Consider the following 112,063-nt stretch of genomic DNA (forward strand, 5'->3'; position numbering starts at 1 on the left):
TCTGGCGGATTGTCCCTGTCCCTCCGCCACTCACTCCTTTCCCGAGCTGTTCCTTGCACGTCCCTGTCGTCCTCTTCGACACGCCTGCCTTCGTTGTCGGATCTGCCGATCGCCATGCCCAAGGTCCCGCGCTAGCGAGATATCACGAAGGCTGTCTGATCTCTTCATCGAGAGGTGGCCAGTCACCGGTCGCCCAGCGTCGCAGCTGTTCCACCAGATCCTCGGTCCTTTCGCGCTCACGTTGACGCCGGCGCTCTCTGGCCCGGTCGAGGTCGTTGGGCCGACGCGGGCGCTTGTCTGCTGGCTGGTCCATACGGTTCTCCCTGTGTGCCGACATCGCCTTACCGCAGAGGAACAAGCGATATCGGGTTATGGTGTGTTTGTTTACACCTTGTAACAAAAAGAATAGGAACCCGTCCGCGCGTCAGCAACGCGTCTTGGTCATGAACTTACTCATCCATTGCTAGTACGTCTTTAGTACCTGTCTGGCGTATTTATTTAGCGAAAGCTTATTGTCAAGCAAGAAGGGATCGATTTCATGATGGTCACGGCAGAGCCCTGACTTGCGTCGGGAACCGTCAGGGGGCATTCTGTGTCCAGTGCCTAGATCAACAATCAGGGAGCTCTGGTTCAATGGCTTACCAAGACATGCAGGCGACCCGTCAGCAGACGCAGCAGGCCGTCAGCACCAACAAGGTGCTTCGCAATACCTATGGCCTGCTGGCCATGACCCTGCTGTTCTCTGCCGTCACGGCCGGTGGGGCCATGGCGCTAGGAGTCGAGCGCATCAACATTCTGCTGTTCTTCATCGGGGCCTATGGCCTGATGTTCCTGGTTCATAAAACCGCCAACTCGGCCGCAGGTCTCCTGGCGACCTTCGCCTTCACCGGTTTCATGGGGTTTACCCTGGGGCCGATCCTTAGCGCGTATCTGACCTTGCCCAATGGGGCCCAGCTGATTGCTACCGCCCTGGGCATGACCGGCCTGACTTTCCTGGGCCTCTCGGCCGTGGCTCTGGTGACGCGCAAGGATTTCAGCTTCCTCGGCAACTTCCTGATGGCCGGCGCCATCGTGCTGATCCTGGCCATGGTCGCGGCGCTGATCTTCCAGATTCCCTCGCTGTCCCTGATGGTCTCGGCCGGCTTCGTACTGTTCTCGTCGGCGGCCATTCTCTACCAGACCAGCGAGATCGTGCACCGGGCTGGCGAGACCAACTATATTCTCGCCACCATCACCCTCTACGTGTCGATCTACAACCTCTTCATCAGCCTGCTCTCGCTGCTTGGCATCATGAGCCAGGACTGATCGACCACGCTGTACGATGCCTCTGGCCCCGCCATGACGGGGCCAGTCTTGTTTCATGAGGCCCTCGATGCGATATGCCCTCCTGTTGATGGGTGCGCCCTATAGCCATCAGGCGAGCCACTCGGCGCTGCGTTTCGCCCAGGCCGTGGTGGCACGCGGCCATCGGCTGGAAGCGGTATTCTTCTATCATGATGGGGTCCAGAATGCGGCTCGCCTGGCAGCACCGCCCCAGGATGAGCCGCACCTGGTGGACGCCTGGGTGTCGCTGCACCGGGAACACGACGTGGCCCTGCAGGTCTGCATCGCCGCGGCCCTTCGCCGTGGGCTCATGGACCGCCGAGAGGCCGAACGTCACGGCAAGTCGGGGCACAGCCTGGCGGCACCCTTCGAGCTGACCGGGCTGGGGCAGCTGGTGGACCTGGGCCTGCGCTGCGACCGGCTGGTTACCTTCGGCCCCTGATACACAAGACCAAGGCGGGAGTAACGATGAGTGAAACACCGACAGCCGACCTGCTGGTGATCCTGCGTCATGGCCCCCACGGCACCAGCTGGCTGCGCGAAGGCCTGGATGCCGCGCTGGTGGCCGCGGCCTTCGGGCGCGAGGTCTCGCTGCTCTTCATGGGCGAAGGCGTGACGGCGCTGCTACCGGGCCAGGGACCGGGGGCCTTAGGCCAGAAGGGATCGTCCGCGACACTCGAGATGCTGGAGATGTATGATATCCGCACACTGCTGGTCGAGGAGCAGGCCCTGGCCGATTTCGGCTTGCAGGTCGATGATATGAGGCTGACCGTCATCCCGCTGTCGACGACGGGGGTCGCCGATGCCCTGAAGGATCATCGCCTGATTCTTACCTTCTAAGTCTGTCTCGCCACAAGGGGGCCGTGGATGCTGCTACATATCGTCAATCGCTCACCTGCCACCAGCCAGGTCTACCGACAGGCCCTGGAGGGCATGGGGCAGGACGATCGTTTGCTGTTGATCGAGGATGGTGTCCAGGGCGCCTTGCCCCAGTTGGTCCGCTACTACGATGGCCTGCAGGGGCGACTCTTTGCGCTCAAGGAGGATCTGGCGTCTCGAGGCCTGCTGGGTCGCTGTGATGGTGAGGTCCAGGTCGTGGATGTGGACGGCTTCGTCGCCTTGACCGAGGAAGCGGAACGCACGGTGAGCTGGTACTGATGGCAACCACGGAAATATACCGTTATCTAGATTGTCAAAACAAAAAAATCGGCCTAGATCCCGAAGGATACCTGGTAGATCTCGATGACTGGTCTCCCGCTGTAGCTCAGGCACTGGCCGAAGAGGAAAGCATCATCCTGACCCGTGAACATTGGGAGGTCCTCGACGTGCTTCGGGATTTCTATGCCCGCTTCGAGATGGCACCGGCTATGCGTCCGCTCGTCAAGGCCATCGGTCAGGCCCTGGGGTCGGAGAAAGGGCGCTCCCTCCATCTGATGCGTCTCTTTCCCGGCAGCTCGGCCAAGGTGGCTGCGCGCCTGGCGGGATTGCCCAAGCCCACCCACTGCCTGTGAACTTCCTGGCCCATGCTTGGCTGGCCCGTGGTGGCAGCGATGACTTCCTCTATGGCAATCTCATCGCCGACGGCGTGAAGGGAGCGGACCTGTCGGCATGGCCGGCCGCCGTGGCGGCCGGTATCCGCCACCATCGTCGCGTCGATGCCTTCGTCGATGCGCACCCGGTGGTGGCCGATGCCCTGGCACGGGCGCCCCGAGAACAGCGTCGCTACGCAGGGATCGCCCTGGATCTCGTCTGGGACCACTTCGTGGCACGACGCCTCGAGCTTGACCGTGAGGAGTCGGCACTGGTCAAGCGCTGCTATTGCCTGCTGGCGGACCGCCCGGCACCGGACCGCCTGGCAGCCATGATGCCGGTGCTGGTGGAGCAGGACTGGTTGCATGGCTACGCCGATTTCGCTTTCACCTGCCGAGCCGTGGCGAGGATCGGGCGGCGACTGTCGGGGCCCAATCGCCTGGCCGAACTGGTGCCCTGGCTGGAGGCGGACTATGCCAACCTCGCGGCCGACTTCCGGTGTCTCTGGCCGGCGGTCAAGGCGGCACTGGAAGTGCCCGACCGCTGAGGTCTACTCCATGCGCAGCCAGAGGCAGTCGATCCGGTCGCCCGGCTCGACGCGGTGATCGGCGGGGATCACCGCTAGGGCATCGGCGCCGATGCAGGAGGAGAGCACCCCGGAATTCTGATCGCGGAAGGCCCGGGCCAGGATGCCGTCCTCGCCGAAGGCCAGCGTCACGCGCATGTAATGGCGACGCGGGCCGGTGCGCGTGGCGAAGTCGGCTCGGGCAGACAGCTGGGGCAGGGTGGCGAGCGCCGGGCACGCCTGCATGGCCCCCAGCAGGGGACGCAGGAACAACCAGGCCCCGACGAAGCACGAGACCGGATTACCGGGCAGCCCCACGAATCGTACCTCGCGACCTCCGTGGCCCGGCAGCCGGCCCAGCGCCAGCGGCTTGCCGGGGCGCACCGCCAGCCGCCAGAGATCGAGCCGGCCAAGCCGTGCCAGCGCCGCCTTGACGTGATCCTCTTCGCCGACGCTGACGCCCCCGGTGGTGACCACCAGGTCGGCGATGTCGGCCGCCTCCTGCAGCCTGTGTTGGGTCGCCTCGCCACGGTCGGGTACCGAGCTGGCCCCTACCACCTCGGCGCCGAAGCGCTCGAGCAGGCGTGTGAGCATCGGACGGTTGGAATTGTAGAGCTGGCCCGGGGCCAGGGGCTGGCCGGGATCGACGATCTCGTCGCCGGTGGAGAGCAGCGCGATCCTGGGGCGGCGACGCACCACTACCTCGGTGATGCCCTGGCCGGCGAGGTGGCCGAGCGCCGCGGCCTCCAGCCGCTCGCCGGCGGGCAGCAGCGAGGCACCGACCGAGACGTCACGGCCACGACGGCGAAGGTTGTCGCCGGCCGGAACCTCGGCCGGGAGCCAGGCCATCTCGCCGTCGCGCTCGACGCGTTCCTGCATCACCACGCAATCGGCGCCCGGCGGGATCTCGCCGCCGGTGAAGATCCGGGCACAGGTCCCCCGGGCCAGCGGTGTGGCTGGCTGGCCGGCGGCGATGCGCTGGCTCACCGGCAACCAGCCCCCGGCGTCGGCATGGTGCAGGGCATAGCCGTCCATGGCGCTGTTGTCGAAGGGCGGCACGTCCAGGCGTGCCGTGACGGGCTCGGCGAGGACCCGTCCCGCGGCCGCGTCGCAGGGCAGAGGCTCCGGTGGGGTCACCGGGACGTCCTGGAGCAGGGCCGCCAGGGCCGCCTCGACGCTCTGCAGCTCAGCCATGCTGGCCTCGTTCGGGAATCACGAGATTGGCGAAGTTGCAGGGCTTGTGGCGGCTGTCGAGCTGCTCGGCCAAGATGCCGTCCCAACCCGTGCGACAGGCCCCGGTGGAGCCGGGCAGGCAGAACACCACGGTGGCATTGGCCAGCCCACCGAGGCAGCGGCTCTGCACGGTGGAGCTGCCGATCTCCTGCCAGGAGAGCTGACGAAACAGTTCGCCGAAGCCTTCGATCGGCTTGTCGAGCAGTACCGAGACCGCCTCGGGGGTGGAGTCGCGACCGGTGAAGCCGGTACCCCCGGTGGTGAGGATCACCTGGACCTCAGGAGCGGCGATCCAGCCCGCCACCACGGCGCGGATCCGGTAGGCGTCATCGGGCACGATGCGCTTCTCGGCCAGGTGGTGACCGGCGGCGGTGAGCCGCTCGACCAGCGCCTGGCCGCTGCGGTCGGTGGCCTCGGTGCGGGTGTCGGAGACGGTGAGCACCGCGATGGACAGGGGAATCATCGGCTCACTCATCTAGGCTTGCCCCTCCGGGGAGGCCGGCTTGTGAGCCTGGCGAGCCTCCAGAGCGGCCAGCTGCTCGGGCGTGGCCTTCTGCTGGTAGTGCGCCTTCCACTCGTCGTAGGGCATGCCATAGACATATTCCCGGGCGGCCTCGTAGTCGAGAGTTTCGCCACGTTCCTCGGCCGCGGCCACCAGCCACTTGGAAAGGCAGTTGCGACAGAAGTCGGCCAGGATCATCAAGTCGATGTTCTGGACCTCCTTGTGCGCGTCCAGGTGACGCAGCAGGCGGCGGAAGGCGGCAGCTTCCAGCTCGGTACGGGTGGTATCGTCGAGGTGCTGCATGATGGGTCTCCCTGCAGGCAGGCGGATGGTGGGCGATGCGGCCAGCATAACAAAAGACACCGCCCGCGGGCGGTGTCGATCGGTGCTGGCCGGCGGGATCGCTATCCGGAGCGGGGAGCGGGATCGTCGCCTCCCGGGGAGGCCGCCTCGTCACGAGCCAGCTGCGTCTCGGGCACCGCCTGATCCTTGATCTCCTCGTACCAGAGGTTGTGATGCTCCTGGGCCCAGGTTTCGTCGACGTAGCCCGTGGTCATGCCCTCCAGCGAGCCCTCCGTGCCGAGAGTCCCGATGTAGATATGGCCCAAGGCCACCGCGGTGAGACCGAGTGCCCCCACGGCGTGGATGAGGTTGGCCCACTGCATGGTGTCACGTCCCTGGCCGTAGTTGGGGAAATCGAGCACCAAGCCGCTGGCGATCACGACCAAGCCGACGGTCGCCAGCAACCAGTACCAGACTTTCTCGCCGGCATTGGCGAATCCGGCGTCGGGATGTCCCTTGCCGACCAGGCCGCCCCCCTTCCGGAACCACGCCAGGTCGTACTTGCGCGGCCAGTTGTGGCGCAGCAGGCGGGCCAGCAGCACGATTAGCAGGATGCCGAACAGGGGGCCCGCGTAGTTGTGCAGCAGCTTGGTGGTGGACATCATCCCGGCCCAGGCGCCGTCGCCGAACAGCGGGTGAAATACCGCCTTGCCGTAGAGCAGGATGAGGCCGGTGAGGGCCAGCAGGATGAACAGCGTGGCCACGCTCCAGTGCAAGGCGCGGACCAGCAGCGGCCAGCGCCACAGCTTGCGCCCGGTGCGGGGCTCGTCCAGCGCCTTGCGCCCGAACACCAGGTAGAAGGCGGCGATCATCAGCAGCATCGCACCGATGACGATCAGCCCGAAGGGGGAGACCCAGCGGTTGCGCCACTGGCGCCAGGTCTCGCCGCTGGCGTTGATCAGGCTATAGGTGCTATCGGCCCGGCTGTCGCGGTAGTTGGGGCCGGTCTCGCCGCTGCGGATCTGCCGCCAGGTGTCGGCATCGACCGCCGGGACGGCGAAGGCGGCCTCCTGGCCCGGGTCGGCATCGGCCTGCTGGGCGTGGACCGGCTGTCCAACGGCCAGCGTCAGCAGCAGGGAAAGTACCAGCAGCATCAGCCACCGGGTCCCCCGGGAAGAGATCGTGATGCTCATGGTCGGTCTCCTTACCCCTGACGGGTGGCGTCATGGGCCAGGTCGGCGGCGGACAGGTCGTGACCGGCCCGTTCGCGATCCCGCTCGCGTCGGGGGTTGCCCGACCAGCCGCCATCCTCGTGGCCGCGGCGTACCACCCGCTGGCGAAAGATGTCGGCGACCTCCTGGGCATCGCCGGCCAGCAGGGCCTTGGTCGCGCACATCTCGGCACACAGCGGCAGCTTGCCCTCACGGATGCGGTTGGCACCGTACTTCTGATATTCCTCTTCCGGCGTGTCCGCCGGGCCACCGGCGCAGAAGGTGCACTTGTCCATCTTGCCGCGCTCGCCGAAGGCGTTGGTCTTCGGGAACTGCGGGGCGCCGAAGGGGCAGGCGTAGAGGCAGTAGCCGCAGCCGATGCATAGGTCCTTGTCGTGGAGCACGATGCCGTCGTCGCGCTGGTAGAGGGTCTCGGTGGGGCAGACGGCGATACAGGGGGCGTCGTCACAGTGCATGCAGGCCACCGAAATGGAGACCTCGGAAGGCTCACCGTCATCGAGGGTCACCACACGGCGACGCTGGATCCCCCATTCCACCTCGTTGGCATTCTTGCACGCAGTGACGCAGCTGTTGCACTCGATGCAGCGCTCGGCATCACACATGAACTTCATCGTGGCCATGGGGTTCTCCTCAGCTTGCCTTCTCGATGCGACACAGGGTGCACTTGGTCTCCTGCATCTGGGTCACCGAGTCGTAGCCATAGGTGGTGGCGGTATTGGCCGCCTCACCGAGCACATAGGGGGCGCTGCCCTCCGGGTAGCGGTCGTGCAGGCTCTTGCCCTGGAAGATGCCGCCAAAATGGAAGGGCATGAAGACCACCTCCGGCGCGACCCGCGGGGTGATCAGGGCCTTGACCTTCACGCGGCCCCCCTCGGCGCCCTCGACCCACACCAGGTCGCCCTCGGCGATGGCCAGATCGTTGGCGAGCGCCGGGTTGATCTCGACGAACATCTCCTGCTGCAACTCGGCCAGCCAGGACATGGAGCGGGTTTCCTCGCCTCCCCCCTCGTACTCCACCAGGCGTCCCGAGGTGAGGATGATCGGGTACTTCCCGGTCATGTCTTGCTGCTGGATGCTCCAGTAGAGGGTGGGCAGCCGGTAGTGCGAGGCCACGTCGTCCCAGGTGCGGTACTTGGGCACCAGGTCACGGCGACTGGTGTAGAGCGGCTCGCGGTGCTTGGGGATGGGGTCCGGGAAGGTCCAGACGTTGCAACGCGCCTTGGCGTTGCCGAAGGGCGCGCACTCATGGGCGATCGCCACCCGCTGAATGCCTCCGGACAGGTCGGTTTTCCAGTTCTTGTCCTCGGCCTCGGCCTGCTCCTCGGCCGTGAGGTCATCCCACCAGCCCAGGTCCTTGAGCATCTGGGCGGTGAATTCCGGATAGCCGTCCTCGAGCGCCGAGCCCTGGCTGTAGGAGCCCTCAGCCAGCAGATTGACGCCATCGCGCTCGACCCCGAAGCGGGCCCGGAAGGTGAGCCCGCCCTCGGAGACCTTCTTGCTGGTGTCGTAGAGAATGGGCGTACCGGGATGGTTCATGCCGGAGTTGCCCCAGCAGGGCCAAGGCAGACCGTAGTAGTCCCCGTCGGCGGGGCCACCCTCGGCCTGCAGGGTGTGGAAGCTGAAGGTGTGCCAGTTCTGCTGGTGGGTCTTGAGCCGCTCGGGGCTCTGGCCGGTGTAGCCTACCGTCCACATGCCACGGTTGAACTCGCGGGTGATGTCTTCGACCAGCGGTTCCGTGCCGTTGACCCGGATGTGCTTGCACAGCTGGTCGGCGAAGCCCAGCTTGCGGGCCAGCAGGTACATGATCTCGTGGTCGGGCTTGGACTCGAACAGCGGGTCGATCACCTTGTCGCGCCACTGCAGGCTGCGGTTGGTGGCGGTGACACTGCCCGTGGTCTCGAACTGGGTGGCGGCCGGCAGCAGGTAGACCCCGTCCTGACGATCGTGCATGACCGCGGCCACGGTCGGGTAGGGATCGACGATGACCATCATCTCCAGTTGCTGCATGGCTTTCTGCATTTCGGGCCCGCGGGTCTGGGAGTTGACCGCATGTCCCCAGTAGAACATCGCCTTGAGGCGAGTCCGCTGGGAGATGTCCTCCTCGGTCTCGAGCACGCCATCGACCCAGCGCGATACCGTGATGCCGCTTGAGTACATCGGCTGGCCATCGACGTACTCGGTCGGGTCGAAGCGGCCCTTGAGCCACTCGTAGTCCAGGTCCCAGACCCGCGCCCAATGTTGCCAGGCCCCCTCGGAAAGGCCGTAGTAACCGGGCAGGGAATGAGACATCAGCCCTAGGTCGGTGGCGCCCTGGACATTGTCGTGGCCCCGGAAGATGTTGGCCCCGCCACCGGACTTGCCGATGTTGCCGAGGGCAAGCTCCAAGATGCAGTAGGCGCGGGTGTTGTTGTTGCCGGTGGTGTGCTGGGTGCCGCCCATGCACCAGACGATGCAGCCGGGGCGGTTCTCGGCCAGACGCCGGGCGGTATCGCGCATGGTCGCCTCGGGCACGCCGGTGATGTTTTCCACGACATGCGGCGGGAAGGTCGCCACCTCGGCCCGGACCTCGTCCATGGCGTAGACGCGCTGGTCGAGGTACTCGCGATCCTCCCAACCGTTTTCGAAGATGTGCCACAGCAGGCCCCAGATGAAGGCCACGTCGGACCCCGGCCGCAGGCGTACATAGTGGCTGGCCTTGGCCGCGGTGCGGGTGAAGCGCGGGTCGACCACGATGATCTCGGCCTGACTGCGTTCCTTGGCCAGCAGGATATGCTGCATCGCCACCGGGTGGGCCTCGCAGGGATTGGAGCCGACGAACATGATCGACCGGCTGTTCTGAAGGTCGTTGAGGGAGTTGGTCATCGCCCCGTAGCCCCAGGTGTTGGCGACACCGGCGACGGTGGTGGAGTGGCAGATGCGGGCCTGGTGGTCGGTGTTGTTGGTCCCGGCCAGGGCGGCGAACTTGCGCAGCAGGTAGGCCTGTTCGTTGCTGAACTTGGCCGAGCCCAGCCAGTAGATGCTGTCCGGCCCATGCTGCTCGGTGAGCGCGAGCACCTTGTTACCGATCTCCTCGATAGCGTCATCCCAGCTCAGGCGTTGCCACTCGCCGCCCACCAGCTTCATGGGGTACTTGAGGCGCCGGCTGGAGTGGCCGTGCTGGCGCAGCGAGGCGCCTTTGGCGCAGTGGGCCCCGCGATTGATCGGATGGTCGAAGGCCGGCTCCTGGCGGGTCCAGACCCCCTCCTGGACCTCGGCATAGACACCGCAGCCCACCGAGCAGTGGGAGCAGATGGTGCGCCGGGTCTCTGCCGGGGCGTCGGACCAGGCGGTCTTCTCGGCCGCCTGGGTGCGCTGCATCATCGGGGCGCCCAGGAAGCTCGCCGCCGCGAGCCCGCCCGTGGTGGCACCACTGCGCTTGAGGAACTGGCGGCGGGAAATGCCCAGCCCGTCTGACCGTGGGGTGTCGGATGTACGTATCAGCCGCATGGCATCGCTCTCCTGGCTGGGGCCGTCAGTCACGCAGGGTGGCGTAATAGGCACGGATATGGTCGGTCTCGTGGTACTGGCGGGTAGCGTCCGGTCGAGGTGACGCCTCGGACTGGCTATCGGCCTGGGACAGGGTCACGTGGCCCAGGGCGGCGCCGGCCCCGACGGCGGCCGTGCCGGCGCCCAGGGCCCTCAGGAACTGGCGACGCTGCGGGTTGCGGGGAGTAGTGCGCATGGAGGCCTCCTCGATCGGTCAGTGGCCGTGAAAGGGAGCAGGGGTGACAGCCGGTGCCGTGGCGGCTGTATCGGGATCGATGAGCCTGACCGGGTCGCGCTCGACCGGGTCGCGCTCGACCTTCGCGGCGAGTCGCTCATGCTCCATGTCGATGAAGGCCCGACCGAGGTGGCCGAGCCCGGCATAGAAGGGGGTATCGACAACGCCGAGGTCGGCGAAACAACGTGAGGCCCAGGGAGCCAGATGGCGCATGAAGAAGCGCGCCTCATCCGGCGCGCGCTCGTCGATCAGCAGGGCCATGACCTCGAGCAGGGCCGCCATGTGGTCCTCTGGATCCCGGGTGTGCGCCGAGCGTTCGAGGCCCAGGACACGTAGGTCACGACGTAGCGTGAGCAGGGCCTCGTCCATCAGGGCCCCGTTGCGATACCAGGAGGCATAGGGGATCACCTCACCTTCGATGACGCCCACCAGATGACGGAAGTACGCCCGCCCCAAGGCGTCCGGCGTGGCTGTCCCGGCGGCCGCCGCCAGGGTGGCCCAGTGCCGGGCGAGATCGCCGTCTGCCGGGTCGGCTTCCAGGGAGGCCAGCCAGTCAAGCATGTCCGCAGCCGGCGCCTCGCGAAGGAGCCCGGCCAGCAGCCGATAGATATCCGCTCGCAGGGCGTTTGTCTCATCAGGCGAGGGAGGAAATTCGGGGCGCTGTTTCATCGGACTCACACCTTGAGCTGGGATTCGGGGTGGCGTGCCATGTCCCGCCAGACGTCGCGGACGCGGCAGTCCTCGCACATTTCCAGGCGGGCGAGGGCCTCACCGGCGAAATAGGGATGGTCGGCGAGTTTCGCCTTGATCGTGGCGATGGTGCTGGCGCTGGCGAACGGCTTGCCGCAGCGGATGCACGCGAAGGCCGGCTCCTCATGGCAGACCCGTCGAGCGGTGCGGGCGGCATCGGCGAGGAAGCCGGGGATTAGAGTGATGGCCTGTTCCGGGCAGGCTTCGGCGCAGAGCCCGCACTGCACGCAGTCGGCCTCACGGAAGGTCAGTCGGGGGCTGTCGTTTCCCGCGCCGAGGGCCGGGGTAGGACAGGTGGCGACACAGGCCATGCACAAGGTGCAGGCCGTCGAGGCGACCTGAAGGCCGCCGTGAGCGGCGCCGGCGGTGAGCGCATGGCGCCGTCCATCCGGTTGCCCCTGCTCACCGAGCCGGGTGATCACCTGGTTGAGACGCTCGCGCTTGTCGGTGCCGTGCAGAGACAGGAGCGGGTCTCCCAGGGGCGGATGCGAGGGTGGGGCATCTCGGGTCTCGAGGCCGCCGGGCGCGACCAGTCGGATACGCTCGGGAGCATGCCCGAGCGCGCTCAGCAGCGCCCGGGCCTGGGCGAGTTGCTCTTCGAGGAAGCTGGTCAGGCGCTCGGGCATATCGTGGTGACGCTGGATGCGCACCTCGGTGGCACCGCCGGCCAGGGCGGTCAGCCACTGGTCGTGTCCCGCGGCCCCAAGCTCCTCGAGCGGTACGTCGAGCAGGTGTCCGGGGGTGTCTTCTCGTGATGAGGCGCCCTCGGCCTGGTGGAAGCGTACCACCGGTGTCTCGCCCCCGGCCTGCCGATAGGCCGCGAGCCAGGCCAGCACGGTGTCCTGCTGGCGATGCGTGTCTGGCAGCCGGAACTCGATGGCCCCGGTCGGACAGGCACTGGTGCAGCTGCCGACCCCGTGGCAGCGGAAGGGGTCGATCTCGATGTGGGCGTCGATCCGTCCCGGATGGCTGTGGATCGCATCGGCAGGGCAGACGTCCAGGCAGCGGGTGCAGCCGAGGCGGCCGTTGGCCGCGTGGGCACAGCGCTGTGGGCCGATCTGGAAGTAGCGAGGCTTGTCGAACTCCCCGACCAGATCGGCGAAGGCCTCGATCAGCGTCGCCCGGTCGTGTCCCGGCGACGCCAGGGCGACATAGCCCGGGGGCGGCAGCTCCAGCGTCAGCAGGGGGACCTCGCCGAGGTCGAGGATCTGGTCGAAGTGGTTACGGTTGGCCAGGGCCTTGGCCAGGTTCACCGGGCCCTCGGCTCGCGCCAGGGTCACCGTGAAGAGGCCGAGATAGCCGTCGACCCGCAGGGCCTGACGCTCGCTGCGTGTCAGGGCATGGTGGGGCAGGGATCGGGTGGCCGCCAGCAGGCCCTCGTCGTTTGCAGGGGCCGCGGCGGGGACTGCCGGGATAGGGTCGGTCAACAGCAGGCTCACGGAGGCCAGCCCCCGTCCGCTCAGTGCCCGAGCGGCTCGGCGGGCCTCGCGTTCGTTGCCCACGATCAGGGCATGGCCGTCGCTGTGGTAGCCGACGCTGGCGGGGGTCAGGTTGACCGGCCAGGACACCTGTTGGTAGGCGGCTTCCCGGGCTTGCCGGTTGTGGGGGTCGTTGACCGGCATCACATCGATTCGCTGATTCATACGCTCTCACCCTCCCCACGAGTCGTGGTGTCCGTTACCGGCAGATGGTTGTCCGAGGCGTCCCTGGGCGCGCTCTCGGGTGTCGGGGGTTGCGTCGGGGAGGTGTCCCGAGGGGAACGCTTCCCGGTGGGATCGTCGGCTGATGCCGACTGTGTATCGTCGTCGGTCACCGATTCTTGGGTGGACTCGGCCCAGCGCCTCAACCGCTGAGCGACTTCGCTGGCCAGGGGCTTGAGGCATTGTCGATAGTCGTCATCGTAGTCGTCGAGGCCATCGCGCACGTTGTAATGCTTCGCCGCGAACAACCGGCGCAGTGCCCGCTGCCGCAGGCCGGCGCTGACGCCCGGCGCCAGGAAGGCCTTGATGTCGCTGCCGGGAGGCAGGGTGTCCGGGTCGGGCAGGCTGGCATCGAGGCTGCCGGGAGACAGGTCGGCGGAGTCGGTCGGGGCGTCTCGGGTGTCGCACGGCGCGCCGGAAGGAGAGGCATGCGCCATGGGGTCATCAGGCCCCTTGTCCTCGGTCGGCAGGTCGACCACCTCACCACGCTTGAGACGGGACCACCGGGCGAGGCGGTTCATGCGTCTAACTCCCGGGCAAGTCCCGGATGGGCAAGTCCCACGCCCTGGCGTCGCTTCTTGTGAGGCTCCGGCGGGGCCTCGCCATGCTGGGTGAGGTAGGCCTCGAGCCAGGCCTGGATTGCCAGCGGCATGTCCACTTCCAGGACCTGCTGTTCGCCATCGAGCCAGCTGGCGGCAACCTCCTGGCTGGCGGTGATGGCCTTGGGAACGGGGTCACCGCTCGCCTCGCCGCCGAGCACAAACAAACGCGGTGCTTGCCCCGTCAGGTTGAAGCGATAGGCGGCGCGTTCGGTCAGGTAGAGCTGCAGCACCAGCGACCAGGCCCCTTCATGGCCCAGCCGCAGGCCGGTGATGCGCCAGCGGGTCGTGGGGAAGCCCTTGACGGTAAGCCGCTCGCCGGTCACGTCGAAGCTCAGGGGACGATGACTGCTGATGGAGGCCATGGATGCCGTGCTCAAGCCGTGTCATGGTGAGTACAGACAGTCGCGAAGGACAATGCCATTATCGTCAATCAACGCTGCACGATGAGGAACCCTGGATGTCCGAGATCCACCTGAGTCGGGCGCGCCTGCCGGCCACCCTGGAGATTGACGTGCTCGACGAGTTCGGACGGATCCGACGTCAGCCTATCGCCGCCGAGCGTGCCCTGACGGTCTACCTCAACCGACGCGAGATCGTCACCTTGATGACCCTGGGTGCCGATCCCGAGGCCTTGGTGGTGGGGTATCTGCGCAACCAGGGGCTGCTCAGCCGCCGAGAGGACCTGCAGGCGGTACATGTGGACTGGGAAGTCGAGGCGGCAGCGGTGGTGATCCGCCATCTGCCCGAAGATCTCGAGGAGCGGTTGGGGCAGCGGACCGTAACCACCGGCTGTGGTCAGGGCACCGTCTTCGGCCGCCTGCTGGATGCCACCTCGCTGCATCCACTGCCGGCCACGCGGCTGCGCCAGTCGGTGCTCTATCGCCTGCTGAACAACCTCGGGGCCCATAACGAGACCTACCGCAGCGCCGGGGCCGTCCATGGCTGTGCGCTCTGCCGACAAGATGAGGTGCTGGACTTCGTCGAGGATGTGGGGCGCCACAATGCCGTGGATACCCTGGCGGGACGCCAGTGGCTGGTAGGAGACGAGACGACGAGGGCCGGCGACATCTTCTACACCACGGGTCGCCTGACCTCCGAGATGGTGCTCAAGGTCGCCCAGATGGGCATCGCCGTGCTGGTGTCCCGCTCCGGGGTAACCCAGAAGGGGGTCGAGCTGGCCGCGCGCTTCGGCGTGCTGCTACTCGCCCGGGCCAAGGGCAAGCACTTCCAGGCGATCCATGCCGGTGAGCGGCTCGTGCTGGATGCCATGCCGCCCGCCCGGCCCGGCGACCAGCGCGTTCGCGAGTGAGAGTGGGGGTCACAGGCCATCCCGGGGCGTGCAGACCGAAAGCACCACGGCGTCCTCGATGCTGGTCGAGACCAGGGCGTGCCCCATGTCGCTGTCGAAGTAGATGCTGTCGCCGGCGGCCAGATGAAGCGGTTCGTAGAACTCGGTGTAGAGCCGGATCTCGCCGTTCAGCACCATCAGGAATTCCTCGCCGTCGTGGCGTATCCATTCGCTGAACTCGTCGAAGCGTCGAGCGCGCACGATGGTCTTGAAGGGAATCATCCGTTTCTGGGCCATCTCACAGCTGAGCAGCTCGTGTTCATAGGTCGGTGTGGGATGGCGCTGCCCCTCGCCACGCCGAGTGAGATCGCGCCGCCCCATGGTGTGGGGCTGGACCCGGGGCGGGGAGAGCAGTTGGGGCAGGTCGATGCCCAGGCCGTTGATCAGCTTCTGGACCGCCGTGAAGGTCGGTGAGATCTGATCATTCTCGATCTTGGAGAGGGTGGAGCGGGCCAGGCCGGTACGCTGGCTCACGTCCTCCAGGGTCCACTGATTGGCCAGGCGGATCTCGCGCAGGCGCTCACCCAGGCGCAGGGGTTCAACGAAGGGCTTGCGGCCGGAGGCGATGCGCAGGGCGGCATCCTGAGCGGTCTTGGCGGGCATGGGGCGTTCACTATCGGAAACGAAGTTTCCCGCAGACTATCATAAATGCCGCGTCTCGCCTGCCTCCCGACGACCGTGATCACGCCCGTTGCGACCGGACGGCAGCGTCAGGAACCCCGCCGTCCTCGATCACTCTCCGAAGGGCAATCCGAGCAGGGCCTTGACGTGGGCCTCGGCCCCGCGCCCCAGGCTGTCCAGGTCGTAACCGCCCTCGAGCACCGAGACCAGGCGCTTGTCGGCATAGAGCGCCGCGATCTCGAGGGCCAGGCGGGTCACCCAGTGGAAGTCCTCGTCCTCCAGGCAGAGCTCGGCCAGGGGATCTTCCCGATGGGCATCGAAGCCGGCGGAGACCAGCACCAGGTCCGGCTTGAAGGCATGCAGGGCCGGTAGCCAGTCATCCTCGATGGCGCGCCGGAAGCCGGCACTGTCGGTGCCGGCGGGCAGCGGCGTGTTGACCACGTTCTGCCATTCGCTTCTCAGGTAGCGCCAGGGATAGAAGGGATATTGGAAGCTGGTGCAGACCAGCACGTCGGGGTCGTCCTTGAAGATGTCGATGGTACCGTTGCACTGGTGGACATCGAAGTCGAGGATGGCGATGCGCCGGGCGCCATATGCCGTTCGGGCATGGGCGGCACCCACCGCGATGTTATTGTAGAAGCAGAACCCCATGGCATCGGCGGCCTCGGCATGGTGGCCGGGAGGACGCACGGCGCAGAAGACGTTGTCGGCCTGATGGCGGAAGACCTGGTCGACCCCCCGGATCACGGCGCCCGCCGCCACCCGGGCGGCCTTGAGGGTATCGGGGTTCAGCATGGTGTCACTGTCGAGGGTGACGATGCCCTGTGTCGGGACGCACTTGTCCAGGGCATGGAGGTGACGCCGGGGATGGACCCGGGCCAGTTGCTCCTCGGTTGCCGCCTTCGCTTCCGACTGCATGGTCTGCTGCAGCACGCCGCTGCGCATCAGCCGAGCCCGGATAGCGTCGAGGCGTAGTGGACTCTCGGGGTGTTCTGGGCCCATGTGGTGAAGATGACAGTCGGGGTGCGTGATATAGGCGGTGATCATGAAGGCGCTCCGGGGAGATTGCCTTTACCTTAAGATCGGTGAGCCATGCCGGAACAGTGTCAAAAGGTCGAACGCTCGGTGGTGGCCGTCGGGACCTTCAGGTCGAAGGCGCCGGCACTATATGATGAAGGTCTTTGATCCCAACCGGAGGAGCCGACCTTGAGTACCCGCTTCCTGCGCCATTTCTTCGAGCCGCGCACCATTGCGGTGATCGGGGCGTCCGAGAGAGCCTACTCCATAGGGGGAATGGTGATCCGTAACCTGCGTGAGGGCGGTTTCACGGGCAGTCTCTGGGCGGTCAACCCCAAGGGCTATGACGACGTCTTCGATGAGCCCTGCATCACCGACGTCGACCGGCTGCCCGAGGTGCCCGACCTGGCGGTGATCTGCACACCGGTCGAGGCGGTGCCGGCGCTGATCGAACGCTTGGGCCGATTCGGCGTCAAGGCGGCTCTGGTCCTCTCCGGTGGGGCCCACCTCGATGATGCACACGACGAGTCGGGGTCGATCCGCAGCCGCATGCTGCGGGCGGCTCGGGAATCGGGCATCCGCGTGCTGGGACCGGAGTGCATGGGGGTGATCCTGCCGGGGCGCAAGCTCAATATCTCCTATGCCAGCCGACCGGTGAAGGCCGGGCGCGTGGCCTATCTGGGCCAGTCGGGCATGCTCGGTAACGCCATGATCGACTGGGCGGCCGGTCGGGGTATCGGTTTCTCCCATCTGGTCACGGTGGGGGACAGCGTGGACGTGCTGCTGCCCGACCTGATGGACTACATCAACCAGTATGCGCCGACCCAGGCCATCCTGCTGCACCTGGAGCGCATCCTGGATGCCCAGCACTTCATGACCGCGCTGCGGGATGCCTCCCGCAACCGGCTGGTGCTGGCCATCAAGAGCGGCCGCACGTCCGAGTCGGACATCTCGGGGCTGCCGCCGACCCCGGGCATCGCCAACCGCGACCGGCTCTTCGATGCCGCCTTCTCCCGGGCGGGGGTGGTACGGGTCGATGATTCCGACGAGCTCTTCGATGCCCTGGAAACGCTGTCGCGCATGAAGCCCCTGCGCGGCGACCGTCTGGCCATCGTCGCCAATGGCCTGGGACCTGCCATGTTGGCGATCGATAAGCTGATCAGCGCCGGTGGCCGGCTGGCCCGCTTCACGGACGCGACCCGGGACACCCTGCGCGACGATCTGGACATGAGCAAGCCCGGCGAGAACCCGGTCGACCTGGGCGGCAACGCCACGCCGGAGCGCTTCGTGGAGGCCCTGGAGCTGGTGGCCGCCGATCCCGGGGTGGATGCGGTACTGGTGGTGCATGCCCCGACCCGGCTGGCGCCCTCGAAGTCCACCGCCCAGGCGATCATCGCGGCGCGCAAGCGCTTCCGTCGCAACCTGCTGACCAGCTGGATGGGCCTCGAGGAGGCCCTGTCGGCTCGCTATGAGTGCAACCTGGCGGGCATTCCCACCTACCTCTCGCCGGAGAAGGCGGTGAAGGCCTTCATGCACATGGTCGACTACCAGCGCGTCCAGGCGCTACTCCAGGAGACACCCCCCAGCCTGCCGTTTGCCACCACGGCCGACATCCGGGCCCGTTGTCGCCAGCTGATCGACGGTGTCCGCTCGGCCGGGCGCGAGACCCTGTGTCACTCCGAGACCGCCCAGGTGCTCGAGGCCTATGGCATCCGCGTGGCGCCGCGGCATTACCTGCAAGCCCCCGAGGAGGCCTGGGCCGCTGCGGCCGACTTCGCGGGCCCCAAGGCGTTGAAGGTGGTGCATGAGGGCAATTGCCGGCCGTTTCGCTATCGTCAGCATCCCCACAAGCTCTCCGCCGGGCTGCTCCAGGACCTGGCCACTCCCGAGCAGGTGGCGGAGGGCGTGCAGCGACTGGGCGACAAGGTTCGCGAGAGGTTTCCGGCCTTCAAGATCCACGAGTACTGCCTGCAGCCCATGCAGCGCGGCAAGCACTCCATGCAGCTCTGTGCCGGGATCACCCGGGACCCGGTGTTCGGGCCGGTGATCGTGTTCGGGATCGGAGGCTACAAGGTCAATATTCTGGCGGATCGACAGGTGGCCTTGCCGCCGCTCAACATGACCCTGGCGGATGACATGGTGGGACGTACTCATGCTGCCCGGCTGATCCGTGAGCACTCGAGCGACCCGGCGCGTGACCTCGAGCGGCTCTGCAAGCTGCTCGTCACGCTCTCGCAGATGGCCAGTGATCTGGTGGAACTGCGCGGTCTCGAACTCAATCCGCTGCTGCTCAACCGTGATGGTCTGATCGCGGTGGATTTCGCCATGGACCTCGGTACCCCGGCGCGCTTCGCGATCATGCCCTACCCGGAGGAACTGCGGGAGTGGGTCACCCTCAAGAACGGCTGGGAGGTAGAAGTGCGACCAATCCGCGCCGAGGACGCGCCATTGCTTACCCGCTTCCACGAACAGCTGTCCGAGGAGAGCATCCGTTTCCGCTACTTCCACAACAAGGCCGACCTGACCCAGCGCGATCTGTCGATCCTTTCCCACATCAATTACGACCGGCAGATGGCCTTCATTGCCGAGCACCCCCGAGAGGACGGCAGCAAGGAAATGCTCGGGGTGGTGCGGGTCTGGAACGACCCGGATAACATCCGCACCGAGTTCTCGATCATCATCCGTGACGATCTGCAGGGGCTGGGCATCGGCAGCCTGCTGATGAACAAGATGATCCGCTACTGTCGGCACGTGGGCACCCTGGAGATGATCGGCAAGGTCATGGTCGACAACCATCCCATGCGCGCGTTGATGAAGCGTCTCGGCTTCAAGCTGAGCTATAACATGGAAGAACAGGTGGTGGATGCGGTACTGCGGCTCAACGAGCCGGAGAGCGACTGGCAGCGACACCGTCTCGAGAGCCGGCCGGACTGAACCGGGGCCGTCCGCCAGGGACGGCCAGCGGGTCGGTCAGGGGGCCAGGCGAAAATGCTGCCAGCTGCTGTAACGGCGCTCATAGCGGATGCGGTCGTGAAGTCGGCTCGGCTGGCCCTGCCAGAACTCGATCATTTCGGGGATGACACGATAGCCGCCCCAGTGGATGGGCCGGGTGATCTCCTGACCCTCATAGGCCCGCTCGAAGCGTTGCTCGCGCTCCTCGAGCCAGGTGCGGTCGGGAATGACCACGCTCTGGGTGGCCACCCAGGCACCGAGCTGGCTGGCGCGGGGGCGACTGGCGAAGTAACGGTCGGACTCCTCGGTGCTGACCGGCTCCACCGTGCCTTCGATGCGCACCTGGCGGGACAGCGAGGGCCACCAGAACACCAGGGCCGCATGAGGCATGTTGGCCAGCTCGCTGCCCTTGTGGCTGTGGTAGTTGGAGTAGAAGGTCAGGCCGCGCTCATCGACGCCCTTGAGCAGCACGACACGAGCGTGGGGGTAACCGCCACTGTCGACGGTGGCAAGGGTCATGACGTTGCCGTCATCGCCCTCGGCGTCCAGGGCCAGGGTCAGCCACTCGTCGAACAGTGGCCAGGGGTCCTCGGGCATCCGGGACTCGTCGAGGTATCCGCCTTCATAGTCGCGCCGGATGTCGGCAATATTGCGTGTCATGGCGTTCTCCTTGGATTTCATGCCATGTTCGCCGGTTGATGGCTCGAGCTCAACACCCGAGTCGACACGCGACTTCGGCTCATCCTGCGTGCACCTGCCGGCTACGGAAGCGGGCATAGCCCATGCAGCCGATGAACAGCGCCAGGGCGACCAGGGCTTCGAGGACGCCACGCAGTCCCTGGCCGGGCAGGGTGGTGACCATGACCCCCTGGGCGAAGTAGAGCAGGCTGACGAAGGCCAGCCAGGCATGTCCACGAGGGCGGCGGGTCAGGATGGAAGGCAAAAACAGCACCAGCGGCAGCACGAAGGCGACCAGGGGCAACAACCGGTTACCGGTGGTCTCGACGATCAGACCGCGGTAGACCATCAGCGCGAGCAGCAGAGCAAAGCTGCCGAGCACCAGTTGGCGTGAGCGTCGCGCCAGACGGTCCAGCCCCTTGCGCGCCTCGAGTCCCTCAAGCCATTGCCTCATGCCAAAGTCTCCTGCGAGCGGTGGAGGGCCAGGGCGAGATGGGCCAGTCGCCTGCCCTGGGCGTAGGTGAGGTCGCGCTCATGGTCGTCCAGCGGGCGGTCGCTGCGTTTGCCCGCCAGGTGGCTGGCACCATAGGGCGTCCCGCCCCCGGTTGTCTCCATGAGTGCGACCTCGCTGTAGGGGAGTCCCGCGTAGACCATGCCGTGATGCAGCAGGGGCAGTAGCATCGAGATCAGGGTGGTCTCCTGGCCGCCATGCAGGCTGGACGTGGAGGTGAAGGCGGTGGCGGGCTTGTCGACCAAGGCCCCCCCGATCCACAACTCGATGGTGGAGTCGATGAAGTGTTTGAGCGGTGCGGCCATGTTGCCGAACCGGGTCGGACTACCCAAGGCCAGTCCCGAACAGTGACGCAGGTCGTCGAGGCTGGCGTAGACGGCGCCCTCGGCCGGAATCTCGGGATCGACCGCCTGACAGGTCGGCGAGACCGGCGGTACGGTGCGCAGCCGGGCCTCGATGCCACGACAGGACTCGACGCCGGCCGTCAGGCGCTCGGCCATGGCGCGGGTTGCCCCATAGCGTGAATAGTAAAGGACCAGTACATAGGGCAAGGGGTCGGACATGGGGGTTCCTGATGCAGGGACGAGGGGATCAGTCGAGCAAGCCAAGGACATCTTCCGGGGGGCGTCCGATCACCGCGCGGGTGCCGTCGTCGGCGATGGGACGCTGCATGATCACGGGATGCGCCACGATGGCCCGGATCACCTGGTCGGGGTCATCGATATCGGCGTCAAGTGCCTTCCAGTCGGCTTCATTGGTGCGGACCAGCGCCTTGCCATCGGTATCCAGGCGCAACAGCAATGAGCGCAGCTCCTTCTCGTCGAGCGGGTCATCGAGGTAGCGACGCACCTGGAGGTCGGCACCGCGCTCTTCCAGCAAGGCGAGGGCCTGGCGGGACTTGGAGCAACGCGGATTATGCAAGAGGGTGATCATGTTACGGGATCCTTGTCATCGATCGGCACGAACGCGGCTCATTGTAGGCCGTGGCCGATCAGGCCCACAACCAGCATTCCGGGGGGCGGGGTTCACTCGCTGCGTTTGTGATGAGGAAGAAAGCGTTCGATGGCCCCGAGAACGGTCATGATCACCAAGGCCAGTCCCGTGACCATGGCGGCCAGGGCGAAGTTGTGAACGCCAGCGGCAATGCCGATGGCGCCGGCGAGCCAGATGGACGCGCCGGTGGTGATGCCGTGGACGCTGGCGCCACTGCGGATGATGCTCCCGGCGCCGAGAAAGCCGATACCGCCGATCACGCCCTCGACGATGCGCGTGGGATCGATGCGCGCCGAGGGGTCACCCTCGGCGGTGGCAAAGAGGATCTCCAAGCCAACGATCAGGAAGGCCGCTGCCCCCAGCGCCACCAGCATGTGCGAGCGCAGTCCGGCAGGCTTGCCGCGCAGTTCGCGTTCGAGGCCCAGCACCAAGGCGAGCCCGGCGGCCACGCTGAGTCGCGTCAGCATATCCAGTAGGGAGATCTCGGCTTCCATGACCTGTCCGCTCGCCATCGGTTCTTGGCCATAGTGCCGCAGCGGAGCCTTGCAGGGAAAGGGGATAGCCAGATATTTATACCGTTATCTTCTGTTCAAAAACAATAATCAGTCTTCTAATCGTTGATAGGACCAGACCTCACAACCATCCACCAGGGTCACCCGGATACGCTCATAGCGATAGCCAAGCCGCTCGTAACGATCCAGTCGTGACAGTTCTTCGGCATCCAGGCGCAACAAGAGGCCTTCTACGCGGGAACCGTGGTCCACGACCAGGTCCAGCCCCTCGCGACGATAGCCAGGCAATACGACCCGCTCCGGATCACCGGTACGCCCATAGACCAACCAGCGTACCGGCGCATACCGCAAGGTGCCGTAGACGAACAGGCGATGCGGGCCCTCCTGAACCGGGGACAGATGGTCGGGGCGGTCATAGGTCCAGGGGCTGAGCAGCATCAGCCACAGCCAGCCGACCGCGCCCAGTGGCGCGATGACCAGGGGCAAGGCGAGCAGGCGTCGGGGTGAGGGCATGAGCGGCTCCACGGGCAAGACGCCCCTTATCCTGACAGGATATCGAGCGAGACTTAAGCCCTTGCTGGCGCTTTGCTAGGATGGTGTCATCCCACCAATACCGGAGGTGCCCCATGAGCCAGTCCCGTCATAACGAGATGGATTTCCGGGCACTCGTCGGCGAGGTCCAACCGCTGCGTCGCGGCCATGATCGTGCCGATGCCGGTCGCTCCCACCGGGCTCCTAGCGAGGCCCAGCTCGCCCGGCGCGAGAGTGCGGCCCGAGGTGCCGACGAGCGCGACATGCTCTCCGATGACTTCGTGGATCTGGTGCCGCCCTTCGACCCCCTGGAGTTTCGCCGCGATGGCATCCAGCAGGGCGTGGTGGAGCGCCTGCGCCACGGCGGCTATGCCGCGCAGGCCAGCCTGCACCTGCTGCGCCGTCCCTTGGAGGAGTGCCGGCGGGTCCTGCCCGCCTTTCTGCGGGAGGCACGGGAGCATGACTTGCGTTCCGTGCTGATCATCCATGGGCGAGGGCGAGAGATCGACAGCCCGCCCAATGTACTGCGCTCCTATCTGGCCAAGTGGCTGGTGGCCTTCGACGAGGTCCAGGCCTTTGCCTCGGCGAGTCAGGGCGAGGGTGGCCTGGGGGCGACTTGGGTGATGCTGCGCAAGAGCGAGCGGGCCCGGGCCGCCAATCGGGAGCGGCAGCAGAAGCGCCGCGGCTGAGGCCTTCGATGGGGGCGTGACAACCACGAAGCCGGCCCGTGGCCGGCTTCGTGGTCTTCGTCCTAGCGTCAGCGGATCAGGCCACGGCCCGATCCGCCTGGGTCTTTCCCGGCTTACGCAGACGACGCCGGAACAACGGTTCCGGATCGTCGGTACCCGGCTGGTAGCTGAGGCTGAAGGTGTCCAGCGCCTTAAGGGCATCCTCGACGACCTGGTCCTCGCGCAGCAGGAAGGCATCGAAGCCACAGCGGGACATGTAGAACAACTGATCGATCAGCACATCGCCCACGGCGCGGATCTGGCCCGTGTAGCCATAGCGCTCACGCAGCAGTCGCGCGATGCTGTAGCCGCGGCCGTCGGTGAACTTTGGGAAGTCGATGGCGACCAGCGGCGCGTCGCGCAGTTCCTCGGCCAACTCGGCGGTCATCTCGGTGTCGCTGGGCAGCCAGGGGGCGAGAGCCTCGCCCTTGGCCGAGACCTGCCAGGCCTCTAGTGGAATGATCGCTGGCTGGCTCTCGGGACGCTGCTCGGCGTCCTCGCAGAGCACCCAGGCATCATCAACGACGACACGGCGCTCGGCGATCAGGGGACGGTGGCTGGTCTGTTCAGGCATAGACACGCTCCTTGAAGGGTTTCAGGCCGATGCGGCGATAGGTGTCGAGGAAGGTCTCGTCCGGAGCACGCTCACCGACATAGACCTGCAGCACCTTGTCGATCACCTCCGGCACGTCCTCGCGGTAGAAGGAAGGCCCCAGGATCTTGCCCAGCGAGGCATTGTTGCCCTGGCTGCCGCCCAGCGAGATCTGGTAGTACTCCTCGCCCTTCTTGTCGACACCGAGAATGCCGATATGGCCTACGTGGTGGTGGCCGCAGGCGTTCATGCAGCCGGAGATATTGAGATCCAGCGGTCCCAGGTCATAGAGGAAGTCCAGGTCCTCGAAGCGCTCCTGGATGGCATGGGCGACCGGGATCGACTTGGCATTGGCCAGCGCACAGTAGTCCCCGCCGGGGCAGCAGATCAGGTCGGCCAGGGTGCCCACGGTGGGATTGGCCATGCCTAGGCTCTCCAGGCGCTGCCAGAGTTCCTCCAGCCGGTCCACCGGGACATCGGTCAGCACCAGGTTCTGCTCATGGGTGACCCGCAGCTCACCATAGCCGAATTCGTCGGCCAGGTCGGCGATGGCGCCCATCTGTTCCGAGGTGACATCGCCGGGCGAGTGCTCGCGGCGCTTCAGCGACAGGGTGACGGCCTTGTAGCCGGCCACCTTGTGGTCGGTGACGTTGTTGGTCACGAAGCGGGCGAAGGCGCGGTTGTCCGCCCGCAGCCGCTCGTGGGCCTCGATGGCCTCCGGCGCCACCTCGCGACGCTCGGGGTCGACGAAGTGGTCGGCCACGGCGGCCACGGCATCCTCGGTGAGGGTCTGGGGGCCGTCCTTGAGGTGCGCCCACTCTGCCTCGACGCGGCGACGGAACTCCTCGATGCCCAGGGCCTTGACCAGGATCTTGATGCGCGCCTTGAACTTGTTGTCGCGCCGCCCGAACTGGTTGTAGACGCGCAGGATGGCCTCCAGGTAGGTCAGCAGGTGCTGCCAGGGCAGATCCTCACGGACCGTCTCGCCAATCATCGGCGTACGCCCGAGCCCGCCACCGGCCAGCACCTTGACCCGCACTTCGCCGTCGCGGTCACGCCACAGGCGCAGGCCCACGTCGTGGACCTGGATGGCCGCCCGATCCTGTTCGGCCCCGGTCACGGCGATCTTGAACTTGCGCGGCAGATAGGCGAATTCCGGGTGGAAGGTCGACCACTGGCGGACCAGCTCGCACCAGGCCCGCGGATCGACGTCCTCGTCGGCGGCGATCCCCGAGAACTGGTCGGTGGTGGTGTTGCGGATGTCGTTGCCGCTGGTCTGGATGGCATGCATCTGCACGCTGGCGAGATCGGCCAGGATGTCCGGCACGTCCTCGAGCTTGGGCCAGTTCAGCTGAAGGTTGGTGCGCGTGGTGAAGTGGCCGTAGCCGCGGTCATAGCGCGCCGCGATCTCTCCCAGCTTGCGCAGCTGGTAGGAGGCCAGCATGCCGTACGGGATGGCAATGCGCAGCATCGGCGCATAGCGCTGGATATAGAGACCGTTCTGCACGCGCAGTGGCAGAAACTCCTCGTCGCTGATCTTGCCCTCGAGGTAGCGACGCATCTGGTCGCGGAACTGGGCGACGCGCTCGTCGACCAGGGTCTGATCATGGGTGTCGTAACGGTACATTCAGCGCTTACCTGCAACTGGGAAGTGGGGAAGCTTGGCGACCACCTTACCGGGTCGCGTATATTCTATAAAAGAATAAATATTCATATTTTATATTCAAAATGGAATTACGCCTAATGGGTAGCCTCGGCCTCTGGCGGCTAAACAGGCAGGCATTGCCAGCGACAGCGTTGCCAGATCATGACGAACCAGGCCGAGTTGAGGCATCGATACCCTAACTGCACCCACCAGATGCCGGCTAGCCCCTGGTCGAGATGGACCCCCACCCACCAGGCGAGCGGCAGGAACACCAGCCACTGCAGCGTCAGGGTGGTGGTCATCACCGTCCGATTCGCCCCGGCGCCCAGCAGGGCCTGGGCGAATACCAGTGCGGCGGCGTCCAGCACGATCATCACGGCCGTCAGGCGCAGCGGCAGAATACCCAGGGCGACGAGTTCGGCATCATGCAGGAACAGCCCCAGTACCGGACCGGGGAACAGCATCATGGGCAGCGCCAGCGCGGCCAGGAAGAGCCAGGCCAGGTGCACCACGTCCCAGCCCCAGCGATGCGCCTCTCGGTGGGCCTGACGCCCCAGCGCCTGGCCCACCAGGCTCATGGCGGCCATGCCGAGCCCGACGCCTGGCAGGATCAGCAGTAGCGAGAGGTTCACCAGCACGTGGCCCACCGCCACGCTGGCGGTGCCGATCTGGCCGAGGATGGCGAACAGCACCGCATAGCCGGCGGCAAACCAGATCTGCTGGAAGGAGTGGGGAGCGGCCAGGCGCAGGGTGGTGCCAAGGGGCCCGCGGCCCGGCAGGCCGGCCAGAAAGCCGCTGGCCGTGGCATGGCGAAGGCTCAGCCCGGCCCAGATCGAAAGTCCCACGTAGAGTGACAGTGTCGTGCCGGCCCCGGCCCCGGCGGCGCCCATGGCCGGCAGCCCAGCGAGCCCGAAGATCAGCCCCACGCTGGCCACCACGTTCACGAGGTGCATCACCAGGATGATGCGCAGGTAGAGGCCGGTCTCCTGGATACCGTTCCAGTAGCCCCGGAAGCAGAAGATCATCGCCACCGGCAGCAGCGACACCACGCGCCAGCGGAAGTAGGCCACGGCCTCGGTGTTGACCGCCGGGTCCTGGTTGATCAGCGCCAGCAAGGCCGGCGCCTGCCACAGGCAGAGCAGGGCCAGTGGCAGGGCTATGGCCAGTGCAATCAGCAGGCCGGCATTGAGGGCCACCGCACGGTGATCCCAGGCCTCCTCGCCGTGGCGGCGCGCGGTCTGGGCCTGGACGCCGGAGGACAGGCCGAACACCACGGCGGTGACCAGGAACATCGCATAGCCACCGATGCCCACCCCGGCCAGCGGCACCTCGCCCAGCGAGCCGACCAGGGCGGCATCGATCAGGTTGAGCAGGCTCTGGGTCAGCATGCCGGCGATGATCGGTAGTGCCAGATGCAGGATGGTCCGGCGCCGGCATGCGTCAGGCAGCATGCCGGCGCCCGCGAAACGCACCGACTCGGTCATCAGCTGGGATCGTAGGAAAGCACCGGCGCCAGCCAGCGCTCCATCTCCGCGAGGGGCATCCGCTTGCGGCTGGCCAGCACCTCCACCTGGTCACGGGTGATCTTGCCGGTGGAGAAGTACTTCGACTGGGGATGGGAGAAGTACCAGCCGGACACCGCCGCGGCCGGCCACATGGCGAAGCTTTCGGTGAGTTCGAGCCCGGCGTGGGTCTCGGCCTCGAGCAGCCGGAACAGGGTCGCCTTCTCGGTATGGTCGGGGCAGGCCGGATAGCCGGGCGCGGGCCGGATGCCCTGGTACTTCTCGGCGATCAGGGCCTCGTTGTCCAGCGCCTCGTCCGGGACATAGCCCCAGAACTCCCTGCGCACCCGCTCGTGCATGTGCTCCGCGAAGGCCTCGGCCAGGCGGTCGGTCAGGGCCTGGACCATGATGGCGTTGTAGTCGTCGCCGGCCGCCTTGTAGCGGTTGGCGAGTTCCTCGACGCCGTGCCCGGTGGTGACGGCAAATCCGCCGATCCAGTCCGGCTTACCGCTCGCCTTGGGGGCGATGAAGTCGGCCAGGCTGTAGCAGACCCCTTCGCGATTCTTGGTGGTCTGCTGGCGGATGTGATGCAGATGCTCGATCACCTCGCGGCGCGACTCATCGGCATACACCTCGATGACGTCGTCATCGACGGTGTTGGCTGGCCATAGGCCGATCACGCCCCGCGCTCGGATGCGCCGTTCGTCGATCAGCTTGCGCAGCATCGCCTGGGCATCGCCGAAGAGGTTGCGGGCCGCCTCGCCGACCACCGCGTCATCGAGGATCTTCGGGTACTTGCCGGCCAGTTGCCAGCTCATGAAGAAGGGGGTCCAGTCGATGCGCTCGAGCAGTGTCTCGAGGTCATAGTCGTCGAAGACCCGAAGGCCGGTCATAGCGGGACGCGGCGGGGTGTAGGTCGCCCAGTCCAGGGCCGGCTTGTGACGGCGGGCCTCCGCGTAGCTGATCTCCGCCGCCTTGGGACGCCGCCGGGCGTTGCGCTCGCGAACCTTGTCGTACTCGGCGCGAATCTCGGCCACGTAGTCCGGCTTCTGGCTGGGAGACAGCAACTTGCCTGCCACGCCGACGGCCCGCGAGGCATCGGTGACATAGATCACCGGGTGCGCGTAGCCGGGCTCGATCTTGACCGCGGTATGCGCCTTGGAGGTGGTCGCGCCGCCGATCAGCAGGGGAACCTCGAACCCCTGACGCTGCATCTCCTTGGCCACCTGGACCATCTCGTCCAGTGACGGGGTGATCAGACCGGACAGGCCGATGATGTCGGCGTTCTCCTCGCGGGCGGTCTTGAGGATCTTCTCGGCCGGCACCATCACGCCGAGGTCGATGACCTCGTAGTTGTTGCACTGCAGGACCACGCCGACGATGTTCTTGCCGATGTCGTGGACGTCCCCCTTGACCGTGGCCATGACGATCTTGCCCTTGGCCTGGGTGTCCTCGGCCTTCTCGGCCTCGATGTAGGGGATCAGGTAGGCCACCGCCTGCTTCATGACCCGCGCCGACTTGACCACCTGGGGCAGGAACATCTTGCCGGCGCCGAACAGGTCGCCGACCACGTTCATGCCGTCCATCAAGGGACCCTCGATGACCTCGATGGGGCGCTCGGCGCGCTGACGCGCCAGCTCGGTGTCGTCCAAGATATAGGCGGTGATGCCTTTGACCAGGGCGTGCTCGATGCGCTTCTCGACCTCCCAGCTGCGCCACTCGAGGTCTTCCTTGCGGGCGCCGCCGGAGCCATCCCCCTTGTACTTGTCGGCCAGCTCGAGCAGGCGCTCGGTGGAGTCGCTGCGGCGGTTCAGGACCACGTCCTCGACCGCCTCGCGGAGTTCCTCGGGCAGGTCGTCGTAGACCGCCAGCTGACCGGCGTTGACGATGCCCATGGTCAGGCCGGCACGGATGGCGTGGTAGAGGAACACCGAGTGGATGGCCTCGCGTACCGGGTTGTTGCCGCGAAACGAGAACGACACATTGGACACGCCGCCGGAGACCATGGCGTGAGGGAGGTGCTCGCGGATCCAGCGGGTGGCCTCGATGAAGTCCACCGCGTAGTTGTCGTGCTCCTCGATGCCGGTGGCGATGGCGAAGATATTGGGGTCGAAGATGATGTCTTCCGGCGGGAAGTCGATCTCGTCCACCAGCAGCCGATAGGCGCGCTGGCAGATCTCGGTCTTGCGCGCGAAGGTGTCGGCCTGGCCCTGCTCGTCGAAGGCCATGACCACCACCGCGGCGCCGTAGCGCCGGCACTTGGTGGCCTGCTCGCGGAAGGCGGCCTCGCCCTCCTTGAGGGAAATGGAATTGACCACCGCCTTGCCCTGGATGCACTTGAGGCCGGCCTCGATGATCTCCCACTTGGAGGAGTCGACCATGATCGGCACTCGGGCGATGTCCGGCTCGCCGGCGATCAGGTTGAGGAAGCGCACCATGGCCTCCTCGGACTCGAGCATGCCCTCGTCCATGTTGATGTCGATGACCTGGGCGCCGTTCTCCACCTGCTCGAGGGCCACCTCCAGGGCGGTGGTGTAGTCCTCCTCCTTGATCAGCCGCTTGAAGCGCGCCGAGCCGGTGACGTTGGTGCGCTCGCCGACATTGACGAACAGCGCATCGGGGGCGATGTTGAAGGGCTCGAGGCCGGAGAGCCGGCAGGCCTGCGGGCGGCGGGGAATCTCCCGGGGCGGCAGGCCATGGATCGCCTGATGGATGGCGGCGATATGCTTGGGGGTCGAGCCGCAGCAGCCGCCGATGATGTTGACCAGGCCACTTTGGGCGAATTCGGCGACGATGGCCGCCATCTCCTCGGGGGTCTGGTCGTACTCGCCGAACTCGTTGGGCAGGCCGGCATTGGGATGCGCCGAGATGAAGGTATCGGTCTTGTCGGCCAGCTCCTTGAGGTAAGGGCGCAGCTCCTCAGCCCCCAGGGCACAGTTCAGGCCCACCGACAGCGGCCGGGCATGGCGCACCGAGTTCCAGAAGGCCTCGGTGGTCTGGCCCGAGAGGGTCCGGCCGGAGGCGTCGGTGATGGTGCCGGAGATCATCACCGGCCACCGCTCGCCGCGATCCTCGAACAGCGCCTCTAGGGCGTAGATTGCCGCCTTGGCGTTGAGGGTATCGAAGATCGTCTCGATCAGGATCAGGTCGCTGCCGCCCTCGATCAGCGCCTCGGCGGCCTCGCGGTAGTTGTCGCGCAGTTCATCGAAGGTGACGTTGCGCTTGGCGGGGTCGTTGACGTCCGGGGACAGCGAGGCGGTACGCGAGGTCGGCCCCAGTACCCCGGCAACAAAGCGGGGCACCCCGGTCTCCTCGGCCACCGCGTCGCAGACCTGCCGCGCCAGGCGGGCGGCCTCACGGTTGAGGTCGGGGACCAACTCCTGCATGCCGTAGTCGGCCTGGGAGAGGCGGGTGCTATTGAAGGTATTGGTCTCGACGATGTCGGCGCCGGCCACCAGATAGTCACGGTGGATCCGCGTGACCAGGTCGGGGCAGGTCAGCGCCAGCAGGTCGTTGTTGCCCTTGAGATCGCTCGGCCAGTCCGCGAACCGCTCGCCGCGGAACTCCGCCTCGGAGAGTGCGGCATTCTGCAGCATGGTGCCCATGCCCCCATCCAGCATCAGGATCTGCTGGCGGAGGCGTTCGGTAAGCGTGGCGGTCAGGGGAGTGGGAGCAGCGGCCATGGGTCGGATCGATCTCCAGCGTAAAGGCGTCGGTCGCGTTCGGCAGCGTGGCGCCTGGGGCGTCTTGTCATCGGGGCTGGCCTGCCGAACTGGGCCCCATATGGTAGCAAAAGCCGGCCCCTGGCGGCAGGGGCCCGGCGTATAACCGAGTAAAACCGTCGGGATTGTCTCCCGGCAGCGGGTCGCTTACCATAGGGGCATGCCATTCCTCGGCCGAGCCCTGCAAACACCCCGACCCGGCTTGGCGCGACCAGTGAGAGTCTCATGAGCGACAGCATCCAGATTACCGACAGTGCCCAGGATTACCTTGCCGAGCTGCTGGCCAAGCAGAACGTCGAGGGCATCGCCGTGCGCATCTTCATCACCCAGCCCGGCACGCCCTATGCCGAGACCTGCCTGGCCTACTGCCGTCCCGGTGAGGAGGAGCCCAGCGACGAGCGGCTCGAGCTCGACAAGATCGCCGTCTACCTGGACAAGAACAGCCTGCCGTTTCTCGAGGAGGCGGTGGTTGACTTCAATGCCGATCGCATGGGCGGTCAGCTGACCATCAAGGCGCCCAATGCCAAGATGCCCAAGGTCAATGCCGACAGCCCGCTGTCCGACCGCGTCAACTACGTGCTCTACAGCGAGATCAACCCGGGGCTGGCGGCCCACGGTGGCGAGATCAAGCTGGTCCAGCTCACCGAGGACCAGGTGGCCGTGCTGGCCTTCGGCGGCGGCTGCCAGGGCTGTGCCGCCGTGGACCTGACCCTCAAGGAGGGCGTCGAGAGGACCTTGATGGAGCGCATCCCGGAGCTCGCCGGTATCCGCGACGTCACCGACCACACCGACACCACCAACGCCTACTACCGCTGAGGCGTCGGCACTGCCTCGCGTTCCTCCCCGGGCCCCGCATCGTCGGGGCCCGCCTCGTTTCCGACCGCTTCGATTAGCCGGGACTGGGTCTCGCGAATCCTTTCCAGCGACGACCAGAGGCGATCCTCCAGCCGGCGCTCCAGGGCTTCCATGCGCTCCTGGCGTGATGCCAGGGCCTGCTGGCTGTCCTCCAGCCGCGCCGTCAGGCGGGTGTTTTCCTCCTCCAGCGCCGCCCGGGCCGCCTCGACGTCGCGCCCCGCCTGCTGCTCCTCGCTGAGCGCCACGCGCAGCGCCTTGTGCTCTTCCTGCAGCGTCTCCAGGCGTTTCTCCAGCTTGTCGTGGCGGCTGACATGAGCCTTCTCGGCGGCCTGGCGCTCCTGGCGAGCTTCATCGAGCAGGCTCATCAGGCGGGCCTCCGCACTCTCGTGACGCTGCTCTTCCTGCGTGAGTCGCGCCTGAAGCGTCCTCTCCTGCTCAGCCAGTGCCTGGCGGTGGGCCTGGGCCTGGCCCTCGAGTTCCGCCTGCAACGCCTCGAGCCGGGTTTCCAGCCGCCCTCGGCTCTCTTGCTGCCGCGCTTCTCGGTGCATCAGGGCCTCATGATCGGCCTGCAGCCGCGCCAGCTCCATGGCTTGGGCCTCGAGGCGTTCCTCGGTACGGGTCAGGTGGCCGGAGAGGGCCGACTCACGCTGTTCGGCGTCTTCGGCATGGCGTGCCGCCTCGGCGGCCTGGTCCCGTGATTCGGCCACCTTGTCGTCGGCCTCGCGGCGATAGTGGGCGAGGGCCTCGTTGGCGGCTTCCTGGGCCTGCTGCCACAGGGTTTCGGCCAGTTCCTGTAATGCGACCGGCATGCCGCGGGGCGGCGGGACATCGCGGTTTTCCTGGCGACGGGTCCGCCATTCCCGCAGATGCTCGCTGATGGTGGTGAAGCTGCCGGTGCCCAACACCTCGCGGATCTTCTGCACGCTGGGGGTATCGCCCTGGGACAGCAGGGCATCAATGGCCCGCTGAACATCCTCGTATTGCACACCGCTGCGTGCCATCTCGTCTCCTTGTCTGTCGGACCTGACCGGGCTTGGGCAGGGTCTGGCGAAGCTTACCCGGCGGCGGAGTAGAGATAAAGGTTATTACATAAAACGTAATACGTAATTTACATTATCTTTCTTGGACTAAAATCAAGATTACGCGGCTTATCTTGCTTTTATTGCCAGGAAACCCGGATACTGACGAGCAAGGAGCAAGGAGCAAGGAGCAAGGAGCAAGGAGCAAGGAGCAAGGAGCAAGGAGCAAGGGAGAAGAGATGGATAGTGAAGCGAGGCAGGCGACGCCCGGTGAGACGGTGAGTGTGATATCGGCCGTACGCGAGCGACGTGCGCAGCCGCCGGAAGAGCCGGCAGGCCTTCACATCACCGCCGGCAGCGATGCCGAGGCGGTGGCGCAGTGGCTCGCCGAGTATCGTGCCAGCCCGCATACCCAGCGGGCCTATCGCCGCGAGGCGGAGCGATTGTTGCTGTGGCTGGCGGATCAGAAGATGACACTGACTGCGCTGCGCCGGGACCACCTCGATGCTTTCGAGGCCTTTCTCGGCGACCCGCGCCCGCGGGAGCGCTGGGTCGGCCCGACGCGCCCTCGTCATGACCCGCGCTGGCGGCCCTTCCGCGGCCCGCTGTCGCCGGCCAGCCGCCGGCAGAGCCTGGTGATCTTGCAGGGACTCTGCGCCTGGCTGGTCGAGGCGGGCTGGCTTGGCCACAACCCCTTTCGGCTGATGCGCGACAAGCGCCGCCGCCTGGACAACCGGCAGGGCAGGGTGGAGCGCTATCTGGAAAAACCGCTGTGGGACTGGCTATGGCGCTGGCTGACACGCGCGCCTGCCGCCGAGGCCACGTCCCGAGAGCGCTTCGAAGCCAGGCGACGGTGTCTGGCGTTCGGCTTCGCCTATCTGCTGGCTCCCCGGATCGGCGAGATGGCCGCGGCCCGCATGAACGACTTCCATCGGCGCGAGGGTCGCTGGTGGTGGGCGGTGGTAGGGAAGGGCGGCAAGGCGGCGAGCATTCCGGTACCGCCGGACATGCTGCGCCTGCTTGGCGAGTGGCGAGGCCATCTCGGCCTCGCTCCCGAGCCCGGCCCGGACGAGACCACGCCGCTGCTGCGGGGGCTGGACGGTCGCCGCGGCCTGGGCGAGAACCGCCTGTACCGGCTGATCCGCGCGACCTTCGACGCGGCCGCCACGGACCTGGAGGCGACACCGGGTGCCAAGGCAGTCCGGGAGGTCAGCCTGCTGCGCCGGGCCACACCGCACTGGCTGCGCCATACGGCGCTCACCCACCAGGCCCAGGCGGGGGTCGAGCTGCGTTACCTGGCCGAGACCGCGCGCCATTCACGGCTCGATACCACCAGCCGCTACCTGCATGCCGAGGAGGCGGAATGGCATCGCCAGCAGTCATGGCATGGCTTGGACACCGACGCCAGGCAAGGGGCGGACGACGGTCGGGGTCAACCGGTATAATGGCGTTAACACATCGAGGAGTGCCTATGACCACCGAGACCACCGCCGAGCAGGCCCAGCAGGAACTCCTGGAGGAGTTCGAGCTGTTCGACAACTGGATGGACCGCTACCAGTACATCATCGACCTGGGCAAGCAACTGCCGACCTTCCCCGAGGACTGGAAGACCGATGAGCGCAAGATCCAGGGCTGCCAGTCCAATGTCTGGATGCACCATCGCCGCGAGGGCGAGCGCCTGCACTTCCAGGCAATCTCCGACGCTGCCATCGTCTCGGGGCTGATCGCCGTGCTGATGCGCATCTACAACGATCGCCGGCCTGAGGACATCCGCGCCACCAGCCCGCACTTCCTCAAGGACCTGGGGCTCGACAAGCACCTGTCGCCGACCCGCAGCAACGGCCTGAATGCCATGCTGGAGCGGATCTACCGGGTGGCCGAGCAGGAGGCGGCCTCGGCCTGACGGGCGGCCGTCGCCGTTCCGGCCGGGCGATAGTGGCGCTCCCGCGCGAGGATGGCATCGGCATCCAGGGCGGCGAGGGAGGCCTCCTGCCGGGTCGGCACCTCTCCCGCCAGCTGCAGAGCGAGATAGCGGCCACAGCAGACACGCAGGAAGGACGCGAAGTTGTCGACATCGCGTCCCGACTCGTCCCACTCACGAGAGAGCTGGGCGATGAGTTGGCTCACGCTCAGCCGGTCGCGGCGGCCAATTTCCTCGAGCACGCTCCAGAAGAATCTCTCCAGGCGTACACTGGTGCAGACGCCGTCCAGGCGCATAGAGCGGGTCTGCGACTCCCACAAGGCAGGGTCGGCGCCGCTGAAAAGCTTGCACATGGTCCCGGTCTCCTTGACGGCATGGCGGTACCGCCGCATGAAGTGCCAGACGACAGCATGCCGCCTGGCGAGGGGATCGGCAAGTCGCCGCCTCAGGCGTGGCTGATACGCGTCCCGAGCAGGTCGAGATACTGGGCCAGCCACGCCGGGTGCGCCGGCCAGGCCGGGGCGGTGACCAGGTTCCCGTCGGTCACCGCATCTTCCACGGCGATATCGGCATAATGGCCACCGGCGAGCTCCACCTCGGGACGACAGGCCGGATAGGCCGAACAGCGCCGACCCTCGAGCACCTTGGCGGCGGCGAGCAGTTGGGCACCGTGGCAGACGGCCGCCACGGGCTTGTCCGCCTCGAAAAAGTGCCGAACGATCTCGATTACCCGGGCGTCGAGACGCAGGTATTCCGGTGCCCGCCCCCCGGGAATCACCAGCCCGTCATAGGCCGCCGGATCGACCTCCTCGAAGCTGGCATTGAGCGTGAAACGGTGTCCCGGTTTTTCGGTGTAAGTCTGGTCCCCCTCGAAGTCATGGATCGCCGTGGCCACGCTGTCGCCGGCGCGCTTGTCGGGACAGACCACGTCGACGCGATGGCCGACGGCCTTGAGGGCCTGAAAGGGGACCATGGTCTCGTAGTCCTCGACGTAGTCGCCGCACAGCATCAGGATTCGCTTACCGGACATGGCGTTACTCCTCATCGTTAGCGTTGGGGTGGGATGTCCGGCAGCAGTGTGGCATAGGCAGGCCAGGAACAGGTGGTAGCCCGCTACTACAGGGGATCGCGTCGGGAGTCAGCGTCGCGGTCGTGAGCGGGGCAGTAGCGAAACCGCTCGTCGAGGTCCGGGTCCTCCCGACACAGGGTCTCGCTGGGACCGCCCGGTACCGGGTCGATCCCACCCTCGCGGCCGGGGTGACAGCGCGTGATGCGTCGCACGGCCAACCAGGTTCCACGGACGGGGCCGTGGACGCGGAGCGCTTCCAGGGTATAACTCGAGCAGCTCGGCCAGAAGCGACAGCGCGGGCCGAGCAGGGGGCTCAGGGTCAGCTGGTAGAGCCTGATCAGGCTGATCATCGCCAGGACCAGGGCGTGTCGCAGGAGAGCAGGGCCGCGCATGGTTCAGCGCGGGCCGTAGAGGGTGGCAGGGTCGATCAGCGGGGCGCTGGTCACCCGCGCCTGATCGCCTTCCAGGGCCACGTAGAAGCAGCTACGCCGGCCACTGTGGCAAGCGGGCCCCGTCTGGTCGACCTGCAGCAGCAGGGTATCGCCGTCACAGTCCAGGGCCGCGCCCTGGAGGCGCTGCTGCTGGCCGGAGCGTTCGCCTTTGCGCCATAGCGTGCCACGCGAACGCGACCAGTAGCAGACCCGGCCGGTGCGCAGGGTCTCCTCCAGGGCCTCGCGGTTCATCCAGGCCATCATTAGCACCTCGCCGCTGTCGTGCTGCTGGGCGATGGCCGGAATCAGGCCATCGGCATTGAAGCGGATGGCGTCGAGGATCTCGGGCAGGGGTCGACGGGTCTCGACGGCGGCGGTTTCCAGCGTCTTGAAGGTGTCGTGCATGGCAGTTCCTGGCAAAAGGTCAGGACCCGGTCGCCTCATGGCCCCGGCAGCTGTCGCAGCGCCCCAGCAGTTCGATGGTCTGACGCTGCACGGCGAAGCCGAGCTCACGGGCGCGGCGGGCGAGCTGTGCATTGATGTCGTCCAGATGCAGCTCCTCGACGCGTCCACAGTCGCGACAGATCAGCAACTGGAAGCCGTGGGTGTGCTCTGGGCAGGGGCAGGCCACATAGGCGTTCAGTGACTCGATGCGATGCACGAGCCCCTGTTCGATCAAAAAGTCGAGTGCGCGATAGACGGTCGGCGGACGGGCCGCGGCATGCTCGGCCGCCAGGCGGTCCAGCAGGTCATAGGCCTTCAACCCGCCGCTCGCCTCGGCGATCATTTCCAGCACCCGCTGCCGAATGGGCGTGAAGCGCACGCCGCGTCGCTGGCACTGTCGCTCGGCCTGGTGGAGCAGGAGGCGGGAATCGGTCATGGGCATGAGGGGCTCGGGGTGAGGCCTGTATTCTACGCGCCGGCCTGCTCTGGAGCCAGCGCGAGGCCGGTCTCGAGCTCGCTGTGACGCGCGAAGTGGTGTTGCGCGAAGGCCACGCGCTGGGCGGCATCCCGCGCCTCGGTCTGGCGCTCGACCAGGTCCAGGCGCGGCCGGAGTCCCTCGCCATTGGCCATCTGGATCGCCAGCCCCGGACGGGCATTGAGCTCGAGCAGCATGGGCCCATGGTCGCGGTCCAGCACCATGTCGGTGCCGAGATAGCCAAGCCCGGTCATCTCGTAGCAATCCGCGGCCAGCAGCAGCAGCGTCTCCCAGCCGGCGATCTTCAAGCTGGCAAGCTCGTGGCCGGTATCCGGGTGGTCATGGCGAGTACGGTCGAACTGCACCCCACGGATGGCCGCCCCCGTGGCGATGTCGATGCCCACGCCGACCGCACCCTGGTGGAGGTTGGCCTTGCCATCCGAGGCGGCGGTGGAGAGACGCATCATGGCCATCACCGGGTAACCCTGAAAGACGATGACCCGGATATCCGGCACGCCCTCGTAAGTGTACTCGGCGAAGGTCGTATCGAAGTTGATCAGTCCCTCGATCAGCGCCACGTCCGGCGACCCTCCCAGGGAATAAAGGCCGGAGAGGATGTTGGAGACATGGCGCTCGACATCGCTCAGGGTCAGATGGAGCCCGCTGGGCTTGACGTACTGCCCCCCCTCGACGCGCTCGATGACCAGGATGCCCTTGCCGCCACTGCCCTTGGCCGGCTTGATCACGAAGCCCGCGTGGCCGTCGAGCATCTGACGGATGTGCTTGACCCCGAACTGGGTGGCCACCGTGCCGATCAAGGCCGGCGAGGTGATGCCATGCGCCTGGGCGAGCAGCTTGGTCTTCAGCTTGTCGTCCACCAGCGGATAGAGACGCCGGTTGTTGTAGCGGCCGATATAGCGGATGTTGCGGCGGTTCATGCCGATGATGCCCTTGGCACGCAGCTTGCCGGGGGAACTCCACATGGCGTCAGTCCTCTGTGACCGGTTTGAAGCGGCGCAGCTCGAGCAGGCGATAGCCGGTATAGTTGCCCAGCATCAGGATCACGGCCATCAGGATCAGCTGGATGCCCAGGAAGTTGAAGGTGAGATGACGGATCCAGGGATTGTTCATGGCCAGGTAGGCCAATACCGCGGTGAGCAGGCTACCGCCCCCTTGGATCAGCACCTCCTTGGGGCCTTCTTCCTCCCAGAGGATCGACATCCGCTCGATGGTCCACGACAGGATGATCATCGGGAAAAAGGTGATGGTCAGCCCGGCATTGAGGCCGAAGCGATAGGAAAGCACCGAGAACACCGAAATGATCGCGATGACCGTGATGATCACCGCCGTCACCCGGGCCACCAGCAACAGGTTCAGGTAGGAGAGGTAGTTACGGATCACCAGGCCCACGGCCACCACCAGCAAGAAGCCGATCAGCCCGGTGACCAGCGTGGTCTGGATGAAGGCCAGGGCGATCAGCACCGGCATGAAGGTGCCGGAGGTCTTGATGCCCACCAGCACCCGCAGCAGGACCACCACCAGGGCACCGATGGGGATCAGCAGGATGGTCTGGAAGAGGGCCTGTTCCTCTAGGGGCAGACTGTGGATCGAGAAATTGAGCAGGGTGCCGGTGTCCTCGGCCAACTGGCGGCGCACGGCGGAGGCGGCCGGCTGGTTGCGACTGAGCATCGAGAAGGAGACCTGCGAGTTGCTGCCGCCCTGGACCTCCAGCACGGCCTGGCCGCCGGCCTCCCAGAGCAACAGGTTGTCGGGGCGACCCTGTTCGCCGGTAGCCGGGTTGAACAGCACCGACTCGCCGCTCTCGTCGAAGACCTGGATCCAGGAGGTCAGGCTCTGGCGCCGCCGTCCGTGCTCGAGCATCAGGCCGCTGACCTCGCGGGCCTGGATACCGGCCTGGTTGAGCAACCGCACGAGCAGGGGGACGCGATCGAATTGGGTCAGCAGCAGGCGGGCATTCTCGCCTTGACGTTCGTCACTGAAATCGCTGATCAGCCCCCGGGCGAAGGTGTAGGCGTCGGCGCTGCGTGACCAGGCCCGGTCGATCACCTGGGCGGCGGCCGTGTCATAAGGGCGCTCCCAGACGACATCCACAGGACTCGGTGGCGGTGGGGCCATGGCTGGACTGGCCTGGGGCGCGACCAGTACCTGAACGCTGTAGTAGAGTTGCTGGCTGCCGGAGGCATCGCGGATGGACCACTCGGCGCGGCGGCTGCCATTCTCGTTCAGGTAGGTCAGGCCGTAACCGGGCGAGGCGGTATGTTCGGTCAATACCCGGAAACCCTCCTGGCTCGATGGCAGGGCCATGTTGACCTTGGCCGGACCGCCATCGGCGCGAAAGTTCACCTGGGCTTCGATCTCCCAGACCTGACGCTGCTCTCCCGGAGTCCAGGGCACCTCGAACTGGAGATGGCGATGGAGGGTCAAGGCGATGCCGGCGACCAGCAGGAGCGCGACGACCAGGTAGAAGGGCAGTCGTGACATGGGAAGATCCTTGGCGAATCGGGAGGAGAAAGCGGCCAGGGTCAGGCGTTGGGCGCATCGCGTTCGGCCGCCTCGTCGGCGGCGGCTTCATCGGCCGGACTTCCTCCGGGGAACTCCGGACGCGCATGCAGGTACTGTCCGGCGACGTCGACGACGGCGATGTCCATCAAAAAGCGTCGGCCCAGCAGGACCGGGTAGTCGAGGGGAGGGCGATCGTCGAGGGTGAACTCCACCGTCTCGCGCAGCGGGCCGAGGGTCATCAGCAGGCGGATTACCGGCCGGGAGTCCTCGTCACCCGCCTGGGTGGTGCGCACCCGACGTTCCACGGCGGCCTCGATCCATTGGTCTCGGACATCCTCGACCACGACGTCATCCTCGTCGAGGCTCAGCTTGAAGCGCACCCAGTTCTCGCCATCCCGTTCGAAGGCGGTGATATCCGTGGCGGCCAGCGATGAGGTCCGCGCCCCGGTGTCGACCCGAGCCTGAAGATAGGTCCCGACATCCGGTAGCCCGACCCATTCGTTGCGGCCCAGTACTTCCTTGTTGGCCAGTTGGCCAGTCTCCAGGGAACAGCTGGTGGTAGAGGACGGCTCGGGCGTGACCCGGTCGAGCGTGGCTACCTCGTCCTGAAGGTGGCGCAGGAGGGTACCGACCTCGCGGATATCGGCCCCCATTCGATCGAGGCGCTGAACCTGTTCGGAGCGGTACTGCTGATCGGCGCACTGGCTGACGATCACCCCTTCCAGCCTGCTGGCATAGGCATCCAGCTGGGCCGTGGTGGCCAGCTGATCGTGGGGGTCTTCCTGATCCGTGGGTAGCCAGGTACAGCCGCCCATCAATGCCAGTCCGACCAATGCCATCAGGTATGAAGAACGATTCAGCATGTGACTCCTGCTCGTGTATTGAGCCGTCGAAATCCGACCCTGACCACCGTCGGCATGTTCAAGGTGAAGTGATGATAAGGAGCAAAGCCGGTGCTGTCCATGTGAGGGCCCCGAGGTGAAGCGGTGCTCGTCGTCCTTACGCCTTGGCTGACCTCTCGACACCGGCATCCCTGGCGGCATTGTGATCCCGTGCCAGCAGCAGATAGAACGCCGGAAGCACGAACAGCGTGAACAGAGTGCCGATCCCGAGGCCCGACGCGATGGTCAAGCCGATGTCGAAGCGGCTCACTGCCCCGGCGCCGGTCGCGACCAGCAGCGGCACCATGGCCATGATCAGCGCCACCGAGGTCATCAGGATCGGACGTAGCCGTATGGCCGATGCCTCGATCACGGCCTCGCGCTTGCCGAGGCCCTTTGCATGCTGCAGCTGGTTGGCGAACTCGACGATCAGGATCCCGTTCTTCGCGACGACCCCGATCAGGGTGATCAAGCCCACCTGAGTATAGATGTTGAGGCTGGAGATCCCGAGGGTAATGAAGGCCATGGCACCGGCGACCGACATGGGCACCGAGACCAGGATGATCAGCGGGTCACGCCAGCTTTCGAACTGAGCAGCCAGTACCAGATAAATGACGATCAAGGATAGGAAGAAGGTCAGTACCAGAGCACTACCCTGGGTCATCAGCTGGCGAGATTGCCCCTTGTAATCGACCGAGTAGGCGGGGGGTAGGCCGTCGGCCGCGGCCTGATTGAGCCAGTCGAGGGCATCCCCGAGCGCGATGCCGGGGCGAGGCACCCCCTCGAGAACCACCGAATTCAGCTGCTGGAATTGGGTGCGCTTGGATGGTTCGACGGTATCCGCAAAGCTCACCAGATTGCCGAGCGGCACCCGATCCCCGGCGTCGGTCTCGATGTAGTAATCGTCGATCATCGACGCATCGAGTCGGAAGGCCTGCTCGACCTGAGGAATGACCTTGTAGCTGCGTCCTTCCATGCTGAAGCGGTTGACGAAGCCTTCGCCCAGCATGGCCGAGAGGGCTCGACCGATATCGGCCATGGTCAGGCCGAGATCCGCCACCCGGTCACGATCCACCTGGATACGGGTCGACGGCCGATCGAGATCGATGGACTTGCGCAGGAAGGTAAAATTGCCGCTGGCCATGGCCTGGCCGAGAAGATCGTCGGCCATGGCGTTGAGCTCCGCGTAGCTGTTGCCGGTGGTCAGCACGAACTGGACCGGCAGGCCACCCCCGGAACCGGGAAGTGACGGTCGCGGGAAGGCTGCGGTCTGCAGGCCGGTGACCCGGGACAGCGCTGCCTGGAGGTTGGGCATGACCTCCATCTGGGAGACCTCACGCTGGCTCCAGGGCTCCATCTTGAAGCCGCCGAAGATGGTGTCGGCGCTGGTGCCGCCCAGGATCATGAAGGACTCGTGGTAGCCCTCGATCTGCTCCATGCGTGATTGGATATCACTGGCATAGCGCTCGAGATATTCGAGGGTTGCCGTCTGCGGTGCGGTGCCCTGGAAGAAGATGATGCCCTGGTCCTCGGTCGGAGCCAGTTCGTTCTGGCTGGTAATGAACATGAAGTAGATCGACGCCAATACCACGGTGGCGAAGACCACCGGCACCGAGACGGTGTCCAGCGTGCGCGAGAGCAGGGTGCGGTACCCATTGGCCATGCCGTTGAAGGTGGCTTCGACACCCCGCTCGAAGCGCGACGGGTTGCCGTGGGGCTTCAATACCTTGCCCGAAATCATCGGCGATAGGGTGAGGGCGACGATGCCCGAGATCACCACCGCGCCGGCCAGGGTGAAGGCGAACTCGGTAAACAGCGAGCCGACCAATCCCCCCATGAAGCCGATAGGGGCATAGACCGCGACCAGCGTCGTGGTCATGGCGATGATCGGCACCGCCATTTCCCGGGCACCGTTGATGGCGGCCTGGAAGCGCGGTTCGCCATTCTCGATATGGCGATGCACGTTCTCCACCACGATGATGGCATCATCCACCACCAGGCCGATGGCCAGGACCATCGACAACAGCGTCAGCAGGTTGAGCGAAAACCCCAAGTTCAGCATCACGAAGGCGGCACCGATCAGCGACAATGGCACCGCCACGGCCGGCACCAGCGCCGCCCGAAAGGACCCCAGCGACAGGAAGATCACCACCAGCACGATGCCGATGGCCTCGAGCAGGGTCTTGATCACCTCGCGGATCGAGTCCTCGATAAACTCCGAGGCGTCATAGGGCAGCACGACATTGAGCCCCGCCGGCAATTGCCGGCGGATCTCTGGCAGCGCATCGCGCACGGCGCGCGCCACCTCGAGAGGGTTGGCCCCCGGTGCCTGTTCGATGGCCATGAAGGTCGACGGCGTGCCGCTATACCAGGCCGTGCTGTCATAGCTTTCGGCGCCCAGTTCCGTGCGCGCCACATCGCGCAGGCGCACCAGGTTACCGCCGTCGTTACGCACCACCAGCGATTCAAACTGGGCCGGGTCGGTGATGTCGGTATCGGTGGTCAGATTGATGGCCACGAACTCGCTGCGCGTCTTGCCGACGCCCGCCTGGTAGTTGTTGTCTTGCAGGACGTCGATAATCTCGCCGGGCGTGACATTGAGGGCTGCCATGCGCTGCGGATCGAGCCAGATTCGCATGGCCAGGCGCTGGCCAAAGTTCCTGGCCTTGGCCACGCCGGGGAGTGCCTGCAGCTTGGGCTGTACCACACGGATCAGGTAGTCGGTGATCCTGGGCACCGCCATGCGATCGGAGTAGAAGGCCAGATACATGAGGGCCGTGGAGTCACCGGTCGACGACTCGATCACCGGGCTTTCGGCCGCCTCGGGCAGCACGCTGCGCTGACTCGCCACCTTGGCCTGCACCTCGGCCAGTGCAGCATTGGCATCGTAGTTGAGCTCCATGTTTACCTCGATGGTCGAGGCGCCCTGGATGCTGGTGGACTCGATGAAGTCGATGCCGTTGGTCTCGGCGATGGCCTGTTGCAGGGGGGTCGTGACGAAGCCCTGTACCAGGGCGGAACTCGCGCCGGGGTAGGCGGTGGTGACCGTGATCACCGTACTCTCGAGTTCGGGGTACTGGCGAACTTCCATCTCCATGGCGGCTCGCAATCCCATCAGCAGGATCAGCAGACTGATCACGGTGGCAAGCACCGGCCGCTGGATGAAGGTATCGGTGAATCTCATCAGCCTTCTACCTTCTCGTCACGGACGGTCCTTGTCTTATCGGCGCTATCACGGCCCTGGGCCTGCTCGGTCACCGAGACCGGCTGGCCATCCCGCAGCCTCAAGAGCCCGGTGGCCACGACCCGATCGCCGGCCTCGAGCCCGTCGAGGATCTCGATCTCATCGCCACGCACGCTGCCGGTGGTGACCTGCTGGCGGGAGGCGATGGTCTGCCCCTGGTCGTCTTCCACCACCTGGAAGACGAAGTCGCCGTAGGTATTGAAGGACAGGGCGGTGCGGGGCAGGGTGAGGACCTCACGCGTCTCGGGCGCCAGGGTGCTGACATCGGCAAACATGCCGGGACGCAGCGCATGGTCCGCGTTGTCGAGCCTGGCCCGCACATCTAGGGTGCGGCTCGATGCATTGACAGATGGCGCGACGGCGAGGGTCTCACCGGTGAACAGGCGGTCGGGATACGCCGCCACCCGTACCTCGACGGCGCGGCCCGGGGCGACGCGCTCGAGCTGTCTTTCCGGCACGCTGTAATCGACATGGATCGGGTCGAGCATATTGAGGTCGACGATCGACGTGCCGACACTGAGGTACTCGCCCAGGTCCACCTGTCGCAGGCCTACGACCCCCTCGAAGGGGGCACGAATGGTCTTCTTGGCCAGTTGGGCTCGCTGCTGCTCGACATCCGCCTGTGCGGCTTGGTAGTTGGCGCGTGCCTCGTCGTACTGGGACTGGGAGATGGCGTTGCGGGGTAACAAGTCCGCATAGCGCTGGAAGGTCTCGTTGGCGAGACGGGCCCGGGCTTCCAGGGCGGCCAGCGCTGCCCGGTCGACGCTGTCTTCCAGGCGGATCAGTACGTCCCCCTGACTAACGCGCTGGCCGGACTCGAAGGCCACCTGGCTGACCACGCCGGGGACCTCGTTGGCCACTTCGACGCCATTGATCGCCCTTAGCGACCCCACCGACGTGAGCGCCGCGCGCCAGGACTGCGGCTGGATGCGTACCGTTTCCACCGGCGTCGAGGGCGGCGCCTGTGCCCGCTGGGCCTCGCTCTGTTGCTGCTGAACGTATTTCCAGCCGAAGATGCCCCCCAACACGACGGCCAGCACGAGGATGACGATGATGAGACGCACGAAGGTTTTCATGGGTCAGTGTCCGCTAGGGTGTCGACCGAGCCGTATCGCTGCCAGGGGCCTGAAGGGAGAAGAATCCGTTGCCCATCATGAGTTCCCGGCCCGTCTATGGCTAGTCATGAAGGGCCAACGCTCAGGATGGGGTGCGCCTCATCGAAAGGCGATCATCAATATTTAACATAATATACATTATGCGAACCCAGGCGTTGTGCCTCACATGCGATGTCTCGCGTGTCTGGCATACCGACAGGATGCTCGCTATATTGCTATTCACAGACTATACAAGGATTCTTTTAATGTACAATATTGCTCGGCGACGATCTCCCGAAAGTGACCCGATGCCCAGCAGGCCATCCGGATGGCGGATCGCGGCCCTGATGGCGGCGCTCTGGCTGCTGTCCGGCTGCGCCGGTGTCGATATCGCGCGCTACGCAGGCACCACGCCGCGGCTCGACATCGGGGAATACTTCGACGGCCAGACCCGGGCCTGGGGCATGGTCCAGGACTATTCCGGCGAGGTGCTGCGCCGCTTTACCGTGGAAATCGATGGCCACCTGGAGGGTGATACCCTGCGGCTGGACGAGCATTTCACCTATGCCGATGGCGAGACCGACCGACGGGTCTGGACCTTACAGCGTCGTGAGGGAGGTCGCTGGCTCGGCCAGACGGACGATGTGGAGGGCGTGGTCGAGGCGCGTCAGGTCGGCCATGTCTTCCATATGCGCTACCCATTGGCGGTACCCCTCGACGGGCGGGACATCACCTTCACGATGGACGACTGGATGTACCTGCAGCCCGACGGTCGGCTGATCAACCGCACCGCCATGCAGAAGTTCGGGGTGACTCTGGCCGAGATCACCATCGTCTTCACCCGCGCGTCGCCCTGAGGGCCGGCCGGAGACGACAAGGCCCCGGGCCTGGGAGCCCGGGGCCTTGTCCGCAGACGGCAAGGACCGATCAGATCGGGGTCTTGTCGTCCGGCTCGTTGGCCGGTGCGTAGGAGCCATCCTCGCGATGGACTTCCTTGCCGGTCAGGCCCGGCGTGAACACGCAGGCCAGGTGCATGGTCTTGCTGGCACGCAGCAGATGCTCATCATGCTGGTCGAGGATGTAGATGTCCCCCTGCTTGATCGGCCAGATCTTGCCGTCGGCCAGGGTCTCCACCTCGCCTTCCCCTTCCATGCAGTAGACGGCCTCGAAGTGGTGCTTGTAGTGGATGTGGGTCTCGGTCCCTTCGAAGATCCGCGTGATGTGGAAGGAACAGTTGCCGCCATCGTCGGCCAGCGATAGGCGCGTACTGTCCCAGTTGCCGTTCTCGGCCGCCACAAGGCGTTCGCCGTGTTGGCGTTCTTTCTCGACATTGCGAACGATCATGGATGAACTCCCTTTGTTCCGGTCCAGTGACTGGCCGGCGCGAGACCGGCCGATGACCCCTTGCCCCACCGGCCAAGCACGGCGAGGCGCAGGATAGCTACAAGCCTATCAGCTGAGTGCCTGCTTGGCGCTGTTTTCCAGGATGTCGAGCCCCTCGAGCAGGTCCTCGTCGGTGATGGTCAGCGGGCACAGGCACTTAACCACCTCGCCATCCTGGCCGCTGGTCTCGATGATCAGGCCGTTCTCGAACGCCTGGGCGGTGATCTTGTCCGCGATGTCACCGCTGCCCACGTCGATGCCGCGCATCAGGCCGCGGCCCCGCTCAGAGGCCTCGATGCCCTTCTCCTCGCTGAGCCAGGCGGCGATCTGCTGGAAACGGTCGGCGACCACCCTGCCCTTGCGCTGCACATCGCGCTCGAAGGTGTCGTCGCTCCAGTACTTGTGCATGGCGGCGGCCGCCGTGGTGAAGGCCAGGTTGAAGCCACGGAAGGTGCCGTTGTACTGGCCGGGTTTCCACTTGTCGAGCTCGGGGCGCATCAGCACATGGGCGAAGGGCAACCCGTAGCCGGACAGCGACTTGGAGTTGGTCACGATGTCCGGGATCACACCGGCATGCTCGAAGCTGAAGAACTTGCCGGTGCGTCCGCAGCCGGCCTGGATGTCGTCGACGATCAGCAGGATATCGTGCTCGCGGCAGATGCCCTCCAGGCGCTTGAGCCACTCGAGGCCGGAGACATTGATGCCGCCCTCGCCCTGCACCGTCTCGACGATGACCGCGGCCGGCACGTCCAGGCCGCCGGACTTGTCGCCGAGCAGCTTCTCGAAGTAGTCCAGGGTGTCGGTACCCTCCCCCAGGTAACCGTCATAGGGCAGGAAGGCGGCGCCCTGGGTCGGCATGCCACCGGTGGCCTCACGGAACTTGCGGTTGCCGGTCGTGGCCAGGGCGCCCATGGTCACGCCGTGGAAACCGTTGGTAAAGGTCACGATGTTGTGACGCCCCTTGGCCACACGGGCCAGGCGAATGGCGGCCTCGACGGCATTGGTGCCGGTCGGCCCCGGGAAGTGGACCTTGTAGTCCAGGCCGCGCGGCTTGAGGATCACCGTTTCCAGGGTCTCCAGGTAGTCACGCTTGGCGGCGGTCCAGAAGTCCAGGCCATGGACGATGCCGTCGCTGGCCAGGTAGTCGACCAGCGCTTGCTTGATGTGCGGGTTGTTGTGGCCGTAGTTCAGGGTGCCGGCACCGGCCAGGAAGTCGATGTACTCACGGCCGCTTTCATCGGTCAGGCGGGCATTCTGCGCCTTGGTGAAGACAACCGGAAAGGAACGGGAATAGGTCCGGACATCGGACTCCATGCGTTCGAGGATCTGGGTCTGCATTACGACCTCCTGTTGTGCCCTCCAGGGCATTGAAAGGGTGAAGGGTAAAATGAAAGGACAAGACATCGCCGACCGCCCCGGCTGCTCGGCAGCCAGGGAGGCAGCAAGGATGCGCGCTTCAGATGCGATCGGTCTGGAAAGGCCCGATGCGGACCAGGTTCTCGGGATCGTGCTCGCCACCGAGCTGATCGGTAGAGAAGTATTCCCGGCTGTTCAGAGGGGCCTGCCAGCGATCCGCCAGGCGACGAAACAGCCCCCAGGACGCCTGGTTGTCCGGGGTGATGGTGGTCTCGAGATGGTGTACTTCGGCCATCTCGGGACGCGACATGACGGCTTCTACCAGGCGGCGGGCCAGGCCGGTGCCGCGCGCCTTCTCGCCCACGGCGACCTGCCAGAGGAAATAGGTGTCGGGGGCATTGCTCTTCACATAGCCGGAGACGAAGCCGACGATCTCGCCTTCGGTGTTGGTGGCCACGGCACAGCTGTCGCGAAACTGGGTGGCCAGCAGCAGGTAGGCATAGGCCGAGTTCACGTCCAGCGGCGGACAAGACTTGACCAGTTCGTAGACCCCCCAGCCATCGTCGGGGTTAGGCTTGCGGATGAACAGCGGTGCCGAATCATGGCCGACCACGGCATCGGCCACGGAGGGGCGTGCCAGGGCGGCGGAGGGAGTGAAGGGCTCGGAGGTTGCGTTCATGTTTATGCTTCGCTGTAGCGAATTTGGTGAAGGATTATAACAGTGGCTTATTAGCTTTTCAAAACGCTGATTATCCTGCTGACGGAGATCCATAATGAAAAATTATGCTATGCGGGGGCATCACCGCGGGAAAGCCGCCCCTGCCCTTCCAGAGTCTAGTCCACTTCCCTGCCCTCGCCCGACCAGACGCGCCCGGGGCCATCCTGGGCTGGCCTCTGGCCTGCCGGGTGAGCCGAGGGATCAGGTCCGGGTCGGGCTGCGCATGGTGACGAACTCCTCCGCTCCGGTGGGATGGATACCCACGGTGGCGTCGAAGTCGGCCTTGGTCAGTCCGGCCCGCACGGCGATGGCGATGCCCTGGATCACCTCACCGGCCTCCTCGCCCACCATATGGGCACCGACCACCACGTCACTGGCCGCGTCGACGATCAACTTCATCAGACAACGCTCGTTGCTGCCGGAGAGGGTATGCTTCATGGGCCGGAAGTCGGCCGTATAAACGCGAATCTCGCTATGCTGGTTGCGGGCCGCCTCCTCGGAGAGGCCCACGGTGCCAATATTGGGGTGGCAGAACACGGCGGTGGGGATGTGGGCATAGTCCAGGGGGGCCGGCTCGCCGTCCTCGAAGTGGTGTCGGACTAGCTGCATGGCCTCGGCCAGCGCCACCGGGGTGAGTTCCGGCTCTCCGGTGACGTCGCCCAGCGCCAGGATCGACGGCACCGAGGTCTCGAAGCGCTCGTTGACCTCGAGATGGCCACTGTCGGTCAGCGCGACTCCCAACGCGTCCAGCCCCAGACCGGCCAGGTGCGGATGTCGCCCGGTGGCGGCCAGCACCGCGTCCACCTCAAGCTGCTCGCCGCTGGTCATGCTCACCAGCAGACCGCCCGCGACCGGTTCGATCGAGGCGATGTGGGTCTCGAAGTGCAGGTGGACGCCCTTCTTGGCCATCTCGTCGCGGGTGAACTCGCGGACCTCGTGGTCGAAGCCACGCAGGAACAGCTCGCCTCGGTAGATCAGGTGGGTCTCACTGCCCAGGCCGTTGAAGATGCTCGCGAACTCCACCGCAATGTACCCTCCGCCCAGGACCAGGAAGCGCTCCGGAAAGGTCGCCAGGTCGAAGACCTGATTGGAATTCACGGTCAGGTGACTGCCGGGGAAGTCCGGTACCCAAGGCCAGCCACCCACCGCCACTAGGATCTTCCCGGCGCTGAAGCACTCCCCGTTGACCTCCACGTGATGCGCGTCGCGCACCCGGGCACGGCCATTGATCAGCCGCACCCCGGCACTGTCCAGCAGCCGCCCATAGATGTCATTGAGCCGCTTGATCTCACCGATCTTGTTATCGCGCAGGGTCGCCCAGTCGAAGCGCGGTGCCTCGGTCAGGTGCCAGCCGAAACCGCCGGCATCCTCGAAGGCATCATGGAAGTGGGCGGCATAGGAGTAGAGCTTCTTGGGCACGCACCCGACATTGACACAGGTACCGCCCAGGTAGCGATCCTCGGCCACGGCGACCCGGGCGCCGGTGGCGGCGGCGGTCCGGGCGGCACGCACGCCACCGGAGCCGGCGCCGATGACGAAAAGGTCGTAGTCGAAGTCTGACACGGGAGTCTCCTGTCGGTGAGGCGGGCCTGGTCAGGCCCGGTGTGAACACTGCCCGGGATCATACCAGTCCACCCGCGTGCCCGGGAGACGGTTGACCCCTTTGGCCGAGAGCGTTAAAAGATGACACATCCCGCTTTAACCTCCTCCCTGCACCAGCCGGGATGGCCGTTTCCGGAGTCTTTGCCCTCATGAAGCACGACATCGAAACCCTGCTGGAGAACAACCGCGCCTGGGCGGCGCAGATGTGTCACGACGATCCGGACTTCTTCGCCCGCCTGGCCCGCCAGCAGACGCCCGACTACCTGTGGATCGGCTGCTCCGACAGCCGTGTCCCGGCCAACCAGATCATCGATCTGCCCCCCGGCGAGGTCTTCGTGCATCGCAACGTGGCCAACCTGCTCCACCACAACGACATGAATGCGCTGTCGGTGGTGCAATTCGCCGTCGACGTGCTCAAGGTGCGCCATATCATGATCGTCGGCCACTATGGCTGTGGTGGCGTACGAGCCGCGGTCACCGGCGGCGAATGCGGCATCGTCGACTACTGGCTGCACTCGGTACGGGAGCTCTATAGCCACCATCGTGAGGCCCTGGAGCCCCTGCCCCTGGACCAGCAGGTCGATCGCATGTGCGAGCTCAATGTCGAGGCCCAGGTCAATAACCTCTGTCGCACCAAGATCATCCAACGCGCCTGGCAGCGCGGTCAGTCGCTCTCGGTCCACGGCTGGGTCTATGGCCTGAGCGATGGTCGGATCACCGACCTCGACTGCAGTGTCCATGGCCTCGACCAGGTCGCCACCCTGTATCGTATCGACCGCGTCACGCCCGCCGACAACGACTGAACCTGCCTGGCCCGACGCCATCCTTCGTCGGGCGCCTGGCGTCTCGGCCGACTTCGCGAGGCGCCGATCGACACGCACACGATGCACATCGCCGACTTCCGTCCTCCACCGGGACTCGCCAACCGGCATATCCAGACCCTGCTGCCGCGCTGCCTGCCACGGCCCGCCTTCTTGGGGAGGACGGAGATCCTGACCTTGCCCGATGGCGACTTCGTCGAGCTGGCCTGGGCCAGCGAGCCACCGGATGACACCGCGCCTGTGTTCGTGCTCTTCCACGGCCTCGAAGGCTCGGTGCACTCGCCCTACGCGCGTCATCTGCTACATGCGGCCGCACGCCGCGGCTGGCGCGCGGTACTCATGCACTTCCGCGGCTGTGGCGCCTTGCCCAATCGCCTGCCCCGGGCCTACCACAGCGGCGATACCGCCGATGCCCATTGGCTGCTGACGCGACTGGCTCGCCGCTATCCTCGCGCCCTGCGCGTGGCGGTTGGTGTCTCCCTGGGCGCCAACATGCTGATCAAGCTGGTAGCGGAAGAGGGCGGGGACGGTCTCGACCTGACCGGGGTCATCGCCATCGGCGCGCCCCTGGACCTCGCCGCCTCTGCCGACGCCCTGCGACATGGCGTCGCCCGGCTCTATGAGCGCCACCTCCTGGCCTCGCTGAAGCGCAAGGTGGCAAGGCGCCTGGCGCGCGGCGAGCTGCCGCTGGCACTGACGCCTGGGGCGCTGGGAAAGCTCGACAGCCTGCGGGCCTATGACGATGCGATCACGGCCCCGCTGCACGGTTTCGCCGACGCCGAGGACTACTACCGGCGGGCATCCGCGGGGCCGCTACTGGGGGATCTCGAGCTGCCGACGCTGCTGATCCACGCCGACGACGATCCCTTCATGCCGCCGGCGCTCTTCGCGCGGCTGCCGGCTCCTGCGTTTCCGGTCCACGTGGAGGTCGCCCACCACGGGGGCCATGTGGGGTTCGTGGAATGGCGCCAGGGACGTCTGGCCAGCTGGCTGGCGCGTCGGGTCGGCCAGCAGCTGGATGACTGGCAGTCGACGACGGCCGCCATCCGCGCCGCCCTGGACCCCGATGAGGCGTCCTGGTGAGGGTAAAAAAAAAGTAATTAACTCATGTTAGCAGACGCCGACGGCGTTATTTCCTAACCTGACCCCAACCCCTGGCACGCGACGGTCTACGCGACCGCGGTGCTAGCCCGGATAGCACAACCTACAAAGAGGTGGGGCAAATCGTGAGCACGCCACGTGTTACCAGCCGAGACGATCACCCGCTCATCAAGACAGGACAGCCACCCTGCGTTATCACCTTGACCGAGGAGCTTCTGGCGCTGGCCAATGACCATGAACGCCACGAGTACCATCGTTATCGCTGGCTGTCCCTGCGCTTCTTGACCTATCACCGCGGCATCAGCAAGCTCATGCAGGCCCTGGCCGGCGAGAGTCAGCAGCGGGTCAAGGCCCTGATCGAAGCGGCGGCGTCGCTGCCGATCCGTGAGCCCGTGCTTCGGGACCCGGCCACCCAGGCCTGGCAGCCCCCCGCCATACAGTCTCCCTTCTTCATCCACGATGATGATGTGGCGGCCCATGAGCTCAGCCGGGCATTGCTCGAGGAGTGGCGGTCACGACGCTTCTATGAGCATCTGCAGGCGTGCAATGGTACCCCCGACCTGCATGGCTGGTTGAATGCCTGCATTGGCCAGGCCCGGTCACAGTTTCAGATCCTCCAGGAAGCCGAGGGTCAGCTGCCGGCTCTGCCCTGCCCGCCTCGTGAGATCATGCGGCCCGCGGTCAGGCATGCTTCCCGACGCGGGGGCCTCGGCGGACGGCGTCCCCGGCCAGGACATCCCGGGGCCGCTACCCCCTAGACATCGATGGATTGATCTGCCCTCGCCTTCTCGCCGGTCCTGTTCCCGGCCCGATATCGCATGGAGGGTTCCGGCGACCGCAACTAGACTGAAGGGATGCGAACTGCCATCCCGGCAGCGTCCGACGACCTCAAGGAGTCGATACATCCATACATATCGCCCATCCCCTAGCCGAGGGCGCCTGGCATGAGCCTCCTCCAGACCACCATGGGACGCCATGTCGAGCTGAGCGAATCGGAGATACGGCTGCTGGCCGGGTTCGAGCAGCATCCCCAATCCGCCGCGAAGAATGAGCGGTTCTGGCGCCCCCGCACCAAGGTCGGTGAGCTGTTCATCCTGCAGAGTGGTTGGGCCTGCACCGTCCGTTGCACCGTAGACGGCGACCAGCAGGTGATCGAGTTGCTGCTGCCCGGTGATATCATCGGGCTCAGGGAATTCACCTTCATGCGCCACGTGACCGAGGCCAGCATGATTACCCGGGGCATGGTCCAGTCTTTCCCTCACGAGAATATCGTCGATATCATCGAGGCCTCCACGCCCCTGGCGATCGCCCTGTTTGCCAACATCAGCCGTCAGGAAGCCCTGCTCACCGAGCGGATGCTGATCACCCTCCATCGCAGTGCGCGCTCACGGGTCCTGCATTTCATGATCGAGACCTTCTTCCGCCTCGACAAGGTGCAGCACGTCGAGCTGGCGTCATTCGAGTTTCCCGTTTCCCAGCGTCTGCTGGGCAACATACTGGGCCTGTCGCCGGTGCACATCAATCGCATCCTCAAGACGCTGGAGGAGGATGGCGTGCTGAAGAAGCATCGTGATCATGTCGAGGTCCATGATCCGCAACGGTTGATCGCGGAAGCCGAGTTCGACGCCGATTACCTGAGCGATGAAATGAACGGCCTTAAGGTGCGGCTGGCGCGGCTTCGGCACTAGCCTCGCCGAGTCGCCTTCATGACGCCGATATCCCGCCGGCGAGGCGCTCGGGGATCAACCGATCGGGCAGCCGACGCCGGTGCCCCTCAGGCCACAGTAGCCGCCCGGGTGCTTCGCCAGGTACTGCTGGTGAGCTTCCTCGGCATAGTAGAAGGTCGTAAGCGGTTCGATCCCGGTGGTAATGGTGCCCTTGCCGGCCCGCGACAGGGCCCGCTGGTAGGCCTCGCGGCTACGTTCGGCCGCCGCTTGCTGGGCCGGCGTGGTGGTGAGGATGAGCGAGCGGTACTGGGGACCGATATCGTTGCCCTGGCGATCGCCCTGGGTCGGGTCATGGGCCTCCCAGAACAGACGCAGCAGGGTCTCCCGATCGACCACCGTCGGGTCGAAGACCACCCGCACCACCTCGGCATGGCCGGTCAGGCCGGTGCAGGTCTCCCGATAGGTGGGGTTGGGCGTCGCCCCGCCGGCGTAGCCTACCGCCGTGACGTGGACACCGGGCTGTTGCCAGAACAGCCGTTCGGCACCCCAGAAGCAGCCCAGGCCCAGCACGATCTCCTCCATGCCATCCGGCCAGGGAGGCTGCATGGCGTGGCCGTTGACCCGATGAATGCCGCTGATCGGCATCGGGGTGTTGCGCCCTTCGGGCGCATGGACGGGATGCAGGGGCATCGAGATCTCCTTGTCGCTAATATCAGGGATCGGGCGGATTGCCCGGCAGGCTGAAGCGATAGACCAGGTCGACCGCCTGCGACACTCCGGACACCGCCTCCACATAAAGGTTTCGCCACAGCTGATAGCGCAGCGTCAGCTCGGCGATCGGCGAGAAGACCCCCACCCCGTAGCCGACGCTCAGCCGGTCGGTGAGGTTGCCGGTCACCACCACCTGGCTCTCCTCCCCGCTGCCGGCGGTCTCGAGGCTCAGGTCCTGAATGCCGAAGGCCTCGCCGAGCGCCCCTACCGCGCCCCCGGTCTGGCCGATGGTCAGCCCGATCAGCGCCGAGGTCAATGCCCCGTCTGCCCCACCGCTGTCGTCCGGGGCCCGGCCGCGTAGCAGGTAGGAGAGCGCGCGGGCCTCATCCATGGCCGGCTCGGAGAAGATCTCCAGCCGCGGTGAGGCGGCCGGACCGGTCACGCGCAGGCCGGCGATCACCTCGTCCTGGGTCGCGGCCGGATTGCGGATGGCCTCGAAATCGAGCAGTGGCTGGCCCGGGGGGCCGCTGAACAGGATCAGTCCCTCGCGGATGAACAGATCCTGGCCAAAGGCACGAAAGCGGCCATCTACCAGACTGACATCGCCGAACAGTTGCACCGGCCCGCTGCTCTGTTGCACCTCGAGGTTGCCTTCTAGCGAGGATTCCAGTCCATAGGCCGACAGCTGCATGTCCGGTCCCAGCACCAGGGTGATCCGCACGTCCACGGCCATGCCGGCCTCGGCCAGTCGCTCGGCGGTGTCGGCCCCCGGGGCGTCCTGCGGGGTCGCCTGGGCTTGCTGCTGGTCCTCTTCCCGGGTGATGATCACCTCGTCGGGACTCGGTGCCATGGCCGTGGCCGGTACGTCACCGACCTCCAGGCGCGCCCAGGGGATCTGCACCTCGCCGCGCACCTGCAGGCGCTCGGGATTGGCACGGATACGCAGGTCGGGGGCCAGACGCAGCCGACCGAAGCCCGGCAGCGCCGCCTGCAACGGGGCCTCCCGGGCCTGCAGATCGAGGTTGGCCTGCCAGGTCTGCAGGGAGGGCCAGCGGGCGCCACCGCTGATGTTCAGCCGACCGCGTTCGGCGGCCAGAAAGCCGTCGATATCGGCTCGGTCGCCGTCGAGCTCGACCGTCAGCTCGCCGTCACGGACTTCGATGGGCAGACCTAGGCCCGCCGCCTGCAGGCCGCTCAGGGTCAGCCGGCCGTCGAGACGCGGTGTCTCGCGGCTGCCCAAAAGGCGGATGTCGCCGTCGAGGCCACCGGCCAGGGAGTCGAGCCCCGCCGCCAGCGGGCGGTAGGGGGCCAGACGCAGGTCCTGGACGCGCAGCCGACCGTCGAGACGGCCGGCCCCCAGCGGATCCTGTATCGCCAGGTCCAGGTCGAGCTCGCCACGGTCGGCCAGGCCCAATGCCACGGCCAGGTCGGCGCGGGTCTCGCTGGCGGCGAGGGTCAGGTCCAGGCTCGTGCCCGGCACCGACCAGGGTTGCCCGTAGGCATCCTCACCGCGGATATCGGCCTGGCTGGCCAGATCGGCCTCGGCCTGCCAGCTCGCGCCTCCCTGCGACCAGGCCAGGCGGACATTGCCTTCGCTACGCCCCTCGATGGACCAGCCGGGCGGCATGACCGTCGTCAACGGGTCCATCGGCAGCTCGCGCAGGGCGAGCACCACGCCGCCCTGCTCGGCCGAGGCCTCCAGGGGCTCGACCAGGCAGAGTGCACCACCCTGCTGGCGGCGCAGGCAGAACGGCGCCACGCTGACCGCGGCCGCGGGAAGATTCGCCTCGAAGGCCAGGCCCTCGGCCAGGCGCAGATTCCCGACCTCGCTGTCCACGTCCAGCGACATGAGCTCGCCTCGATAGCGCTCGCGCTGGCTGTCGAGGCCTCCCGCCAGGGCCAGAGCCAACCGCGAGACCGGCATGCCCGCTGCGGCATCGGCAGCGAGCCGCAGCCGGTGATCGGAAAGCCGGCCGTCCAGCGCCAAGTCCAGGGACGTCAGGCGCTGCCCGGCCACGGCCAGGTCACCCGCCGTCAGCGTCACCGTCAGCTGGGGGTCCTCGAGGCCGGCGACCTCGCCGTCGATATCGAGGCGAGCCACCCGATGCTCGGCGAAGGCCAACTCACGGCCTGTCAGGGTCAGGTCGAGCTCAGGGGCATCGAGGCGGCCAGCGGTCGTGAAGCGCCCGGTCAGGCGACCGTCCAGCGCCGGGTAGAGGCTGTCGAGTGAGGGCAGGTCAATATCGCCGGCCAGGTCGAGGATGGTGTCGCTGACGGTCCCCGAGGCGCTGACCCGGTTGTCGCCCTGGCGGAAGTCGAGGGTGTCGACCCGCCACTGCAGGTCGCTGTTGCCGGCCAGGCTCGCCTTGAGCGAGAGGTCGCGCTCGGCCAGCGTGCCAGTCACGTCCAGGGTGGGCACCTGAACCCGCCAACCGTCCTCCTGCTGACGGAAGGCCAGCGCCACGTCACCGTCGAGTCGCCCGTCGAAGCCGTCCACGAAGCGGCCGGGGTCGAGGTTGTCCAGCCGCATCAGGGCGTCCATGTCGAGGCCATCGGACCAGTCGGCGCGCCCCCGGCTCACCAGCGAGGCATCGCCCGGGATCAGGGTCAGGGCCAGCGGGGTCCAGGCGAAATGCTCAAGGTCGCCGTCGCCGGTCAGGGCCAGACGCATCCGCGGCAGCTCGGGGCCTTCGGCCTGGAGCGACACGGCGGCATGATAGCCGGTCAGGCTCCCCTCCACTCGGGCCGAGAGCGCCTCGACCCGCCATGGCGGCGGCGTGACACCTGCTTCGTCATCGGTGCTGGCAGCAGCCTTCTCGGCCGGCGCGGCGTCTTCCGGCGGCACCTGCTCGGCGCCGGGCAGTGGCCACTGCAGGGCGTCGCTGGTAAGCGCGACATTGAAGGGTAGCGTCGGGTCCAGGACATCCAGGCGACCCGCGAGGTGGGCCTCAACCGGGCCGGTGGCCGTAAGGTCGACCTGCAGGTCGGCCAGGCTGCCGGCCAGGTCTAGTTCGATGCGCTCCCCGGCCAGGGCGGGCAGGCGTTCTGGCAGGGTGAGGTCGGTGGCCAGCCGGGCCCGGAGCGGGTAGTCGTCACGCAGCTCGATGCTGGCTTCCAATTCGGCATCGGCATCGGGCGTGGCCACGGCCAGAGGCTCGAGGGTGACCCGGTGCTCGCGCGCAAAGAGCCGCAGCAGCAAGCGCTCCACCCGATACGCCACGGCGCCGTCGATCACGGTGTCCTCTACCACCAGCTCCGGGACCTCCACCGCCAGAGGCAGCGTGATGTCGGGCAGGTCGCGTCGCGGTTGTTCGGCCAGTGGCGTGGCACTCATGCCCTGCTGCTCGGCGGCGATGGCCGCGGGCAACGGCGAGCGCGCGGCGATGGCGGCATCGATGGCGGTGGCGGAGAGGCGTGTCTCCTCCTGTTCGGCCTCGCTCAACGAGAGCCTGGTCCCGGGCGAGAGCGGTAGCGTCAGGCGGGTGCCGACGAGCCGGGTCGGCAGCAGCGTCAGGGTGTCCTGTTCGGCCACGGCGCCGCTGGTGAAGCGCTCCCAGGTCAGGTGGGTACCATCGGCCAGGCGCAGTGACACGTCGGTGAGCGCAAGCGAGCGCAGCGCCACGGGGAACGGCAGCGCGACCGCCCCCGGCGACTCACTCGTCTCGGCGGACGGCGCCTCCGGCGAAGGCTCTGCCTGGCCGAGCCGGAGACGGGCCCCGTCCAGGGCGAGGGTATCGATACACAGCCGCCCATCGAGCAGGCAGTCCTCCGCCCAGGCCAGCTCGAAGCGGGACACGGCGATGCGCGTCATCCCGGCCTCGAGGCGCAGGCCTTCCACGACCAGGGTGTCCAGCGGGGCGCCGTGGATGGTCTCCAGTTCATAGAGCCCCAGCCGCTCCCCCTGGGTCGCGAGGACACCGAATCCCCAGGGCGACAGGGCCAGGCCGAGCAGCAGCAGCAGCAGGCCGAGCAGCCACAGCGGCAAGAGGATGAAAAGGCGGGCCAAGGCCCAGATCAGGGGACGTGCTCTCAAAGGGGCGCTCTCAGAATTCGGGACCGATGGCAAAGTGAATGCGAAAGGCATCCTCATGATCGAAGGGATGGGCGATATCGAGTCGAATCGGGCCGACCGGTGAGATCCAGCGCACGCCGAGGCCGGCGCCGGTCTTGAGCGCCTCGGGCCCCCAGTCGGTGAAGGCGTCACCGGTATCCACGAAGGCGGCGCCCCACCAGGGGCCGGTGATGCGCCGCTGGGCCTCGAGGCTGGCGGTCAGTAGCTGCTCGCCGCCGATCAGCTCCCCGTCGTCGTCCTCGGGGGCCAGGCTCTCGTAGGCATAGCCCCTGACGCTGCGGTCACCGCCGGTGAAGAAGCGCAGCGAGGGAGGCACATCGCGGAAGTCGTCGGTGACGATGCTGCCAAGGCCGACGCGGCCGACGAAGCGGTTATGCTCACCGAGCATACGGATCCACTCGGTGTTGCCGGTAAGGCGCAGGAACTCGGCATCCGACCCCCAGGCGTCGCTGGAGTACTCGACGGAGAGGCGCTGCCGGTCGCCCCAGGTAGGAAAGGTCGGGTTGCGAGTGCGGGTCCGCGACCAGCGGATCCCGGGATAAAGCAGCAGCACCTGGTTGGAGACGCCCGCCTGGGTGAAGTCCTCGTAGGTGCCACGCAAATAGACCAGCTGTTCCCAGTCGTTGTCGAACTTCCACAGACGGCCTACCTCCACCGTGCTCTCGAGGGTGCGCGTGTCCTCGTTGTCCTTGCTGCGCACGCCATACTGCAGGCGGTAGAGATCGCGCAGTGGGTCATCCAGCGGCATCTCGTAGGTACCGCTGAACTGCTGCTCGGGGCCGGACAGGTAGAGGTCATGCGACAGGCTATGCCCATAGCGGTTGATCCAGGGCTGGTCCCAGGTGAGGCGGACCCGCGGTCCTACGTCGGTGGCATAGCCCAGACCGAGTTCGAACTGATGACGGTCGGCCGGCGTGACCACCACGTCGATGGGCACACGCGGCTTAGCCGGGGTATTGAGGGTAGCCGACGCTACCAGGGCCTCCGCGGCGATCCGTGGCGACGAAGGCGGGGCGATGCCCGCGCCTTCCACATCCAGGGCCTGCCACCATCCAAGAGGCGCCTGCTCCTCCAGGGCGAGACGCCCTCGTTCGCTGTCGAGTCGGGGCCGCACGCTGACGGTGGCGAACCACTCGGTCTGTCCCAGTTGCTGGTTGAAGAGGGCCAAGTCGGTGGCCAGATAGGGAGCGCCTGCATCGAAGGGCGCTAGGCGCTTCAACCGCTCTTCCTCGATGTGGTGACCCTGGAAATGGATGTCACCGAAACGATGACGAGGCCCGCTGTCCAGGGACAGATAGAGCCGGGCACTGCCGGCCCAGGGCCGCACCTCCATGCGCCGTTCGGTGAATCGCCAGCCGAAGAAGCCACGTTCCAGAGCCAGGCCGGCGAGGCGGCTGCGCAGGCTGTCGAAGGGCGCATGACGCAAGGGGTCGCCCACCTCCAGGGGAAAGGCCGCCAGGGCCTCCTGGAAGGGGTCGTCATCGCGCGCGTCACCGGTCACCGTCAGCTCGAGCACCTCGATGGTCACCGGCTCACCGGGCTCGATGGTCAGGGTGACGCGCTCGGGGTCCTGCGGGTCGTCCAGGGAGAGCGACAGCTCGGGTTCGTAGTAACCGAACACCCGCATGGCTTCCCGGACCCGACGCAGGACCTCGCTGCGTAGGCGCGAGGGGCGGTACTGGGCCGCCTCCAGATCCTCGAGATAGGCCTGGATGTTGTCGGCCACCTCCCCGTCGACCCCCTTGATCCGGGCATCGAGCCCCAAGGTGGAGGGAGACATGCCCAGGCACAGGGCCGCGACCCCCAGACGGGTGAACATACGCTTGTTCATAATTCGAGGGGTTCCTGTCGGGCGTCGCGTCACTGACGCAGGACTTCCAGTTGGGCACTCAGGGCGAGCTGCGCCTGGCGCAGCTGGCGCAGCTCGCTCTCCATGGCCGCAAGACGCTCGACCAGTGCCTCGCGTCGGCTGGCCTCATCTTGGCGTGAACTGGTCAGGGCTTCAACGTCACTGGCCAGCTCGGCCAGGCGTGCGTCGAACGCGTCCAACCGGTCGGCCTGCTGACGCTCGACCGCCGTCAGGCGCGACCGTGTGTCGGACAGTGTTTCCTCGAGACCGTTCAGGCTCGACTGCAGAGTGCCTCGGCCCTCTTCCCCGGCACGCTCCAGGGCGTCCAGCGAGTCACGCACCGCGACCAGGGTGGCGTCACGGCTCTCGGCCTGTTCCGCCAGGCGGGAGAGACGCGCCTCGACCTCGGCAAGCGCCTGACGCACCTCGGCCAGGGCGGAAGCCCGCTGCTCGTTCGCGCTCAGTGCCTCGGTGAGACGGGTGTCACGCGCCTGCTGCGCCTCCTCCAGCGAGGTGAGGCGCTCCCGAAGGTCGACCAGGGCCTCGCCACGCCCCTCCTCGGCATCGAAACGGGCATGGACGTTGGACATCTCGCCGGAGAGGCGAGCGATCTCGCGCTGGAAACGTTGGCGCTCCTCCCAACCCAGCCATGCCAACGCCGCGAGGGCCACGACCAGCCCCGCCAGCAGCCAGGAAGGCCAGACGCTCGGGGCCCGTGACACAGGCTGACGAGGTACGGTCAGACTGGCTTCCGGGTCCGGAACGATCGGCCGTGAATACCGGTGGTCCTCCGGGCGCTCTGCCATGGACGAACTCCTTCTCGGGCGGTGACGACCTGGCACATACGGCCGGCCGGACGAAACGGGTCCCCAAGACCGAGCCTGCCAATCGGAATTGGCGGACCCTGACCCGGGTGATATGATGCCGTGGCTTCACTTACACAGCTTCCTGATAGTGTAAGGTTTTTTCCCTGGGAAGCGCACGGACGATGGCCAACGAAGGAGCGTCGGCCTTGAACTTCCGGGAATGACACCAGAAGCCTGGGTCCCTGACCCGCTACCGTTGACGACGAGGAGATACCATAGATGGCATTCGAACTGCCTGCACTGCCGTACGAGAAGAATGCACTGGAACCGCATATCTCTGCCGAGACCCTCGAGTATCACTACGGCAAGCACCACCAGACCTACGTCAATAAGCTCAACGAGCTGACCGACGGCACCGACGACGCCAACAAGTCCCTCGAGGAGATCATCAAGTCCTCCTCCGGCGGCCTCTTCAATCAGGCCGCTCAGGTCTGGAACCATACCTTCTACTGGCATTGCCTGTCGCCCAACGGTGGCGGTGAGCCGAGCGGCGCCCTGGCCGACGCCATCACCGCCAAGTTCGGCTCCTTCGACAAGTTCAAGGAGACCTTCAACACCCAGGCCGCGGGCAACTTCGGCTCCGGTTGGACCTGGCTGATCAAGACCGATGATGGCGGCGTGGACATCGTCAATACCAGCAACGCCGACACCCCCATCGCCCATGGCCAGACCCCGCTGCTGACCATCGATGTGTGGGAGCATGCCTACTACATCGATTACCGCAACGCACGTCCCAAGTACCTCGAGAACGTCTGGAACGTCCTCAACTGGGACTTTGTCGCCCAGAACTTCAGCTGATCGGCCGGCGCCCCTGGCGCCGCGCCGTTGACCGCAAGCGGCCCCGCCAACTGGCGGGGCCGCTTGCGACCGGCGGTCTGCCTTCGCATCGCGAGGCAGGCTCTGGCTCAAGGGTCGGCGCGCCGTCCGATACCCCGGTAGTGAAGGCCGCAGGCGGCCACATGCCGCGGGTCGTAGATATTGCGTCCATCGAGCAGCAGTCGTTCGCCCAGCCGATCGGCCAACCGCGACCAGTCAGGGTTCCAGTAGGTCTTCCACTCGGTCACCAGCATCAGGGCATCGGCCCCCTCGCAGGGCTCCAGCGGATCGCCCTCGAATACCTCGAGCAGCGGGTGCTCGCCGACCTCGGCCAGCACCGCGGGAATCGCCGCCGGATCATGCAGGCGGACCCGCACCCCCTGGGCCCAGAGGCTGCGCAGCAGCGTCAGCACCGGAGCATGGTCGATGCGCGCCGTGCCGGGCTTGAAGGCGGCCCCCCAGATGGCCACCGTCCGGCCGTCGAGCCGCCCGTGGAAATGCGCCCACAGCTTGCGGAACAGCGTCTCCTTCTTGTGTTCGTTGATATCGAGCACCTGGTCGAGCAGCGCCGAGTGGCGACCGCTGGCCGATTGCACGTCGGCCAGCCGCATCAGGTCCCGGGAAAAGTTGGGCCCGCCGAAACCGCAGCCCGGGTAGAGATACTCATAGCCGATCCGGCTGTCGGCCCCCATGCCCTGCCGAACATGCTCGACGTCCACCCCGAGGCTGTCCGCCAGACCGGCGATCTCGTTCATGTAGCTGATGCGGGTCGCCAGCATGCCGTTGATCGCCAGCTTGGTCAGCTCGGCGGCGCGCCGGGGCATGCGCTGGAACACCTCGCGGCGGCGGTTGAAGGCGCGCAGCAGTTCCCGCACCCGGTGTTCAGCGCCATCGTCGTCGCACCCTAGAAGCCAGCGGCTGGGGCGGGTGAAGGTCTCCCAGGCGCGCCCCTCTTCCAGCATGTCGGCCAGGGCCACGGCCCGGCACCCTGCCCCGAGGCGTGCTTCCAGCAGCTCGGTTTCGCCCACCGGGAAGGTGGAATTGTTGACCAGCACCGCCTCCTCGGCGAGCCAGCCGGCGGCCTGCTCGGCGAAGGCGGCCGCGTCAACACGCTGCTCCGGCGACAGGGAAAGCCACAGGCATTCCACGGGGTCCTCGAAGATCCCCTCGGATGAGGGAGTGAGCAGCCTCAGGCTGCCTTCCTCAAGCCCTTCCTCCAGATGGGCCAGCAGTTGCGGCTCGCTGGCCAGCCAGCCACTGGCGGACAGGGTCGACCAGTCGGCGGCGGCGTGGGGCATCCAGGCGACCCGGTGCCCCACCCAGGAAAGCGCTGCCGCGGCGGTGGCCGCGGCCATCTCACTGCCATGGATCAGGATACGCATGGTCTCAGGCCTCGCCGGCGTAACGGGTCAATAGCTCACGGAACCCCTGGCCATAGCGGCGATGGCGGCGGCCATAGGCCAGAATTGCCTCGAGATAACCGAGCTGGTGGCCGCAGTCATAGGTCTTGCCACGCATGCGCCAGGCATCCACACCCTCGGCCTGGCGGAGGCGCTCGAGGGCGTCGGTTAGTTGGATCTCGTTGCCGGCCCCCGGCGGCGTGTCGGCGAGCAGCGCGAAGATGCGCCCCGGCAGGACGTAACGCCCGATCACCGCCAGGTCGGAGGGAGCCTCGTCGATGGGGGGCTTTTCCACCAGACCGGTCAGGGGACAGGAAGCCCCTGGCGCCGGCGGCTGGCCTTCGGGGGCCACGATGCCATACTTGTGAACCATCGCGTGAGGGACCTCTTCGACCATCAGTTGCGTACGCTGGGTCCGTTCATAGGCCTCGATCATGCCCGCCAGGTCATTGGACGCGAGGCCCGCGTCATCCACCAGCACGTCCGGCAACAGCACGGCGAACGGTTCGTCATCCCCGACGATGGGACGCGCACAGAGCACGGCATGGCCCAGGCCCAGCGGTTCCGGCTGGCGGATGCTGATGATATTGACATCGGCCGGCACGATGGAGCGCAGTTCCTCGAGCAGCTCGTGCTTGCCCTTGGCTTCGAGGCTCGTCTCGAGCTCGAAGTGCTTGTCGAAATGGTTCTCGATGGCGGTCTTGGTGCCATGGGTGACCAGCACGATATCCCGGATGCCGGCCTCGATGGCCTCCTGGACCACATACTGGATCACCGGACGATCGACGATGGTGATCATCTCCTTGGGAATCGCTTTGGAGGCCGGTAGGCAGCGGGTACCGAAACCGGCCACAGGGAGAACGGCCTTGTTGATCATGATGCGGTCCTTGTCATGTCGGATGGCCCGGAGGCCGTCGTTCTGGGAGGGCATGGGAATGCGGCTCCGGGAGCGGGTAGAATGGGGCATGATACCGAAAGCGGCCCGGCCTGACACGCTGGCGGGATGGTACCACCCATGGAGACCTCAGATGACTGCAAGCGCCCCGGAAACGGGCAATGTCGACCCGGCGGAAATCGCCAAGTTCGCGTCCCTGGCCGATCGTTGGTGGGATCCGCACGGGGAATTCAAGCCACTGCATGACATCAATCCACTGCGCCTGGACTTCATCGATGCCCGCGTGGGCCTGGCGGGGCGCCGGGTGCTGGACGTGGGCTGCGGTGGAGGCATCCTGGCCGAGGCCATGGCCCATCGCGGGGCCGAGGTCACCGGCATCGACCTGGGCGAGGCCCCGCTGGCCGTGGCCCGGCAGCATGCCGAGCAGGCCGGGGTCAGCGTCGACTATCGTTGCCTCAGTGTAGAGGAACTGGCCCGCACACACCCCGGGGAATTCGAGGTGGTGACCTGCCTGGAAATGCTCGAGCACGTGCCCGACCCCGCCTCGGTGGTGCGCGCCTGTGCGACCCTCGTCAAGCCGGGGGGGCAGGTCATCTTCTCGACGCTCAATCGACACCCCAAGGCCTATGCCCTGGCCATTCTCGGGGCCGAGTATCTGCTGCGGATGCTGCCCCGGGGCACCCATGACTATGCCCGGTTCATCCGCCCCTCGGAGCTGGCCGGCTGGTGCCGCGAGGCGGGCCTCTCGGTCCGAGAGCAGAACGGTATCATCTACCAGCCGCTGACCCAGCGCTACCGGCTGTCCGAACGTGACGTATCGGTCAACTACCTGATGCACTGCCGACGGGAGATGCCATGACGGTTGCCGACTCGCTCCCCGAAGTCTTGCTCTTCGATCTGGACGGCACCCTGGTCGATACCGCCCCCGACCTCGCGCGGGCCACCAATGCCCTGCGGGCCTACCACGGGCTGGCGGCGCTTCCCTACCCGGTGATCCGGGCCCAGGTCTCCAACGGAGGCAGTGCCCTGGTGACCCTGGCCCTAGGCCTTGAGCGGGAGCATGCCGGACACGCCGAGGCGCGCACCTACCTGCTGGCCGCCTACGGGGAGGCGGTGGCCGTCGACAGCCGCGTCTTCCCGCCGCTCGATCGCCTGCTGGTCGAGTGGGAGCGGCGAGACGGGACTTGGGGCATCGTCACCAACAAGCCTCGCGCCTATGCCGAGCCGCTGGTGAGCGCCCTCGGGCTCACTCCCGGCGCCTTGCTCTGCGCCGACGACCTGGCCGAGAAGAAGCCTTCTCCCCTGCCGCTTCTGACGGCCGCCGGGCAACTGGGAACGCCACCGGCGCGTTGCTGGTATATCGGCGACCATCTGCGGGACATGCAGGCCGCGCGTGCTGCCGGCATGGTGGCGGTGGCCGTCGGCTACGGGTATCTGGAGGAAGAGGACGACCACCGACAGTGGCCCGCCGATCTCTGGTTCGATACGGCCGAGGCGCTCAGCGATGCCCTGCTGGAGGCCTGAACGACGATGGGCTGCGGGCTGCGAGCTGCAGGTAGTAGGCTCCATCGCTGCCAGCTAACCGTCAACGGCCCGAAGCGCTTGGCCCGAGACCCGTAGCCCGAGGCTCGGGTTCAGGCCTTGGGCGGCTGGGCATCGAACATCTCGCCGTTGTGGGCCCGGCTGTCCGGCCCCATCAGCCACAGATAGGTCGGCAGAATCGCCTCGGGGGGCCTCAGGCTCATCGGGTCCTCGCCGGGATAGGCGCTCTTGCGCATGGCGGTCCGTGTCGCCCCCGGGTTGAGGCTGTTGATGCGCAGTGTGCCCAGGTGCTCCACCTCGTCGGCCAGCACCTGGACGAATCCCTCGGTAGCGAACTTCGAGACCGCGTAGGCGCCCCAGTAGGCCCGCCCCTTGCGCCCCACGCTGGAGGAGGTGAACACCACCGAGGCATCCGCGGAGGCCTTGAGCAGCGGCAGCAGCGCCTGGGTCATCCAGATCGGGCCGTTGATGTTGACCTGCATCACCTGGTCCCAGAGCTCGGGATTGTACTGCTCGAAGGGCGTGAGGCGCCCGAGCAGCCCGGCGTTGTGCAGCAGGCCATCGAGTCGGCCGAACTCCTTGTCCAGGGTCTCGGCCATGTCGTGATAGTCCTTCAGGACGGCCCCTTCGAGGTTGAGGGGGAAGATGGCCGGCTGAGGCCCCCCGGCCGCCTCGATCTCGTCATACACCGCCTCGAGCTTGGAGATGGTGCGGCCCAGTAGCACCACGGTCGCCCCATGCTGGGCGAAGGTCCTGGCCGCTGCCCGGCCGATGCCGTCGCCGGCGCCGGTGACCAGGATCACGCGCTCCTTCAGCAGGTCGGCGGGCGGCTGGTAATCGATCTTGCAGATCATCGCTGCTCCTTGGGCGAATCAGGTGCCGGACTGGCGCAGGTAATCGCCGGCCAGGTTGGCGGCACTGCTTTCCGGGTAGTCGTTGATGACCCGCTCGAGCAGTGCCCGTCCTGCGTCAGGCGCTCCCTGGCGAATCTTCAGCAGGCCCAGCTTGTAGAGGGTATCGGGTACCTTGCCGCTGTCGGGGAAGTCCTCCAGCACGCGCTGGAAGGCGCGCTCGGCGGCCTCGAGCTCGGATTCCGCCGAGTGGAGTTCTCCCAGCCAGTAGTAGGCATTGGCGGTGAGGGCGCTGTCGGGGTGCTGGGCCACGAAGGCCTCGAAGTCGGTCGTGGCGGCCGCGAATTCACGCGCCTGCACCTTGGCGAAGGCCGCCTGGTAGGCCTGCCGTGCCGCGCCGTCGCCCGCACCGGCCGATGCCTCGCCACGCGTGGGCTCGGGCGTCGAGGTATCCGGCGTCTCCGCCGGGGGTGGTGATGATGCCGACTGCGCGTCGGCACGGCTCAACCGTTCATCCAGGTCCAGGTACTGCTGGCGAGTCTGGCGCCGGAGCTGTTCGAGCTGGTAGCGCAACTCCTCGACCTGGCCGCGCAGTTGTTGGATCTCCTCCTGGTGCTGCTGGACCTGATTGAACAGCACCAGGCTGCCGCCCGACTCGGTACGGGTCGCGGCCTGGTCATAGAAGCTGCCGGGCCGATCGGTGAGATCCTCGACCACCGGTTGCTGGGCGATGGCCACGGCCAGTGGCAGGGCCATCAGCCCGACGCCGCACAGCCCCTTGAGTCCATGTCTCATCGCGCTCTTCCTCGTCGCGGTTCGTGATCAGTAGGCAAAGACGACACGGCGGTTCTGGGCATAGGCGTCCTCGTTTAACCCGCGGGCCGCGGGCCGCTCTTCACCGTAGCTGACGACCTCTACCTGGGACGGTGACACGCCCTGCAGGTCGAGGAAGCGTTCCACGGCATTGGCGCGACGCTCCCCCAGGGCCAGGTTGTACTCCCGGGTGCCTCGCTCGTCGGTATGGCCGTGGAGGATAACGTCGGCCGACGGGTTGCTGCGCAAGAAACGCGCATGAGCCGTCAGCACCGGCTCGAACTCGGGGCGGATCGTGTCGCTGTCGTAGGCAAAGTAGATGGTGCGCGCTTCCGGGATGCGCGACCCGGCCATCTGGCCGGCGCCATCGCCGAGACCGGTCCCGCTCACCTGGCCGGTGCCCGCCGTGCCGGTACCGGCGGTACCGGTCTCTCCCCTGCCTCCTGCCGTGCCATCCAAGGAGCCGTCCTGGGTACCGCCAGTGTTGGCACAGCCGGCCACGAAAGCCAGGGAAAGCGCGACGGCCAGGGTTCTGGCGTAGGGCTTGAGCTGCATCTTGTGACTCCTTCTGGGGTGAATCAGTCGAGCTGGAATGAATTCAGTCGAGTCGGGGGTAAGTTAATCGAGAAAGGGGGACCAGGCGGGCTCGCGGACCTCTCCCTGTGCCGCCGGCAGGCGGAAGGAGGCGCGGCCGTCGGCGGTGACCGCCCCCAGCACACCGGAGCCGCCCTGCTGTGTGGCGAAGATTACCATGGTGCCATTGGGCGCGACACTGGGCGACTCGTCCTGATGGGACTCGCTGAGCGTGATCAAACGGTCGCTTTCGAGGTCCAGCCGTGCCACCTGATAGCCCCGCTCGCCGCCGTGGATCAAGAAGACCGCATCACCGTCCGGTGCATAGCGCCCCCGGGCATTGTAGCCGCCGGTGAAGGTGAGACGCTCCGGCTCGCCTCCCAGCGGATGGCGATAGAGCTGCGGCCCGCCACTGCGATCCGAGGTATAGAGCAGGCTGTCTCCCGAAGGATGCCAGGAGGGCTCGGTCTCGATGCTCGAGCTGTGGGTGATACGCGTGAGGTTGCGCGTGGCGATGTCCATGACATAGATCTCGGGCTGGCCATCCTTGGAGAGGGACATGGCCAGCCGACGGCCGTCCGGCGACCAGCTCGGTGCGCTGTTCAGCCCCTCGAAGGAGGTGGCCCGCACACGACGCCCGGAGGCGATCTCCTGGATATAGATGGCCGGTCGGCCGGTCTCGAAGGAGACATAGGCCAGCTTCTTGCCATCCGGCGACCAGGCGGGCGACATGATCGGCTCGTCGGAGGTCAGAACCTGCTGGCTGTTGCGCCCATCGGCATCGGCCACATAGAGCCCGAAGCGCATGTCATCGGCCACCCCACTGGCGGTCACGTAGGCGATGCGGGTCGAGAAGGCACCGCGGATTCCGGTGATCGCCTCGAAGATCTTGTCGCTGATGCGGTGAGCCGCGCCGCGCAGCTGGCTTTCGCTGGCCGTGATCACTTCCCCGAGCATCCGCGACTCGCCGTGGACATCCATCAGCTCATAACGGATCTCCACGCGACCGGCCTCTCGACGGGTTTGCCCCACCACCAGATAGCGACTATCCAGGGCCCGCCAGTCACCGAACTTGACCGCCTCGCCGCTCGACGGCGTGGCGAACATCTCCTCGCGCGCGAGCGGGTCGAAGTAGCCGCTGCGCTCGAGGTCATCGGAAACGATCTGCGCCACGTCCTGGGGCAGGCGCTCGCCCTCGGGGCTTTCGAAGGGCACCACGGCGATCGGCGTCGCGCGCTCGCTGCCGCGGGTGATCTCGATGGTCAGGTCGGCCTGGGCCAGGCTGGCGAACGTCACCAGCATCGCCACCAGCCAGGTGGTCATCAGGGCTTTCATCAGCGGATCTCCCCCGGTCTGAATCGCAGATTGAACTGTCGGTAATCGCGTTGCACCCCCGCCGGCAGCTCCCGCAGCTCCCGGAAGGGCGCGGCGGCTTCCACGGCCTGGATCGCCGAGCGGTCGAAGGCGCTGTCACCACTACTCCGACCGATGGAAGCCGCGAAAAGCTCACCGGATGGGCCGAGCCTGACCGAGACCTCCGCGGTCGCACCGTCCGCCACGTTGGGCGGAATCACCCAGGCTTGCTCCACGGCCTGACGCACCAGGTTGATGAAGCCGTTGGCGGCCTGCTGGGCCTGGCGCGCGTTGGCGGCGGCGGCTTCGGCTTCGATGGCCCGCTGGCGAGCCAGTTCCGCCGCTTCGGCCGCCTGGCGTTGGGCCTCGGCTTCCCGGCGACGCTGTTCCTCCGCCTCGCGCTGGCGACGTGCCTCCGCTTCGGCCTGACGTTGGCGTTCGGCCTCGGCTTCCCGGCGACGCTGCGCCTCCGCCTCGCGCTGGCGACGCGCCTCCGCTTCGGCCTGACGTTGGCGTTCGGCCTCGGCTTCCCGGCGACGCTGCGCCTCCGCCTCGCGCTGGCGACGCGCCTCCGCTTCGGCCTGGCGTTGGCGTTCGGCCTCGGCTTCCCGGCGACGCTGCTCCTCCGCTTCGCGCTGGCGACGGGCCTCTTCTTCGGCCTCGCGTTGGCGTTCACGCCGCTCGGCTTGACGCTCGGCCTCCTCGGCACGACGCCGAGCCTCCTGCGCCGCCTCCTCGGCCGCCTTTCGCGCGTCTGCCTCGACGGCCTCCCGGGCTTGGCGTTCCTGCTCGGCCTCTTCCTGCGCCTGCTGCCGGGCGGCTTCTGCCTCGGTTTGCCTGGCCTGCTCCTCTTCAGCCTGCTTCGCGGCCTCGGCTGCCGCACGGGCCTGGTCGGCCCTCTGGGCGCGATCGGTGGCGGTTTCGGTGCTCACCAGGGTCGCCTGGACGATGGCGCGATTCGGTGGCTCAGGCTCGGCCGCGGGGAAGCGGATCACGCTGATCACGAGAATGCCCAGGTGCAGGCCGATGGCAAGCAGCAGCGGCAGGCCATAGCCCACGCGTTGTCGATGTCTGGCCATGCGCGCTCCTCAGGCCTCCCCCGGCGGCGGTTCCGAGATCAGGCCGACATTTTCCACGCCGGCGGCCTGCAGGGTGCTCATCAGGGTGATCACCTGGCCATAGGCAACGTTGCGGTCACCGCGGACCAGTACCGGCGTGCCAGGCTGGCGCTCCAGCAGGATGATTACCCGCTGGCTCAACTCGTCGAGGCTTACCGTGGACTCATCCTCACCCAGGGTAATGAACAGCTGCCCTTCGCGGTCCATCGAGACGATGATCGGGTCACGGTTTTCGGTCTCCTCGATGGGTTCGGAACTCACCTGGGGCAGGTCGACCTGAACTCCCTGAGTCAGCATGGGCGCGGTGATCATGAAGATCACCAGCAGCACCAGCATCACGTCGATGAACGGCACCACATTGATCTCGTTCATCGGCTTGCGCCGCCCCATGCGGTTGAAGGGTCCGTGCATGGTGTCGCCCTCCTCAGCCGGCGGCGGCGTCGCCGCGACCCTGCAGGTTACGATGCAGGATGGAATGGAACTCCTCGGCGAAGTCTTCGTACTTGCCCAGCAGCCGCGAGGATTCGGCAGACAGCCGGTTGTAGAAGATCACCGCGGGAATGGCCGCGAACAGGCCCATGGCGGTGGCGATCAGTGCCTCGGCGATCCAGGGAGCGACGGTCGCCAGGGTCGCCTGCTGGGCCATGGACAGCGACTGGAAGGAGCCCATGATCCCCCAGACGGTGCCGAACAGCCCGATGTAGGGGCTCGAGGAGGCCACGGTCGCCAGGAACACCAGGTGCAGGTTGAGCCGATCCTCTTCCCGGGACCAGGCCACCCGCATGCTGCGCTGGACGCCCTCCAGGATCGCCTGGGGGCTGCGGGTCTTGGGCAGCAGGCGATTGAACTCGCGGAACCCCGACCGGAAGATATGTTCGGCCCCGAGCGTCTCCTGCTCGGGGGGCGTGTCGTGGTACAGGTCATTGAGGTCAACGCCGGACCAGAAGCGCTCCTCGAAGCGTCGGTGGGCCTTTCGGGCGCGGCGCATCACGAAGGTGCGCTGGAAGATCACCACCCAGGACAGTACGGACCCCAGCAGCAGCAGCAGCATCACCGCCTGGACCACGCCGCTGGCGTTCATGATCAGGTGGGGAATGGACATGGCATCGTTCACGGGCATCCTCATCGTTCCGGGTCGGTCGGGGCAGGGGAAGCGGCCTGGTCGTCGGCGACCAGGCCGAAATGGAGCCAGGCCTGGCGCGTCACCACCCGCCCCCGGGCGGTGCGCATCATCAGGCCCTGCTGGATCAGGTAGGGCTCGATCACGTCCTCGATAGTATCGCGCTCCTCACCGATCGCGGCGGCCAGGGAGTCCACCCCCACCGGGCCACCCTCGAACTTCTCGATCATCGCCAGCAGCAGGCGACGGTCCATGTGGTCGAGGCCATGGTGATCGACGTGCAGCATGTTCAGCGCCTGGTCGGCGACCCCGGCATCGACCCGCCCGGTTCCCCGCACCTCGGCGAAGTCGCGCACCCGGCGTAGCAGGCGGTTGGCGATGCGCGGCGTGCCGCGTGAGCGTCTGGCCACCTCGGTGGCGCCGGCGTGATCCGACTCGACGCCGAGCAGCCGGGCCGAGCGGGCGACGATCTCGGTGAGTTCATCGACGCTGTAGAACTCCAGGCGCTGGACGATGCCGAAGCGGTCGCGCAGCGGCGAGGTCAGAAGTCCCGCTCGGGTCGTGGCCCCGACCAGGGTGAAAGGCGGCAGGTCGAGCTTGATCGAGCGCGCCGCCGGGCCCTCGCCGATCACGATGTCGAGCTGGAAGTCCTCCATGGCGGGATAGAGGATCTCCTCTACCACCGCCGACAGGCGATGGATCTCGTCGATGAACAGCACGTCGCCGGGCTGCAGGTTGGTGAGCATGGCGGCGAGATCCCCGGCCCGCTCCAGCACCGGTCCGGAGGTGGACTTGAGTCCGACGCCCATCTCGGTGGCGATGATGTTCGCCAGTGTCGTCTTGCCAAGCCCCGGGGGACCGAACACCAGCGTATGGTCGAGGCTTTCCTGGCGGCCCCGGGCGGCGCTGATGAAGATCTCCAGCTGCTCGCGGACTCGGGGCTGACCGATGTAGTCGTGCAGGTGTTTCGGCCGGATGGCATGGTCGAGGCTGCCCTCACCCTCGCGGGACTCACCGGCGATCAGGCGGTCAGTTTCCAGCATGCCTCACCCCGCCAGGCGCCGGGTCAGCGCCGCCTTGATGATGGCCTCGGTGGAGCCCTCCTCCTCCAGACCCGACAGCATGCGGGCGGCCTCGGTCGGCTTGTAGCCGAGGCTGACCAGGGCCGCCTCGGCATCGGCCAGGGGATCCTGGGTGGGCAACGGGGCCGTTGCCGGCAGGCCGGCGGCACTCGCCTCCAGGCCGGGCGAGCCTTCCCAGTGGGGGAAGCGGTCGCGCATCTCGATGATCAGGCGCTCCGCGGTCTTCTTGCCGACCCCGGGCAGCCGGGTCAGGGCCTTGATGTCATCCTCCAGGACGCAGCGGATGAAGGCGTCCTCGTCCATGCCGGAGAGGATCGCCAGGGCGAGGCGTGGCCCGATGCCGTTGACCTTGATCAGGGCCCGGAACAGATCACGCTCCTGGGCCCGAGCGAACCCGTAGAGCAGATGGGCGTCGTCGCGGACAACGAGGTGAGTGTACAGGAATACCGGTTCCCCGCTGCCGGGCAGCGCGACCAGGGTGGTCATCGAGGCCTCCAGCTCGTAGCCGACTCCGGCCACCTCGACCACCAGCCAGGGTGGCTGTTTCTCGAGCAGGGTGCCACGCAGGCGTCCGATCATGGAGTTGCTGTCCTTGGTCCTATGAGTCCGGTGCGGCGCCGGTCGCCGCGATGGAGCCACTATACTGGTCGCCCGGCCGGCTGACCAGTCTGCTCAAACGGCGTTCGACAACCGGCTTGGCATCGCCGGCCGGCGACGTCACGAAGGGCGAAATGCCCGCCAGGATGTGCCCTTTTGTCGACGGCGGTGTCCGCCGTAGCTGCCCTGGCTGACCAGCCCCAGGCGCGCGTGGGCATGGGTCAGGGCGATGGCCAGGGCATCGGCCGCATCGGCCTGGGGGGTACCGGACAGGCCGAGGATGGCGGTCACCATGTGCTGGACCTGGGCCTTGTCGGCCCCGCCGCTGCCGGTGACCGCCTGCTTGATCTGACGAGGTCCGTATTCGCTGACCGGCAGCCCATGGTTGGCGGCGCAGACGATGGCCGTCCCGCGGGCCTGACCGAGCTTCAGGGCGGAGTCGGCATTCTTCGCCATGAACACCTGCTCGATGGCGAACTCGCCGGGGCCGTGCCGGCCGACCAGTTCGCTGATGCCGGCATAGATCTGCGCCAATCGCTGGGCCAGGTCGTCGGCTCGGGTGCGGATGCAGCCGCTGGCCACGTAGCGCGGTGTGGCGTGGGTCACATCCAGCACGCCATACCCGGTGAGCCGCGAACCGGGGTCGATGCCCAGAATCAGCATGGCGGTAAACACTCAGTCGAGTTGATCGAGGATGGCATCCGCAAAATCCGCATTGGTATAGACATTCTGCACATCATCCAGGTCCTCGAGCATGTCGACCAGCTTGATGATCCGCCGGCCCAGCTCGATGTTCTGGATGGGGACATAGTTGTCCGGATACAGGCCGATGTCACTGGCCTCCGGCTCGATGCCGGCGGCCACCAGGGCGTCCTTGACCGACCCAAAGGAGGCCGGGGTGGTGACCACCTCCAGGCGACCGTCCTCGAGGGTTTCGATGTCCTCGGGCTCGGCTTCGAGCGTCGCCTCCATGGCGGCTTCCTCGCTGATCCCTTGGGGCAGCGTCAGGCGCCCCTGCTGGTGGAACATGAAGGCCACCGAGCCACTGGTCCCCAGGTTGCCGCCCTGCTTGTTGAAGGCATGTCGCACCTCGGAGACCGTCCGGTTGCGGTTATCGGTCATCGCCTCCACCAGCACGGCCACACCCTCGGGCCCGTAGCCCTCGTAGACAACCTCCTCCATGTCATCGCCGTCGGTGTGGCCGGCGCCCCGGTCCACCGCCCGCTGAATGGTGTCCTTGGTCATGTTGCTGGCCAGCGCCTTGTCGATGGCGGCGCGCAGGCGCGGGTTGTCGGCGGGGTCGCCCCCGCCCTGCCGGGCGGCCACGGTCAGCTCCCGGATCAGCTTGCTGAAGATCTTGCCACGCTTAGCATCCTGGGCCGCTTTGCGGTGCTTGATATTGGCCCACTTGCTATGTCCTGCCATGGCCACCTCCTGTGCTTCTTCCTACTCGAGGCTGTCCCGGCGACTAGACTGCGAGGATAGGACTTCCTCTTCGCCCTGTCCCCGGACCTCTCATAGTGGGTAAAATGGTGGGGTTTCTCGCGAGGAGTTGAGACGCCACCGGCGCCCTGAAGGCGCCGGTGATTTCGCGAGGCAGCGGCGCGGCTTACTCGCTGGGGCTTTCTGCCTTGGCCTTCTGACGCAGGCGGATGTTGAGCTCCTTGAGTTGCTCGGCACTCACCTCGCTCGGCGCCTCGGTCATCAGGCAGGCAGCACTCTGGGTCTTGGGGAAGGCGATCACCTCGCGGATGGTCTTCGCGCCGCTCATCAGCATCACCAGGCGGTCGAGCCCGAAGGCCAGGCCGCCATGGGGAGGCGCGCCGTACTGCAGGGCATCGAGCAAAAAGCCGAACTTCTCGTGCGCCTCCGCCTCGCCGATGCCGAGCACCTCGAGCACCGCGCTCTGCATGGCGCGATCGTGGATACGGATCGAGCCACCACCCAGCTCGGTGCCGTTGAGCACCATGTCGTAGGCCCGAGACAGCGCCACCACAGGGTTGGCCTTGAGGGTCTCCACGTCGCAGGCGGGGGCGGTGAAGGGATGGTGAAGGGCCTGCATCCGGGCGCTGCCGTCATCCTCGAACATCGGGAAGTCCACCACCCACAGCGGGGCCCAGTCCCGGGTGTAGAGGTTGAGATCCTCGCCAAGTTTCACGCGCAGGGCGCCGAGCGACTCGTTGACGACGCGGGCCTTGTCGGCACCGAAGAAGATGAGATCACCATCCTCAGCCCCGATGCGATCGAGGAGCGGCTCGATCACGTTTTCCATGAACTTGACGATCGGTGACTGCAGCCCTTCGAGGCCCTTGGCACGCTCGTTGACCTTGATCCAGGCCAGCCCCTTGGCGCCGTAGATACCGACGAATCGGGTGTAGTCGTCGATCGCCTTGCGCGACAGACCGGCGCCGCCCGGCACCTTGAGGGCCGCCACGCGGCCATCGTCGGCCGTGGCGGGTCCGGAGAACACCTTGAAGTCCACCTGAGCCATCAGGTCGTCGACATCGGTGAGTATCAGCGGAATGCGCAGGTCCGGCTTGTCGGAGCCGTAGCGGCTCATCGCCTCCTCCCAGCTCATGCGCGGGAAGACCGGCAGCTCGACATCGAGCACCTCCTGGAACAGCTGACGCACCATCGCCTCGGTGATGCCCATGATGTCATCCTCGGTGACGAAGGACGCCTCGAGGTCGATCTGGGTAAACTCCGGCTGGCGATCGGCACGCAGGTCCTCGTCCCGGAAGCACTTGGCGATCTGATAGTAGCGGTCGAAGCCAGACACCATCAGCAGCTGCTTGAACAGCTGCGGCGACTGCGGCAGGGCGAAGAAGCTGCCTGGATGGGTGCGGCTCGGCACCAGGTAGTCACGCGCGCCTTCGGGAGTGGCCCGGGTGAGGACGGGAGTCTCGATGTCGAGAAAGCCTTGCCCCTCGAGGAAGGCCCGCACGCTGTGGGAGATGCGCGAGCGCAGGCGCAGCTTCTCGATCATCTCCGGGCGGCGCAGGTCGATATAACGGTGCTTGAGGCGCACTTCCTCACCGACCTTCCCATGCTCATCGAGTTGGAAGGGGGGGGTGGCGGCAGTATTGAGCACCTCGACATCGCTGGCCAGCACCTCGATCAGGCCGGTGGGCATCTTGGGATTCTGGGTGCCTTCCGGGCGCAGCCTGACGCGGCCGACGATGCGTAGCACATACTCGCTGCGGGAGCTGTCCGCGTTCGCGAAGGCCTCGGCGGTATCGGGATCTACCACGACCTGGGCGATACCGTCGCGGTCGCGCATGTCGAGAAAGATCACCCCCCCATGGTCACGGCGGCGATGTACCCAGCCGCACAGGGTGACCGTCTGGTCCACCAGGGTCTCGTTCAGCTGGCCGCAATAATGGCTGCGCATGTCGTGTCCTGTTCTGTTGCGTGAAATGGTAAAAGGCAGCGTGGGCGGCTCAGGCCGCCGTCCCGTTCTTGCTCGACGGCGTGGCGGACTTGCCTCCCGCATCATCACTGCCGCCGACCAGATTCTTCTTGCTGCCGGTCTTGAAATCGGTCTCGTACCAGCCACCGCCAGACAGACGGAAGCCGGCGGCGGATACCAGGCGGCCGAGTTCGGAGCGCTCACAGGCGGGACAATCGGTCAGCGGTGCCGCGCTGAGCCGCTGCAGCTTCTCCAGACGGTGGCCACAGGCCTTGCACTCGTATTCATAGATGGGCATGGTCTTCTCTCCCCGAAACGACAAACCCCAAGGCATGCGACGATCGGCAGGGCCGACCGTCGCGCCACGTGTTCTGCGATGGCGTTATATAAGGCCGGCCCACACGCTTTCCAAGCCTGCCGTGAAAGCCCGCTATTATAGCCTGTCGAGCCGGGCCAGGCCCAGCCCTGCTACCCTGTCCTCAGTCCCGTATCGCTTCAACAAGGAATTACGCATGAAAGCCGTCCTCCTGGATGCTGCCAGCCTCGGTCCCGGTATTGACCTTGCCCCGATCCGCCAGCGGGTGGATACCCTGGAGGTTCATGACGTCACCACTCGCGAGCAGGCGACTGGGCGCCTGGCGGGCGCCGAGGTGGCCATCGTCAACAAGGTGGTGCTCGATGCGCCGACCCTGGAAGCCTTGCCCGACCTGAAGCAGATCTGCGTGCTGGCCACCGGCACCAACAACATCGACATGACCACCGCCGACCGCCTGGGGATCCGGATCGACAACGTCACCGGCTATGGGACGGCAAGCGTCGCCCAGCACACTTTGATGCTGATGCTGGCCCTGGCCACCCGATTGCCCTGCTACCAGCGTGATGTGGCGCAAGGACGCTGGAGAGAGAGTCGTTTCTTTTGCCTGATGGATCACCCCATCCTGCAGCTCGAGGGCAAGCATCTGGTGATCGTCGGCCAGGGGGAGCTCGGGACTCGAGTCGGACAACTGGCCGAGGCTTTCGGGATGCGTGTCAGTTTCACCGCACGTCCCGGCAACGAGGCGCAGGATACCCGCCCCGGGCTACGCGAGCTGGCCCCGCAGGCCGATGTGATCAGCCTGCACTGTCCACTCACCGAGGCCACCCATCACTTGGTCGACAATGAGCTTTTGACCTCGTTTCGCTCCGATACTCTACTGATCAACTGCGCCCGCGGAGGGGTCATCGACGAAGTGGCCGCCCTGGACGCGCTACGCGCCGGCCACCTGGGTGGTTTTGGTGTCGATGTCCTGCCAGTGGAACCTCCCCGTGACGGCCACCCCCTGCTCGAGGCCTTGTCGGAGGCCTTGAACCTGATTGTCACGCCGCATAGTGCCTGGATCACTCCTGAGGCACGGCAAAAAATCATCAGCTTAACGGCTGATAATCTCGATGCTTTTCTTATGCGCTGAGTTCTTGGAAGAATTTAATTGGTTGTGAGTTGATAAAATAGATAACGGTATAAAAATCCTCTATCCAGCCCCAGCCTTGCGCCCGGCCGGGAGGGTCGCTACTTTCGAGCGTAGCGTCCTGCCACCCGAGAGCCCGTGGTCCCATGCTCTACAACTTCGGATCCATCAACCTTGACCACGTCTACCGGGTACCCCACCTGGTACGCCCCGGTGAGACGCTGGCCAGCCATGACTACCGGGTGGGCCTCGGCGGCAAGGGAGCCAACCAGTCGCTGGCCATGGCGAGAGCCGGCGGTCACCTCGCTCACTGGGGACGCCTGGGCCGGCAAGATGCCTGGGTCCGTGACATGCTGGCTCACGCCGGCGTGGACACTGCCCCGATCGAGCTGGTCGACGAGCCGAGCGGTCACGCCATCATCCAGGTGGATGACCAGGGTGAGAACGCCATCCTCCTCTTCCCCGGGGCCAATCATGGCGTCCGGGAGCCCACCCTCGAGCAGTGGCTCACCAGCGCCCAGCCCGGCGACTGGTTGCTGGCCCAGAACGAGTGTAATGCCCTGCCATGCCTGCTCGAACGGGCGCGCGACCAGGGGCTTCGCATCGCCCTCAATCCGGCCCCGATGACACCGGCTGTCGCTACCTTGCCCCTGGCGGCCTGCGAACTGCTGTTCGTCAATCGCGGCGAGGCGGCACAGCTCGTCGGCCTCGCCGAGCACGGCCCCGCCGAAGCCCTGCTGGATGCCCTGGCGCGGCGACTGCCCGATACCGGGACCCTGCTGACCCTGGGCCGCGAAGGGGCATGGTTCCAGGGCCCAGAAGATCGTCTCTTCCAGCCCCCGCTCCCTGTGGCGGCCGTGGACACGACGGCCGCCGGTGACACCTTCATCGGCTACTACCTGGCCGCCCTTCAGGCCGGGTTAGCGGTCCGCGACTGCCTGGTCCGCGCATCCACCGCCGCGGCCCTCGCGGTCACCCGCTCCGGGGCCGCCGACAGTATTCCCACGCTCGCCGAGGTGGAGCGCGCCTTGCACGACGCCCCGGCCACCCTTTGACCAAAACCGACGAGGAGTCCCGCGTGTCCCACCCGATCATCTTCGACACCGACCCCGGCGTGGACGATGCCCAGGCCATCGCCATCGCCTTGCGTCACCCCGACATCGAGCTGCTGGGCCTGACCACCACCTATGGCAATGTGGATGTCGAGACGGCCACCCACAACGCCCTGCTGCTCGCCCAGCTGGCCGGCCGGGAGATTCCTGTGGCCCAGGGTGCCGCCGCGCCGCTGGTCAAGGCGCGTCACCCGCCTCCTGCCCACATCCACGGGACCAACGGCCTGGGCGATATCGCGCTGCCCGAGGTCAAGGGTAAGGCCGAGGCCAGGAGTGCGCCGCAGTTTATCGTCGACACTGTGAACGCCCGCCCCGGGGAGGTGACCCTGGTCGCCGTGGGCCCGGTGGGCAACCTGGCGGCGGCCCTCCAGCTCGACCCGGGCATCACCACCAGGGTGAAACGAGTGGTGATCATGGGCGGTTCCATCCGTGAAGGGGGGAACGTCACGCCGGTGGCCGAGGCCAACATGTTCAACGACCCGGATGCCGCCGCCCGGGTGCTCACGGCGGGCTGGCCACTGACCCTCGTGGGGCTGGACGTGACCCATCGCTGCGTGCTCACCGAGAGCCACATGGTGCGCATCCAGGCGGGTCAGGGGGCACTTGGCGAAGTGCTCGCCGGCAGCTACGCCTTCTATCGCGACTTCTACCGCGAGTTCCTGGGCATCGATGGCTGCTGCCCCCATGACAGCTGCGCCCTGGCCTGGCTGCTGGTGCCCGAGCTCTTCACCACCGCCCGTGGGCATCTCACCGTGGCGACCTCCGGCGATGCCGAAGGCCAGACCCTCTTCGCCCCGGAGGGACGCGGCTTCATCGAGGCGCGCTGGTCTCGCACGCCCCTCGTGGAGGTGTGCCTGGGGGTAGATGGCGAGGCGGTGAGCGACTGGATCGCCGCCACCCTAAGCTAGCCAATGTGGAAGTCGTCCGGCTCATGCATCTCGACGACCTCGAGTTCCACATGGGTGACCTGGGCCCCCGGGGGGCCCTTCCAGAGCCATTCACCGAGGTCGCGCACCGCATCACGCCGCCCGCACATCAGTACCTCGACACGCCCGTCAGGCAGATTGATGGCATGGCCGGTGATGCCGGCCTTCAGGGCCTGTTCCTGGGTCGCCCCGCGATACCACACCCCCTGTACCTTGCCGGTCACTAGCGCCTTCACGCAGCACTTGTCCTTCATCAGACCGTCTCCTCCATGGCGGATCGGCGAATCTCCTTTCTACCAGTTCGACGACCGGCGACCAAGTGTACGCCGGGGGTTCCCGCCACCCTCGGGATGTTCTAGTCTCAAGGGGCACGACAGTCGATGTTTCGGCCACAAGCCGTCCCATCCTCACTATCCGACCTACCCGGTCGCTCACAAGCACAATAACCATCCTCACGAGGGAGAGATACCATGCCGGTCTTCGACCATCCCGAGTACGACCACCACCAGCAAATCGTCTTCGGCGGCGACCCGTCGAGCGGCCTCAGGGCCATCATCGCCATCCACGACACCAGCCGCGGCCCGGCCCTCGGGGGCCTGCGCATCTATCCCTATGCCAGCGAGGCCGAGGCACTCACCGATGTACTGCGACTGTCTCGCGGCATGACCTACAAATCGGCCCTGGCGGACCTGCCGCTGGGGGGCGGCAAGGCGGTCATCATCGCCGACCCGCGCCGTGACAAGACTCCTGAGCTGCTGCGCGCCATGGGGCGACTGGTCGATGGCCTCGGCGGCGCCTATATCACTGCCGAGGATTCCGGCTCCAGCGAGGCTGACATGCAGGTGATCCGCGAGGTCACCGAACACGTGGGGGGGCTAGGCCATGACGGCCGCTCCGGTGATCCTTCCCCCTTCACCGCCCTCGGGGTCTTCAGCGCTCTGAAGAGTGCCGTGCGCCACGGCCTGGATCGGACGGACCTCGATGGGGTGCGCGTGGCCATTCAGGGCGTCGGCCATGTCGGCGCTCACTTGGCGCGCCACCTCCATGACGCCGGGGCCCGCCTGGTGCTCACCGATGTCGACGGCGTGGCCCTCGGCCGGCTGGCCGAGGAACTCGGCGCCGAGACCACCGCCCCCGAGGCCATCACCGAGGCCGACGTGGACGTCTTCGCCCCCTGTGCCATGGGCGCGGCCCTGACCCCAATGGTGTCCGACCGGCTCAAGGCCAGGGTGGTGTGCGGGGCCGCCAACAACCAGCTCGCCGCCCCCGGGGTAGCCGACCAGCTGAGGGCACGCGGCATTCTCTATACACCGGACTATGTGGCCAATGCCGGCGGCGTGATCGAGATCGCCTGGCAACGGCGCGCCGACTATCGCCGGGAAGATGTCATGGCCCATATCGAGGGCATCGGTGCCACCGTCGACGAAATCTTCCGACGCGCCGATCGCGACGACCTGAGCCCGGCACTGGTAGCCGACGAGTTGGCCCGGGAGCGCTTCGGCTCCGCCCGGTGAGCCATCCCCCTCATGGAGGAGGGCGCGGCGGGCCTTAGCGCCCGTCTCGCCCTCCTCTCGGAACCGACTTCCCTGTCGCCTCGCCTTCTTCCCCACCTATCGCCTGACGGCCCCGCCGACGCCCCAGCAAGCGCCGGCGCGGTGCGGACGCCGCCGCGGGGTCATCGAGCAGCTCATGCCTGACCAGCACCGCCGTATTGCGCGGGATCACCTCTCGCCCCCTGGCCAGCAGGTGGCACTTGGTGAAGGCCGCCCCGAATAGGAGAATGAGGGAGCTATAGTAGACCCACAGCAGGACGACGACCACCGAGCCGGCGGCTCCATAGGTGGACGCCGTGGCGGTATGGGCCAGATACAGGGCGATGGCCGACCGCCCCAGGGAAAAGAGCACCGCCGTGACCACGGCACCGACCAGCACATCGCGCCAGCCGAGCACCACGTCCGGCAATACCTTGAAGATGGTGGCGAAGAGCGCGGCGACCAGGGCCAGGGAGACCAGGAACTCGAGGACGGTGCTCAAAAGCCCCACGAACGGCAGCAGGCTGTCGGCAGCCTGCAAGATAGCCTGCAGGATGACACCGAGCACCAGGGAGACCACCAGGAGGCAACCGATGGCCAGTACCACAGTCAACGAGAGCACACGATTCTTGACGAAGATCCACGCGCTGTTGCTGCTGGGCCGTGCCGCCACGCCCCAGAGGGTATTCAGCGAGAACTGCATCTGGGCGAAGACGGTGGTGGCCCCCACCAGCAGCGCCCCGATCCCTAGCAGGGTCGGCAGCAGCCCCGACTCCTCGATACGCGACTGATTGACGGCATTCTCCACTGCCCGAGCGGCCCCTTCGCCCATGGTGCCCTGGAGCTGGGCGACGATCTGCCCATGAGCGGCGTCCTCCCCGAGCACCACCCCGATCACCGTCACGGCGATGATCACCGTAGGGGCCAGCGAGAAAAGCGTATAGAAAGCCAGTGAGCCGGCATAGCTGAAGGCATTACGCTCGAGCCAGAGGGTCACGGCCCGGTGCGTCACGCCCCACCAGAACCTCAGGGTCTGCGTGATCACGTATGTGTTCTCCCCTACGTCCTAGTCATGGTGCCAGCATACTGACCCCCGGCCTGCCCTGCACGGCCGGGGAAATTGCGACTGTCGCGGGAGGTCACCATAATGGGCGCTTTTCTGCCCGGAGCCCTGCCATGTCCCCGATACCGGACGACGCACACCCGGCCTATGACTTCGACTGCCTGGTCTTCATCGGCCGTTTCCAGCCCCCGCACCTCGGGCACCTGGCGGTGATCCACGAGGCCCTCAAGCGTGCCCGCCAGGTCATCGTGCTGGTGGGCTCCGCCTGGCAGGCGCGATCGCTGCGCAATCCCTGGCGTTTCGAGGAGCGCCGGACGATGCTGCGCAGCGCCTTCGACGCCGGCGAGAACGAACGGCTGGCCATCGTGCCGCTGCTCGATGCCCTTTACAACAACGATGTCTGGGTGCGTGACGTGCAGCGCAAGGTCCGCAACATCGCCGAGCCGAGCCATGCCCGTCTGCCACGTATCGGCCTTATCGGCGCCAGCCGTGGCCAGTCAAGCTACTACCTGGCCCTGTTTCCCCAGTGGGAGTCGGTCAGCGTGCCGCTGGTGGACGGTATCTCCGCCAGCCAGATCCGCGAGCGGCTGTTCCGCTCCCCCGCTGCCGCCGGCGACTACCTGAGCACCGGGGCTGCCCACGACCTGCCACCGGGCGTGGTGGAGGCCATCAGACAGTTCTTCAGCGAGGAGCCCTACCAGCAGTTGGTCGAGGAACAGCGACTGCTGGACCAGTACCGGGACGCCTGGGCACAGGCCCCCTACCCGCCCATCTTCGTCACGGTGAGTGCCGTGGTGGTGCAGTCGGGGCATATTCTGCTGGTACGCCGGACCGCGGCGCCGGGCAAGGGGCTCTATGCGCTACCCGGCGGCTTCATCAATACCCACGAACGGCTGCTGGATGCCTGCCTGCGTGAGCTTCGCGAGCGGGTACGCCTCAAGGTGCCGGAGCCCGTGCTCAAGGGCTCCCTGCGGGGTCAGCGGCTGTTCGACGAGCCCCACCGCAGCTGGCGCGGCCGAACCCTCGCCGAGGCCTTCTACTTCGCCCTGCGCCCGGAGCAGCAGCTGCCGCCGCTCAAGCCGGTGAGGGGCGGTGACCATGCCCGCTGGGTTCCGCTGGCCGACTTGGAACCCGACGGCCTGTTCGAGGACCATTTCTTCATCATCCAGAACTTCCTCGGCCTGCCAGCGGACTTCGGCGAGTCGTAAAAAGGCAGGGGTTGCCGTAGCGGCTGGCAAGCGCCGCAGGACATCACACGGGTTCAGGCCTGCAGGAAGTCCCGCGGCAACTTCATCATCTGCCGCCAGAGCTTCTCTACGCCGGGCTTGTGCACCAGCGAACAGCGGTAGAGGCGGATCTCCAGCGGCACGTCCCACTGCTCGCCGCCAGCACGCACCAACCGGCCCTCGTTGAGCTCCTGGCGGATGCAGAAATCGGGAATCCAGGCCAAGCCGACGCCCTGCATCATCATGCCCTTGAGTCCCTCGGCCATGGCGGTCTCGTAGACGACCCGCAACCGCATGCGCAGGGGGTCGTTCTTCAGCAGCATGCGCACGCTACGCCCCAGGAAGGCCCCCTGGGTATAGGAGAGGTAGGGAATCGACGCCTGCCCCTCCAGCGGGAAGCGGGGACACCCCTGCGCATCCGGCACACAGACCGGCAGCATCGTCACCTGGCCAATAGAAAAGGAAGGAAAGACCTCGGCATCGAGCTGCATGCTAGCATAGGGATCATAGTAGGCGAGCATCAGGTCGCAATTGCCCTCGCGCAGTACATGGATGGCATCCCCCACGTTCATGGCCACCAGCCGAGTGGGCAGTTCCCCTATTCCTTTCTGAAGACGCGAGATCCATGGCGGGAAGAAGCTCAGTGCCAAGGAGTGCGCCGCCACGATGTCCAGCGCCTCGTTGGCCATGGAGAGTCCACGCAAATGGCCGAGACTCTCGTTGAGCTGCTCGACCATGTTGCGTGCCGTGACCAGGAAGAGCTGGCCCTGCGGGGTCAGGTCCACCGGGGTGGTGGAGCGATCTACCAGGGTGACGCCCACGGCCTGTTCCAGCGCCCGGATACGGCGGCTGAAGGCCGGCTGGGTGACATGGCGCTGACGCGCCGACGCGGAAAAACTGCGCGTGTTGGCCAGCGCCACGAAGTCTTCCAGCCACTTGGTCTCGAGGTTCACCACGACTCCCGGTCACCGATACATCTCGGGCTCCGTCAGGAGCCGCGCAAGAGCGCTAATGTACCCCAGCCGCGATGCTCACCCAAGCCGTTCACTGGATCGGCGAGAAGAGATAGGCGGCACGGGACACCAGCTTGCGCCACAGTGGCCGCGACGTCAGTTCCTCCAGACTGACTTGGCGGCAGGCCGCGAAGTCCCGCTCGAGCATCGCGTGCACCTGCGCGGCGAAGGCGCGATCCGGCACGACCGCGGTGATCTCGAAGTTAAGGCGAAAAGAGCGGTTGTCGAGATTGACGGTGCCGACACTGGCCGCGTCATCATCGATCAGGATAACCTTCTGATGCAGAAAGCCCGGCTGATAGCGGTAGACCTTGACACCGGCCCGCAGCATGTCCGGCAGGAACGAGAAGGCGGAGAGAAACACCAGCAGGTGGTCGGGACGCTCCGGCATCATGATGCGCACGTCGACGCCCCGCATGGCGGCCAGGCGCAAGGCATCCTGAACACTGCGGTCAGGCACGAAGTAGGGGCTGGTCACCCAGAGTCGCTCTCGAGCACTGTGGATGGCATGTTGGACCAGCAGACTGGCCGTTTCCAGGCGATCGGCAGGCCCGGAGGGCACGATCACCACGTTCTGGTTTTTCGCAGGGCTTGCCTGAGGCGTCCAGGTCAGGGTGATCATCTCGCCGGTAGCCCAGTGCCAGTCCTCCCAGAAGGCTTCCTGCAAGCCCAGCACACTGGGGCCGATCAGCTTCATGTGGGTATCGCGCCAGTGGCCATGGCGGGGGTGTTGGCCCAGGTACTCGGTGCCGACATTGAAGCCCCCCAGCCAGCCTTCCCGCCCGTCGACCACCAGCACCTTGCGATGGTTGCGGAAGTTGAGCTGGAAACGGTGCTTGAAACCCCGGGAAGAGCGGAAGGCACTGACCTCGATGCCGGCCTCGGCGAGGTCACGCAGGAAGCGATCCCCGAGGCCGCGACTGCCGATCTCGTCATAGAGGAAGTAGATGGACACGTCACGCTCCGCGGCCTGCTGCAGCCGATGCTTGAGCTCGATGCCCAGGGCATCATCGCGCACGATGAAGAACTGGATGAGGATGTACTCCTCGGCCGCCTCGATCCCCGCGAAGAGGCTGTCGAACGTCGCCTCGCCATCGATCAGTAGCTCTGCCTGATTGCCGCTGGTGAGCGGCATCATGGCCAGCTTCTCCACTGCCCGGATATCCGCGTCACTGCTGGCCGGCAGATAGGGATCGAAGCGGTCACGATAACGGGCCAACAGGCGACGCAGTACGGTGTCCCGCTCGCCGCGGGCCGATACATAGCCATAGAAGCGCGGTCGGCCGAACACCCAGTAGGCCGGTACCGCCAGATACGGCATGGTGAGTAGCGAAATGATCCAGGCGATGGCCCCTTGGGAGGTGCGACTGGACATCAAGGCGAGCACCGCCGAGAGGACGCCCAGTACGTGAATCAGCAGGATGGCCAGGCCCAGCAGCCAGGAGGTCATGGTCGTATCCCCGATCCGTGGGAGGCGGCAGACACCGCACGAGAGAAGCGAAGACTACAGGATACCTGCAACGACGACGGCCCCGCCAGGCGGCGGGGCCGTCGTCGTTAGAGAGGCCGTCGCGGCTCAGGCGCGCTCGGCGATGATCTCCTTCCATTTCGCCGGACCGGTCTGGTGGACCGAGGTGCCCGTGCTGTCCACGGCCACGGTCACCGGCATGTCCTCCACCTCGAACTCGTAGATGGCTTCCATGCCTAGGTCCTCGAAGCCCACCACCCGGGCCTTCTTGATCGCTTGGGAGACCAGATAGGCCGACCCGCCGACGGCCATCAGGTAGACGGCCTGGTTATCGCGGATCGCCTCGATGGCGGCCGGGCCCCGCTCGGCCTTGCCCACCATGCCCAGCAACCCCGTCTCCTCGAGCATGGTCCGGGTGAACTTGTCCATGCGGGTTGCGGTGGTGGGACCGGCCGGTCCCACCACCTCATTGCGCACCGGATCCACCGGGCCCACGTAGTAGATAAAGCGCCCCTTCATGTCCACCGGCAGGGGCTCGCCCTTGCCGATCATGTCTACCATGCGCTTGTGGGCGGCATCGCGACCGGTGAGCAGCTTACCGTTGAGCAGCAGGGTGTCGCCGGGTTGCCAGGTCTGCACCTCTTGCGGAGTGATGGTATCGAGGTCGACGCGCTTGACGTTGTCGCCCACCTCGCGGGTGATCTCCGGCCAGTCCTCGAGTTTGGCCGCGGCCAGGGCCGTGGGGCCGGAGCCATCCAGGGTGAAATGAGCGTGACGGGTCGCCGCGCAGTTGGGAATGATCGCCACCGGCTTGTTGGCGGCATGCGTCGGGTAGTCCTTGACCTTGATGTCCAGCACCGTGGTCAATCCCCCCAGCCCCTGGGCGCCGATGCCGCTCCGGTTGACCCTGTCGAAGAGTTCCAGACGCAACGCCTCGGCACGATTGGACGCCCCGCGAGCCTGCAGTTCCTGGATGTCGATGGGATCAAGCAGCGCTTCCTTGGCGATTTCCATGGCCTTCTCGGCGGTGCCACCGATACCGATGCCGAGCATGCCGGGGGGACACCAGCCGGCGCCCATCTTGGGCAGCTGTTCCATGACCCAGTCGACCACGCTGTCGGAAGGGTTGAGCATCGCGAACTTGGACTTGGCCTCGCTGCCACCGCCCTTGGCCGCTACGTGCACCTCGACGGTGTCCCCGGGTACCAGCTTGTGATGGATCACCGCCGGGGTGTTGTCACCGGTGTTCTTGCGGGCCCCATCGGGGTCGGCGAGTACCGAGGCCCGCAGCACGTTGTCGGGCAGCTGGTAGGCCCGGCGTACGCCCTCGTTGATCATGTCATCCAGGCTCATGTCCGCTTCCCAGCGTACGTTCATGCCCACATGGACGAAGACGGTGACGATACCGGTGTCCTGGCAGATCGGGCGATGGCCGGTAGCGCACATCCGTGAATTGATCAGGATCTGGGCGATGGCGTCCTTGGCGGCCGGATTCTCCTCCCGCTCATAGGCCTGAGCCATGGCATCGATGAAGTCCTTGGGATGGTAATAGGAAATGTACTGCAATGCGTCGGCGACGCTCTGGATCAGATCATCCTGGCGGATCACGGTCATGGGGTCAGGAACTCCTTGCGAGTGACATGCAACTCACCGCGGGAGGTCGGGTTGCCGGCGGCGAGTCTCCGGGGCACGGAGTATACCTGAACCCTGACGCGTACGGCAGTTTCCCTGCTAATCGGTTTCGGGTGCTTGGAGCATTACTGTGATGTGTTGTAAGGCAGATAACGGTATAAAAAGCATGGTGGGAAAGAATGCTTTGCAACTCGACGCGGCGCTTCCCAGACTGGGGAAAGGTGTTCCACCGGGATGGGTCATGGTGCGCCTCGCGGTGCCCAGGCCACGACCTCAGCGAGCTATCCATGTACCGTCGCCACTTCCTCTCGATTCTGTTCGCCGTACTCGCCGTGATCGCGGTCTGGATTCCCTTCTGGGCACCCGCCAGCTACCTGCTCATCGTCTGGCTGGCCTTCGCCCTTCTCGGGGTCTACGACCTGCGCTCGCGACACAATGTGCTCAACAACTATCCGATCATCGGCCATCTGCGTTACATGCTGGAGTTCATCCGCCCCGAGCTGCGCCAGTACTTCTTCGAATCCGAGCAGAGCGGTCGTCCGTTCAACCGTGCCCAACGTACGCTGATCAATGCCCGTGCCGACGGCCAGGCGGACGCCTCACCGTTCGGTACCCTGCTCGATTTCGAGGCCGCCGGGTTCGACTATGCCGAGCATTCGCTGGTCCCCAAGAACGTGCCGGAGGACGTCACCCGCCTCACCGTCGGTGGGCCGCAGTGCCAGCATCCCTATCAGGCTTCGCGGCTCAACATCTCGGCGATGAGCTTCGGCTCGCTCTCCTCCACCGCCATCCTGGCCATGAACCTGGGCGCCAAGCGCGGTGGCTTCGCCCACAATACCGGTGAGGGCGCGATCAGTCCCTACCACCAGCGCCATGGTGGCGACCTGATCTGGGAGTTGGGTACCGCCTACTTCGGTTGCCGGACTCGCGAGGGACGCTTCGATGCCAGGGCGTTTCGCGACAAGGCCCGTGATGACCAGGTCAAGATGATCGAGCTCAAGCTCTCACAAGGCGCCAAGCCCTCTCACGGGGGGCTGCTGCCGGCGGCCAAGGTCAACCGTGAGATCGCCGAGACCCGCCAGATCGAGGCGGGCAAGGATTGTCGGTCCCCCGCTTCCCATCCTGAATTCGACACCCCGATCGGGCTGCTGGAGTTCATCGCCCGCTTGCGTGAGCTCTCGGGTGGCAAGCCGGTCGGCATGAAGATGTGCCTGGGCAAGCGCAGCGAATTCCTGAGCATCTGCAAGGCGATGCTGGAGACCGGCATCCGCCCGGACTTCATCACCATCGATGGCGCCGAGGGCGGCACCGGCGCCGCCCCGCAGGAATTCTCGGACCGCCTGGGCAATTACATCAACGAGGCACTGCCCTTCGTCCACCAGTGCCTGATCGGCACCGGGTTGCGCGACGACCTGCGCCTGATCGCCAGCGGCAAGGTCGCGTTGGGCTTCGACATGGTGGTGAAGATGGCGCTGGGCGCCAACATGTGCAACGCCGCGCGACCTTTCATGTTCTCGGTGGGCTGCATCCAGGCGCGGCGCTGCCACACCAACCACTGCCCCACCGGGGTCACCACCCAGGACCCCAAGCGCAGTCGCGCCGTCAATGTCGAGGAGAAATCCTGGCGGGTCGCCCGGTATCACCAGGGCACCCTCAAGGCCTTTCGCGACCTGACCGGGGCACTGGGTGTCGAGCATCCGGACCAGCTCACCCCGGACATGATCTACCACCGTAGCCAGTACGCCCCGGCGATTTCCTATCAGCAACGCATCGAGCCGCTGGCGCCGGGCCAACTACTCGGCGACGACCTCCCCGAGGCCTACGCGCCGCACTGGCGGGCGGCCCGCGCCGAACGTTTCTGAGCCGGGTGGCCCGGCCGGCGCGACTCCCATCGCTCAGACCGCACCCAGAGTCAGCTGGCGCTCCTTCAGTTCATGCAGCCGGTCGCGCAGCCGCGCGGCCTCCTCGAACTCGAGGTTCTGGGCGGCCTCGAACATGGCATCCTCGGCCCGCGATACCTCCTTCGCCAGCTCTGATGGCGAGAGATCGGCGGGGTCGTAGATCGCCGAGGCTTCGGCCACCTTGCTGCGCTCGGTCCGGCGTCCCTTGCCCTTCTTCCCGGGCGCCTCGCCGGCCTCCATGATATCGGCCACCGAGCGGCTCACGGTGGTCGGCGTGATGCCATGGGCCGCGTTGTGGGCGATCTGCTTGGTACGGCGGCGTTCGGTCTCGTCCATGGCGCGGCGCATCGAGTCGGTGACCCGGTCCCCATAAAGGATCGCCCGGCCGTGGGCGTTGCGTGCGGCGCGGCCGATGGTCTGGATCAGCGAACGTTCGTTGCGCAGGAAGCCCTCCTTGTCGGCATCGAGGATCGCCACCAGGGAGACCTCGGGGATATCCAGGCCCTCCCGCAGCAGGTTGATCCCCACCAGCACATCGAACTTGCCGAGGCGCAGGTCACGGATGATCTCCACTCGCTCCACGGTGTCGATGTCCGAATGCAGGTAGCGCACCCGGACATCATGCTCATCCAGGTATTCGGTGAGGTCCTCGGCCATGCGCTTGGTCAGGGTGGTGACCAGCACGCGCTCCCCCACCTCGCTGCGCAGGCGGATCTCCGAGAGCAGGTCGTCGACCTGGGTGGAGGCCGGGCGCACCTCGAGCTCGGGGTCCAGCAGGCCGGTGGGCCGCACCACCTGTTCCACCACCTGGCCGGCATGCTCGGCCTCGTAGGGCCCGGGGGTGGCCGAGACGAAGATCGTCTGTGGGCAGATCGCCTCCCACTCCTGGAAGGTCATCGGTCGGTTATCCAGGGCCGAGGGCAGGCGGAAGCCATACTCCACCAGGGTCTCCTTGCGGGAGCGGTCGCCCTTGTACATGCCCCCCACCTGGGGGACGCTGACGTGAGATTCGTCGATGAACAGCAGCGCGTCACTGGGCAGGTAGTCGAAGAAGGTGGGCGGCGGCTCGCCCGGGTTGCGCCCGGAGAGATAGCGCGAGTAGTTCTCGATACCGTTGCAGTAGCCCAGCTCCAGCATCATCTCGATGTCGTAGAGCGAGCGCTGCTCCAGGCGCTGCGCCTCCACCAGCCGGTCTTCCTTGCGCAGGACGGCCAGCCGCTCGACCAGCTCCGCCTTGATGGCATCGATGGCGCCCAGGATGGTCTCCCGGGGGGTCACGTAGTGCGACTTGGGGTAGATGGTCATGCGCGGCACCTTGCCTCGCACCTCGCCGGTCAGCGGGTCGAAGAGGCTGATGGTGTCGATCTCGTCGTCGAAGAGCTCCACCCGCACCGCCTCGTCTTCGGCATCGGCCGGGAAGATGTCGATGACGTCGCCGCGCACCCGGTAGGTGCCGCGCTTGAAGTCCATGTCGTTGCGGGTGTACTGCAGTTCCGCCAGGCGACGCAGGAAGGCGCGCTGGTCGATCAGCTCGCCCCGAGTGAAATGCAGGCGCATCTTCAGGTACTGGTCGGGATCGCCTAGGCCATAGATCGCCGACACCGAGACCACGATCAGCGCATCGCGTCGCTCGAGCAGCGCCTTGGTCGCCGAGAGGCGCATCTGCTCGATATGGTCGTTGATGGAGGCATCCTTCTCGATGAAGGTGTCCGACGAGGGCACATAGGCCTCGGGCTGATAATAATCGTAGTAGGAGACGAAGTACTCCACGGCGTTGTCCGGGAAGAACGCCTTGAACTCGCCATACAGCTGGGCCGCCAGGGTCTTGTTCGGGGCCATGACGATGGTCGGACGCTGCAGGCGCTGGACCACATTGGCCATGGTGAAGGTCTTGCCGGAGCCGGTCACGCCCAGCAACGTCTGGTGGGCCAGGCCCGCCTCGAGGCCAGCCACGAGCCCCTCGATGGCCGAGGGCTGATCGCCGGCGGGCTGGAACCTGGACTGCAGGCGGAACGCTTTGCTCATCGACTCTCCCGGGGATGCCCGCGGCATCCGTATGCAGGGTAAGACGGCTCGTGTCAGGCCGTCGTGCGGGTGGTAATCGCCACGCTGGAGGTGGTGATCAGACGTTGGATCGGGCACTTGTCGCTGATCTCCTCGAGTCGCGCGCGCTGCTCGGGGCGCTCGATGCCGTGAAAGGACATCGTGACATCGAGCCGGTAGCGGCCATGGCGCTCCTGGCTGTCATCGCGATGGACCGTGACGCTGACCCCTTCCAGAGGCCAGGCCTTGCGCCGGGCGTACATCATGGCGGTGATCGCCTTGCAGGCCCCCAGCGACAGGTCGAAGTAGTCATGGGGATCCGGTGCCGTGTCTTCGCCACCATAGGCCTCGGGAACATCGACATAGAGGTCCTCGAAGCCATCGAGTTCGACCCGCTGGCGATAGAGATGGTTGCGTACGCTGGTCACTTCAATGGTCTTCTGCATGTCAGGCCGCTCCTTGTCGTGTCACTTGACCTCGATGGGAAGATTCAAGGCCTCGATGGCCTGGATCAGCGCGTCACGCCGGGCCCGGCCCTCCACCTCGGCACCATGGCGACCGACCTCGACACTCTCGACGCCGTCAAGCATCATCAAGGTCGTGGTGATGCGATTGATTTGGTCGGCGTTCTCGACACCGGTGAAGCTCAGCGACTGGTGTGCCATGCATGACTCCCTGCACGTCCGGGTGGCCTAGAGGTTGGCATGAAGGCCCGAGTCTAGCATGGCGAAGAAAGCTCGGCAGTGGGTTGCAAAGGCCGTTTCCTGCCCTCATCCATGATGACACTACCCTTTTTTCCTTCTTCACAGGAGCCCCGGACATGACAGCATGGATCTCCGCCACCGGCGGCCGGCAGGAGGCCGAGGACCGGGTCACCTTCGACACCCCCGAGCCGGCGCGCCTGGCCCTGGAGGCCACCGTGATGACGCCGCTGGTCCACCTCGGCGTACTCGACGTGACGGGACCGGAGGCCGAGACCTTCCTGCAGGGCCAGACCAGTGCCCAGGTGTCGCTGGCCAACGGTGACTTCGCTCCCCTCACCTGTTTCTGTACCCCCAAGGGACGCGTGCTGGCCAACGCCCAGCTATGGCGTGTGGCCCCCGAGCACTACCGGCTACTGATGCATCGCAGCCTGGTGCCATCCCTGGCCACCCACCTGAAGAAGTTCGCCGCCTTCTACCAGGCCGAGCTGAGCATCCGCGATGACCTGGCGCTGATCGGGCTGCTGGGGCGGGAAGCGGCGGCCCTGGCCGAGGTACGCCTGGACATCACCCCACCCGCGGTCTGGCACCAGTCAGGCAACGAGGCTATCCAACTCCTGGCGCATCCGGGGCCCCGCCCTCGCCTGCTGATCTGCCTGCCGGCCGACCGGGCAGGCGACGCCTGGGAGCGCCTGTCCGCCCAGGCCACGCCGGTCGGCAACGACGTCTGGCGCCTCCATGACATCCAGGCCGGTCTGGCTTGGCTCGACGAGCGCCAGCACGACACCTACCTGCCCCAGATGATCAACTGGGAGGCCCTCGGCGGCATCAGCTTCAAGAAGGGCTGCTACACGGGCCAGGAGGTGGTCGCCCGGGCCCACTTCCGCGGCCAGGTGAAGAAGCGCCTGGTACGGGCTCAACTCGACGGTGGCCTGCTGCCGGAGCCCGGCAGCGCTATCGAGGACGCCCAGGACAAGCGGCTGGGCGAGGTGCTCTGCACCGCGCTGGACGCCTACGGCGAGGCCGAGGTGCTGGCGGTGATCAGTACCAAGGACCCCGATCTGCCGCTGCGCTGCGCCGGCCAGAAACTCAAGTTGCTCAAGTTGCCCTATCCGATCGAACGGCTGGACCCCGAGACCCTGGCGGTCCAAGGGAATGGGACCCCAGCGACCTGATGCCCTGTTCGGCAGCCAGGTCGGGGGCGGATCACGGTAACTCGGCCGCCCTCACCTTCCCTCCAGCCTGAACAGCCGCCTGGCCGTGGCGGTGCTGTTCGCTGCTACCTCGTCGAGGGACTGCCCGCGCAGTTCGGCCACCACGTGACACACCTCGGCCACCCGGGCCGGCTCGTTGCGCTCGCCCTGGTGGCCGGCGAGTGGCATGTCGGGACTGTCGGTCTCCAGCGCGTAGCCGTCGTCGGGCAATGACGCCACGGCGCGACGCAGGCGTTTTGCCCGCTCGAAGGTCACCGCCCCGCCCAACCCTAGGGTGAAACCAAGGTCGAGGAACCTGCGGGCCTGCTCGGGGGAGCCGGCGAAGGCGTGGAGCAACCCGCCGGCGGGCAGGTCCAGCTGGCGCAGCCGTTTGGCAACCTTATCGTTGGCCTGAACGCAGTGGATCACGACGGGAAGGCGACGCGCCTTGGCCAGGCGCAGTTGGGCATCGAAGAGGCGCCACTGGTCATCCAGGGTCGCCTCGAAGCGGGCATCGATGCCGCACTCGCCGACTGCCACGAGTTCGGGGTGGTCATCGAGCCGCTGGGCCAACGCCTCGAGGTCCGCCTCCCGGTGCGCGTCCATGAAGTAGGGATGCAGCCCCAGGCAGACCTCGACGTCGTCGCGACGCCCCAGCGCCAGCACGTCCGCAAAGCGCGCCCGTGTCGTGCCCGGCACCACGAAACGCTGAACCCCCGCGTCCCGGGCCCGCTCGAACACCGCCTTGCGGTCGGCGGCGAAGTCGGGGAAGTCCAGATGGCAGTGGGCGTCGATCAGCATGTGTTTTGGGCTGCGGGCTGCGGGCTGCGGGCTGCGGGCGACATTATAGTAGTTCGTCGCCCGTGGCTCGTCGCTCGTGGCTCTCGGCGAAGCCGGGTTAGTGCTCCCGCGTCGGCTGGAAGCGGATCTCCGGCCAGCGCTCCTGGGTCATCTGCAGGTTGACCCGCGTGGGGGCAATGTAGGTCAGGTAGCCGCCGCCGTCGATGGCTAGGTTGGTGCTGGCCTTGCGCTTGAACTCCTCGAGCTTCTTGCCATCGTCGCAGTAGACCCAGCGCGCGGTGTTGACGTTCACGCCCTCGTAGACACAGTCGACCTTGTACTCCTCCTTGAGGCGATGGGCGACCACGTCGAACTGCAGGGTGCCCACGGCGCCGAGGATCAGGTCGTTGTTGTCCAGCGGCATGAACACCTGGGTGGCCCCCTCCTCGGAGAGCTGTTGCAGGCCCTTCTGCAGCGCCTTCATCTTCAGCGGGTCTTTCAGGCGCACACGCTTGAACAGCTCCGGGGCGAAGTGGGGGATGCCGGTGAAGCGCATATCCTCGCCCTGGGTGAAGGTGTCACCGATCTGGATGGTACCGTGGTTGTGCAGGCCGATGATGTCGCCGGGCCAGGCTTCTTCCACCTGGGAGCGGTCCGAGGCCATGAAGGTCAGGGCGTCGGCGATCTTGACGTCCTTCTTGATGCGCACGTGGCGCATCTTCATGTTCTTCTCGTACTTGCCCGAGCAGACCCGCAGGAAGGCGATACGGTCCCGGTGGTTGGGGTCCATGTTGGCCTGGATCTTGAAGACGAAGCCGGTGAAGCGCTCGTCGTCCGCCTCCACCGTGCGGGTGTCGGTCTCGCGAGGCTGGGGCGGCGGCGCATACTCGACGAAGCCGTCGAGCATCTCGCGTACCCCGAAGTTGCCCATGGCGGTCCCGAAGTAGACCGGGGTCAGCTCGCCACGCCGATAGGCCTCGAGATCGAACGCATGCGAGGCACCGCGCACCAGTTCGACCTCCATGCGCAGCTCTTCGGCCTGGTCCTCGCCGAGTACCGCGTCCACCTCCGGGTTATCGAGGCCTTCGATGCGCCGGTCATCCGGGATGCGACTGCCCTGTCCCTGGGTGTAGAGGTGAAGGGTGTCGTGGTAGAGGTGGTAGACCCCCTTGAAGTGGCGTCCCATGCCGATCGGCCAGGTCATCGGTGCACACTGGATATTCAAGACCTCTTCTACCTCATCCATGACCTCGATCGGATCGCGGATATCCCGGTCCATCTTGTTGACGAAGGTCAAAATCGGCGTGGTGCGCAGGCGACACACCTCCATCAGCTTGATGGTGCGCGCCTCGACGCCCTTGGCCCCATCGATCACCATCAGCGCCGAGTCCACCGCGGTCAGGGTGCGGTAGGTGTCCTCGGAGAAGTCCTCGTGGCCCGGGGTATCGAGCAGGTTGACGATGCGCCCACCGTAGGGGAACTGCATCACCGAGGTGGTCACCGAGATGCCCCGCTCCTGCTCCATCTTCATCCAGTCGGAGGTGGCATGGCGGTCATCGCGCTTGCTCTTCACCGAACCGGCCAGCTGGATGGCGTTGCCAAACAGCAGCATCTTCTCGGTGATGGTGGTCTTGCCGGCGTCGGGGTGACTGATGATCGCGAAAGTGCGTCGAAGCCCGACTTCGCGGGCCAGGGTAGGGTTTGACATCGATTCCGGGTTCGTCGTCTTGGCACCGGTGAACCGGTGCGGTGCGTGAGGGGTACTGGCGGTATTCTACGGCTTTGGTCACGGCAGTTGTAGGGCGCCTGTTCGCTATCGGCACGCGTGATGGGCGATCTCCCCCTCGAATCGGCGCCCTCAGCCTGGCTGGCGTTGCCGTCGACGCCGCCGTCCGGTCCCCCGGCGCGACGCAGCATGGTCGGACACCGGCAGCGACACCCGTTCGCGCAGCCTCGGGAACGGATCGGACCGGTGGGGAATCGCCATGGCCTCGACGAAGTGCGCCTGGAAGTGCGGCTCGGTGGCGGTCTCCACCTTTTCCACCCGGCGCACCACGTCCTCGATGTCCCGGCGGGCCTTGCGGCTGAGCAGGGCAATGCGCGCCCCGGTGCCGGCAGCATTGCCCGCCGAGGTCACATGGTCGAGGTCGCAGTCGGGGATCAGCCCCAGGATCATCGCGTACTGGACGTCGATATGGGCCCCGAAGGCCCCGGCCAGGCGGATACGCTCCACATGGTCGGTACCGTACCGTTCCATCAGCAGACGGATGCCGGCATAGAGCGCCGCCTTGGCCAGCTGGATGGCCCGGATATCGTTCTGGGTGATGGCCAGGGTACGGGCCGCCTCCCGATACAGCACATACGAAAAGGTACGTCCGTCGGCCACCACCCGCGGCGTCTGCTCGGCCAGGGCACCGCTGACGACCCCGTCCGGGGTGATGACGCCGGCCAGGAACAGCTCGGCGATCGCCTCGATGATCCCCGAGCCACAGACGCCGGTGACACCACACGGGCCGATGGCCGTGTCGAAGCCCGGCTCATCGGACCACAGATCGCAGCCGATCACCTTGAAACGCGGCTCAAGGGTCAGCGGGTCGATGCGTACTCGCTCGATGGCACCCGGCGCCGCGCGCTGGCCGCAGCTGATCTGCGCCCCCTCGAAGGCGGGCCCCGTGGGGCTCGAGGCGGCCAGCAGGCGATGGCGGTTGCCGAGCACGATCTCGGCGTTGGTGCCGACATCGACCAGCAGCATCAACTCCTCGCCCAAGTAGGGGGTCTCGGAGAGGATGGCCCCGGCGGTGTCGGCCCCCACATGACCGGCGATGCACGGCAGACCGTAGACCCGGGCATTGGGGTGGATCACCAGGTCCATCTCGGTGGCCCAGAGCCCGTCGATGGCCTCATCGGTGGCCAGCGCGAAGGGCGCTCCGCCCAGTTCCACCGGATTGATGCCGAACATCAGGCTGTGCATGATCGGGTTGCCGACAAAGGTCGCTTCGAGGATCGCCTCGACAGGCACCCCCGCCTCGCTGGCCAGCTCTACGGTCAGCTCGTTGAGAGCCTCACGCACCGAGCGGGTCATCGCCTGCTCGCCACCGGGGTTCATCATGATGAAGGAAATGCGGCTCATCAGGTCCTCGCCGTAGCGAATCTGCGGGTTCATGCGCCCCGCCGTGGCCACCACCTCACCGGTCTGCAGGTTGCAGAGGTGGGCCGCGAGGGTGGTGGAACCTACGTCCACCGCCATGCCGTAGACCTGTGCCTGGAAGCCGGGCCACACGGCGATGATCCGCGTGTTGTCGTAGATGGCCACGGTGACGCCCCAGTGGCCCCGGCGCAGCGCCTCCTGGAGCTGCTGGACCACGCGGATGTCGTGCTCCAGCGAACCGAAGTGCCATTCGCAGGCCAGGGCCTCCTTGAGGCGGCGCAGGTCGGACGCCGGCACCTGCAGGTCCGGCTCCCGCACCTGGACGAAATACAGTCGCACGCTGGGATCGAGCTCGATATCCCGCACTTCGGCCCGCTTGCGCACGACCTGGCGATGGACCTGACTGGCGGGCGGCACGTCGATCAGGGCATCGCCCAGCACCCGGGCGGAGCAGCTCAGCCGGCGCCCCTCGCACAGCGCTCCGCGACGCCTCTCCCAGGTTCGCTCGGTGTCACACTTGGCGGAAAGGTGGGCGGCACGCGACTCGACACCATGCTTGGGGAAGCTGCCCTCGCAGAGATCCACCTGGCAGCGGCCGCACAGTCCCCGTCCCCCGCATACCGAGTCGATGTCCACCCCCAGGGCCCGGGCGGCTTCCAGTACCGGCGTACCCAATGGGACGCGCCCGCGCCGGCCCGAGGGGGTAAAGACCACGAGTGCATCATCAGCGTCGGACATGGTGATCTCCATCGGGCGGATCGTTCGTCAGACCCAAGCGCCTCGACCGAGGCGCGTCGCCACCTCAGGTCGTGACACGCCGGCGGCGAGTCTGGCGACGACCGCGCCCCTCCCTGCCGTCGGCGCCCGCCGCCGGTGGCTCGCGGAACGTCCGGATCCAGCGCATGCAGTCCGGGTCATGGCCCATCATCACGTCGGCGCCGAGAATGGCGGTCATGATCTCGCGGTGCAGCGGGTTGGTGATCGCCGAGGTCAGCCCGGAGGCGATCGCCATGCTCATGAAGGCGGCATTGATGCCGTTGCGGTTGGGCAGGCCGAAGCTGACGTTGGACGCCCCGCAGGTGGTGTTGACCTTGAGCTCCTTCTGCAGACGGTGGCAGAGCGCGAAGACCTGGCGCCCGGCGCTGCCCACCGCGCCGATCGGCATCACCAGCGGATCGACCACCACGTCACAGGCAGGAATGCCATGATCGGCGGCCCGCTCGACGATCTTTTTGGCGATGGCGAAGCGCACGTCCGGATCCTGGGAGATGCCGGTCTCGTCGTTGCTGATCGCCACCACCGCCGCGCCGTGCTTCTTGACCAGTGGCAGTACCGCCTCGAGGCTCTCGTCCTCGCCGGTCACGGAGTTGACCAGCGCCTTGCCCTGGTACACCGCCAGCCCCGCCTCCAGCGCCTTGATCACCGAGGAGTCGATGCATAGCGGCACATCGGTCAGCGACTGCACCAGCTTGATGGTCTCGGCCAGGATGGCCGGCTCGTCCGCCAGCGGAATGCCGGCGTTGATATCGAGCATATGCGCGCCATTGGCGAGTTGGGCCTCCACGTCCTGCACCACCCGAGAGAAGTCGCCGGCGGCCATTTCCGCGGCGAGTTGCTTGCGCCCAGTGGGGTTGATGCGCTCGCCGATGACCACGAAGGGGCGCTCGAAGCCGATCACGACTTCCTTGCGGTGCGAACTGATGACGGTATCGGTCATGACACTTCCTCGGTGGTGACGTATCGGATTGATGGCAGAATGGGCAGCGAGTCGCTCGGTATCGGCTCATCATCGAACTTCATTGACGGCTCCATCAGATCGAGAGGGCCTGCTGGCGGGGGCGGCGTCATGGGTCAGCTCGCGCACCGCACGCAGCCAGGAGGAACTGTCCTTGAGCCGGAAATCCACTGGCGCCTGGACCACATGGATCCGCTCGCCCTGCTGCATTCTGCGGCTGCCCTCCCAGGCCTCGACCCAGACGCATTTCATCTCCGGCCTGACCTCACAATGGCCGTTGGCGCGCACCCCTCCACAGGGACCATTGCGCAGGTTCTTCGGGCAGTTCATAGGACAGGCCATGCCGGTTGAGCTGAGCACACACTGGCCGCACATCTGGCAGTCGAAGAGCAAGCCCTTGACGGCCTTCTCCACCTGGCGGACCGGCGTTTCGATACGCTCGTAGCCCAGACGCTTCCATAGCGGATGCAGCTTGATCAGCAGCGGCTCGAAGCCCTGGTAGATCACCTCGAGGAGTCGGGAATGGCGCACTACCCAGCGACGAACCCTATACATGGCATGCTCTCCTCGCTTGCCGATGGTGCGGACAGCGCCTAATCATTGCCAGACACCGCCAGCCCTTTTTGCCGCACCAGTTGCCTGAGTTCCTCGTCGCCGTAGCACTGCTCGAGTCGCGCGGCCTCGGCTTGGGCTTCGTGCTTCAGGTCATCACTGCAGTCGCGGGACTCACTGCGTTTCCAGTCGGCCAGATAGGCGTCGGAGCCGCCCTTGCCGGCGCGCATGGCGGCCCGATCGATGGCGCACTGGAAGCGACCCGAGAGCGGGACCTTCGCAGTCCTGCGCCCCTGCTTGACGATCACCTGGGCGGGAATGTCACGCCATGAGACAACGCTGAGTCTGGCCATGGATCTCTCCTCAACCTCCGGAACCGGTAGTGGCAGGTGATGAGGCGCCGACGAAGCGCACCAGCGAGGTCTCGAGGTCACCATAGCCGGTGTGGCGATACTCGAAGGCCAATCCCAGGCGCTTGGCGGCATGCTCGGCAGCGGCGTGCAGCGCCGGCTCATCGCGTTGAGCGAGATACACCACACGCCGATAGTGGCCAAAGTAGAGCCCGGCCAGCTCGGGATGACGCTCGATACCCAGCTCGCGCAGGATCAAGCGATCGAAATGGTGTACCAGAAAGTCAGTGAGATAGAAGGTACCCGGCTCCTGCTCCGCCAGTGCCGCCATGACCCGCTCGCCGGCGAAAACGTCGTAGCAATGCGCTCCCGGCAGCCGTTCGGCTCCGTACTCGGCCAGCACCCGGTCCAACTCACCGCCGGTGCCACAGTCGGCATACGCCACAAACACCCGCTGCCCGGCCTGCCCCGCCGCTTCAAGCCTGGCGCGCACGGCAGCGGGAATTCGCTCGGGTCGGTTGTGCAGGTCTGCCGGCAGGCAACTGACGCGTACCGCCTTCCAATCATTGGCCTCAAGCAGCGCCTGGATCTCCCGCGCCAGGGCACCGCAGGCGATGATCAGGGTGGGCGACATGACGGCGTATCCCAGGCTCAGGCGGCGCGCCGTTGGGCAATCAATGCCTTGGCCATGTCCACGGCCACCCCGGCATCACGGCAGTAGGCATCGGCCCCGATGGCCTTGCCGAATTCCTCGTTCAGCGGTGCTCCACCGACCATGACGATGACATCGTCGCGTATGCCCTTCTCGACCAGGGTGTCGATCACCACCTTCATGTAGGGCATGGTGGTGGTCAGCAGGGCGGACATGCCGAGGATGTCCGGCTTGTGTTCTTCCAAGGCCGCGAGGTAGGACTCGACCGGAATATTGATACCGATATCGATCACCTCGAACCCCGCCCCCTCCATCATCATCGCTACCAGGTTCTTACCGATATCATGAATATCACCCTTGACGGTACCGATCACAATCTTGCCGATCGTCTCGGAATCGGACTGCGCCAGTAGAGGGCGCAATACCTCCATCCCGCCCTTCATGGCATTGGCGGCCATCAACACTTCCGGTACGAACAGGATGCCATCACGGAAGTCGATACCCACGATCGCCATGCCCCCTACCAGGGCATCGTCGAGCACCCGGTTGGCGCTCCAACCGCGTCCGAGCAGGATTTCGGTTCCTTCTACCACCTCGTCGCGCAATCCATTGTAGAGATCATCGTACATCTGCTCGACCAGCTCATCGTCGGGCAGCTCATTGAGCTCGAAATCATCGTCATCATGGTACTGTTCGATCATGGCGGCTGGCTCCTGACGCCTGCACCACTGGATCCGCCAGTGGTGACGTTTCGACTGCAGCGTAGGAGGAACCGGTGATCGATACATCCGCACAAGCGACGTCGACATGCCGATGCACGACCCCTTCCTCAAGGCTACCAGCGCCACCCAAACCCACCTTCAACTTATTGATTTACTGAATATTATTGAACCATAAAGTGCCGATGGCCCGGGTCGCCCCTGCAACGCCGGACGTCGTCGTCGGATAAGCGTGACGCTCCGGCGGGCGTACATTGCAAGGCATACACGCGAATCGACGCCCGACATGGATAGCCGCCAGACAGACCGGACCATCACAACGTTACGATGATCAGAGGGTTAGCATGCCCGTCATGACTGAAGGCAAGAATATCTATGTGCTGAAGGCAAGCTGTCAGGGTGCCATCGGCACCGTCTCCCGCCTGACGACCTTCCTGGCCGAGCGCCACTGCTACCTCATGGAAATGTCACAGTTCGACGAAGTCGATAGTGGCAACTTCTATGTGCGCTGTGTCTTCTCGACGATGCCCGGCCTCACGCCCAGTCTCGACGAGCTTAAGTCCACTTTCGATGCCGACGTGGCCACCCGTGATGCCATGCACTGGGAAATGCACGATACCCTGACCCCATCCAAGGTGCTGATCATGGTGTCGAAGTTCGACCACTGCCTCGATGACCTTCTCTATCGCCAGCGAACCGGCGAGATCAAGATGGAGATACCGGCCATCGTCTCCAATCACCCGGACCTCCAGCCGCTCGCCGACTGGCACCAGATCCCCTTCCATTACCTGCCCGTCACGCCGGAAACCAGGGCGGCACAGGAGCAGCAGATACTCGAGCTGATCGAGGAAACCGGCGCCGAGTTGGTGGTACTGGCGCGGTACATGCAGATTCTCTCGCCGGCGATGTGCGAGCACCTGGCGGGGCGGGCCATCAATATCCACCATTCCTTCCTGCCGGGCTTCAAGGGAGCCAAGCCCTATCACCAAGCCTTCGAGCGTGGTGTCAAGCTGATCGGCGCCACCGCCCATTATGTCACCACCGACCTCGATGAAGGGCCGATCATCGAGCAGACCGTCGAGCGCGTCGACCACACCTACAGCCCCTGTCAGCTGGCCGCCGTGGGTCGCGATGCGGAAAACATGGCGCTCTCCCGCGCCGTGCGCTTTCACCTCGAATACCGGGTCTTCGCCAATGGTAACAAGACCATCGTGTTCCGTTAGCGCCTTCCACTATGCACCACAACGCCTGGAGTGCCTTGCCATGACATCCTCCCCTACTCGCCGTCGTACTCGGACCTCCGGCGCGCGCCGTGCCGGACAAGGTGGTGCCCAGGTCCCCGTGCCGCCCTACGCCACGCGTCAGATTCCCTGCTATGAAGTGCTGAATGAAGAGGGGCTATCGCTCATCGAGCACAATGCCGACACCATTCTTGAGGACATCGGCATCGACTTTCGCGATGATCCCGAGGCGCTGCGGCTCTGGCGCGATGCCGGCGCCGACGTCGAGGGCGAACGCGTGCGCATGCCGCGAGGCCTGTGCCGCCAGCTGATCCAGGCCAGCGCGCCGCGACAATTTACCCAGCACGCCCGCAACCCGGCGCGCAGCATCGAGATCGGCGGCCCGCATACCGCCTTCGTGCCTGCCTATGGCTGCCCCTTCGTGTATGACCTCGACCGGGGGCGGCGCTACGGCACCCTCGACGACTTCCACAATTTCGTCAAGCTGGCCTACCAGTCGCCCAGCCTGCACCATTCCGGCGGCACCATCTGCGAACCGGTCGACCTGCCGGTCAACAAGCGTCACTTCGACATGCTCTATGCCCACATGACGTACTCCGACAAGTGCTTCATGGGCTCGGTGACCCATCCAGAACGGGCCCAGGACACCGTGGACATGGCCCGGATCCTGTTCGGCGACCGCTGGCTCGACCCGGACACGGGCCAACCGCGGACCTGCGTGATCAGCCTGATCAATGCCAATTCGCCGATGACCTTCGATGCCACCATGCTGGGGGCCGCCAAGGTCTATGCGCGCCATCACCAGGCCTGCATCATCACCCCCTTCATCCTCGCCGGGGCCATGTCCCCGGTGACCGTGGCCGGCACTGCCGCCCAGACCCTGGCCGAGGCCATGGCCGGCCTGGCCTTCGTGCAGTTGGTCAACCCAGGCGCACCGGTGGTACTGGGCAGCTTTGCCAGTTCCATGTCGATGCAATCCGGCGCCCCCACCTTCGGGACCCCCGAGCCGGCACTGGTGCTCTACGTGATGGCCCAGCTGGCACGGCGACTGGGCGTGCCCTTCCGTTCCGGCGGCTCGCTGACGGCGGCCAAGCTGCCCGATGCCCAGGCCGCCAGCGAGAGCGCCAACACGCTGTTGCCCACCACCCTCGGCGGCGTCAACTTTGCCCTGCACGCGGCAGGTTGGCTGGAGGGGGGGCTGGCCATGGGCTACGAGAAGTTCGTCATGGATACCGATCAGGCCGCCATGATGCAGACGCTGCTCAAGGGCGTCGACCTGTCGGAGAACGGCCAGGCCCTGGACGCCATTCGCGAGGTCGGGCCCGGCAAGCATTTCCTGGGCTGCGCCCATACTCAGGCCAACTTCAGGACGGCCTTCTACCTTTCGCCCCTCACCGACAACAACAGTTTCGAGCAGTGGGACGCCGATGGCCGGCTCGACATGGCCCAGCGTGCCAATGCCCGCTGGAAGACACTGCTGGCCGAGTACCAGGCACCTGTCCTCGATCCGGCCATCGACGAGGCCTTGGTGACCTACATGGAAACGCGCAAGGCATCCTTCCCGGATTCCAACCTCTGAGCGTTCGACGCTAACCGGGTGCCTGGCAGACGGTATCCTTGGCCGGGGCAGTTTTCACCGCGGTCGACCCTCAGGCGGTGATCACCAAGGCAGCGGTTCGCCGTTGCTGTGCCAGAAGCCTCCGCTGGTCTCGAGCGTCAGCGCCTCGATGCGCGCGGCGATGCCGGTGGCGGCCGCCTCGGGCGTGATCAGGCCGCCGAAGTTGACCATGCGCGTCTTCACATAGCCCGGATGCAACTGGGCCACGGCGATGCCGCGGGGCGCCAGGTCCACCGCCAGCGACTTGCCGAAGGCGTTCAGCGCTGCCTTGGAGGCCCGATAACCATAGCGGCCGCCGGAGTCGTTGTCGGCGATCGAGCCCATGCGGCTGGTGATGTTGGCGATCTTTGCCCCCTCGCCCAGCCACGGCAGCAACGCCTCGACGATCCGCAGCGGGGCATAGGCATTGATCTCCATTTGCGCCCGTATGGCGTCGAAGTCCAGCGCACCCAGGGACTCGTCATGCAGCATGCCGGCATTGTTGATCAGCAGGTCCAGCGACTGGCCCTCGAGGGCCTCGGCCAACCGGGCGGCATCCGCCTCGCGGGTCACGTCGATGCCATCGATGACCCGCTCTGCTACCTCGGCAAGCTCATAGGAGGCAGTGCGGCAGACGCCGAACACCCGCCAGCCGGCCTGGTGGTAATGGCGCGCCAGCGCCAGGCCGATGCCCCGATTGGCGCCGGTGATCAGTACGGTGCGTGCGTTGGCTGCCATGCTCGGCTCCTCTCGATTGAACAAAGCGGTCGGCCGGAACCCGTCCCGTGCCGGGCGAAATCCGGGTCGGCGACGTGCACCGGGGAACAGGGTGACAGGTGCGGGGAAGTGTGACCGATTTCAAGGGTCGCTACACTGAAGACCATCACACGGCATCCGGCCGCGCCGTCACGCGGGGGAGCACGCCGGCCAGACTATGGGACGAGAAATCGCATGGAACCCAATCGCCGCTTCAACGTGATCTATGTGTTGATCGCCGTGATGGTCTTCCTGACCTTCCAGAGTGTCTACCGCAACTGGCAGACCACCGAGCCCATCCCTTACTCCGACTTCACCCGGCTGCTGGAGGAGGGGCGGATCGCCGAGGTACAGGTCGGCGACGACCGCCTCACCGGCACCTTCAAGACCCCGCAGCCCGATGGACGTACCGCCTTCACTACCAACCGGGTCGACCCCGACCTGGCCGACCGACTGGCGCAATATGATGTCACCTTCAATGGCCGCGTCGAGAGCCCCTTCCTGACCATCCTGATGTCCTGGTTCGTGCCGCTGGTGTTCCTGTTCGTGATCTGGTACTGGCTGATCCGCCGCATCACTGGAGGGGGCGGCGTCGGCGGCATGATGTCGATCGGCAAGTCCAAGGCGAAGGTCTATATGGAGACCTCCATCAAGGTCTCCTTCGAGGACGTCGCTGGGGTCGACGAGGCCAAGAACGAACTTCAGGAAGTCGTGGCCTTCCTGCGCGACCCCGAGCGCTACGGCCGGCTCGGTGCCCATGTTCCCAAGGGTATTTTGCTGGTCGGCCCGCCCGGCACCGGCAAGACACTGCTGGCTCGGGCCGTGGCAGGAGAGGCTGGCGTCCCCTTCTTCTCCATCTCCGGCTCTGAGTTCGTCGAGATGTTCGTCGGGGTCGGCGCCGCGCGGGTCCGCGACCTCTTCGAGCAGGCGGCCAAGGCCAAGCCATGCATCATCTTCATCGACGAGCTGGACGCCCTGGGCCGCGCCCGCGGCCCGGGCGGCATGAGCGGCCAGGACGAGAAGGAGCAGACGCTGAATCAGCTGCTCTCCGAGCTCGACGGCTTCGACCCGTCCACGGGTATCGTGCTGCTGGCCGCCACCAATCGACCAGAGATCCTCGACCCTGCCCTGCTGCGCGCCGGTCGCTTCGACCGCCAGGTGCTGGTCGACCGTCCCGAGCGCAAGGGTCGATTGCAGATACTTCGGGTGCATATCGACAAGATCCGCTCGCTGGCCCCTGACGTGGACCTGGACCATGTCGCCTCGCTGACGCCGGGCTTCACCGGAGCCGACCTGGCCAACCTGGTCAATGAGGCGGCGCTGCTGGCCACCCGCCGCGACAGCGAGATGGTTGCCATGGAGGACTTCATCAACGCCATCGAGCGCATCGTCGCGGGCCTGGAGAAGAAGAGCCGTCTGCTCAACGACCACGAGCGGGCCGTGGTGGCCCACCACGAGATGGGCCATGCCCTGGTGGCCGCCTCCCTGCCGGGTCTGGACCCGGTGCACAAGGTCTCGATCATCCCTCGTGGTGTGGGGGCGCTGGGCTATACCATCCAGCGGCCCACCGAGGACCGCTTCCTGCAGACGGCCAGCGACCTGAAATACCGCATGGCCGTGCTGATGGGCGGCCGCGCCGCCGAGCAGCTGATCTTCGAGGAGGTCTCCACCGGTGCTGCCGACGACCTGGCCAAGGTCACCGAGATCGCCCGCGACATGGCGACCCGCTTCGGCATGGCCACCGAGGCCGGCCAGGTAGTCTACGAGAAGGATCGCCAGGCCTTCCTGGGCGATATCTACGGTACCCACCAGCCCCATGACTACTCCGAGGCTACCGCCCGCGAGATCGACCTCTCGGTTCGCCAGTTGGTCGACGAGGCGTATGCCCTGGCCCGAGAGACTCTCGCCGCCCGGCGCCAGGACCTGCTCGAGGGCGCCGCCCTGCTGCTTGAGCGCGAGACCCTGACCGCCGAGGAGTTTCCGGCGATGCGGCCGGCACACCAGGCGCCTCAGGCGACCATCACGCCTTGACAGCCTTTCAACCCTATCTCTGCAAGGTCGTGCTCGGCCGCGAGCTGTGACGCCGAACACACCTCAGACGCCGAAGGGATAGGTATCGGGAATGGCCTCGCGCCGCCAGCTCGGCCCCGGGTCCAGCGGCTCGACGGCCGTGGTCTCGTCCAGGTGATAGACCGCATCGAACTGCTCGGCCAGGCAGGCGCGGAAGTAATGGCTGGCTCGCTCCGTCTCTGGCCGATAGATCACCCCGATGGCACGTTCCAGCAGGCTGGCCCTCAGGGGGTCGGCACGTGCCGACATCAAGGGCAGGTAGAAGCGGTCGAGCCCGCTGTGGTGGAAGAGCCGCTCGACGCTGCCCCCAAGCGCAGGGCGTACCCAGCGGTGCTCGGCAGGGCCATCCCAGTCGCTTGCCGCCGTGACATGGCCGGTGTGGGTGGTGAAGCCCACCAGCAGCACCCGCTCGGCCCCGAAGCGTCGGCGCGCCAGTTGGCCGACGTTGTGCTGCGCCTGGCGCCACCCCATCTCGGTGGCACGGGCGTCGCCAAGGTGAGAGTTGTGAGCCCACACCACTACGCGGCCGAGGCCACCCTGGCGGCGCAGGTAGTCGTGCAGCTCGGACAGGGTCTCGGTCATGTGGTCATCGCGCAGGTTCCAAGTATCCACCCGTGAGCCAAACATGGCCCGGTAGTAGGCCTCGGCGTTCACCACCACCCGGGCATTCTGCTCGGCGAAGAACTGTGCGTCCTCGGCACGGTGCCCGTCGGCGCGCAGGTAGGCATCGGCCTTCTGCCTCAGCGCCACCAGCAGCCGGATGGCCGCCTGCTCGCAGGACGGGCTCAGTCCGAAGGCGGCGCGGCGCCCATAGTGGAACGGATCGCCGCGGTGGTCGAGGCAGGCATAGCCCTGACGCGCTAGCTCAGCCTGGTCCGGATCGACCCTCTCCAGGTAGTCGATCACCGCCTCGGCGGAGCGATGCAGGCTGTAGAGGTCCAGGCCGAAGAAACCGACCTGTTGCGCCAGCGGCCGGGAGGCATTGTGTTCGGCAAGCCAAGCGATGAAGTCGCGCACCTCGTGGTTGCGCCACATCCAGCCGGGGAAACGCTGGAAATCATCGAAGGCCTCGCTCAGGGTGTCATCGCTCCCGCCGCGCACGAAGCCGTCGAGGCGTAGAGCATCCGGCCAGTCGGCCTCCACCAGCACCGCCTCGAAGCCCTTTTCCTCGATCAGCCGCCGAGTGATCGCCGCGCGCATCCGGTAGAACTCGGCCGTGCCGTGAGAGGCCTCGCCGAGCAGCACGAAGGGCCGGTCGCCGACCTGTTCCAGCAGCGTATCGTGGTCCCTGTCGCGCTCTTCCAGTGGTGTAGCAAGCTCGCGGACACAAGCAAGGGGTGTGGTCATGGGATGATCCTCCCGGACGCCAGCGACAGACACCCCCAAGTCTAGCCCTGGTTCTGGGCGAAGACAGCTCCGGGCGAAGACAGGGAGGTCGGCGTGACGAATACCCCCGCTCCGGTAGAGGAAGCCGCCGACGGCTCGGAAGACCTCACGCCTGTGGCTCGGTCTCCGGCGCGTCGTGGCCACGACCGAGGCGCACGCGCAGGTGCTCCAGATAGCTGAGCAACACCGGGATCACCGCCAGTACCAACAGGGTCGAGAGACCCAGGCCGAAGGCGATGGACACGGCCATGGGAATCAGAAACTGCGCCTGCAGCGAGGTCTCGAAGAGCAGTGGCGTGAGCCCGCCGATGGTTGTCAGCGAGGTCAGCAGCACGGCGCGCACCCGCTGTACCACGGCCTCCTGGAGGGCCGCGTCGATACCCAGCCCCTTCTGGCGCTGATGGCGATAGAAGGCCACCAGGATGATGGCATTGTTGACTACGATACCGGAGAGCCCGAACAGGCCGAACAGCGAGAGCATGGTGAGATCGAGCCCCAGCAGCCAGTGCCCCAGCAGCGCCCCGACCAGGGCAAGCGGGATGATCGCCATGACGATCAGCGGCAGGCTCCAGGAGGCGAAGACCCAGGCCAGCACCACGTACATCAGGCCCAGCCCGACCAGCAGGCCCATGCGCATGTCGGCGAAGGTCTCGCGCTGGTCGGCGGAGCGCCCCTCGAAGCTGTAACGCAGACCATGTTCCTGCATCAGCGCCGGCAATACCGACCGCTCCAGGCTCTCGAGGACCCGCTCCACGCTGTTGACCTCGGTGTTCACCTCGGCGGTGACCTCCACCGCCAGGCGTCCGTCGGCATGGCGTAGCGCCTCGAAGCCCTGGCGATGGTCGAGTGACATGACCTGCTCCAGCGGCACGAAGCGGCCCTCAGGCGTGCGCACCGTCAGCTGGGCGAGGGCTTCGAGCTGCTCGCGCTGCTCACGTGGCAACAGCACCCGCACCTCCATCTCGTCCGGCCCATCCTGGTAGACCTGTACCAGGCGCCCGTCGAAGGCGGCGCGAAGCTGACGGCCGAGGTCCAGGGTCGTCAGCCCCAGGGCCTCGCCGTAGGGGCTGACCCGATAGAGGAGCTGCTCGCGCCCCCAGGGCATGTCATCTTCGGTGTTGTAGACGCCCGGCAGCTCCTGCAGAGAGTGAGACAGCGACTCCGCCGCCCGCTTGAGCGCGAAGGCGCTCTCGCCGGTCAGGCGGATATTGACGTCCGCGCCTGGCGGGCCGGCACTGCGCTCGCTGATGGTCAGGTTCTCGAGCCCCGCCGGCAGGGCAATTCGTGAACGCCAAGCCGCGATGAACGCGGCGTTGCGCACGTCGCGATCGTCCGAGGCGGTGAGCTCGACCATGATCGATCCCAGGTTATCGCCGCTATGGGCCACCTCGCCGTTGACCAGGGTCGCCCCATGCCGGGTCACCGCATGCTGAACCAGATCACCACCGAGCGCCGCCTCGGCCTCGGCGAGCGCTGTCTCCATCTTTGCCAGCAGCCGGTCGACACGACCGCGATCGGTGCCGGCCACGAAGTTGGCGTTGGCGTAGAGCACGTTGGGCTCAGGCGTGGGGAAGAAGTTGAAGGCCAGCCGCCCGCCGGCCAGCAGACCGACGGTGAACAGCACCACCGCCATCGCCGACGCCAGGGTGGCCGCCCGGTGACGCAGGGTCAGCCCGGAAAAGCGTCGGAAGGGCCCCGCGCGGAAGGTATCGAAGGCCTGCTCGAAACCATCCCGCCAGCGGGATAATCGACGGCGACGAGCGCCGGTCCGGGCGGGCACGAAGGCATTGCGCAGGTGCGCCGGCAGCACCACGAAGCATTCCAGCAAGGAGGCCACCAGCACGCAGATCATTACCACCGGGATGTCACCGAGGATATTGCCGATCACCCCGCCCACCAGCAGCAGCGGCATGAAGGCCGCCACCGTGGTCAGCGACGAGGCCAGCACCGGCCAGAGCATGCGTCGGGCGGCACCCTCCGAGGCATGGCGTGGATGCTCCCCCAGACGAAAGTGGGCATCGGCATCCTCACCGACCACGATGGCATCGTCGACGATCACCCCCAATGCCATGATCAGCGCGAACAACGAGATCATGTTGATCGAGCCCCCGACCACCCAGAACACCGCCATGGCGGCCAGGAAGGCGGTAGGAATACCGATCGCGACCCACAGCGCCACCCGTGCCGGGAGGAAGCCATAGAGCAGCAGCAGCACCAGTGCGAGGCCGCCCAGGCCATTGCTGACCAGCAGCCAGATCCGCTCGGCGATTAGCCGCCAGGTCTGGTCATGGACCTCGAGCGTCACCGAGGCAGGCAAGGCGGGGCGCGTCTCGGCGAGCCAGCCCTCCAGTACCTCGGCCGCCGCCAGGGAGTTGCCGTTCTCGGCGCGCTGCAGTAACAGTTCCACCGCCGGGCGACCGCCGCGGCTCAGGGTTACCTGCCCCTCCCGGGGCTCCTGGCGCAGGGTGGCGATGTCCCCCAGGCGCAGCTTCACCCGATCGCCACCCAGCACGGGGATCTCGCCGAAGGCATGGAGCGTGCGCGCCTGCTCGACGGCGCGTAGCTCGCGGGTACTGTCCTGCTGCCCCAGCAGGCCGGCTGGCAGGTCCCGGGACATGGCATCCACCCGGTCGGCGATCTCGTCGAGGCTCAGCTGCAGGCCATACAGGCGCTCGACGGGCACCTCGATGCTGATCTGCTGCTCGGGCAATCCCTGTGTCTCCACCCGGTCGATCCCGGCCTGGAGCAGGCTCTCCTCGAGGCGGGTCGCCAGGTGGCGCAGCGCCTCCTCCGCCACCGGGCCATGCAGCAGCAGCCGGGCCACCGGCTCGTAGCGCGCGACCCGGCTCACCCGGGGCTCCTCGGCATCCGCGGGCAGGTGAGTGAAGGTGTCGACCTGCTGGCGCACGTCATCCAGCGCCAGCACCGGGTCACGGCCCTCAAGGAATTCTAGGGTGATGCTGGAGACCCCTTGGGCGGAGGTGGAAGTCATGCGCTTCAGCCCCTCGAGGCTGCGCAGACGCTGTTCCAGCGGGAGGGTGATGCCCTGCTCCACGTCCTCCGCCGGAGCCCCGCTCCAGACGGTGCGCACGCTGATCACGTCCAGGGCGAAGCTCGGGAAGAACTGGATGTTCATCTGCGCCAGCCCCAGCACCCCACCCAGCAGCATGACCAGCATGACCAGGTTGGCCGCCACCCGGTGATGGACGAAGAAGCCGATGGGCCCCCGGCGTCGGCTCATGGGGCCTCCGGCGCCTCGACCGGCTCGACCAGAAGTCCCTGGATGGCATTGGGCAGATGGGTGATGATCACCCGCTGGC

The 112,063-nt window shown here is 66.3% G+C and carries 108 protein-coding genes (1 of these 108 running past the window's edge); 30 read left to right on the forward strand and 78 right to left on the reverse strand.

Annotated features, from left to right (window positions below):
• Positions 1 to 142 precede the first annotated feature (142 nt).
• Complete coding sequence (locus FHR94_RS01495; protein ID WP_183323814.1) at positions 143 to 313, reverse strand: hypothetical protein; 171 nt, start codon at positions 311 to 313, stop codon at positions 143 to 145.
• A 320-nt stretch (positions 314 to 633) separates the two neighbouring features.
• Here FHR94_RS01495 and FHR94_RS01500 point away from each other — a divergent pair, with 320 nt between their 5' ends.
• From FHR94_RS01500 to FHR94_RS01525, 6 genes are all read left to right on the forward strand, one after another.
• The gene (locus tag FHR94_RS01500) at positions 634 to 1,305 is read left to right on the forward strand and encodes a Bax inhibitor-1/YccA family protein (protein WP_183323815.1); all 672 of its coding nucleotides are present in this window, start codon (positions 634 to 636) and stop codon (positions 1,303 to 1,305) included.
• A gap of 67 nt (positions 1,306 to 1,372) precedes the next feature.
• Positions 1,373 to 1,765, forward strand: a complete 393-nt coding sequence (gene tusD / locus FHR94_RS01505) for a sulfurtransferase complex subunit TusD (protein ID WP_183323817.1) — start codon at positions 1,373 to 1,375, stop codon at positions 1,763 to 1,765.
• Positions 1,766 to 1,791: 26 nt separating this feature from the next.
• A complete protein-coding gene (gene tusC, locus FHR94_RS01510) occupies positions 1,792 to 2,163 on the forward strand; it encodes a sulfurtransferase complex subunit TusC (RefSeq protein ID WP_183323819.1) in 372 nt (123 codons plus the stop codon).
• 27 nt (positions 2,164 to 2,190) lie between these two features.
• Positions 2,191 to 2,481, forward strand: a complete 291-nt coding sequence (gene tusB, locus FHR94_RS01515; RefSeq protein WP_183323821.1) for a sulfurtransferase complex subunit TusB — start codon at positions 2,191 to 2,193, stop codon at positions 2,479 to 2,481.
• The gene (locus FHR94_RS01520) at positions 2,481 to 2,834 is read left to right on the forward strand and encodes a TusE/DsrC/DsvC family sulfur relay protein (RefSeq protein WP_183323823.1); all 354 of its coding nucleotides are present in this window, start codon (positions 2,481 to 2,483) and stop codon (positions 2,832 to 2,834) included. The genes tusB and FHR94_RS01520 overlap by 1 nt, the downstream gene beginning before the upstream one ends.
• Positions 2,831 to 3,400, forward strand: a complete 570-nt coding sequence (locus FHR94_RS01525) for an ACP phosphodiesterase (RefSeq protein ID WP_183323825.1) — start codon at positions 2,831 to 2,833, stop codon at positions 3,398 to 3,400. Before FHR94_RS01520 ends, FHR94_RS01525 begins: the two co-directional genes overlap by 4 nt.
• Positions 3,401 to 3,403: 3 nt before the next feature.
• Here FHR94_RS01525 and FHR94_RS01530 read toward each other — a convergent pair whose 3' ends face one another.
• The 11 genes from FHR94_RS01530 to FHR94_RS01580 all read right to left on the reverse strand — a co-directional run bounded on the left by FHR94_RS01530 (position 3,404) and on the right by FHR94_RS01580 (position 13,841).
• Positions 3,404 to 4,612: a molybdopterin molybdotransferase MoeA gene (locus tag FHR94_RS01530; RefSeq protein WP_183323827.1), complete on the reverse strand. Its 1,209-nt coding sequence runs from the start codon at positions 4,610 to 4,612 to the stop codon at positions 3,404 to 3,406.
• Positions 4,605 to 5,126 carry a molybdenum cofactor biosynthesis protein B gene (gene moaB, locus FHR94_RS01535; RefSeq protein WP_183323829.1) on the reverse strand — a complete coding sequence of 174 codons (522 nt, stop codon included), beginning with the start codon at positions 5,124 to 5,126 and terminating at the stop codon, positions 4,605 to 4,607. The genes FHR94_RS01530 and moaB overlap by 8 nt, the downstream gene beginning before the upstream one ends.
• Positions 5,127 to 5,456: a DUF1244 domain-containing protein gene (locus FHR94_RS01540; RefSeq protein ID WP_183323831.1), complete on the reverse strand. Its 330-nt coding sequence runs from the start codon at positions 5,454 to 5,456 to the stop codon at positions 5,127 to 5,129.
• Positions 5,457 to 5,557: 101 nt separating this feature from the next.
• A complete protein-coding gene (locus FHR94_RS01545; RefSeq protein ID WP_183323833.1) occupies positions 5,558 to 6,628 on the reverse strand; it encodes a formate dehydrogenase subunit gamma in 1,071 nt (356 codons plus the stop codon).
• Between the two features lie 11 nt (positions 6,629 to 6,639).
• Positions 6,640 to 7,287: a formate dehydrogenase FDH3 subunit beta gene (gene fdh3B, locus FHR94_RS01550; protein WP_183323835.1), complete on the reverse strand. Its 648-nt coding sequence runs from the start codon at positions 7,285 to 7,287 to the stop codon at positions 6,640 to 6,642.
• Between the two features lie 10 nt (positions 7,288 to 7,297).
• Positions 7,298 to 10,153: a molybdopterin-dependent oxidoreductase gene (locus tag FHR94_RS01555; protein ID WP_183323837.1), complete on the reverse strand. Its 2,856-nt coding sequence runs from the start codon at positions 10,151 to 10,153 to the stop codon at positions 7,298 to 7,300.
• A gap of 25 nt (positions 10,154 to 10,178) precedes the next feature.
• A complete protein-coding gene (locus FHR94_RS01560; RefSeq protein WP_183323839.1) occupies positions 10,179 to 10,388 on the reverse strand; it encodes a twin-arginine translocation signal domain-containing protein in 210 nt (69 codons plus the stop codon).
• A gap of 18 nt (positions 10,389 to 10,406) precedes the next feature.
• Positions 10,407 to 11,096, reverse strand: a complete 690-nt coding sequence (locus FHR94_RS01565) for a TorD/DmsD family molecular chaperone (protein ID WP_183323841.1) — start codon at positions 11,094 to 11,096, stop codon at positions 10,407 to 10,409.
• Between the two features lie 5 nt (positions 11,097 to 11,101).
• Positions 11,102 to 12,820, reverse strand: a complete 1,719-nt coding sequence (locus tag FHR94_RS01570; RefSeq protein WP_183323842.1) for a 4Fe-4S binding protein — start codon at positions 12,818 to 12,820, stop codon at positions 11,102 to 11,104.
• Positions 12,817 to 13,398 (reverse strand): DUF3306 domain-containing protein, encoded by a 582-nt coding sequence (locus tag FHR94_RS01575; protein ID WP_183323843.1) that lies wholly within the window; start codon positions 13,396 to 13,398, stop codon positions 12,817 to 12,819. The genes FHR94_RS01570 and FHR94_RS01575 overlap by 4 nt, the downstream gene beginning before the upstream one ends.
• Positions 13,395 to 13,841: a DUF3305 domain-containing protein gene (locus FHR94_RS01580; RefSeq protein ID WP_183323844.1), complete on the reverse strand. Its 447-nt coding sequence runs from the start codon at positions 13,839 to 13,841 to the stop codon at positions 13,395 to 13,397. Before FHR94_RS01580 ends, FHR94_RS01575 begins: the two co-directional genes overlap by 4 nt.
• 95 nt (positions 13,842 to 13,936) lie before the next feature.
• Here FHR94_RS01580 and FHR94_RS01585 point away from each other — a divergent pair, with 95 nt between their 5' ends.
• A complete protein-coding gene (locus FHR94_RS01585; RefSeq protein WP_183323845.1) occupies positions 13,937 to 14,788 on the forward strand; it encodes a formate dehydrogenase accessory sulfurtransferase FdhD in 852 nt (283 codons plus the stop codon).
• Between the two features lie 9 nt (positions 14,789 to 14,797).
• On the opposite strand, the gene FHR94_RS01590 is transcribed toward FHR94_RS01585, so the two are convergent.
• Both FHR94_RS01590 and FHR94_RS01595 read right to left on the reverse strand, forming a co-directional pair.
• Positions 14,798 to 15,430: a helix-turn-helix domain-containing protein gene (locus FHR94_RS01590; RefSeq protein WP_183323846.1), complete on the reverse strand. Its 633-nt coding sequence runs from the start codon at positions 15,428 to 15,430 to the stop codon at positions 14,798 to 14,800.
• A gap of 129 nt (positions 15,431 to 15,559) precedes the next feature.
• A complete protein-coding gene (locus tag FHR94_RS01595) occupies positions 15,560 to 16,495 on the reverse strand; it encodes a histone deacetylase family protein (RefSeq protein WP_183323847.1) in 936 nt (311 codons plus the stop codon).
• 159 nt (positions 16,496 to 16,654) lie between these two features.
• Between FHR94_RS01595 and FHR94_RS01600 the strand changes: the two genes are divergently transcribed.
• Positions 16,655 to 19,399, forward strand: coding sequence for a bifunctional acetate--CoA ligase family protein/GNAT family N-acetyltransferase (locus FHR94_RS01600; protein ID WP_183323848.1), 2,745 nt, complete (start codon positions 16,655 to 16,657; stop codon positions 19,397 to 19,399).
• Positions 19,400 to 19,435: 36 nt separating this feature from the next.
• Here FHR94_RS01600 and pdxH read toward each other — a convergent pair whose 3' ends face one another.
• From pdxH to FHR94_RS01630, 6 genes are all read right to left on the reverse strand, one after another.
• On the reverse strand, positions 19,436 to 20,077 hold the full coding sequence (gene pdxH, locus FHR94_RS01605; protein WP_183323849.1) for a pyridoxamine 5'-phosphate oxidase: 642 nt from the start codon (positions 20,075 to 20,077) through the stop codon (positions 19,436 to 19,438).
• 79 nt (positions 20,078 to 20,156) lie between these two features.
• Entirely contained in the window at positions 20,157 to 20,549 is a 393-nt protein-coding gene (locus FHR94_RS01610; RefSeq protein ID WP_183323851.1) for a DUF2069 domain-containing protein, read from the reverse strand.
• Positions 20,546 to 21,169: an NAD(P)H:quinone oxidoreductase gene (gene wrbA / locus FHR94_RS01615; protein WP_183323853.1), complete on the reverse strand. Its 624-nt coding sequence runs from the start codon at positions 21,167 to 21,169 to the stop codon at positions 20,546 to 20,548. Before wrbA ends, FHR94_RS01610 begins: the two co-directional genes overlap by 4 nt.
• Before the next feature lie 28 nt (positions 21,170 to 21,197).
• Positions 21,198 to 21,539, reverse strand: a complete 342-nt coding sequence (locus FHR94_RS01620; protein WP_183323854.1) for an arsenate reductase family protein — start codon at positions 21,537 to 21,539, stop codon at positions 21,198 to 21,200.
• Positions 21,540 to 21,631: 92 nt separating this feature from the next.
• On the reverse strand, positions 21,632 to 22,093 hold the full coding sequence (locus FHR94_RS01625; RefSeq protein WP_183323856.1) for an MgtC/SapB family protein: 462 nt from the start codon (positions 22,091 to 22,093) through the stop codon (positions 21,632 to 21,634).
• Between the two features lie 108 nt (positions 22,094 to 22,201).
• Positions 22,202 to 22,624: a gamma-glutamylcyclotransferase family protein gene (locus FHR94_RS01630; protein WP_183323858.1), complete on the reverse strand. Its 423-nt coding sequence runs from the start codon at positions 22,622 to 22,624 to the stop codon at positions 22,202 to 22,204.
• 113 nt (positions 22,625 to 22,737) lie between these two features.
• On the opposite strand from FHR94_RS01630, the gene smrA reads away from it, so the two are divergent.
• A complete protein-coding gene (gene smrA / locus FHR94_RS01635; protein WP_183323860.1) occupies positions 22,738 to 23,331 on the forward strand; it encodes a DNA endonuclease SmrA in 594 nt (197 codons plus the stop codon).
• A gap of 76 nt (positions 23,332 to 23,407) precedes the next feature.
• On the opposite strand, the gene FHR94_RS01640 is transcribed toward smrA, so the two are convergent.
• From FHR94_RS01640 to metH, 4 genes are all read right to left on the reverse strand, one after another.
• Positions 23,408 to 23,944, reverse strand: a complete 537-nt coding sequence (locus tag FHR94_RS01640) for a DUF934 domain-containing protein (RefSeq protein WP_183323862.1) — start codon at positions 23,942 to 23,944, stop codon at positions 23,408 to 23,410.
• The gene (locus FHR94_RS01645; RefSeq protein ID WP_183323863.1) at positions 23,937 to 25,589 is read right to left on the reverse strand and encodes a nitrite/sulfite reductase; all 1,653 of its coding nucleotides are present in this window, start codon (positions 25,587 to 25,589) and stop codon (positions 23,937 to 23,939) included. The genes FHR94_RS01640 and FHR94_RS01645 overlap by 8 nt, the downstream gene beginning before the upstream one ends.
• Before the next feature lie 140 nt (positions 25,590 to 25,729).
• Positions 25,730 to 27,058, reverse strand: a complete 1,329-nt coding sequence (locus FHR94_RS01650; protein ID WP_183323961.1) for an MATE family efflux transporter — start codon at positions 27,056 to 27,058, stop codon at positions 25,730 to 25,732.
• 32 nt (positions 27,059 to 27,090) lie between these two features.
• Entirely contained in the window at positions 27,091 to 30,792 is a 3,702-nt protein-coding gene (gene metH / locus FHR94_RS01655; RefSeq protein WP_183323864.1) for a methionine synthase, read from the reverse strand.
• A gap of 264 nt (positions 30,793 to 31,056) precedes the next feature.
• Here metH and nfuA point away from each other — a divergent pair, with 264 nt between their 5' ends.
• Positions 31,057 to 31,647: a Fe-S biogenesis protein NfuA gene (nfuA, locus tag FHR94_RS01660; protein ID WP_183323865.1), complete on the forward strand. Its 591-nt coding sequence runs from the start codon at positions 31,057 to 31,059 to the stop codon at positions 31,645 to 31,647.
• On the opposite strand, the gene FHR94_RS19815 is transcribed toward nfuA, so the two are convergent.
• On the reverse strand, positions 31,638 to 32,687 hold the full coding sequence (locus FHR94_RS19815) for a DNA-binding protein (protein WP_183323866.1): 1,050 nt from the start codon (positions 32,685 to 32,687) through the stop codon (positions 31,638 to 31,640). The two genes, nfuA and FHR94_RS19815, sit on opposite strands and share 10 nt — an antisense overlap.
• A gap of 257 nt (positions 32,688 to 32,944) precedes the next feature.
• Here FHR94_RS19815 and FHR94_RS01670 point away from each other — a divergent pair, with 257 nt between their 5' ends.
• Positions 32,945 to 34,150 carry a tyrosine-type recombinase/integrase gene (locus FHR94_RS01670; protein WP_183323867.1) on the forward strand — a complete coding sequence of 402 codons (1,206 nt, stop codon included), beginning with the start codon at positions 32,945 to 32,947 and terminating at the stop codon, positions 34,148 to 34,150.
• Positions 34,151 to 34,176: 26 nt separating this feature from the next.
• Positions 34,177 to 34,608, forward strand: a complete 432-nt coding sequence (locus tag FHR94_RS01675) for a SufE family protein (protein WP_183323868.1) — start codon at positions 34,177 to 34,179, stop codon at positions 34,606 to 34,608.
• Here FHR94_RS01675 and FHR94_RS01680 read toward each other — a convergent pair.
• The 10 genes from FHR94_RS01680 to FHR94_RS01725 all read right to left on the reverse strand — a co-directional run bounded on the left by FHR94_RS01680 (position 34,572) and on the right by FHR94_RS01725 (position 44,769).
• Positions 34,572 to 34,979 (reverse strand): ribbon-helix-helix domain-containing protein, encoded by a 408-nt coding sequence (locus FHR94_RS01680; protein ID WP_183323869.1) that lies wholly within the window; start codon positions 34,977 to 34,979, stop codon positions 34,572 to 34,574. The two genes, FHR94_RS01675 and FHR94_RS01680, sit on opposite strands and share 37 nt — an antisense overlap.
• 92 nt (positions 34,980 to 35,071) lie before the next feature.
• The gene (locus tag FHR94_RS01685) at positions 35,072 to 35,656 is read right to left on the reverse strand and encodes a DJ-1/PfpI family protein (protein WP_183323870.1); all 585 of its coding nucleotides are present in this window, start codon (positions 35,654 to 35,656) and stop codon (positions 35,072 to 35,074) included.
• An 86-nt stretch (positions 35,657 to 35,742) separates the two neighbouring features.
• Positions 35,743 to 36,087, reverse strand: coding sequence for a membrane protein insertion efficiency factor YidD (yidD, locus tag FHR94_RS01690; RefSeq protein ID WP_183323871.1), 345 nt, complete (start codon positions 36,085 to 36,087; stop codon positions 35,743 to 35,745).
• A 3-nt stretch (positions 36,088 to 36,090) separates the two neighbouring features.
• Positions 36,091 to 36,531 carry a phosphoribosyl-AMP cyclohydrolase gene (gene hisI / locus FHR94_RS01695; protein ID WP_183323872.1) on the reverse strand — a complete coding sequence of 147 codons (441 nt, stop codon included), beginning with the start codon at positions 36,529 to 36,531 and terminating at the stop codon, positions 36,091 to 36,093.
• Positions 36,532 to 36,550: 19 nt separating this feature from the next.
• The gene (locus tag FHR94_RS01700; RefSeq protein WP_183323873.1) at positions 36,551 to 37,006 is read right to left on the reverse strand and encodes a transcriptional repressor; all 456 of its coding nucleotides are present in this window, start codon (positions 37,004 to 37,006) and stop codon (positions 36,551 to 36,553) included.
• Between the two features lie 32 nt (positions 37,007 to 37,038).
• The gene (locus FHR94_RS01705) at positions 37,039 to 38,028 is read right to left on the reverse strand and encodes an alpha-L-glutamate ligase-like protein (protein WP_183323874.1); all 990 of its coding nucleotides are present in this window, start codon (positions 38,026 to 38,028) and stop codon (positions 37,039 to 37,041) included.
• A 4-nt stretch (positions 38,029 to 38,032) separates the two neighbouring features.
• Positions 38,033 to 39,547 carry an inactive transglutaminase family protein gene (locus tag FHR94_RS01710; protein WP_183323875.1) on the reverse strand — a complete coding sequence of 505 codons (1,515 nt, stop codon included), beginning with the start codon at positions 39,545 to 39,547 and terminating at the stop codon, positions 38,033 to 38,035.
• 41 nt (positions 39,548 to 39,588) lie between these two features.
• On the reverse strand, positions 39,589 to 40,431 hold the full coding sequence (locus FHR94_RS01715) for an ATP-dependent zinc protease family protein (RefSeq protein WP_183323876.1): 843 nt from the start codon (positions 40,429 to 40,431) through the stop codon (positions 39,589 to 39,591).
• A 136-nt stretch (positions 40,432 to 40,567) separates the two neighbouring features.
• Positions 40,568 to 43,633: an efflux RND transporter permease subunit gene (locus tag FHR94_RS01720; protein WP_183323877.1), complete on the reverse strand. Its 3,066-nt coding sequence runs from the start codon at positions 43,631 to 43,633 to the stop codon at positions 40,568 to 40,570.
• The gene (locus FHR94_RS01725) at positions 43,633 to 44,769 is read right to left on the reverse strand and encodes an efflux RND transporter periplasmic adaptor subunit (protein WP_183323878.1); all 1,137 of its coding nucleotides are present in this window, start codon (positions 44,767 to 44,769) and stop codon (positions 43,633 to 43,635) included. The genes FHR94_RS01720 and FHR94_RS01725 overlap by 1 nt, the downstream gene beginning before the upstream one ends.
• Positions 44,770 to 45,095: 326 nt before the next feature.
• Between FHR94_RS01725 and FHR94_RS01730 the strand changes: the two genes are divergently transcribed.
• Positions 45,096 to 45,644, forward strand: coding sequence for a DUF3833 domain-containing protein (locus tag FHR94_RS01730; RefSeq protein ID WP_183323879.1), 549 nt, complete (start codon positions 45,096 to 45,098; stop codon positions 45,642 to 45,644).
• Between the two features lie 70 nt (positions 45,645 to 45,714).
• Here the strand turns inward: FHR94_RS01730 and FHR94_RS01735 are convergent, their stop codons facing one another.
• The 4 genes from FHR94_RS01735 to gorA all read right to left on the reverse strand — a co-directional run bounded on the left by FHR94_RS01735 (position 45,715) and on the right by gorA (position 49,807).
• Positions 45,715 to 46,131 (reverse strand): ectoine synthase, encoded by a 417-nt coding sequence (locus tag FHR94_RS01735; protein ID WP_183323880.1) that lies wholly within the window; start codon positions 46,129 to 46,131, stop codon positions 45,715 to 45,717.
• Positions 46,132 to 46,239: 108 nt separating this feature from the next.
• Positions 46,240 to 47,508, reverse strand: coding sequence for a diaminobutyrate--2-oxoglutarate transaminase (gene ectB, locus FHR94_RS01740; RefSeq protein ID WP_183323881.1), 1,269 nt, complete (start codon positions 47,506 to 47,508; stop codon positions 46,240 to 46,242).
• 118 nt (positions 47,509 to 47,626) lie between these two features.
• The gene (ectA, locus tag FHR94_RS01745) at positions 47,627 to 48,205 is read right to left on the reverse strand and encodes a diaminobutyrate acetyltransferase (RefSeq protein ID WP_183323882.1); all 579 of its coding nucleotides are present in this window, start codon (positions 48,203 to 48,205) and stop codon (positions 47,627 to 47,629) included.
• Between the two features lie 240 nt (positions 48,206 to 48,445).
• The gene (gene gorA / locus FHR94_RS01750; RefSeq protein ID WP_183323883.1) at positions 48,446 to 49,807 is read right to left on the reverse strand and encodes a glutathione-disulfide reductase; all 1,362 of its coding nucleotides are present in this window, start codon (positions 49,805 to 49,807) and stop codon (positions 48,446 to 48,448) included.
• Between the two features lie 188 nt (positions 49,808 to 49,995).
• Here gorA and can point away from each other — a divergent pair, with 188 nt between their 5' ends.
• The 4 genes from can (at position 49,996) to FHR94_RS01770 (ending at position 53,456) form a co-directional block, all read left to right on the forward strand.
• Complete coding sequence (can, locus tag FHR94_RS01755) at positions 49,996 to 50,649, forward strand: carbonate dehydratase (protein ID WP_183323884.1); 654 nt, start codon at positions 49,996 to 49,998, stop codon at positions 50,647 to 50,649.
• Between the two features lie 81 nt (positions 50,650 to 50,730).
• Entirely contained in the window at positions 50,731 to 51,750 is a 1,020-nt protein-coding gene (locus tag FHR94_RS01760; protein ID WP_183323885.1) for a hydrolase, read from the forward strand.
• Between the two features lie 143 nt (positions 51,751 to 51,893).
• Complete coding sequence (locus tag FHR94_RS01765) at positions 51,894 to 52,526, forward strand: hypothetical protein (protein ID WP_183323886.1); 633 nt, start codon at positions 51,894 to 51,896, stop codon at positions 52,524 to 52,526.
• A gap of 186 nt (positions 52,527 to 52,712) precedes the next feature.
• The gene (locus FHR94_RS01770) at positions 52,713 to 53,456 is read left to right on the forward strand and encodes a Crp/Fnr family transcriptional regulator (RefSeq protein ID WP_183323887.1); all 744 of its coding nucleotides are present in this window, start codon (positions 52,713 to 52,715) and stop codon (positions 53,454 to 53,456) included.
• Positions 53,457 to 53,510: 54 nt separating this feature from the next.
• Here the strand turns inward: FHR94_RS01770 and msrA are convergent, their stop codons facing one another.
• From msrA to FHR94_RS01790, 4 genes are read right to left on the reverse strand one after another with little or no spacing between them, the layout of a single operon-like run.
• Complete coding sequence (msrA, locus tag FHR94_RS01775) at positions 53,511 to 54,125, reverse strand: peptide-methionine (S)-S-oxide reductase MsrA (protein ID WP_183323888.1); 615 nt, start codon at positions 54,123 to 54,125, stop codon at positions 53,511 to 53,513.
• Between the two features lie 22 nt (positions 54,126 to 54,147).
• A complete protein-coding gene (gene tamB, locus FHR94_RS01780; protein WP_246389776.1) occupies positions 54,148 to 58,179 on the reverse strand; it encodes an autotransporter assembly complex protein TamB in 4,032 nt (1,343 codons plus the stop codon).
• A gap of 10 nt (positions 58,180 to 58,189) precedes the next feature.
• Positions 58,190 to 60,049 carry an autotransporter assembly complex protein TamA gene (gene tamA / locus FHR94_RS01785; protein ID WP_183323890.1) on the reverse strand — a complete coding sequence of 620 codons (1,860 nt, stop codon included), beginning with the start codon at positions 60,047 to 60,049 and terminating at the stop codon, positions 58,190 to 58,192.
• Between the two features lie 29 nt (positions 60,050 to 60,078).
• Positions 60,079 to 60,873 carry a coiled-coil domain-containing protein gene (locus FHR94_RS01790; protein ID WP_183323891.1) on the reverse strand — a complete coding sequence of 265 codons (795 nt, stop codon included), beginning with the start codon at positions 60,871 to 60,873 and terminating at the stop codon, positions 60,079 to 60,081.
• A gap of 279 nt (positions 60,874 to 61,152) precedes the next feature.
• Here FHR94_RS01790 and FHR94_RS01795 point away from each other — a divergent pair, with 279 nt between their 5' ends.
• Positions 61,153 to 61,731: a superoxide dismutase gene (locus FHR94_RS01795; RefSeq protein WP_183323892.1), complete on the forward strand. Its 579-nt coding sequence runs from the start codon at positions 61,153 to 61,155 to the stop codon at positions 61,729 to 61,731.
• A gap of 107 nt (positions 61,732 to 61,838) precedes the next feature.
• Here FHR94_RS01795 and FHR94_RS01800 read toward each other — a convergent pair whose 3' ends face one another.
• Positions 61,839 to 63,131 carry a UDP-glucose/GDP-mannose dehydrogenase family protein gene (locus FHR94_RS01800; protein WP_183323893.1) on the reverse strand — a complete coding sequence of 431 codons (1,293 nt, stop codon included), beginning with the start codon at positions 63,129 to 63,131 and terminating at the stop codon, positions 61,839 to 61,841.
• 4 nt (positions 63,132 to 63,135) lie between these two features.
• On the reverse strand, positions 63,136 to 64,026 hold the full coding sequence (galU, locus tag FHR94_RS01805) for a UTP--glucose-1-phosphate uridylyltransferase GalU (protein WP_183323894.1): 891 nt from the start codon (positions 64,024 to 64,026) through the stop codon (positions 63,136 to 63,138).
• Between the two features lie 151 nt (positions 64,027 to 64,177).
• Here galU and ubiG point away from each other — a divergent pair, with 151 nt between their 5' ends.
• Entirely contained in the window at positions 64,178 to 64,903 is a 726-nt protein-coding gene (gene ubiG / locus FHR94_RS01810) for a bifunctional 2-polyprenyl-6-hydroxyphenol methylase/3-demethylubiquinol 3-O-methyltransferase UbiG (RefSeq protein ID WP_183323895.1), read from the forward strand.
• Entirely contained in the window at positions 64,900 to 65,568 is a 669-nt protein-coding gene (locus FHR94_RS01815; RefSeq protein WP_183323896.1) for an HAD family hydrolase, read from the forward strand. Before ubiG ends, FHR94_RS01815 begins: the two co-directional genes overlap by 4 nt.
• Before the next feature lie 110 nt (positions 65,569 to 65,678).
• Here FHR94_RS01815 and FHR94_RS01820 read toward each other — a convergent pair whose 3' ends face one another.
• The 13 genes from FHR94_RS01820 to FHR94_RS01880 form a co-directional block, all read right to left on the reverse strand.
• Positions 65,679 to 66,440 (reverse strand): YciK family oxidoreductase, encoded by a 762-nt coding sequence (locus tag FHR94_RS01820; protein ID WP_183323897.1) that lies wholly within the window; start codon positions 66,438 to 66,440, stop codon positions 65,679 to 65,681.
• A gap of 18 nt (positions 66,441 to 66,458) precedes the next feature.
• Complete coding sequence (gene ybgF / locus FHR94_RS01825) at positions 66,459 to 67,232, reverse strand: tol-pal system protein YbgF (RefSeq protein ID WP_183323898.1); 774 nt, start codon at positions 67,230 to 67,232, stop codon at positions 66,459 to 66,461.
• Between the two features lie 27 nt (positions 67,233 to 67,259).
• Positions 67,260 to 67,805: a peptidoglycan-associated lipoprotein Pal gene (gene pal, locus FHR94_RS01830; RefSeq protein WP_183323899.1), complete on the reverse strand. Its 546-nt coding sequence runs from the start codon at positions 67,803 to 67,805 to the stop codon at positions 67,260 to 67,262.
• Between the two features lie 63 nt (positions 67,806 to 67,868).
• Positions 67,869 to 69,158 (reverse strand): Tol-Pal system beta propeller repeat protein TolB, encoded by a 1,290-nt coding sequence (gene tolB, locus FHR94_RS01835; protein ID WP_183323900.1) that lies wholly within the window; start codon positions 69,156 to 69,158, stop codon positions 67,869 to 67,871.
• Positions 69,158 to 70,255: a cell envelope integrity protein TolA gene (gene tolA, locus FHR94_RS01840; RefSeq protein WP_183323901.1), complete on the reverse strand. Its 1,098-nt coding sequence runs from the start codon at positions 70,253 to 70,255 to the stop codon at positions 69,158 to 69,160. The genes tolB and tolA overlap by 1 nt, the downstream gene beginning before the upstream one ends.
• Before the next feature lie 9 nt (positions 70,256 to 70,264).
• On the reverse strand, positions 70,265 to 70,705 hold the full coding sequence (gene tolR / locus FHR94_RS01845; protein WP_183323902.1) for a protein TolR: 441 nt from the start codon (positions 70,703 to 70,705) through the stop codon (positions 70,265 to 70,267).
• A gap of 13 nt (positions 70,706 to 70,718) precedes the next feature.
• Entirely contained in the window at positions 70,719 to 71,414 is a 696-nt protein-coding gene (gene tolQ / locus FHR94_RS01850; RefSeq protein ID WP_246389777.1) for a protein TolQ, read from the reverse strand.
• Positions 71,415 to 71,416: 2 nt separating this feature from the next.
• On the reverse strand, positions 71,417 to 72,457 hold the full coding sequence (gene ruvB, locus FHR94_RS01855; RefSeq protein WP_183323903.1) for a Holliday junction branch migration DNA helicase RuvB: 1,041 nt from the start codon (positions 72,455 to 72,457) through the stop codon (positions 71,417 to 71,419).
• Positions 72,458 to 72,460: 3 nt separating this feature from the next.
• Complete coding sequence (gene ruvA, locus FHR94_RS01860) at positions 72,461 to 73,075, reverse strand: Holliday junction branch migration protein RuvA (protein WP_183323904.1); 615 nt, start codon at positions 73,073 to 73,075, stop codon at positions 72,461 to 72,463.
• A 138-nt stretch (positions 73,076 to 73,213) separates the two neighbouring features.
• Positions 73,214 to 73,756 (reverse strand): crossover junction endodeoxyribonuclease RuvC, encoded by a 543-nt coding sequence (ruvC, locus tag FHR94_RS01865; protein WP_183323905.1) that lies wholly within the window; start codon positions 73,754 to 73,756, stop codon positions 73,214 to 73,216.
• Between the two features lie 12 nt (positions 73,757 to 73,768).
• Complete coding sequence (locus FHR94_RS01870) at positions 73,769 to 74,518, reverse strand: YebC/PmpR family DNA-binding transcriptional regulator (RefSeq protein ID WP_183323906.1); 750 nt, start codon at positions 74,516 to 74,518, stop codon at positions 73,769 to 73,771.
• Between the two features lie 184 nt (positions 74,519 to 74,702).
• Entirely contained in the window at positions 74,703 to 76,484 is a 1,782-nt protein-coding gene (aspS, locus tag FHR94_RS01875) for an aspartate--tRNA ligase (protein WP_183323907.1), read from the reverse strand.
• Positions 76,485 to 76,533: 49 nt separating this feature from the next.
• Positions 76,534 to 76,800 (reverse strand): FmdB family zinc ribbon protein, encoded by a 267-nt coding sequence (locus tag FHR94_RS01880; protein ID WP_183323908.1) that lies wholly within the window; start codon positions 76,798 to 76,800, stop codon positions 76,534 to 76,536.
• A gap of 214 nt (positions 76,801 to 77,014) precedes the next feature.
• Between FHR94_RS01880 and FHR94_RS01885 the strand changes: the two genes are divergently transcribed.
• The 3 genes from FHR94_RS01885 to FHR94_RS01895 all read left to right on the forward strand — a co-directional run bounded on the left by FHR94_RS01885 (position 77,015) and on the right by FHR94_RS01895 (position 79,967).
• Positions 77,015 to 77,950, forward strand: a complete 936-nt coding sequence (locus tag FHR94_RS01885) for a D-2-hydroxyacid dehydrogenase (protein ID WP_183323909.1) — start codon at positions 77,015 to 77,017, stop codon at positions 77,948 to 77,950.
• A gap of 143 nt (positions 77,951 to 78,093) precedes the next feature.
• Positions 78,094 to 79,002 (forward strand): ribokinase, encoded by a 909-nt coding sequence (locus FHR94_RS01890; protein WP_183323910.1) that lies wholly within the window; start codon positions 78,094 to 78,096, stop codon positions 79,000 to 79,002.
• Positions 79,003 to 79,025: 23 nt separating this feature from the next.
• Positions 79,026 to 79,967 carry a nucleoside hydrolase gene (locus FHR94_RS01895; RefSeq protein WP_183323911.1) on the forward strand — a complete coding sequence of 314 codons (942 nt, stop codon included), beginning with the start codon at positions 79,026 to 79,028 and terminating at the stop codon, positions 79,965 to 79,967.
• On the opposite strand, the gene FHR94_RS01900 is transcribed toward FHR94_RS01895, so the two are convergent.
• Positions 79,964 to 80,239, reverse strand: a complete 276-nt coding sequence (locus FHR94_RS01900; protein ID WP_183323912.1) for an acylphosphatase — start codon at positions 80,237 to 80,239, stop codon at positions 79,964 to 79,966. The genes FHR94_RS01895 and FHR94_RS01900 overlap by 4 nt on opposite strands.
• 216 nt (positions 80,240 to 80,455) lie before the next feature.
• On the opposite strand from FHR94_RS01900, the gene FHR94_RS01905 reads away from it, so the two are divergent.
• The gene (locus FHR94_RS01905; protein WP_183323913.1) at positions 80,456 to 81,499 is read left to right on the forward strand and encodes a Glu/Leu/Phe/Val family dehydrogenase; all 1,044 of its coding nucleotides are present in this window, start codon (positions 80,456 to 80,458) and stop codon (positions 81,497 to 81,499) included.
• 34 nt (positions 81,500 to 81,533) lie between these two features.
• On the opposite strand, the gene FHR94_RS01910 is transcribed toward FHR94_RS01905, so the two are convergent.
• Positions 81,534 to 82,562, reverse strand: coding sequence for a YhjD/YihY/BrkB family envelope integrity protein (locus tag FHR94_RS01910; protein ID WP_183323914.1), 1,029 nt, complete (start codon positions 82,560 to 82,562; stop codon positions 81,534 to 81,536).
• A 131-nt stretch (positions 82,563 to 82,693) separates the two neighbouring features.
• Here FHR94_RS01910 and FHR94_RS01915 point away from each other — a divergent pair, with 131 nt between their 5' ends.
• Entirely contained in the window at positions 82,694 to 83,788 is a 1,095-nt protein-coding gene (locus FHR94_RS01915; protein WP_183323915.1) for a bifunctional nicotinamide-nucleotide adenylyltransferase/Nudix hydroxylase, read from the forward strand.
• Between the two features lie 53 nt (positions 83,789 to 83,841).
• Here FHR94_RS01915 and FHR94_RS01920 read toward each other — a convergent pair whose 3' ends face one another.
• From FHR94_RS01920 to FHR94_RS01930, 3 genes are all read right to left on the reverse strand, one after another.
• Positions 83,842 to 84,759, reverse strand: coding sequence for a LysR substrate-binding domain-containing protein (locus FHR94_RS01920; RefSeq protein WP_183323916.1), 918 nt, complete (start codon positions 84,757 to 84,759; stop codon positions 83,842 to 83,844).
• Between the two features lie 91 nt (positions 84,760 to 84,850).
• Positions 84,851 to 86,269: a cardiolipin synthase gene (cls, locus tag FHR94_RS01925; protein WP_183323917.1), complete on the reverse strand. Its 1,419-nt coding sequence runs from the start codon at positions 86,267 to 86,269 to the stop codon at positions 84,851 to 84,853.
• Between the two features lie 126 nt (positions 86,270 to 86,395).
• Entirely contained in the window at positions 86,396 to 87,901 is a 1,506-nt protein-coding gene (locus FHR94_RS01930; RefSeq protein WP_183323918.1) for a fumarate hydratase, read from the reverse strand.
• A gap of 305 nt (positions 87,902 to 88,206) precedes the next feature.
• Between FHR94_RS01930 and FHR94_RS01935 the strand changes: the two genes are divergently transcribed.
• Positions 88,207 to 89,781, forward strand: coding sequence for an FMN-binding glutamate synthase family protein (locus FHR94_RS01935; RefSeq protein ID WP_183323919.1), 1,575 nt, complete (start codon positions 88,207 to 88,209; stop codon positions 89,779 to 89,781).
• A 33-nt stretch (positions 89,782 to 89,814) separates the two neighbouring features.
• Here the strand turns inward: FHR94_RS01935 and uvrB are convergent, their stop codons facing one another.
• Genes uvrB through FHR94_RS01950 form a run of 3 tightly spaced genes read right to left on the reverse strand, consistent with a single transcriptional unit; the run spans position 89,815 to position 92,528 of the window.
• Positions 89,815 to 91,845 carry an excinuclease ABC subunit UvrB gene (gene uvrB / locus FHR94_RS01940; RefSeq protein WP_183323920.1) on the reverse strand — a complete coding sequence of 677 codons (2,031 nt, stop codon included), beginning with the start codon at positions 91,843 to 91,845 and terminating at the stop codon, positions 89,815 to 89,817.
• Positions 91,846 to 91,898: 53 nt separating this feature from the next.
• Complete coding sequence (locus tag FHR94_RS01945; protein ID WP_183323921.1) at positions 91,899 to 92,309, reverse strand: OsmC family protein; 411 nt, start codon at positions 92,307 to 92,309, stop codon at positions 91,899 to 91,901.
• A gap of 21 nt (positions 92,310 to 92,330) precedes the next feature.
• Positions 92,331 to 92,528 (reverse strand): hypothetical protein, encoded by a 198-nt coding sequence (locus tag FHR94_RS01950; protein ID WP_183323922.1) that lies wholly within the window; start codon positions 92,526 to 92,528, stop codon positions 92,331 to 92,333.
• Between the two features lie 155 nt (positions 92,529 to 92,683).
• On the opposite strand from FHR94_RS01950, the gene ygfZ reads away from it, so the two are divergent.
• Positions 92,684 to 93,739, forward strand: coding sequence for a CAF17-like 4Fe-4S cluster assembly/insertion protein YgfZ (gene ygfZ, locus FHR94_RS01955; RefSeq protein ID WP_183323923.1), 1,056 nt, complete (start codon positions 92,684 to 92,686; stop codon positions 93,737 to 93,739).
• A gap of 51 nt (positions 93,740 to 93,790) precedes the next feature.
• Here the strand turns inward: ygfZ and FHR94_RS01960 are convergent, their stop codons facing one another.
• The 8 genes from FHR94_RS01960 to FHR94_RS01995 form a co-directional block, all read right to left on the reverse strand.
• Positions 93,791 to 94,558 (reverse strand): TatD family hydrolase, encoded by a 768-nt coding sequence (locus FHR94_RS01960; protein WP_183323924.1) that lies wholly within the window; start codon positions 94,556 to 94,558, stop codon positions 93,791 to 93,793.
• Positions 94,559 to 94,655: 97 nt separating this feature from the next.
• Positions 94,656 to 96,245, reverse strand: coding sequence for a peptide chain release factor 3 (gene prfC, locus FHR94_RS01965; protein WP_183323925.1), 1,590 nt, complete (start codon positions 96,243 to 96,245; stop codon positions 94,656 to 94,658).
• A gap of 150 nt (positions 96,246 to 96,395) precedes the next feature.
• Positions 96,396 to 98,423, reverse strand: coding sequence for an ASKHA domain-containing protein (locus tag FHR94_RS01970; RefSeq protein WP_246389778.1), 2,028 nt, complete (start codon positions 98,421 to 98,423; stop codon positions 96,396 to 96,398).
• Between the two features lie 64 nt (positions 98,424 to 98,487).
• Entirely contained in the window at positions 98,488 to 99,402 is a 915-nt protein-coding gene (locus FHR94_RS01975) for a dihydropteroate synthase (RefSeq protein WP_183323927.1), read from the reverse strand.
• Positions 99,403 to 99,471: 69 nt separating this feature from the next.
• Positions 99,472 to 99,975, reverse strand: coding sequence for a methylenetetrahydrofolate reductase C-terminal domain-containing protein (locus FHR94_RS01980; protein ID WP_183323928.1), 504 nt, complete (start codon positions 99,973 to 99,975; stop codon positions 99,472 to 99,474).
• A 38-nt stretch (positions 99,976 to 100,013) separates the two neighbouring features.
• Positions 100,014 to 100,325, reverse strand: a complete 312-nt coding sequence (locus FHR94_RS01985) for a virulence factor (protein WP_183323929.1) — start codon at positions 100,323 to 100,325, stop codon at positions 100,014 to 100,016.
• Positions 100,326 to 100,335: 10 nt separating this feature from the next.
• On the reverse strand, positions 100,336 to 100,956 hold the full coding sequence (locus FHR94_RS01990) for a DUF1638 domain-containing protein (RefSeq protein ID WP_183323930.1): 621 nt from the start codon (positions 100,954 to 100,956) through the stop codon (positions 100,336 to 100,338).
• A 17-nt stretch (positions 100,957 to 100,973) separates the two neighbouring features.
• On the reverse strand, positions 100,974 to 101,675 hold the full coding sequence (locus FHR94_RS01995) for a corrinoid protein (protein ID WP_183323931.1): 702 nt from the start codon (positions 101,673 to 101,675) through the stop codon (positions 100,974 to 100,976).
• Between the two features lie 362 nt (positions 101,676 to 102,037).
• On the opposite strand from FHR94_RS01995, the gene purU reads away from it, so the two are divergent.
• Together purU and FHR94_RS02005 are read left to right on the forward strand one after the other, a co-directional pair.
• Positions 102,038 to 102,916, forward strand: coding sequence for a formyltetrahydrofolate deformylase (gene purU, locus FHR94_RS02000; protein ID WP_343064622.1), 879 nt, complete (start codon positions 102,038 to 102,040; stop codon positions 102,914 to 102,916).
• Between the two features lie 40 nt (positions 102,917 to 102,956).
• Positions 102,957 to 104,513: a trimethylamine methyltransferase family protein gene (locus FHR94_RS02005; protein WP_183323932.1), complete on the forward strand. Its 1,557-nt coding sequence runs from the start codon at positions 102,957 to 102,959 to the stop codon at positions 104,511 to 104,513.
• 81 nt (positions 104,514 to 104,594) lie between these two features.
• Here the strand turns inward: FHR94_RS02005 and FHR94_RS02010 are convergent, their stop codons facing one another.
• Positions 104,595 to 105,269 (reverse strand): SDR family oxidoreductase, encoded by a 675-nt coding sequence (locus FHR94_RS02010; RefSeq protein ID WP_183323933.1) that lies wholly within the window; start codon positions 105,267 to 105,269, stop codon positions 104,595 to 104,597.
• Between the two features lie 213 nt (positions 105,270 to 105,482).
• Between FHR94_RS02010 and ftsH the strand changes: the two genes are divergently transcribed.
• Positions 105,483 to 107,318 carry an ATP-dependent zinc metalloprotease FtsH gene (gene ftsH / locus FHR94_RS02015; protein WP_183323934.1) on the forward strand — a complete coding sequence of 612 codons (1,836 nt, stop codon included), beginning with the start codon at positions 105,483 to 105,485 and terminating at the stop codon, positions 107,316 to 107,318.
• A gap of 63 nt (positions 107,319 to 107,381) precedes the next feature.
• On the opposite strand, the gene FHR94_RS02020 is transcribed toward ftsH, so the two are convergent.
• From FHR94_RS02020 to FHR94_RS19820, 3 genes are all read right to left on the reverse strand, one after another.
• On the reverse strand, positions 107,382 to 108,704 hold the full coding sequence (locus tag FHR94_RS02020; RefSeq protein ID WP_183323935.1) for an erythromycin esterase family protein: 1,323 nt from the start codon (positions 108,702 to 108,704) through the stop codon (positions 107,382 to 107,384).
• A gap of 145 nt (positions 108,705 to 108,849) precedes the next feature.
• The gene (locus FHR94_RS02025; protein WP_183323936.1) at positions 108,850 to 111,984 is read right to left on the reverse strand and encodes an efflux RND transporter permease subunit; all 3,135 of its coding nucleotides are present in this window, start codon (positions 111,982 to 111,984) and stop codon (positions 108,850 to 108,852) included.
• On the reverse strand, positions 111,981 to 112,063 hold the final stretch of the coding sequence (locus tag FHR94_RS19820) for an efflux RND transporter periplasmic adaptor subunit (protein WP_183323937.1). The gene runs 1,150 nt beyond the window's last position; the window shows 83 of its 1,233 coding nt (coding positions 1,151–1,233); the start codon falls outside the window, past its right edge — the gene reads right to left on this strand; its stop codon occupies positions 111,981 to 111,983. The genes FHR94_RS02025 and FHR94_RS19820 overlap by 4 nt, the downstream gene beginning before the upstream one ends.

This window comes from Halomonas cerina, assembly GCF_014192215.1.
Lineage (GTDB): Bacteria > Pseudomonadota > Gammaproteobacteria > Pseudomonadales > Halomonadaceae > Halomonas > Halomonas cerina.

Coding starts and splice junctions, on each gene's coding strand:
- FHR94_RS01495 (WP_183323814.1), bottom strand. CDS start 313: ATGGACCAGCCAGCAGACAAGCGCCCGCGTCGGCCCAACGACCTCGAC.
- FHR94_RS01500 (WP_183323815.1), top strand. CDS start 634: ATGGCTTACCAAGACATGCAGGCGACCCGTCAGCAGACGCAGCAGGCC.
- tusD (WP_183323817.1), top strand. CDS start 1,373: ATGCGATATGCCCTCCTGTTGATGGGTGCGCCCTATAGCCATCAGGCG.
- tusC (WP_183323819.1), top strand. CDS start 1,792: ATGAGTGAAACACCGACAGCCGACCTGCTGGTGATCCTGCGTCATGGC.
- tusB (WP_183323821.1), top strand. CDS start 2,191: ATGCTGCTACATATCGTCAATCGCTCACCTGCCACCAGCCAGGTCTAC.
- FHR94_RS01520 (WP_183323823.1), top strand. CDS start 2,481: ATGGCAACCACGGAAATATACCGTTATCTAGATTGTCAAAACAAAAAA.
- FHR94_RS01530 (WP_183323827.1), bottom strand. CDS start 4,612: ATGGCTGAGCTGCAGAGCGTCGAGGCGGCCCTGGCGGCCCTGCTCCAG.
- moaB (WP_183323829.1), bottom strand. CDS start 5,126: ATGAGTGAGCCGATGATTCCCCTGTCCATCGCGGTGCTCACCGTCTCC.
- FHR94_RS01540 (WP_183323831.1), bottom strand. CDS start 5,456: ATGCAGCACCTCGACGATACCACCCGTACCGAGCTGGAAGCTGCCGCC.
- FHR94_RS01545 (WP_183323833.1), bottom strand. CDS start 6,628: ATGAGCATCACGATCTCTTCCCGGGGGACCCGGTGGCTGATGCTGCTG.
- fdh3B (WP_183323835.1), bottom strand. CDS start 7,287: ATGGCCACGATGAAGTTCATGTGTGATGCCGAGCGCTGCATCGAGTGC.
- FHR94_RS01555 (WP_183323837.1), bottom strand. CDS start 10,153: ATGCGGCTGATACGTACATCCGACACCCCACGGTCAGACGGGCTGGGC.
- FHR94_RS01560 (WP_183323839.1), bottom strand. CDS start 10,388: ATGCGCACTACTCCCCGCAACCCGCAGCGTCGCCAGTTCCTGAGGGCC.
- FHR94_RS01565 (WP_183323841.1), bottom strand. CDS start 11,096: ATGAAACAGCGCCCCGAATTTCCTCCCTCGCCTGATGAGACAAACGCC.
- FHR94_RS01570 (WP_183323842.1), bottom strand. CDS start 12,820: ATGAATCAGCGAATCGATGTGATGCCGGTCAACGACCCCCACAACCGG.
- FHR94_RS01575 (WP_183323843.1), bottom strand. CDS start 13,398: ATGAACCGCCTCGCCCGGTGGTCCCGTCTCAAGCGTGGTGAGGTGGTC.
- FHR94_RS01580 (WP_183323844.1), bottom strand. CDS start 13,841: ATGGCCTCCATCAGCAGTCATCGTCCCCTGAGCTTCGACGTGACCGGC.
- FHR94_RS01585 (WP_183323845.1), top strand. CDS start 13,937: ATGTCCGAGATCCACCTGAGTCGGGCGCGCCTGCCGGCCACCCTGGAG.
- FHR94_RS01590 (WP_183323846.1), bottom strand. CDS start 15,430: ATGCCCGCCAAGACCGCTCAGGATGCCGCCCTGCGCATCGCCTCCGGC.
- FHR94_RS01595 (WP_183323847.1), bottom strand. CDS start 16,495: ATGATCACCGCCTATATCACGCACCCCGACTGTCATCTTCACCACATG.
- pdxH (WP_183323849.1), bottom strand. CDS start 20,077: ATGACACGCAATATTGCCGACATCCGGCGCGACTATGAAGGCGGATAC.
- FHR94_RS01610 (WP_183323851.1), bottom strand. CDS start 20,549: ATGAGGCAATGGCTTGAGGGACTCGAGGCGCGCAAGGGGCTGGACCGT.
- wrbA (WP_183323853.1), bottom strand. CDS start 21,169: ATGTCCGACCCCTTGCCCTATGTACTGGTCCTTTACTATTCACGCTAT.
- FHR94_RS01620 (WP_183323854.1), bottom strand. CDS start 21,539: ATGATCACCCTCTTGCATAATCCGCGTTGCTCCAAGTCCCGCCAGGCC.
- FHR94_RS01625 (WP_183323856.1), bottom strand. CDS start 22,093: ATGGAAGCCGAGATCTCCCTACTGGATATGCTGACGCGACTCAGCGTG.
- FHR94_RS01630 (WP_183323858.1), bottom strand. CDS start 22,624: ATGCCCTCACCCCGACGCCTGCTCGCCTTGCCCCTGGTCATCGCGCCA.
- smrA (WP_183323860.1), top strand. CDS start 22,738: ATGAGCCAGTCCCGTCATAACGAGATGGATTTCCGGGCACTCGTCGGC.
- FHR94_RS01640 (WP_183323862.1), bottom strand. CDS start 23,944: ATGCCTGAACAGACCAGCCACCGTCCCCTGATCGCCGAGCGCCGTGTC.
- FHR94_RS01645 (WP_183323863.1), bottom strand. CDS start 25,589: ATGTACCGTTACGACACCCATGATCAGACCCTGGTCGACGAGCGCGTC.
- FHR94_RS01650 (WP_183323961.1), bottom strand. CDS start 27,058: ATGCTGCCTGACGCATGCCGGCGCCGGACCATCCTGCATCTGGCACTA.
- metH (WP_183323864.1), bottom strand. CDS start 30,792: ATGGCCGCTGCTCCCACTCCCCTGACCGCCACGCTTACCGAACGCCTC.
- nfuA (WP_183323865.1), top strand. CDS start 31,057: ATGAGCGACAGCATCCAGATTACCGACAGTGCCCAGGATTACCTTGCC.
- FHR94_RS19815 (WP_183323866.1), bottom strand. CDS start 32,687: ATGGCACGCAGCGGTGTGCAATACGAGGATGTTCAGCGGGCCATTGAT.
- FHR94_RS01670 (WP_183323867.1), top strand. CDS start 32,945: ATGGATAGTGAAGCGAGGCAGGCGACGCCCGGTGAGACGGTGAGTGTG.
- FHR94_RS01675 (WP_183323868.1), top strand. CDS start 34,177: ATGACCACCGAGACCACCGCCGAGCAGGCCCAGCAGGAACTCCTGGAG.
- FHR94_RS01680 (WP_183323869.1), bottom strand. CDS start 34,979: ATGTGCAAGCTTTTCAGCGGCGCCGACCCTGCCTTGTGGGAGTCGCAG.
- FHR94_RS01685 (WP_183323870.1), bottom strand. CDS start 35,656: ATGTCCGGTAAGCGAATCCTGATGCTGTGCGGCGACTACGTCGAGGAC.
- yidD (WP_183323871.1), bottom strand. CDS start 36,087: ATGCGCGGCCCTGCTCTCCTGCGACACGCCCTGGTCCTGGCGATGATC.
- hisI (WP_183323872.1), bottom strand. CDS start 36,531: ATGCACGACACCTTCAAGACGCTGGAAACCGCCGCCGTCGAGACCCGT.
- FHR94_RS01700 (WP_183323873.1), bottom strand. CDS start 37,006: ATGACCGATTCCCGCCTCCTGCTCCACCAGGCCGAGCGACAGTGCCAG.
- FHR94_RS01705 (WP_183323874.1), bottom strand. CDS start 38,028: ATGTGGAGTTCCCCCGGCAAGCTGCGTGCCAAGGGCATCATCGGCATG.
- FHR94_RS01710 (WP_183323875.1), bottom strand. CDS start 39,547: ATGTCACGACTGCCCTTCTACCTGGTCGTCGCGCTCCTGCTGGTCGCC.
- FHR94_RS01715 (WP_183323876.1), bottom strand. CDS start 40,431: ATGCTGAATCGTTCTTCATACCTGATGGCATTGGTCGGACTGGCATTG.
- FHR94_RS01720 (WP_183323877.1), bottom strand. CDS start 43,633: ATGAGATTCACCGATACCTTCATCCAGCGGCCGGTGCTTGCCACCGTG.
- FHR94_RS01725 (WP_183323878.1), bottom strand. CDS start 44,769: ATGAAAACCTTCGTGCGTCTCATCATCGTCATCCTCGTGCTGGCCGTC.
- FHR94_RS01730 (WP_183323879.1), top strand. CDS start 45,096: ATGCCCAGCAGGCCATCCGGATGGCGGATCGCGGCCCTGATGGCGGCG.
- FHR94_RS01735 (WP_183323880.1), bottom strand. CDS start 46,131: ATGATCGTTCGCAATGTCGAGAAAGAACGCCAACACGGCGAACGCCTT.
- ectB (WP_183323881.1), bottom strand. CDS start 47,508: ATGCAGACCCAGATCCTCGAACGCATGGAGTCCGATGTCCGGACCTAT.
- ectA (WP_183323882.1), bottom strand. CDS start 48,205: ATGAACGCAACCTCCGAGCCCTTCACTCCCTCCGCCGCCCTGGCACGC.
- can (WP_183323884.1), top strand. CDS start 49,996: ATGAAGCACGACATCGAAACCCTGCTGGAGAACAACCGCGCCTGGGCG.
- FHR94_RS01760 (WP_183323885.1), top strand. CDS start 50,731: ATGCACATCGCCGACTTCCGTCCTCCACCGGGACTCGCCAACCGGCAT.
- FHR94_RS01770 (WP_183323887.1), top strand. CDS start 52,713: ATGAGCCTCCTCCAGACCACCATGGGACGCCATGTCGAGCTGAGCGAA.
- msrA (WP_183323888.1), bottom strand. CDS start 54,125: ATGCCCCTGCATCCCGTCCATGCGCCCGAAGGGCGCAACACCCCGATG.
- tamA (WP_183323890.1), bottom strand. CDS start 60,049: ATGAACAAGCGTATGTTCACCCGTCTGGGGGTCGCGGCCCTGTGCCTG.
- FHR94_RS01790 (WP_183323891.1), bottom strand. CDS start 60,873: ATGGCAGAGCGCCCGGAGGACCACCGGTATTCACGGCCGATCGTTCCG.
- FHR94_RS01795 (WP_183323892.1), top strand. CDS start 61,153: ATGGCATTCGAACTGCCTGCACTGCCGTACGAGAAGAATGCACTGGAA.
- FHR94_RS01800 (WP_183323893.1), bottom strand. CDS start 63,131: ATGCGTATCCTGATCCATGGCAGTGAGATGGCCGCGGCCACCGCCGCG.
- galU (WP_183323894.1), bottom strand. CDS start 64,026: ATGATCAACAAGGCCGTTCTCCCTGTGGCCGGTTTCGGTACCCGCTGC.
- ubiG (WP_183323895.1), top strand. CDS start 64,178: ATGACTGCAAGCGCCCCGGAAACGGGCAATGTCGACCCGGCGGAAATC.
- FHR94_RS01815 (WP_183323896.1), top strand. CDS start 64,900: ATGACGGTTGCCGACTCGCTCCCCGAAGTCTTGCTCTTCGATCTGGAC.
- FHR94_RS01820 (WP_183323897.1), bottom strand. CDS start 66,440: ATGATCTGCAAGATCGATTACCAGCCGCCCGCCGACCTGCTGAAGGAG.
- ybgF (WP_183323898.1), bottom strand. CDS start 67,232: ATGAGACATGGACTCAAGGGGCTGTGCGGCGTCGGGCTGATGGCCCTG.
- pal (WP_183323899.1), bottom strand. CDS start 67,805: ATGCAGCTCAAGCCCTACGCCAGAACCCTGGCCGTCGCGCTTTCCCTG.
- tolB (WP_183323900.1), bottom strand. CDS start 69,158: ATGAAAGCCCTGATGACCACCTGGCTGGTGGCGATGCTGGTGACGTTC.
- tolA (WP_183323901.1), bottom strand. CDS start 70,255: ATGGCCAGACATCGACAACGCGTGGGCTATGGCCTGCCGCTGCTGCTT.
- tolR (WP_183323902.1), bottom strand. CDS start 70,705: ATGCACGGACCCTTCAACCGCATGGGGCGGCGCAAGCCGATGAACGAG.
- tolQ (WP_246389777.1), bottom strand. CDS start 71,414: ATGCCCGTGAACGATGCCATGTCCATTCCCCACCTGATCATGAACGCC.
- ruvB (WP_183323903.1), bottom strand. CDS start 72,457: ATGCTGGAAACTGACCGCCTGATCGCCGGTGAGTCCCGCGAGGGTGAG.
- ruvA (WP_183323904.1), bottom strand. CDS start 73,075: ATGATCGGACGCCTGCGTGGCACCCTGCTCGAGAAACAGCCACCCTGG.
- ruvC (WP_183323905.1), bottom strand. CDS start 73,756: ATGCTGATTCTGGGCATCGACCCCGGTTCGCGGCTCACCGGGTATGGC.
- FHR94_RS01870 (WP_183323906.1), bottom strand. CDS start 74,518: ATGGCAGGACATAGCAAGTGGGCCAATATCAAGCACCGCAAAGCGGCC.
- aspS (WP_183323907.1), bottom strand. CDS start 76,484: ATGCGCAGCCATTATTGCGGCCAGCTGAACGAGACCCTGGTGGACCAG.
- FHR94_RS01880 (WP_183323908.1), bottom strand. CDS start 76,800: ATGCCCATCTATGAATACGAGTGCAAGGCCTGTGGCCACCGTCTGGAG.
- FHR94_RS01885 (WP_183323909.1), top strand. CDS start 77,015: ATGAAAGCCGTCCTCCTGGATGCTGCCAGCCTCGGTCCCGGTATTGAC.
- FHR94_RS01890 (WP_183323910.1), top strand. CDS start 78,094: ATGCTCTACAACTTCGGATCCATCAACCTTGACCACGTCTACCGGGTA.
- FHR94_RS01900 (WP_183323912.1), bottom strand. CDS start 80,239: ATGAAGGACAAGTGCTGCGTGAAGGCGCTAGTGACCGGCAAGGTACAG.
- FHR94_RS01905 (WP_183323913.1), top strand. CDS start 80,456: ATGCCGGTCTTCGACCATCCCGAGTACGACCACCACCAGCAAATCGTC.
- FHR94_RS01915 (WP_183323915.1), top strand. CDS start 82,694: ATGTCCCCGATACCGGACGACGCACACCCGGCCTATGACTTCGACTGC.
- cls (WP_183323917.1), bottom strand. CDS start 86,269: ATGACCTCCTGGCTGCTGGGCCTGGCCATCCTGCTGATTCACGTACTG.
- FHR94_RS01930 (WP_183323918.1), bottom strand. CDS start 87,901: ATGACCGTGATCCGCCAGGATGATCTGATCCAGAGCGTCGCCGACGCA.
- FHR94_RS01935 (WP_183323919.1), top strand. CDS start 88,207: ATGTACCGTCGCCACTTCCTCTCGATTCTGTTCGCCGTACTCGCCGTG.
- uvrB (WP_183323920.1), bottom strand. CDS start 91,845: ATGAGCAAAGCGTTCCGCCTGCAGTCCAGGTTCCAGCCCGCCGGCGAT.
- FHR94_RS01945 (WP_183323921.1), bottom strand. CDS start 92,309: ATGCAGAAGACCATTGAAGTGACCAGCGTACGCAACCATCTCTATCGC.
- FHR94_RS01950 (WP_183323922.1), bottom strand. CDS start 92,528: ATGGCACACCAGTCGCTGAGCTTCACCGGTGTCGAGAACGCCGACCAA.
- ygfZ (WP_183323923.1), top strand. CDS start 92,684: ATGACAGCATGGATCTCCGCCACCGGCGGCCGGCAGGAGGCCGAGGAC.
- FHR94_RS01960 (WP_183323924.1), bottom strand. CDS start 94,558: ATGCTGATCGACGCCCACTGCCATCTGGACTTCCCCGACTTCGCCGCC.
- prfC (WP_183323925.1), bottom strand. CDS start 96,245: ATGTCAAACCCTACCCTGGCCCGCGAAGTCGGGCTTCGACGCACTTTC.
- FHR94_RS01970 (WP_246389778.1), bottom strand. CDS start 98,423: ATGTCCGACGCTGATGATGCACTCGTGGTCTTTACCCCCTCGGGCCGG.
- FHR94_RS01975 (WP_183323927.1), bottom strand. CDS start 99,402: ATGACCGATACCGTCATCAGTTCGCACCGCAAGGAAGTCGTGATCGGC.
- FHR94_RS01980 (WP_183323928.1), bottom strand. CDS start 99,975: ATGTATAGGGTTCGTCGCTGGGTAGTGCGCCATTCCCGACTCCTCGAG.
- FHR94_RS01985 (WP_183323929.1), bottom strand. CDS start 100,325: ATGGCCAGACTCAGCGTTGTCTCATGGCGTGACATTCCCGCCCAGGTG.
- FHR94_RS01990 (WP_183323930.1), bottom strand. CDS start 100,956: ATGTCGCCCACCCTGATCATCGCCTGCGGTGCCCTGGCGCGGGAGATC.
- FHR94_RS01995 (WP_183323931.1), bottom strand. CDS start 101,675: ATGATCGAACAGTACCATGATGACGATGATTTCGAGCTCAATGAGCTG.
- purU (WP_343064622.1), top strand. CDS start 102,038: ATGCCCGTCATGACTGAAGGCAAGAATATCTATGTGCTGAAGGCAAGC.
- FHR94_RS02005 (WP_183323932.1), top strand. CDS start 102,957: ATGACATCCTCCCCTACTCGCCGTCGTACTCGGACCTCCGGCGCGCGC.
- FHR94_RS02010 (WP_183323933.1), bottom strand. CDS start 105,269: ATGGCAGCCAACGCACGCACCGTACTGATCACCGGCGCCAATCGGGGC.
- ftsH (WP_183323934.1), top strand. CDS start 105,483: ATGGAACCCAATCGCCGCTTCAACGTGATCTATGTGTTGATCGCCGTG.
- FHR94_RS02020 (WP_183323935.1), bottom strand. CDS start 108,704: ATGACCACACCCCTTGCTTGTGTCCGCGAGCTTGCTACACCACTGGAA.
- FHR94_RS02025 (WP_183323936.1), bottom strand. CDS start 111,984: ATGAGCCGACGCCGGGGGCCCATCGGCTTCTTCGTCCATCACCGGGTG.